The sequence below is a fragment of the Peribacillus sp. V2I11 genome, from assembly GCF_030817135.1.
GTDB classification, from domain to species: Bacteria; Bacillota; Bacilli; order Bacillales; family DSM-1321; genus Peribacillus; species Peribacillus simplex.
Genome location: NZ_JAUSYW010000002.1, coordinates 287,304 through 402,646, shown reverse-complemented (window position 1 = coordinate 402,646; position 115,343 = coordinate 287,304). Strand labels below are relative to the sequence as shown.

Below are 115,343 nucleotides of genomic sequence, written 5' to 3'. Positions count from 1 at the left end.
TTATTTTTATTATATATCTCAATGTGAGATTAAACAAATATCAAATATAGATGATTTTTTAGAAAATAATATAGAAATGTTATTTATCTATTTACTTTGAAGCAGTTAAAGAGGCATGGACGAATTGCCAAAGCCTGAGTTTTGTTAAGGATTAGGGATTTGATTCAATAAGGTGGACACAAAAAAGTGGGGATTATGCTGCTTTTAGAGTTTGACCAGTGAAAACTTAGGGAGTCAGCGCAAGTAGGGGATTCTTCTTCCATTTCTTTTGCGTACTTTTTACCTTCAATTTCTCTTTGTTTTTCTTCTAACTCTGTTTTCTTCATTGAGCTATATGTCGTTCGTAAATACAGGGGACTAGGTAGAGAAGAACATATGGTATGGGTGAATTTTTAGAAGTAAAATATGAATTTTTTCAGGTTAACAACTAATAAAAATATGAATTTTTTCAGGTTAACAACTAATAGATAGTAGAAAGCAAGACTCTCGGAAACTTTGAGGGTCTTGCTTTTTTAAAACTAGGTTGATTCTTGCTTGATTTATTCTATTATTTTATTTCGAATAGAGAATTATGTCCTAGTATATTAGATATATTGGAAGTAGTTTCAAGGAGATGTTTAACTAACTCTTTTTCTTTTGACATAACCCGAACTGTTGGTGCACAAATACTTACGGCAGCTGCAATTTTACCGTGACGTGAAAAGACAGGAGCAGCTAAGCAAGATATACCACTTTCAAATGTTTCAAATGACAAATAATAACCTTTATTCCTTATCTGCTCCAATTCCACACGAATCATATTTGGTTCAATTGTAGTATGAGGAGAGTAAGGTATTAATTCTTTAGTAGATAGATAATTTTCAACCACTTCCTGATCACTATAGGCCAATAAAACTTTTCCAAGTCCTGTTGAATAAGGAGGGGATGTTAAGGATAGATGGAATTGTAAACGTAATCCTGATTCTTGATTCATAATTCGCTCTAATAGGACGACTATGTTAGAATCCATTACTCCAAGGTGAACAAGTTCATTAGTTTTTGAAGATAATTGAACAAGCTCTGGATGGGAGACTTTTCGAATATCAAGTCTTTGTTCGTAAGCATTGCCCAACTCTAAACAGGATAGCCCTAGTCGATACTTTCCGGTAGTGGTATCCAAAGATAAAAACCCTTTTTCTTTCAAATTATCTAACAGTTTCAGTAAATAGCTTTTTCTAAGGTCAAGCATTTCCGCCAACTCACCTAAACTACATTCTTCATGTTCTCTAAAAAATAATAAAATATCTAACGAATGGGAAACATTACCATAAGATGGCCGCTTATTTTCTGTCACAAAATTTCCTCCTCTAATAATCATTAACTTTCTCATATTTAGTGAACGTCGTTAACTATTATTAATAAAATAATTCAACGTATTTACAAAATATTTGGTTGATATTACTCCGTTTCTATCTATCTAAGATAGTATATGTCGAAACTTTTTTATTTTCTTTTGTTTGGAGATGCTGGCTAAGCTAATATTTGAACTTATTAAATAGAGCTTAAATTCATATTGTCTAAGTTGATTATACTACGGTAATGAGATCTATGAAAGTTAGTTTGGAATTTATAAACAAAAAAATGTTGAATTTTCTTATTATTTAAAATATAATTTTGTTTAGTGAATAACATTCACCAAATATTAAGGGGGTAGATAAAAAAATATAAACCAAATGAAGACAAAAATGCAATACATATAGTCATGATATTCATCGCTAATAGTTTACAAAGTTTAAAATTAACCCTAATAGATTTGATTAATTGCGTATTTACAAGTATCTGCCTTCTATACAGAATTACCATTATTCATTGAAATGGAAGCGTATACAAACAAGGGATATTAACACGATGATTTAGGTTTTTATGATTTTCTTAATTTATGTTTATGGAAAAGTTTAAAAACTAGAGAGGGAGTTTTCAAACATGTCTTCAATTTCTTATAACTATTTTATGCCGACAAAAGTGGAAGTTGGTATTGGTCTTTCTGAAAAGTCTGGAGAATTTATTAAAGAATTGGGAGCTACTAGAGTCCTTATCGTGACAGATAAAGGGGTACGAGCAGCCAATCTTTTAGAGAGAATTGAAAAATCGCTCGTTGCAGTGAACTTAGACTATCAATTGTATGATGAAGTTGAACCGAATCCTTCTGCTCAAACGATTCATAAGGGGACACAAAAGCTTAGGGAGTATAAAAGTGATGCAGTACTAGCTGTTGGGGGTGGGAGTAGTATTGATACAGCTAAAGCTATCGCAATTATGGCTAAAAATCCAGGAAGTATATTGGATTATGGGGGTGTAGGAAAGATTAAGAATCCTCCGATCCCAATCATAGCTATTCCCACTACAGCAGGTACAGGGAGTGAGGTAACAAATTCAACAGTTATAACAAATAAAGAAACTTCTTTTAAGTTAGCAGTACTTAGTCCATATGTGTATCCAAGTCTTGCAATACTTGATCCGGCTCTTACTTTGAATTTACCCCAGAGTATAACAGCATCAACAGGAATGGATGCTTTAACACATGCGATTGAATCATATACATCAAAGGCTGCAAATCCTATTAGCCAGGCATTAGCTATTAATTCGATTAAAATGATCGGTGAACACTTAACAAAATCCTATTTTGTAGGAACAGATATTTATAGCAGGGAAAGTATGCTTGTGGCTTCAATGATGGCAGGGGCAGCGTTTGGACAATCCCGATTGGGAAATGTACATGCCATTTCTCATACACTTGGAGGTGTCTTTGATATTCCACATGGATTCGCGAATGCAGCATTATTACCTTTTGTTATGAGGTTTAATCTTCAGGCATGTCCGGAAAAATACAAAGATATCGCTATTGCATTAGGGAATGATGTATCTGGCTTATCTACGAAACAGGCTGCCGAAAAGGCAATAGAATCTGTGATTGATATGAATAAAAATATGAACATTCCTTTGAATATAAAAGATTTAGGAGTTTCATTAGAATATATTGAGAAATTAGTGGAGGATTCAATGAGAAGTGGAAATGTACTAATTAATCCTAGACTTACAAGGCCAGAGGATATCCAAAAAATTATTGAAAATGCCTATTATGGAAATTTGGAAGATTCAATGAAAGGAAAAGAAGTTTTGCCTCGACAAAGCGTTCTTTCCCATACATAAGGTAAGGGATCTTAAACTAAAGTCACTTTTATCAACTATTTATTAAGGAAAAGAAAGGTAGGAAACATGATATGCAAAAAATGACTGAGAAAAACGTAAAAACTTATATGAACTTTATTAAAGGAGAATGGAAAGCTTCATCAGCAAATGAAGTGAAAAGCAGTAACAACCCTGCCAACAAAAATGAAATTGTCGGTTATGTACAAGCTTCCTCTCGAGAGGACTTGAACTCAGCCGTAGCAGCTGCAAAACTAGCACAAAATGCTTGGCGAAAACTTTCTGGAGCAGCAAGAGGTGAGTATTTATATAAAGTAGCTAATGTTATAGAAGGACGTCTGGATGATATAGCTGAAACAATGACAAAAGAAATGGGCAAGACATTTCAAGAATCAAAAGGAGAAACTGCCCGCGGAGTGGCTATTCTTCGTTATTATGCTGGTGAGGGAATGAGAAAAATCGGTGACGTTATTCCACCAACGGATAGTGAAGCGCTTATGTTTACATCACGTGTTCCTCTTGGTGTTGTAGGTGTTATCTCACCATGGAACTTTCCGGTAGCGATACCGATTTGGAAGATGGCTCCGGCGCTAATCTATGGAAACACAGTTGTGCTGAAGCCTGCACAAGAAACATCTGTTACAGCTGCAAAATTAATGGAATGTTTTGAAGAGGCTGGTTTTCCATCAGGTGTTGTAAATATGGTAACAGGTCAGGGAAGTGTTATTGGTCAAGGGATTATTGACCATCCAGATATAAATGGTATTACTTTTACAGGGTCCAATACGGTTGGTAAAGCAGTTGGTCAAGGAGCTCTTGCTCGGGGAGCAAAATACCAACTCGAAATGGGCGGAAAGAATCCCGTTATTGTTTTAAACGATGCAGATCTTGATCTTGCCGTTGAAGGAACGATTAGCGGAGGCTTACGCTCTACCGGTCAGAAATGCACTGCAACAAGTCGTGTTTTTGTGCAGACTGATGTATATGAAGAGTTTAAAGACAAGCTGTTAGCAAAAGTAAGAGAACTAAAAGTTGGAGACGGAATGCACGCAGATACATGGATGGGACCATGCGCGAGTGAGAATCAATTAAATACAGTTCTATCTTATATTCAGAAAGGGAAAGAAGAGGGAGCGAAACTTTTATTTGGTGGTAATCGCCTTACAAACAACGAAATAGAAAACGGATATTTTGTACAGCCAACTGTATTTGAAAACGTGAGAAACGACATGATTATCGCTCAGGAGGAAATATTTGGGCCAGTTCTTGTATTAATTAAGGTCGAGACTTTTGAGGAAGCATTAAAACATGCGAACGATGTAGAATTTGGACTAAGTGCTTCTATCTATACAAAAGACATTAGTAACATGTTATCTTTCATTAACGAAATGGAAGCCGGTCTTGTGAGAGTCAATGCAGAAACAGCAGGTGTTGAGCTTCAAGCTCCATTTGGGGGAATGAAGCAATCGAGCTCTCATTCACGGGAGCAGGGACAAGCTGCAATAGAATTTTTCACTGCTATTAAAACGGTATTTGTAACAGCATAATAATATTCTCCTATGATATTGGAGTCCTCTATAAATGATAGAGGACTCCTGATAATCAAATATTAATAGGTAATATTTGGATGGCGAAACTAATCTTAAAACATAACCTCTAACATTAATTCTTATTTTATATTAACCTTATTATTCATAATTAGAATTGGAGAGATATTATGGATTTGACGATTATTCTATTGGCACTTGGCTTACTCGTGTTTGTTGCCTATCGAGGCTTTTCAGTTATCATTTTTGCACCGTTATGCGCCTTATTGGCCGTATTCTTAACAGAACCTGCTCATGTACTGCCATTCTTTTCTAATATATTTATGGTAAAAATGGTTGATTTTATTAAACTATATTTTCCCGTTTTCCTTCTGGGAGCGATTTTCGGTAAGGTAATTGAAATGACGGGCATCGCTCAAAGAATTGCTAAAATTATTGTTAAATTTATTGGTGCTAAACGGGCGATATTGACCATCGTGTTAATGGGGGCCATTCTTACTTACAGTGGTGTGAGCTTATTTGTAGCAGTATTTGCTATTTATCCCTTTGCATCACAGCTATTCCGTGAAGCCAATATTCCAAAGCGTCTTATACCTGCTACGATTGCGTTCAGCGCTTTTACTTTTTCAATGGATGCAGTTCCAGGATCGCCGCAGCTTCAGAATGTTATTCCTACCAGTTTCTTTAAGACGGATCTTTATTCAGCACCTATATTAGGAATGATCGGCGCATTGTTTATTTTTGTATTTGGTATGTGGTATTTGGAGAGCCGGCGTCGTAAGGCTGAAAAGGCTGGAGAAGGTTACTACGGCAAAGGTGGAGATGCGATTTCTGAAATGGCGGCTGCTAGTGAGACCTTGCCTGCATCCATGGTATCAGGGATTTCTGGGGTTTCAGTTAGTACAAAAGATTGGCTCGCTTTCCTCCCACTCGTACTAGTCGGTATCACGAATAAACTTTTTACCACCTATCTTCCCCAGTGGTACCCAAATGGATTTGATTTTGCTAAAATCGGTCTAGAAAACTTTGGTAGCGTTAACATGGGGCAAGTTCTAGCTATTTGGTCCGTAGAATTAGCGCTTCTTGTCGGAATTTCAAGTGCTATTTTACTGAATTTCCAAGCAGTAAAGATTAATGTAAAAGAGAATCTCAATGTTGGAATAGGTGGCTCCTTACTTGCCACAATGAATACAGCATCGGAATATGGTTTCGGCGGTGTTATTGCAGCCTTGCCTAGCTATGCAGCCATTCAGAACTCCCTCACTGATACCTTTTCGAATCCGTTGGTCAACGGTGCTGTAATGACTAATGTTTTGTCAGGGATCATAGGTTCTGGATCTGGAGGAATGAGTATCGTGTTAAGTGCAATGGCAGATAAGTATATAGAGGCAGCGAACGCATTTGGTATACCGTTAGAGGTTATGCACCGTGCCATGGCAATGGCGGCTGGCGGCATGGACACTTTACCACATAATGGTGCAGTCATAACTTTACTTGCAGTAACCGGATTAACTCATCGCCAAGCTTATAAGGATATATTTGCCATCACAATCATTAAAACAATTGCTGCATTCTTTATCATTGTGGTTTATAGTCTTACTGGTATTGTATAACCAAATTTCCAATGCTGTGTTGATTTTCTAAACCCCTCTAGCTAAAAGAATTCAAGAAGATAAAGTAAAATTGTTACCACGAATGATTGATGATTCAATGAGAAGTCCGAATACGCAATCGAATCCGCGAATTACAACAGCCAATGATATTAGACGAATTTTTGAAAACGCTTACCACGGTAACTTTCAAGCGATAAATTTTATAGAGGTTGGTACAAAAAAGATGAACTTTCTAAAAACAAGGTAAACTATTGTATACATTTTACTAATAATTATATTTATATTTTAAACTCAGAATATGTAAAAATATTAAAGGAGGAAAGGTTATATGAATTTAAACCTGAAGGGGAAAACGGCGCTTGTAATTGCCTCAAGTCAGGGACTTGGGAAAGCAGTTGCTGAACAGTTGGTGCATGAGGGTGTAAATGTAGTAATTTCGAGCCGTGAGGAAGGAAAACTGCAAAAGGTACAGCAAGAACTACAGCAGATAGGAAAAGGACAGGTTGCCTATCATCGTTCTGATGTTACGAATATTGAAAATATACGTTCACTGGTACAGTTTACTCGAGAAACCTTTGGGTCAATTGACATTTTGGTTAATAATGCAGGTGGTCCTCCTGGAGGGAATTTTGAACAGATTTCTGATGAAGATTGGCAGAAATCATTCGAATTGAACCTCCTTAGCTATATTCGAATTATTCGAGAAGTGCTCCCGGATATGAAGAAGGGAGGCGGAAGAATTATTAATATTACTTCCACCTCTATTAAACAGCCGATTCCAGGGCTCATTCTTTCTAACACAATCCGTTTGGGAATCGTTGGTCTTACGAAAACGCTTTCTGTAGAATTGGCCCCTTATAATATTTTAGTTAATACGGTTGCGCCGGGCAGAATTGCAACAGAAAGAACGGACCATCTTGATCAGATAAATGCTGATAGACAGGGGATTTCCCGAGAAGCAGCAGCAGAACAGTCGAAAAAGACCATTCCTCTGGAACGGTATGGCACACCTGAAGAATTTGCAAAAGTCGTAACTTTTCTTGTATCAGAGGCAAGCACATATATTACGGGTAGCTCTGTACTTGTCGATGGTGGGATGGTTACATCCATTTAGTTAGGAGTTTTGTCCAATGGCAGCTTTTATCGAGGGTGAAAGGATAAAATCTATTTAAGCATCTTATTAATACTTTATCAAAGATAAATCAAGTAAGAGGACTGCCCATTCACAGAATTCGCTTCTGGTGTAAAAAGCTTAAACTGATGGTAAGTAATCTATCAATTTAAGGCATTTAGCTTAAAAGTAATGTATGCATATAAGCCTGATTATTTGTAATTGCTCGATATTTGTTTCAAAAAGGGATTATAAACCTGAAAAAATTTTGTGGAAAGGGTGTTATAAATTATGTCTTTAATGCCTTATAGGCCTAGTGACAGGGTAGCTGCTCTAGTCCGCAGAATTTTTACCAATAAAAGTAATTGAACTTCTTATAAGACAAATGTGAAATGATAATAAAGTTGTTTAATTTTGAAGCTGAAAAAACACATTACACCGTCCGCAAAAGTGGACGGTGTAAAAATAAAGTCGTTTAAAAATCGAATCCTTATGCATACGAATAGGTAAGGGTTTGACGTTATCACCCACTTTTCCCCTCGTTCGCACCGCACGTGCAACTTTCATCCATACGGCGCTCCAACTAATCCAATTCATTCAATTCTATATGTAACGAAGAAGTTTATTTCCAATTAGATTGAAATATTATTACATAGTTTTCGTAGTTGATTTACTTTTTCTTTTTGTTTGTTATTTAATTGTAAAGCATTAAGTAGGAGATTGATTTTATCAGTATCTTTTATATGTACAAGACGGTGAACGGATTCGTGCAACACTATCAAATTTGAATATTTGTTATCCCTTGAGAGATGATAAAGTTTCTTATGATGACAGTGCCAGTCGCTTTCTCCGAGTTCAACTCCGGTAATTGCACACCTTTCATATTACCCAATGAACCTACTTATGCGGTAAGGTGGCTATTTATCTTGGGATTTTATTACAAATGGGATTTTTTAATGACCATTAATGTGGATTATTCCCAGGAACAATGCAATTATTTGTAAAATACATACAATAGGGCGGGACGCTCATGGATAAAAAAACGCAACTAGCTTTGATTTTTCTATTAACACCTCCGGCAATATCAATTTATTTTTGGTTTTCGGAAGCCTTATTACGAGGGGGATATGATTTAGCTATAGATGGTTTTGTAGTAGCCAGAACCTTAATGATTATTTACACATTACATTTATTAGGAATATTAGGAGAATTTATTAGTCCAAACAAAAAAATTAGCTAATGAGCAAATCTTTTTTGTTTGGACTAATAATCATTTAAACTATGATAATCTGAAAAATAATTTAAATTTTTAATTCTGTCTCAAAATTTAAGAATACTCGTTACAATGAGATTCAATAAAAAAAGCCTCTAATGGAATGAACTTAGAGGTTTTTTCTGAATACAACTGGTCCTGGACAATCGTTTCAGTGATCAAAATAAGGAGTACCTATATTATACAATGAACAAGTGTGAATGTTCTGTGAAATGACACGTGTAAGTTGTGTACTTTTTTTGAACACTTTCATTCTGTCTCACTACAACAAGATTACTTGTCTTTTTGAGACAGATTATTTTGTGTACTATTAACTTCCTATAATTTATCTTATGTAAACTAGATAAATTGTAAACTACGAAAAGGGCAATCTAATGACCACCCCTCTTTTGTGAATTAATCTTCTTTGCTATCTGGTACTACAACACAGTCCTTATATTTTTTAGTATCTTTAGCCACCTTTACTCTTAACGCTTCAGCTTCATCGCCAATATCTGATTTCCCGGAACAATGAGTGCTAATGTTACTACAGAACAAATGTCAGAGACACGACGAATCAAAGTAAAATTAAAAGGCATGAGCCCAGTAGATTACCGGGTTCATGCCCTCAAGGTTGCCTAATTAAATAAAGTGTCTAACTTTTTGGGTTCACTTCATTATTGTGGTCTCTTTAGTGCATCCTATGGAAGCAAAGAAAATAAATAAAGAGATAGCAATATTCATATACCCCCAAAATCCTTTTCTGTCTTTTTGAAGTTCGGCTAATCCTGTCACCAACATAAGTGCCCCAAGGAAAAACACATAATACGGCGTTAACTCCAAGGTTTTAGTTATTAGACTTTAACCTGATAGAACAATAACCCTATTGCTAAGAAATTCTAACCAATATATTTCCCCCTAGAAATTAACTGTTCTGTCCCTTATAGCACGTTTCTCGAAATTTACATTCAAAACTAAAAAAGAGAAGAATAGAAAATCTTCTCCTTTTTTATTTAATCCTTTTCACGATAATTGGTTCTTCTCTCTCCTAGCTGTTTTGCAGCCTTTTTAGCCTTCTCCTGCTCAGGGTTTGTATATAGGGCAGCCGTCGTGGTTGAAGTATGACCAAGTTGAGTCATCAGTAAATGGATGTCTCCTGACTGCTCCATTAAGTTGGTCCCGTACGTATGTCTCAGTTTGTGCGGGGACATCGATTTATTGGACTTAAATGCCTTCGTGTATTTCTTTACTAAAGCCTCAATGGCACGGTTGGATAGAGGGGTCGCTCCATCATTCACCCTAGTCAAGAATACATAGGCTGTATCATCGTTTAATCCCCTATAACGTTCCGTTCGTACAGCTAGGTATTCTTTTATGTCCTGCATAGAAGGAGGAGAGACTGCCACTACATCCTTTTTTCCACCCTTACGTAAAACGTGTATTTGTTTTTCTTCGAAATCCAAGTCTCGTAGCCTTAAGTTGGATAACTCGTTCACCCGGATGCCGCTTCCTAAGAAAAGGGATAAGATCGCAAAATCACGTTCCTTGTCCCTTTTAAAATATATGAGTTTTCTGGACTTTTCAGGGAGCTCCTTTTCATAGTCATGCTTCACGAATTCAAGAAACCGCGCATCCTCATCATTGTGGAAAATCTTTGTTGATATTCTGGAAGCACGCGCCCCCAATGTTTCTTTCACTTTATTCACTTCAATTTTCAGCATAACATTTCGATAGAAGTAGGGTTCGCCATCATCATTTTCTGTCTGAGTCGTTAAATATTTGAAAAGGGAGCGTAATGCTGAAATTTTCCGATTGACGGATACTTTTTCCGCTTTTTTTGTTTCCTTCTTATTAATGGGGATATTTCTCCGTTCCAAAAATTTTATAAAAGATTGAGCTTCGATCAACTTCAACTTTTCCAGCACGGATAGGGGGATATCTTTAATATGCTCCTGCTCAGCAATGCCTTCGGCAAGCAGCCACTCCAAAAATAATTTATAATCAAGAACGTAATTCAAGAGGGTGGAAGGGGACCGGGTATCCAATTTATTGTCAACATATTCAACGATATAGAAAGGCATGGACTTAACCAACTGTTCCAATTTCTGCTCATGGACTTGATGTTGTCTGGTATTGGCCATTAGTTGACTCCTTTTTAAAGATATTTATGCATAAAATTCAATTTTTACGAATAGTTGTTTACATAATTATATTATGTTCAAGTTACTATCTAACGTAACAGCTCATGCACGGAAGGATAGGACTGAAATAATTAATTTTTCACAGGAATTTTTACATACTCATATTTTTCTGGATTTTGAAGTTTATGATTTTCGATAGCAGCTTCAGCAGCATCTTTAGTTTCAAAAACTTCATCTACCTTGATCGTTTCTTTATTTGTATGGAGATTATAAACTCGGATTTTGTATTTCATCATAAAACCCCTTTATTAGAATTTAAGGATTTGTTTTGTATAGTCGGTAAAATCTCCAAGATGGTTTTCAACAATTTGCTGTAAAATGTCAATATTTACGGTTTGGTAATCATGAACAGCTATATTCCTAAAACCCACCATGGCCTTTAACCGTTTGGCAGTATTTTCGTCAATAATTAAAGCCTTGTGAAGCATATCGAACGCATCTCTGCTGGTTTGAGGCAATCCCAATTTCTGTTCAGCTACAATATGCATAGCCAAGTCAATTGACGCTTCGCAGGCCCTTTGAATATTAAGTATGATGGAGTCTTGTTTAGTAAAGTCTTTTAAACTTCCAGCATCGTTGGCATATACTTCGCGAACGCGGTTCATGCAACGCTCTATTACACTAATTTTGTTCAAAATGACATCATTCTTCATAAATGGTCCCACTTTCTCCTATTTTTTTTAAGATATTTTCGCGTTCCTCATTCAATTTAGCGTACATGCTAAGAGCAGTCATTTGTTGGTTTTTAAGAAGTGAGTCATCTTTTGAATAAATAACAGTACCGGTTGTGTAAATCTGTGCCTGAAAAACGGTTGATGCTGATCTTAGATTAATCAGGTCCACATCTATTTTAAGGATATCGGCCAGTTCCTGGGCCAATAAAAATAACTCATATGTAATATGTGAAGAATCTTCACTATAGAACGCTACATCAATGTCACTATCCTTATGTGTAGTGTTCTTCGCGTGAGAACCAAACACGATGATAAATGAAGGATCAATTTTGCCTATTAGGAACTCTTGAATACTTTGAAACATTTCTGTTTTCATAAGACACGCTCCCTAATGATAATATGAATATTATACCAAACGTCTATTCCTATGTCCATTTGTTCGTAAAACTGAAATTTTACGCATAAATAAAAAAACTTTGATGTTGAAATATAGGGGTCACCTCCACCCTCTTTAAGATTTTCCCTCTAAAAATACAAGTGTCATTGCTAAAAATAAGGCATATAGAAGAAGATAACTAAAAAAACAGTAGTCTTTTTTTACTGATTTTAGCTTTGTAAAAATCATCCTTATAAATGTTCCTTGAAAAGTTATCAATACTTTAAAAGAATGTTTGACCATTTTGAGATATCGTCAACCGCGCAAAACATACTTTGATTAATAAACTGGTGATTTGATTTAAAACAATTATTGCGAAATATGTGTACCTGTAAAACCGTTATATTTTGATTTGAGGCGAATTTTCTATCATCATCACTCATGACCTTTACCCAGATTATCTGTTTTTCTATTTTACTAATTGAGTGAGTAATTGTTTTTCTGTTATGATTTTACTGTAAAGTCATAATATAACCTTGTTAATCATAACCTACACAACAGTATTTGGTTATCGTGTTACATAAAATTTGAAATTTGTCGGGATGAGTGATAATGAAATGAATAATCAAAAAACACCTCAAACATCTGATCACCATTCAGAAACTTCTGAACGGTGGTATGTGTTTTGCCCTTAACGCTTTCCTTTCTAGGTAACGATATAAAGTTGTTACAATCCCTGGTGGCTGTTTTTATTTGAGTTAAGTATTTTATTCAGATTTTTGGGCTGAAAATGCACTTTGCACTTGACTCACTGCTGTTTGAGCTTGTGCAATCTCATTAAAAGCCTGTTTGATTGCTTCTTGAGCTAAAGTTGGGTCTGAAGATGATTTCTCAATTGCTTGAGTTAGTAAACTTTCTGTAAGGGTCACATTTGCTTTAGCTTGATTTAATTGGTTTACGTCAATTTGAGCCATTAGGATCTCCCCTTTTTAATATTTGAATTACTTTTATATCTTTACCAAGGTCAATCTTTTTACAACCGAGAAAAACCCAAAAAAATGTTGGTTTTATTTGAGCAATTTTTTTCTCTTCCTATAGAAAATAGGTGTATGTAAATTACGCATTTTGATTATCATTACCGTTGTCAACGATTAAAGAATGATCTTTATCCGTGACGGCCGCATAAAAGATGTTATTGATTTGGTGAAATCCTTGATTTATCAATTCTTCCTGAAGCCATTTTTCATCCTTTAGGATTAATTTTAAATTTTTATGCTGGATTTTCCCTTCGACGACTACGGCAATCGGCAGTCCTTGATAGTCTGTTTCAATATTTAAGTGTCTAGGCGTTAAATTAACAACAGATTGGTTGGGTAATATACTAAGTTCTCCATTCGGTTCCAGAATCACATAATCGATATCTCGTATATTAGGATATCCTGCAGCTCGAATGGTTGATAATAACTCCACGAGAGAAAAGCGTGTTTTCCGTAAGTCTTTTTTGGATATTTTTCCATGTTTGATTAAAATGCTTGGATGGCCAATAAACATTCGATTTAACATGCGAAAAAGACTTAATTTGGAAAACAACAGATACATGAGGACAATGGTAATGATTCCTGCAATGGTCTGTCCAATTCCGTTGGCTTTGATAGGACTGACGGACAATGTTACAACAAACACAATGGCCGCAAGATCGGGCGGGGTCAACTGAGCCAGTACAGTCTTTCCCATACAGCGCATGGCCAAAATCACTAGACCAAAAAGCAGAATTAACTTCCCAATAAAAGTGAACATTTTCAACCTCATTTTTATTCTTCTTAATAAAAGACAAATACTATTCTGCCACAAAAACATGAAAATATACTTAGCAAGGTGGACAACTATACAATTGAAGAAAATCATACCTTCAAGCCGTTACCAAGCGCTTTATGAAATAAGTTATTTATTAAAATAGTAAAATCAACCGGTCGAAGGTCTAATGCAATGAAATCATTCAAACTTCTAGGTACTTCCTTAACTATTCGATGGGGCTAGCCATTAAAGATGTAATCATTCCAATTATACAAATAGTTAAGCCAGAAAAAAGGAAAGCTTTTAACTCAAACATTAACGCCGAGGTTACAATTAGACCATCTATCATGAAAATAATGACCCTGTATTTACGGACATAGCTTTCGATATAAATTGAGCTAACAAGTCGGTTCCTCCGGTACTTGCTTCATATCGAAGCATGATTCCTCCTCCTATTAACATACTCGGAAAAATAGAAAGAGAAAATTGGTTTGCTTAAAGGGGCTAGCCAATCAATGAACACAGAAGCAGCAATTAAACCAAGAAAGCTATTATAAAAAAATGTTCGTTCATGGATCCAGGCGAATATACACAGAGGGATGCTTAAAAGGAACATCGCTAAACCTGTTGGAAATTCAAAGTAATAATGGATGATGAGGGCAATGCCTGCAATCCCTCCATCTAATAAATGATGGGGAACTAAAAAGCCGTTTATTCCGATACCCAATAATAGACTACCTATAAGGATAGCCGTGATTTTCTGAATAATATACATCACCTTTTATCATGTGTTTAAGGCTAATATATGTACAAGCCTATGATTACAGAATGAGTCTAATTTGTAATTAGTTGAAAGCAAGCTTTTTAAAAAGAGGCGTGACAACGAGTTAGACTTTGTACCAATTCCCAAAGACCAGTAATGGAAAAAGCGATTACCAATATCAATACTCAGCATCTCCCCTTTTCTGTATCTGAATATTTACTTTAAAATTGGGGTATGTTATCCTTATATTAACATAAACTAAAAACACCCCCATGCTGGTAACATGAGGGTGACAACTAGCAAGAGTGGTTGGTCACAACTAATAACTCTTAATCAGAAGAATCAGAAGAAGAACCATTTCCATCTTGGAGGGCGGAGTGGTTCTTTTTCTTTTTCTTACTGAACGCAGATATGATGAGACTGGTTGCTACAGCAACTATAATGTCTTTACCAATATCTGTTACCATGTTCAATAGGAAATGTATCATGCGGTCACCTCCCTTCCCATCTATCATTTAGATGGCAAAGGTGAAACTGTGACCTCCCACTCTATCCTCAGTTGTTCCTCTATTTTATCATATTTTTCCCATTCTAGTAATTATATGCAGAAAAAGTCTAAAAAGTAATTTTCACTTAAAAAAAGAAGGCGTATTCGCCCTCTTCTACTAACTTAACTTAATTCCCTTTGTTTACAAGAGTACCTAATAGGTCAACAATATCTCCTAACCCCCATATCATTTTGTTCGTAAAATAGATGTTTTACGCAAAGATTAATATAATTTGCCACACTCTCTTCCTCTTCATAAATCTAGAGCTTATGTAAAAGATGGCTTCAATAAGGAAGTAACTCTAAAACAAAGGGAAACTAACTTATTTTTATAGAGATCACTTTTAATATTATATATTCTAACAAGGTGCATGGTCTTGAATATGCCCTTCTTTTTCGAGTGATAAATCGATAAAGAGAACTGATGTCGATATATCAGTTCTCTAGTGAAATTTTTTTTCTATATTCTTTATTTGTTACATGAGAAGAAATTTATAGTGGAATCAAAAAAGATCAGTCCCTACTGAACCTTCCCATTATTCTTTCATATCATTATTCTCTTGGTCATTCTTTTCTGAAATTCGTCTTTGTTTGGCTTTCGTCTCAGCATTCACATGGTTTGCATCATTTGGTTTATTTTTTTTAGAACCTCTTGCATCATTACTCATACTTATTTCACCTCCCACGGCAGCTTATATACGTATGTTAGCTTACTCTTGCCTCCAAATTTTATACGCTTCACCTGGATGTGGCACATCGCTAACTAGCAAAAAGGCATCCCGTACAGACCGCGGACAACATTATTTCAATCACACAAAAAGAGCAAACCCGTTTAGATTCCGCTCTTGTTATGATTCAAAAATATCCCCATCAAAACTCATATCCGTTATGTAAACTATCTCCTATAGGGGTAGCGTCATGGCGGTACCCCTTATGGTGACGATAAAATATTTTCGAGCAAACATATTGATGATACAGGTGTTAGGACTGCAATTAAACTGGGTCATGGTCAAGCTCTCGATCAAACATTTTATGATAAAAAACATGACATAACAGTGCATTTTAACAGGGTGTTAACGGATGATAAGGAGACAAAACTCTTATTGACCTATCAAAGTAAAGAAACAAATTTAAAAAAACCTTATATCGACCTTTTTGAGGGTGTAAGTTCAATCTACTTGATTGTTGGAGATGAACGAAAGAAGTTAGACAATGTGGGATGGGGAAGTAGTTATTACGATAGTAAAGAAAACAAGATGGCTGAAGCCTTATCCTTTGAATCAATCAAAAAATATGAAGGCCAAGACATTCGTTTAGAAATCGAAAATTTGACAATTTGGAATGACAGTGGAAGGGACAGTGTACAAACGACATGGCCACTCGATTTCAAGCTCGATAAATCTGCCGTCTCAGAAAGAGAAACTGTAGAAATAAATAAAGAATTCACTTTTGAAAAAGAAACATACAAGATTAAGCAGGTAGAGTTTTCAGCTATGGAAACAAGAGTTGTCGTTTCTACACCACCTGATACGGATCCTAACACTGGGTAAAGATGGAATCCAGGCCAGAGTGATGAGCAAATTGGAACATAAATTCCTTTATTCAAGGAAATCAGATAAAGAATACTGTTATCACGTCGATAATAAAAAATCTGGTGTATTTTTGAAATCAGCTGATGAAAAAGTTGTTCCAATATTTAGTAAAGGTGAAGTAGAGAGTGCAAAAGACGAATATATTATGATTTTTGCCCCGGTTAAGGATCGGCAGGACTGCATTCTTGAAGTTGGTAATGATATTAAAATACCATTAACTAAATAGGCACTTAAAAAGGATCTTCCAGTCGAAGATCCTTTTTAATGCCGATAACATTAGATTATGCAAACAACCAAGACGCCCATCAGGACGGCTTGTTTTGCTTAGCGTATAATATACACGTTTTGTCGGGTGAGACCCCATATAAAGAGTACTCCCGGGGTATCAACGCTAAATACGTCAAAGAACGTTCATTACAATTAAGAGAACAGTACCAACGACGATCCAGATAAGTACTGTCAGGCCTTTGATTAGGGTGTTCTCCCTGTTCTTTATGTGTTCTCTTTTCGAGAACGCCCTAAAATCAAAGGCTTCAACCAACTCAATACAAAAAGCACCTTAAGTTAAATTAAAAAACACCCAATTTAATGGATGCGCTCTTAATTCTTATTAACCCCTGGTCTAATACCTAAATCAAATACTGGCTCACTACTTACAACACCTGGGTCTTTCATGTACCCGCCTACTTTATTGCCCAAATCTGTAACTGGCTCACTACCAACTACACCTGGATCAGCTGTATATCCGCCAACTCTGTTACCCTTCTTGACTTTTCTCATAATACCCCTCCTTTTACCTATTCATCACTGAATTACATTGTTTTATAATTCCATAATCTTTCCGGACAAATATACTCCTGAATTATCATCGACTTTTTGCATTTCGCATTCTTTTAGTCTAATGTACAATTCACTTTGAAGCCACTTCGCCTTATCAATAATCGCTTTATCTTCATGTTCATTTCTAGTACTTATGAAGATTGAAAAAATATCGGTATTTCCACTTACCTCTTTTAGTCTATTTAATAATTGACTACTATCCATTTCATCAACTCCCGGAATGACTTCTTCTGTCATTCTCTAACAAGACAAACAAAACCAAAGTAGAAGCGATGCATATCATTAAAAAAGGACAACTTACTTTACAGGACAAGTCTGTCCAAAATCAAGTGAAGTTCATTCATCAACTATTTGGAATGGCAACATAAGAGCTGATTCCATAGGAATCTATATACCTCTTTCCAATGGACGTAATCTTTGCACCAGAACCAATATTCCTACCATATTAATGAATTAATCAAAACGACAAAAAGCCCACTCTGAAGAGCAAGGGCCTGCTTCTAGCTTTTATCAAAGAAAAAAGGTCAGTCCCACTGAGTTAATACTTTAACACAGCGGGGACTGACCCCATTGTCTATTAGACATTTTGATTTTAGCTTTATCTGCCTCAGGTGTTATACCTTTCTACTTATCTATTTAATTGTTTAACTTTTACAGGCTTTTTTTCCTTGCTTACTTTGATGATTTGTCCGATAATACTGATAGCAATTTCTTCTGATGTTTCCGAGCCAATTTCCAATCCGATTGGAGAATGGACCTGCTCCAACTGTTCTTGCGTGACCCCTTCACTTTTTAACTTTTCAAATATGCTTATGACCTTGCGTTTACTGGCGACCATCCCAACATATGCAATCGGAAATTGCAGTGCCGTTTTTAATACAATATCATCACAATCTTTTGTAACAATTACAACATATGACTTTTCATTTAGATTGGCTGCGAGCAAAGCCTTTCCAATATCCTCGTTCACAAAAAGGTTTGTCGCATTAGGAAAGCGTTCCTTCGTACAATAACCAACGCGATCATCGACAATGCAATAAGGATATTCGAGGAAATCAGCGAGCTTTGCCAACGCATAGCCTAAATGACCGGCCCCAGCCAGAATGAGTTCAGGCCTGCTTGTATAGACTTCAATAAAGACCCGTAACGTGCCACCACAATTCATCTGAATTCCGTCTTTTGCATGTTTATTCAATTTATATTCAACGATTTTCGATTGGCCATTTTGGATCGCCTTTACACTATCTTCGATCACATAATGTTCAGCCAAGCCCCCTCCGACAGTCCCTTCAATGGTACCATCCCGGTAGACAATCATTTTTCCAACATGCCTGGGAGTCGAGCCCTTTGATTCAATAATCATGGCTAAAGCAAAGGTTTCGTTTTGACGCGTCAGCATGGCCACCTTTTCCGTCAGCAGCATGAAAAACTCCCCCCTATTTTTAAACATTAATTCGGTTGATATTGCTTCATGCTAAGAAAATAACGTAAAAGATGTAACGCAACGGTTTTTCTGTAAGCCGCAGTGGAGCGTTGATCGTCGATTGGTCTAATGATCTTATCGAAGGCTGCCACAATCGCAGCGATGTCTGCATCGGCTAATGGTATCGTTTTTCCAACCAGCTTTTTCTCAATATCAATGGAACGAACCATCGTAGGTCCGACCGCCCCGAAGGCAAATCGAATGTCATCGATTCGATCTTTGCTTATCCGGACGAAACCCGCAAACGATACTTTGGCAATAGCATCTGCGTTGCGGTTGCCGACTTTCTCGAAAACGACATGTGAATCTTCTAATACGAACGGCAGAATAATCTCCGTTACTATTTCATTGTGAAAGCGTTTAACCCGTCGTGGACCTTGAATAAAATCGCTAATCGAAACCATGCGATCACCATTTACGGAGCGCAACAGAAGCTTTGCATTGTATACATATAATAAAGGAAGCATGTCACCGGCTGGAGAGGCGTTGCAAATATTACCGCCTAATGTTCCCCGGTTTCTAATTGCCGGGGCAGCAATTGTTTTAATTGCATTCTTTAAAGCAAAAGGAATCAACGGATTTTCAAGTAATTCACTATAGGTACAGCAGGCCCCAATGTGGAGATCCTTGTGATGTTGATACACCTGCTTTAATTCGGAAAGATGATTAATAAAAACAATCGGTTTAGGGATTTTCGGAGGTACTCCCCTTCTACTTTTGTGAAGAACCATAACATCGGTGCCTCCGGCTATGATTGCACAATCTTCTCTATTCAATTGGCTCAACGTTTCGTCTAAACGCTCGAAGCGATACGCTGTTATTTTCTCTACCATAAGCCATCACCTTTTTTAGCTGCTAGGTTAATCGCCTCAACAATCATATTGTAGCCCGTACATCGGCATAGATTTCCAGAGATGCCTTCACGAATTTCAGCCTCTGAAGGATGAGGATTTTTAGATAACAAAGCTGCACTTGCCATAATCATCCCCGGAATGCAATAGCCGCATTGCACTCCCCCGGCGATGGAATAGCTCTCATCTAAAATTTTAAATTGTTCCGTTTCAATGATGCCTTCGATCGTTTGAATATCGGCACCAGCAATCGAGCCAATTGGAATAAGGCAGCTGTTTTGCAGGAGGTTATTCACAAAAACACTGCAGGCTCCGCACTCCCCTTCACCACAGCCTTCCTTTGTTCCGATTAACTCAAACTCATCTCTTAATAAATCTAGTAATCTTGCTGTAGCAGGGGCCTCAGTTTCTACCGTTCTTCCATTTAGTGTGAATTTAATCAACCCTCTTCACCTTCTTTCATCCAAAGACTTTCAATAATGACTTCCGGTGTAATCGGAATTTGCTGAAAAGAAGTTTGCAGGGCATCCTCGATCGCAGCTTGAACTGCTGGAGCGCCTCCGATTAAAGTCAATTCACCTGCGCCCTTCGCCCCGTATGGACCATCAGCATAGGGGTTATCAAAGACCTTGCTTTCAATTGAAACAACATCCAATGAAGTCGGCGGTCCATAATCCGATATGCTTTTTTGTTGGATTCTACCTTGCTTTGACGTCATCTTTTCTAGATAACCGTATGCTAGCCCTTGAGCCAAACCACCGTCAATTTGGCCTTTCATAATCCGTTCATCGATGACCTTCCCAACTTCATAATTGCCGTATACTTTTTCTAACTTTATATTTCCTGTTAACGTATCAACTTCTACTTCAACGATATTAACGCCCCATGAATAAGCCGGGTAGGCATCTCCAGTGAAGGTTTTCTCGTCCCAAGGAATCATTTCACGGTGAACATAGTGCTCAACTACTTCCTGTTCCACCCCTGTTTGCCACTGATCCTTAAGTTTTTTTGCGGCCCGTTCAAGCAATTTTCCGACAATCATCGTCGTCCTGGAAGCTACGGTCGGACCCGAGTCGGGAACCTCTTTTGTGTCGGGATAAGGGTACAAAATATCTTCGAACGGGAGATTAAGTTCTTTGGCGACAATTTTACACAACGTCGTCAAAATACCTTGTCCCATATCAGAGTTTGAGATTTTTAGTGATACCTGGTCGTCCTTTGATTTAACCAGCTTCACCGTTGCTTTAATATGATCTCTTTCGCCACTGCCTGTAAATCCACAGCCGTGGAGGAAAAGCGAAGTTCCTATGCCTTTTTTATAGCGGTGATTTTGTTGATTTAAGCGCTGAAAGTCTTCTTTTTTCTTTTTGTATTCTGACACGTTGAGTACATCCTCAATCATTTCTTCCACTAATATCGGGTCGCGGAATTTACCTTTGGTGATGGTGGGGTCTCCTTGTTTGACGAGGTATTTTCGTTTATATTCAAGCGGGTCGATTTTTGCCAGTTTACTAAGATGTCCAATATGACTTTCGATTCCGGCAAAGCTTTGTGGAGCACCAAAGCCTCTGAAGGCGCCGTTCGGAACGGTATTGGTTTTTAAGACATAGCCTTTTGCATGAAAATGCGGAATTTTATAAACACCGGCACTGTTTATTAATGCGCGCTGCAGCACGACAGAGCTCAATCCCACATTTGCCCCTCCATCGAGAAAGATGTCAACACACATGCTCAAAATATTTCCTTCCTTATCAAGGGCCGTTCGATATTTGAGTTTGGCCGGATGTCTTTTCGTCGTAACCAGCATATCCTCAGAACGGTCGAACACGAGCATTACCGATTTTTTGACTGCTCTTGCGGCAACGGCTACGTGACAAGCCATCATCGAAGGATAATCTTCTTTGCCGCCAAAACCTCCGCCGGTAGGACTTTGAACAACTCTGACTTCATCGTCACCACAGGCTAATGCGCTTAGCAATGCATTTTTTATATAATAAAGACATTGCATCGATCCCTGGACGACAATTTCATCATCCTTATAAACGGCGAGCATTCCTTGCGGCTCAAGGTAGACATGCTCCTGATAACCCGTATCATATTCTTCTTCGATGATTTGATGGGCTCCCTGCTCGATAACTGAAATGTTCTCTAAGCTTTCCCCAAATTCATAGCTTGCCAAAACTAAGGATACTGATTTTTGCTTGATCGCTTCGTCCAATGTATAGATAGCCTGATGTTCTTCAAATTCAACCTTCACTTCATTTAACAAACTGTACAGGATATCCAGGTCTTTGCCCGTGAGCATGAGAATCGGCTCACCAATATAATTGACCCACTCATTGGCAAAAATGGGCTGATCTTCTTTGATAATTTTGACATAATTCGGTCCGGGGATATGCTCTGCTCCAACAGCTTCATACCCTTCCGGAAGGTTAGGTAATTGAATGGATATGATTTTTCCATAAGCAATTGGCGATCGATACAAAACACCATAAACCATATTTTCCACTTTCACGTCACTAATATAGGGCAACTGGCCCGATACTTTACCTTTATGGTCCTTTTTGGGCACTGAGGTGCTTATATCTTTGAGATTCATTGCAACAACACCCTTCGACTCATTTTTTTAAAGGGACATATTCTGAATAGAAACCTCTTCCTACGATTTTATCAATGAGAATGATCTTTTATGATTCATTTCTATTCAAGATTTTCGTAGTTTTTAATTATATTTTTACTTCGAGAAATTTAAAGCTTTATCATTATCAATGGCTTTTTGGTAATCCTCCGGTGTATCAACATCCATTAATACTCCCGCATCATCTACATCCATGTATTGCTTTTCGTAACCGCCCAGGACCACACGCAAATTACTTTCTGGATTGGTTTCGAGAATTTTCCGTTTCACTTCGCTTGATAATTTAATGGGATGGCCGCCTTTATAGTCAAAGCTGGGAATAACCACGTTTCCTTTGTGTTTTGCTAGTAGCTGAACAGTCTCTTTTTTAACAAGCGGACAATCTCCGGGTGTTATAAAGAAGTTTGGGGCATTTACTTCGTTGCAGCCCTTTTGAATGGAATGAAACATTCCCTGGTTAAAGTTTTCATTATAAACAAACTTGATCTGAAATGAATAGGCATTTTTACTGATGATTTTGGCAATTTCCTCTTGGATGATTTCCGCTTGAAACCCAGCTACGACGATGACCCTGCTGCATAATCCTTCAAATTTAGAGATCGTTTGCTCCAACACGCTCATTTGCCCCATCGGCAAAGTCATTTTAAATGCATTCGCTCGGCTGGAATATCCAGCAGCTAGGACGATTGCTTCCATGTTTGTCACCTTCTACCTATCATTTTTCTTAATTCTCACAATAAAAGCACAAGCGGAGTATGGATTTGCTGTATGGACTATTAAGAGATCATTGATTGTTTATGCTTTGAATTTTAATTAAAGAATCTGGATAGTGTTTTTTCTTTATATGCGTAAAAGCCTCATTATATTACTTATTAACCAACTTGATACTATTTTTAAATTATCAAAAGATATAAAAGGACAATACATAGTCCCTATTTTAAGAGAAAGAGTGTCAAGTATTGACCAAGGTTTAATCGAAGAAGCTAAAATTATTGAATTATCAGAGAACGATAAATTTTTTAGAATATAAAGAAGCCTTTGCTCAACTGAAGCAAAGGCTCTTTTTGACGAGTTTCTTCTATTTATATTTAGTTAAACCATAGAACAAAAAGGGATAGAAGCCTATAGGCTCTATCCTTTTTTGTAGGTGGAAATAATAGTTATTGACTGTAAATAATCAGTATTATGTAAACTATAGCGATGATCATCTCTATCTCTTAAATGAAGGACGTTATTATTTTCCGGATTTAATACTTATAATAGATTCTAAGGCTGAAAAGCACTTCTTCAAGAAAGCTTTTTACGGTCTAAACCTCGCGTTGCGGGTGGTTCATTAGCGGTAATTGTTGCGTTTGTCGGTTTGATTATTCCGTATTTAGCTAAATCACTTGTCGGGAATGGTTTTGTTGGCAAGTGCTTTGAAGCGAGTAATAAAGGTGATAATACAAAACCACTATATCTCTTGATGAAATTGATCAAGTTAATCGTAACCCCTGATCCCCGTATATTAAATGAGTCCGTTTGGTACCCTGATACATCAATAAAAATATCACTAATTTTAACTTAAATAAGTAAGCGGCCAATATTGACCGCTTAAAGAAATTTTTTAATTATATTTTCTTTTGCATTATTAAACTTATATTGGTAAATTGGTCTCCCAATAGTTCCATAATGAACTTGAACATAAAGAGCATCTATATCGCTCAAAAATTTTAAGTATTTTCTTACCGATACTCTTGAGATGCCAACACGGCCTGCGATATCTTCAGTTGAAAACGGAGACCCACCCATGCTTTGTGCTGTTTCCCATATTATTTGTAACGTACCTTGTGTCAATCCTTTCGGCAGTTCTTCTACCATTGCTCTTGGTTTCTTGTGAAGGATTTGCTTGTCTAACTCCTTCTGACTTAATACATGCTGATTTTTCATAAACATGAATTTCTCTCGATAGGCTGATAAAGCTTCATTAAATCGGTCAAATTCAAAGGGCTTAATCAAGTAATCAACTGCTCCGTACCGCAGTGCTGTTTGAATCCTATTCATATCCGAAGCAGCTGTAATAAAAATTACATCTACTTTCTTCCCTGTTTCCCGAATATGCAACAACAAATCCAATCCAGTCATCCCAGGTATAAAGATATCTAGTAAAATTAAATCGACTGTCTGTTTCTCCAATATATTTAAAGCTGCATTTACAGAAGAAACAACAGACAATAGCTGAAATCCTTCTACTTGCTCCAGATAGCGTTTGTTAAACTCCGCTACCATCAGATCGTCCTCTACGATGAGCACACGTATCATTCTGTATCACCCTTGCAATCATATGGTATATAAACAACAAATCTCGTTCCTTGAGATGGCTTTGAGGAGATTTCTATTTCTCCACCAAGCCTTTCCAGGCTTTGACTGACTAAAAAGAGTCCTAATCCCCTTTCTTCTCCCTTAGTAGAAAACCCTCTTTCAAACATATAATCTTGCGTTTCCTTTTCTATCCCGACTCCGGTGTCCTTTACTTCAATTGTTAAGATATCATCTCCGTAATCGAAATGCACTTCTATTTGCTTACAAGGACCGCTAGATAGTGCTTCTAGAGCATTGTCGATTAAATTCCCCAATATTGTAATTAGCTCGTGAGACATATAAGAATGAAGCGGCTCAGGCACTTGACGTTCGCTCGATATATGTAACTCCGCATCGGCTTCACGCGCATAACTTAATTTTCCTATCAGAAATCCTGCCAGTACAGGATCTTTAATATTTCTGGATATAGCATCAATTTCATTGTTTCGATGATTTACCAATTCCTTTATATAATTTGTCATTTGATCATGATAACCCATATGTGACATTCCTAAAATAACATGCAGTTTATTCATAAACTCATGAGATTGAGCACGGAGTGCCTCTGCATACGAACGTACCCCAGTCAATTGTTCAGCCAGCTGTTGAATTTCTGTTTTATCACGAAATGTCGAAACTGCTCCCACTATATTGTCATTTAAAAAAACCGGCACACGGTTTACAACCAAGGTAATACCGTTTAAAACCATCTCTTCGTCTAACTCTGTTTTCCCAGTCTCCAATATCCAGCCCAGTCTTGAGTTCGACAAGTACTCTTCCAGTTTCATTCCCAACGGGTCTTGAGTTAACCCTGCCTTATGGAATAGACGTAAAGCCGTTTTGTTTACCAGTGTAATCCGGGACTCCTGGTCAACAGCTATAATTCCCTCCCTTACTGATTGCAAGATAGCATCTCGCTCTTGAAATAACTTAGCTATAGCAAAGGGCTCCAGTCCAAAAAGAATTCTCCTGACATACCTTGCCAATAGTACAGCACCTAAAATACCCGCTGCTATTCCAAATAAGGTTCCCGTATAGATATTTTTTCGACCTTGACTTACTGCTTTTTGAACGTCATTTAAAGAAATACCTACCGCTACTACGCCTAACTGCTTACCCTTGCGGTCAAAAATTGGTGTTAGGGAACGAAGCGATGTCCCTAAAGTACCTTTTGAAACAGAAATAAGATCTTTTCCCTGTAAGGCAATCGCCTCATCCCCGCCGACGAATTGCTTTCCTATCTTGGCAGGATCGGGATGCGACTTACGAATTTTATTCATATCCATCACTACAATAAATTGTACATTAGTAAGACGACGGGTTTCCTCTGCAAACTCTTGGATAGAACTTTCCTTTTCTTGTTTACCTAAAGTTTCCGTTACAAGTTGTGAATGTGCTACCATACGCGCCACATTGGTTGCTTTTTCTTCCTGATCCTTTTCTATGCTCGCCGCTATAGTTCTACTGATTAGTAAATCAGTCACGAGCAAAGAAAGAGCTACGACACTACAAACCAATATCGTAATAGTCGCTTGTAGGCTCCATTTTCTTCCTTTCATAATTTCTCTCCCCCAAACTCTCTTGGAACCCTAAATTTTATAACACTGTATCCTTTCTTAGCTATCATTTACTAGTATTTACATAATCCTGAAGAAAATTTTTTTATTTACCATACCTAAGTGGCCTTTAGCTCCAATCATACTAGTATACTCACCAGCAAAATAATAAAAGTTTTAAAAGCTAAAGATTTATAAGTCCTATGACTAAGTAAAAAATAAAAAGAGCCGAATCATCTGCATACGGCAGATGATTTGCCTCTTTTTACTTTAAATCGACTTTTTCATTTCCCTCTTAACCATTTAGGGATTATTGAGTTGATTGTTTAGTTAATCATTCTAAAAAAATCATTTTATTTCTACGCATTAAAATTTGCAACAGAATTAAAGCGATTCATGAATTTCCTTAATACCGGATAAACGAATGGTCAAAACCTTTTGCTGTTCAACTTTTAAAGAAAGGGTTTGTTGATGTAGATCAAGGTTACAAATACGGCCCTTGCATATTTGTAACGATTCATTCTGATAATAGGTAATGGTCATTAAGCAATTTTTTGATAATTCTTTTAAGAACATCTACTTCTCTCCTTTCTTACTAGTGGTTTTTATGAAAAAATACACTTAAAATAATTGGCTAGTTATAAAAAATGACGGGAAGGGTCCGCTTTATGGTTTGAATTAATGACTTTTTACTTTATACATCAGAAATTAGTGAACGCTTACATCGATATTTGAACAACTTCTATTTAAACAAATTTTGCTGGACATACTAACTTCACATCCTTTTTAGACTAATGGAATTCGAATGTCCAAGTTAAAAAAAACTGTATGTCGGCTCACAACATGGTGATATAGGCTTTACTGCACAATTAAAGCATTTGATGAGTTTTCTTTTTAGTCGAGCTAGATTTATACAAAAACAGATTGTTTTTCGTCTGCTAATGCTAATTGGCGCTATTTGATTTCTTCTGCATTGACATATTTTATAAAAAAACAGGTTTCCATTGAGCGGTCAAACGGATCTGGAATCACATAATCCGCGTAAAGGTCTTCATCTGAAATCAATCCAGCAATTGCATAAACGGCAGAAGTTTCATTTCCTAATGGATTACTTTCGAAGGAACGTCTAAAGCACCACGGAAAATGCCAAGGAATGCGCAGACGTTATTTACCTGATTTGGGAAATCAGAGCGTCCGGTTCCTACTACGAGTACTCCCGCGTTTTTTGCCTCTGAAGGCAAAATCTCCGGAACGGGATTGGCCATGGAAAAAATAATTGGATCCTCATAGAACACACCACTTCTTTCGTAAAAACACCTGGAGCTGATATATCAGCTCCAACAAGAGCATCTGATAATTTAACATATTTTTGTGCTTTATTTGTAATGCGAGTCATTTCTTCTTTGAAAGTATTCATGCCGATTGTACGGTCTTCATATATGATTCCTTTTGTATCACATAAAATAACATCTTTTACACCCATATGAAGAACAGCTTGATAATCGCCACGCTTGCGGCACCAGCACCGTTGACGGCAACACGAATATCTTCTATTTTTTTGTTCGACAGTTTTAGAGCATTTATTACCCGGCAGCAGTGCAATGGCCGTACCACGTTGGTCATCATGAAAAATAGAAATATCGCAAGTTTTTTGTAAACGGCCTTCAATTTAAAAAATTGAGGTGCTGCGATGTCTTCTAAATTCACTCCACCAAGTTGACTCTAACAATTGACAACCTCTACAATTTCATCCGGATCTATTGTACCTAAGCAATTAGGAAATGCATCCATAACGGCAAATGATTTATAAATAACAATGCCTTTCCTTCCATGACTGGCAGGGTAGCTTTCGGACCGATATTTCTAAGACCCGTTTACAGCTTTTCTGTCTGTGACAACAGCAATGGGATTCCCTTTTATGGTTTAATCATATACTTTGCTCTCGTCCTCGTGAATGTCTAAGCAAGGCCACACCTGGGAATAAGCAAGACATAAATCGTTTGCATCACGTACCTAAACCTTAGAATGGACACCGAGTTTTCCTTAATTCCCCTTATGCATCATTAATGCTTTATCACGTAAGGTTGACATAGTATCTCTCCCTTTTGTGAATAATAGAGTTATTTTAACTAGATATGTCGGCGCATTTGACTTAAACAGCTTAGTTTATCATCCGTTTACACTAGTTTTAATATAGTTTTTAACTTAATAATTTCATTAAGAGTGTTGCTAATATAACAGTGGCAGCACCGCCAAGTCTTGTTGAAACTTGCGCAAACGGCATTAATGACATACGGTTAGAGGCTGATAAAATGGCTACATCGCCTGTTCCTCCTAAACCGCTGTGACAGCCTGTTACAATCGCTGAATCAACTGGATACATATTCATAAATTTCCCAACAATATACCCGGTCCCTACCATCGTTATAACAACTACAGAACAAACTACAACATAGGCAGGAGTTATAATTTTGACTACATCTTCTAATGGGATGTAGAGCATACCTAATCCAACCATGAGTGGCCATGTTAAACTTGTAGAAATAAATTTGTATAAATGATAGGCGCCTTGTTCCATTTTTGCAGGCATCAATTTCAAACATTTGACAAGTGTTGCAGCTACAATCATTAGTACAGGACCTGGAATGCCAAGAAATTTATGCGCTAGGCTACCGAAGATGAAGAAACCGCAGGCAATCAATAATCCGGCACCCATTAGTGAAAAATCGACAGGTTTATTAATATTTGTTTCTTGTGTAATCCCGTCGCCACCTTTCGTTTTCACTAGTACACCATTACCAGTAAGCTCCGGTTTTTTCTCCCCTAAACGTTTCATTAAACCGGCACAAATAATCGCTACGATATTTCCGATTACAGCTGCCGGAATCATTTGGGATACAAATGTTTCAGCAGATGCACCTAAAATTTGAGAGTATGCCAGGGAAAGCGGTAAGATTCCTTCTCCAATTCCTCCACCAATAATGGGTACGACAATATAGAAGAATGTATGTTTCATATCATATCCAAACAATGAACCTACTAAAACTCCCGCTACGACAGAAGCCAGCGTTCCTACGACGAGTGGAACAAACATACGTGTAAATCCTTGTAATAATACTTGACGGTTCATACCAAGAATACTGCCTGCAACTAAACAAGAAATATAAAGGTAAAGGAAGTTAGATGTTTTCATCAAAGTTGTTACCGCTTCCATTGAAGCCGGATTAACCAAATTATAAAATACCATAATAGACGGTATTAAGAGCGCTAAAATCGCTGGGCCACCAATATCTTTCACTATAGGAATTTTCAATCCTATATCTCCAAGTAAAATTCCCATAACCATGATAACGGCAAAACCACCAATCATATCAGGCGGAAGCTGATTATATACTGATGCACCATAAATAACAAGTGTTAAGGCTATATACAGAGGTAGCGGAATAACTCCTACTTTCAACTCTTTAAGTTTTGACAAAAAGCTTTGGTTATCACCTTTTTCTTCTATATAAGAAAGCGGTTTCAATTTTTTTGCGGGTTCCATATTATGACCTCCTATTATTTAATATATTAAATTTAAGTGATTTTCAAAAAACTTTATAGCTTATGTAACTTTTGTAAGAGTTTTTTAATTAAAAAAAGTAAGAAGCCATTCTATTAAATAAAAGACAGGTAAATATGGTCGTTCCATGAATGAGAATCCGTCAGAACCTTTTACAATACCATCATGGAGCAAATACATCATCAAGTTCAGCCTTTATTAATAAAGCAAAAACTAAATACGCTGTAATCAGCGTGAAAAAAAATGGATACAGGCACCTGCTTCTACTGTTGTAAACGATTAAATTCAGTAAAAGCTAAAACATATAGTAGAGATAAATCAAGAAACATTATTTTTACTTCTACAGGTAAGAAAACTACTGTAAAGACGATGAAATAAATGGTACAAGGAATTATTGATTGCTTTTAAGAAAAAGTGCTATCGTTGAAATTGATGGCCGGGTAAAGAACTTTAAAAGCGATACTACAATTAAAAGAAGTGGCTGCTGCTAAAGAGGAAATAGAAGCAATTAAAGCAGAAAAAAAAGGCTTCCTTTCTCGACTTTTCGGAAAGTGAGAAAGAAAGCCCTAAGCTCTTTTTATATGTCAGAAAAAAAGGGGGCTGACCAACTCTGAATAGTTAGTCATACCCTTATTATACAATAATTACCTCACTAGATAAAACCATAACCCCCGCCTAGTCACCGGGGTTTTTCTTTTGAATCATATATTCTAACGAGGTTAAGTATTACCTATTCTAAGTTCCTTTTGCATTTCAGTTCTTACTGAAATGCGATTATTAGGAAGAACATCTTCTTTAAACATTTGTTGGTTAAGATTAGATGCATATGAATCTAACTCGTTCATTTCAGTACCTCTAAGATCGTTAGTCCCTAAAAGTTTGAAATATTCATGTAGGTTATTACGCATGACATTACATGCATTACTAACAACATCCGTGAAATAAAGTTGATTACAAATATAGTAATTACTTGCCTCGGTCCATTTTTCGAATGCTATTTCGTATTGTGCATTTTTATCAATCTTCCTAATTTCATCGATTGCAGCTGGTTTATTGTCTCTCCATTTTTCTAAAATCCTTTGTTTGTCGGAACTCATCAGCTTTAAATCATTATCAATATATAAATTTAAATCTTCTTCGTTTAGTTTTTCAAACGGATAAGACCGACCAGTTTCAATTTTTTGCTGTAGATCAAAAATATAACTATAGGCAGTTTCTAAATGAAAATACATTTCCGGATACTTTTCGTGTTTTTTTGAAGTAAATAACTCAAAGTCTTTAAAGTTTTTTTGTTGTTGGTATTTTAGATTTTCTAGATCTCTGGATATTTCTTTTTGATGGTCTGCCGTTTCTTTGGTTATTTCTTTTTGATAGTCCGCCATCTCTTTGGATATTCCTTTTTTATAGTCTTCCATATTTTTTTTAAAAACTTGTTGTGCCATTAATCGAGATAGGTAGACTAAAACCGTGACCAATAAGGCAAGCCCTCCAATATCCTTCAAAAAATCATTTTTAAAATAATTAATTAATTCCACCATCCTTATTCCCCCTTGTTTTATTGTAATCTTCATATGCTTTCTTTTGACGGTCATTGAAAGCTTTTACCTGATAATAATGCTGTTCACAAAAATATCCTTCGAGCTCACCATTGGTCCAACTATAAAGAGGTTTTAACCATTCAATCTGTGGCAATCTTCTTTGACAATACAAGCAATATTTTCCTAAACTCATATAATCCCCCTTAAAAGAAAAAAATACTACCCAACTACAACACGTGCATAAAAACCCCGGTTAAAGTGACAAAACGTAATGGCTATTCTCCAGGAAAGGGCCGGGTAGTATTTTTTAGAGAAAATCACTCAAAAAATCTCCACCCTTTACCCTTGCCTTACGAATTTTGTCGGGTTTGTGTCTATCGCCAAGCCGAACATACCCAAAACGAGGATTAAGATATCCGGCTTGCTCTGCCAATCGTACCCGACAAACCGCCTGTGCTTCCGCGCCTGGCGTTTCTTTTTAATCTTTATACAGATACACCAATAAGACCGCCCACGCCTTCACACCCCAAAACAAGGGGGAATTTACCAACTAATTAACCAGTAGACGTCCGGAATATCCAATAAATAAGCAGCTGACGTCCAGCCGATTGACCAGCAAAACGGAACCCGTGGCCCCCCGGCCAACCCTTTTAATCTATAAATTGCTTTCTGGAACTTCTCTTTCAGATAGAGGTTCTTTTATCGATTAAAAAACTCTTTTATAACACCCAATTCTGGTATAAGTTGATCATAATCAGATGAATAAATTCCATCAAATATTTTAAGTAACTCTAAACCTCTGCTTTTAACTTCTTGACTCATATTACCTTCCTTTTTACACTCGGCTACCAAAAGATTCAATTCTTTAAATATCCCTATAAGATAAGTACGATGTTTTTTCATTTCCTTTTCATAAACTAATATCCCTATATAAGACCAAAGAAAAGCTATAACTATCCTTAATTGTATTAGTACATCTTTTTCATTTGCATAAATGCTACTTTGTTCAAATATCCATAAGTTAAAATCTCGCTCTATTTCCCCTCGAATCAATTGTTTAATCGAATTTAAATCAGCTTCTGTAACTTTATAAGACAATTTGTGAGCATAGTTATTCCTAATCGTATTAAACCTTCTATAAACGTCAAAAGCATCTTTAGTAATCAAACCTAACCCTACAGCCAAACTAAGTTTATTCATAAAACCAAAGTTATTACTTAAAACGTATGTAGGCTCGACCAAAACACCTTTCAATAATTTAACTAGTTCATTTTCAATATAAAGATGACCACGCAATATTGCTTGTAATTCATTTTCATGTTCAAGGTCTGCCAGAAAATCAGCAACTTCTTTTTTAAATTGTTCTTGGACTTCCCTTCCACTTAACATATGTTTTTACACACCCTCAACTATATTTACTCTAATTAAGAAAAGCTCCGCATAAGCAGAGCTAACATTCCTATTGATCCACTCCAGCTTAAGGATTCACGGTAATGTTTCTTCTTTCTCATATCATTTTCCTCTTTTCTTGGTATATTTGCTACACATGACCTTGTCAACGATAAATGTCTGACTGACCGTAGAAAAGGAATTTAAGGAGTTGATAAGCTATCTAAAACACTCTGCTGTTTATTCAGAATAACCATATTTTCACATTGATTCGCCATACATTTTATACGCAAACTACCATGGGTGATAACAAATGTATTATACGGGGTCCTACCAACAAAACGCGGAAAACATACGCTAAGAGAATTTTGGAATGAAAAAAGCCGGTTTTCCCTACGTTAAGAGAGTAATATCAGGAAAATACGGGTTTACAACGGTAAGGAAATCATCTAAATATATAAAAAAAAGCCTAATTTTTCGTTTTTAACACCGAGAAATTAGGCTTTAGTTACTTCATTAAAGCGCCCTTTAATGGAACAATTTATTAAACACGATTTAAATGCGTATCTTTAAAATACGTAGGATATTTTCGCTCTCCGTTCCAAGTTTTTCATTTATATGGCCATTTTTGGACTTATCTCGGACTTATCCCAAAATGACATTAAAGGAGACATGCCTTTGTGAACATGTCCCTGATGTTGAGAAACATCACCTTCAGTTTTATTGCCACTCAACAATTTCATCGAGATTTTGTCTTGTTTTTGGACGTTTGGGATCCTCTTTCCGATATCCGAAAGCGACCATACAGGCTACACCGAAATCGTTGCCGTCAATGATACCCTCATTTTGCAAAATAGCGTTCACCTGCTTTTTATCAAAACCTTCCATCGGACAGGAATCAATACCGATTTGAGCCGCAGCTGTCATCATGTTTCCTAATGCTATATATGTTTGTTTGCTTGCCCATTCAAAAATAAGACGGTCATTATTTTCGAGTTTTGTTTCGACGAACGATTTGTAGGAACCGGAAAGACCTTTCATAACCTCTTCAGGCATATCATGAATGTCTTTCATCATTTTGATTACGTATGCCGAGTCGTGCTTTAAACCTTTTTCCCTTCTGGCCAATATAACTACAAAATGGCTGGCAGTGGGCAGTTGTCCCTGGGCACCGCCGGATACAGATTTTAATTTTTCGCGAAGCGCTTCATTCTGGATCACGACAAACTTCCAAGGCTCAAATCCGTATGAACTTGGAGACAATCTTCCTGTCTCCAAAATAAAGTGAAAATCTTCATCCGAAATCTTTTTGTTGACATCAAATGCCTTGCAAGCATGTCTGAACTGGTAAGCTTTTAAAATTTCCTGTTTTTTACTCTCCGTTCGTATCATGTGGAATCAACCTTCCTTTTTAGTAATACTTTAATAAACCATATTTATCCAAAAGTATTTTATTATCCTGCTAGTCAGCTCAATAAGCTTTATTTCATTATCTGGCCCTAGACACGAAAAATGCGCGTTCCTAAATAAACGCGCCCTTTTCTTGAATAAACAAGAAGCTCATATTAGCCGTTATTGTGGAAGCAATTAACTTATTCTTGCTGGTAATGTTAAATATCGTAGAAGAGTGAGATTACTTTGGATCAACAATTGTTTGATTAAAGTTATCCGTTAGCCATCCATGCAGCTCAAAATCAATGCTACACCACAGAGAATGAAAATGGTTAGGAAGTGTCAATATTGATACAGACCTTAATCCAGTCAACCAATGATAGAACTTATTTATTAACGCCCTCCTCTTTTATTTAACGATTGAACAGGGTCTTCTTAAATATTGTCATTTTTCAAATCTTGAAGAAACTTATTTTCATGGTAGCTCAAAGAAAGATCTGTGTAAACATCTCTCGATCCTCAACAAACGTCACCTTTTTGAAGAAAAAATGAATTACTCTTCTCTTGCCTATTTATAATCAATAACATTTTCAGAATACCAATAAAAAGCATAATCAGTCATAACTGAAGAATCACCCAACTGATGTAACATAGCTGAAATATTCCCTCTATGATAGGTTCCATGATTCACAACGTGTAAGACCATTTCAGATATACTTGTTTCTCTTAATCCTGCCCATGGATTATCCAACATTATTCTCTTTTCCATATCTTCCTGTCTGTTCAAAAAGGATTGAAACCGAGATGTTAAAGTGTGAAATTCCGTTTCTAAGTCTTCAATGGGCAGTTTCTCAATCTTTTCTTGAATTTGAAATGAAGATTGCATTGCTTCATTCATACTCTGACCCTCGAGGGTATTAAGCCATCCATATTCCACCAAATATAGATGAGATAAAACCTTTGAAACAGAAGAAAAGACACTTTTCATTTCCTTTTGATATTTCTCAGGAGAAAGTGTCTTAAGATGATCAATAATCCGTTGATTTGCCCATACATGATAGTTATATAGATTTTCTACATGATTTGCCATACAATCGCCTCCTTATCATCACATTTTTTAATATTCTTTATCAGAATGAATTATTCCTTTAAATATTATTACTTATCTGATAAGATCTTCAACTAAATGGCCCGTTTGCTTAATAAGGGTCCTACCCCATCGCCATCAAGCTAAGAGGGGTCCTACCACATCGCCATCAAGCTAAGAAAAAGGATTATCCCCAAAACGAAAAAATATGCTATTCTTTCTGTAAATGCTGCTGAAAAGAAAATTCCCTATCATTTATAGATTTTAGAGAATAGGCATTTATATAAATTAGGAGGAAGAAGCCGTTGAAGACTAGTATCATCATTATCGATGACCATCAGCTTTTCCGTGAAGGCGTTAAGCGTATATTAGATTTTGAATCATCCTTTGATGTTGTTGCCGAAGGCGATGACGGAAGCGAGGCTATGGATCTTGTTGAAACACACAAACCAGATGTTGTTATCATGGATATCAACATGCCGAATATGAATGGTGTCGAAGCGACTAAAATGCTTGTAAACCGTTACCCTGAAACGAAAGTCATCATTTTATCGATTCATGATGATGAAAACTATGTACAGCATGCATTGAAAACAGGAGCACAAGGTTATCTGTTGAAAGAAATGGACGCAGATGCGTTAATTGATGCTGTTCGTGTAGTCGTAGAAGGTGGCACATATCTTCATCCGAAGGTGACACATAATCTAGTCAAAGAATATCGCCGTTTAGCTGTTGAAGTGGGTGCTGATCGTGATTCAGTGCATGCTGTAGAGATCAGAAGACCACTTCACCTTTTGACTCGACGCGAGTGTGAAGTTCTTCAACTTTTAGCAGACGGAAAAAGCAACCGTGCCGTCGGCGAAACTTTATACATCAGTGAAAAAACAGTAAAAAACCATGTGAGTAACATTCTTCAAAAAATGAATGTAAACGACCGTACACAAGCTGTTGTTCTAGCTATTAAAAACGGCTGGGTAGAAGTGAAATAATTTCAACTTATGATAAGTCTGGCTCTTCAGTTTTCGCAATGCGTGCTGAAGAGGCGGACTTTTCTCACGAAACGAGCCTTAGAAGCAATTCTAAAGGGGTACCGTCAGGAAAATGCGGATTTACAACGTTAAGAAAATTACAATATTAAAAAGCCCAATTTCTCAGTATTTAAATTGAGAAATTGGACTTTTTTCGTTACTCCAGAAAAGCGCCCTATAATGGAATAACGAAAATAGAAACACGGATGCAAATTAGCTTATTTTTCTTAACTAACGCCACCCGTTAGCCATCCATGCAGCACAAAATCAGTGCTACACCACAGAGAATGTAACACAATACATATCGAGTTACTTTTATGCTATCAAATCTTGGAAAAAACGTTGATTATGATGATTTCTGGAACATGTAAAAAAGGTGTTCGTTCCAAGAACACCTCATTCATTGTCATTCCCCCAAATTTCTTTGTATACCTGATTAAATATATTCGATTGAGTGTGTAATCTCCACGGAAAAATTAAAGGTACCCATATATGTCGTTGCAGGAACCATGATTGGTTGATCATATACCTCCTCTGACGGACCAAAAGGGAAATAAATGGCTGGACCGATGCTCGCAGCAACTTCATCAACTTGAAATGGGCTATCATCTTCGACTCCCATCAAATGAATCCAAACCACTCTGTTGTCATCATTAACGCTCTCCGGTCCCAATATAACAGTAGGGTGGTTAAGATTATGAAGATTCCAAGGGGGTGCCGTGTCGTCGACAGTTCTAAGAGTACGTTTATTACCTATCATAAGCTTATCTACTTCTGTTTTCTCCCCCTTAAAAATTCTGAATAAAAAATATGCTTCACCGGTGTTTAGATTATCACCATCGTCATTGATATACAACGTTTCATAGTCGATGGTCACTTTTCGTTGTTTGGTTATAAACTGTCCATTAATGACTTGCCAGTTACCCTTGTCATCACTTAGACGTATCAAGTAGTTATATGTGTTACCCGCATCCAGTGGCATCACCGTGACATGATGAATGGTACGGAGTATATCATCTGTGGCCCACTGCTCAGGAAAATTCGGAAAACCTTTAAAAATGTCAGGGTCGGGGTTCGGATTAGGGATGGGCGAATCTTTACTGACCACAATGGAATAGAAAGTATTTTGTTTTGCGACCAAAATATGTTCTCGATAGGTACCACCTACTTTAATTAGTTCGTCTACAAAATCAAACTTGGATTCAGTATCCTTTAGTAGACAAAATACATGTAACTTTGCTTTAAATCTTGTTTCTCCACCGGGTCGACCAGGTGATGTCCGGTGATCGTAAATACGCACCTCGTAAATCTGTCCCGGAGTGAGTTGCGGCGATTCAAACGTTCCACTGCGCTTTGGGTTTAACGTACCAAATACTTGTGTGTCTTTGATTTGATTCCAAGAATTACCTAAAATACGGTGCCACACGAAGATATCTTCAGAACACTGACAATCATATTCGATTAGCGTCGAATCAGTTTGTCATACTTTCTTGTCCACCACGATCGTTTGCTTAGCTGCTTTCAATTTCAAGATAATGCTCCTTTCAATATCTATAAGAAGTGGTTGAAGCAAACATTCCATGGTTTTTGTTCTTTTTCATATATAGTATAGGCTATCAATTTGAAGTTTTATTCAAAAAAAGAAACCAAAGACCCTATATCGCACACGCCTAATTTTTAAAAATTAGGATCATGTAACTCAAGTATATTCATTTACATGATCCAAATAGAGTGTACCCTATTTGGATAAATCAAAACAGTTATTCAACTATTCTGCCCCGTTAGTTCCATACAAAAAAAGCTGCCTTAAAGACAGCTCCGATCTTCAGCTAACGCACCCGTTAGCTGAATAAAAAACACTTTATTTACTAAACTTAAGTTCATTGTTTTTGATATTTTGTATTTTGCATTGCCCACAAAACCCACAAAACCATAATTAAATTAATAAAAAATAAATTCAATGTAATTCTTTCATGAAAAACAATTGAAATAACATCATTAACAATTAAACTAACTAAAGTTAATAAAATACCTATTAACAATGCATGAACAGATAGTTTTAATATCTTTACTTCTGAAAATTTTGGTAAATTTAATATTTTATCTCACTCCTTAAACAGCATCGTAAGCATATATAATTACCAATAGCACCGATCTTCAGCTAACGCACCTGTTAGTTGCACAAAGGAATTTTTTCTAGAGGCACAGTGCCAAGCAATCATCACTCTCATTTGCGGTAAGGGCTAGCTGCCTTTATTCACTCTAGAGGGCGGGCCTGGTTCCAATTACGACAGTAGCGTCCAGTTCATCGCAATTTGCCACCTGTGGAGTTAGCCCGTTTCGAGCAAAGATTTCAACGGTCTGCTTTGTCTGTTGCTGGCTAGTCTCGACCAGTAAATGACCGCCGGGTGCTAGCCAGAGTGGCGCCTCAGAAGCGACCCGTCGCTGGACGTCCAGCCCGTCTGTGCCCCCGTCGAGCGCCACCCGTGCCTCATGTTTTCGTGCTTCTTGGGGTAACAGCTTGATTGCCTCGGTAGGTACGTAAGGTGCGTTTGCGACTAAGATGTCGACGCGGCCACGCAGTTTTGTTGGCAGTGGCTGATAGAGGTCCCCTTCGTACACGTTACCACCGACGGAAGTAACGTTGCGGCGTGCACACTGCACAGAAGCTTGGTCGATGTCAATTGCATACAACTCTATCCATCCCAGACCTACGGTCAGCGCGGTGCCCACCGCGCCCGTGCCGCAGCACAGATCAACGACGATGGCTCCTGGCATGGCGAGGGCAGCTGCCTGGTGGACGAGAAACTCGGTGCGGCGACGGGGTACGAAGACTCCTGGTTCCACAGCTATACGAATACCGCAGAAATCCGCCCAACCAATTATGTGTTCGAGGGGAAAACCTACTACACGTCGATCCACCATGACGGCGAGGGAGTCTGGCGTTCTTGCTTCTGAGATAAGCAACTGGGTCTCATCTTCTGCGAAAACACAACCTGCGGTTCGAAGCCTGGTGATTATACATTTTTCTATTTCGTCGTCCGTATAAGAATTAATTTGCTTCCCCATTTATTTCACCACTCTTGATAACTTATTTTAGTTTATTATTATAGATAATTCGTTAAAAATTGTAGGAATCCTTCCTCCACTAACCTGCCGCGTTAGTAGAAGAAGAAAAATCAACAGCATTGTTTAACAGAGTTTATTTTAAAGAAGTAACAATCAAAAAAAGTTCGTAAAAGTGTACCTTTACGAACGTATTTTAATTTGAAGAAACCGACCTTTATTGGTCGGTTTTTTTCATACTATTTTTAGCAGAAGTCGCCATTTTCGTAATCAAGGGCACACATTCGCCTTAAAAACAACTACCAACAATGATTAAGAGTATAAACAAAACGACTATAAAGGCGAAACCTCCACCAAATCCAAAATCGTGTGACATAGAAACATCTCCTTATTTATTTTTAAGGAGGAACTTATGTGGGTTATATCATCGTATGCTCTAATTAGGAAAATGACCCAATCACGAAGTATGGGAATGATGCAGAATCCGTTGCAGCATGGCAATATCCTTCGTGACCTTGTAAAACCAATAGCCAAAAGTTTTTCCAATTGGCGGCCTTCTTATGGCGCTAACGCACCTGTTAGTTCAATAATTTGGGGATGGACACCTTCTTGAGAGGGTGTCTTTTTTATTTGAAAATAAATGTTGAGTTTCTTTACTCATAGCGTTGAATTAGTAATCTAGCAATTACATTCAACGTTATTTTAATAGAATTTAGGATGGTCCTACTATTAAGAACCTTCCTATCTTTGGCGAATATCATATAATTACAAGGAGGTTTTTTTAATGGCAGATTTATACGCAAATTTTGCAGAGCTACAAGCTAATGAAACATACGGTATAGACTATTCTATTACTGTACAAGAACATCCGACTAGTGATATTACGGTGTTTACACCACATGGTGGAGGTATTGAGGTTGGCACATCAGAAGCGGTAATTGCGTCCGCAAAAGACATTGCTAATCTATACCTGTTCGAAGGTTTAAAATCTAGCAACAATGACACCCTTCATATTACCAGTGCCAACTTCGATGAGCCTCAAGCCGTGCAACTGATCACATCTAAAGCGCGAGCAATCTCCCTTCACGGATACTATGACCCAGATAACCAAACCATTCTATTAGGCGGTTTAGATACAGAATGGCGTGATATCTTAAAAACAAAATTTACCAGAGCAGGTTTTAACACCGTTATCGCCAACTCCACGACAGGATATCAAGGAATCGAACCAACCAATATCGTGAATAGATGCTCTTCAGGTGCCGGAGTCCAGTTAGAACTTAGCACCGCCTTACGCAAAGCCTTTTTCCAAAACGGTGATTGGTCCAGAGCAAACCGCATAAACACTACAAAGACCTTTGATAAGTTTATCCAAGTCATCCGTAGTGTTATCTACTAAGTAAGCCCTGCTTGGACAGTTCAGCAAAGCCATATCCATGTGTTTTTTCTCCAATTGTATAAATTATCTTTAATTTTGATTAAATTTTAAGCGTGCTTAATTAAGATGATAGTCTAAAAGATTCGTTTTGCTTGTTTGAAGTTTGTATTTCTACCCAAAGACTTACATTAGATTTAGAAGGATAGTAAAAACCTTTTTGATATTCTAAACCCTCTATAAAATCCTCTAGGATTTCAAATGTTTTCAAACTCTCTATAACTTGTTCTTCTTTCCAATCCTCAATAATATCCTCAAAATTCTCAGACGCATATCATATTGGGCAAATTGTATTCCTAAGTAAAATGCAAGGAGCTTGGGCAGGGAAACGCAGTTTTTAAAAAAGCTTCATTAGCTTTACAGTTATTCCATTATAGGGGGCTTTAATGGAATAAGAACGGGAACGTCCAAATCGGACGTTCCCATATTTTATACCTGAAAAACAACAATACTACTTAACAAAGCCAAAATAAAAAGAATATTAATTTAGAATATTTTGGTATTAGTTATATATAAGTGTATATCGCGTTGAATTAATTCGGGGAAATAAATTTACTAATAACAAACCATTCCATAACCCTTAATGAACTAACCTGCCCCTTTAGCTCTATAAGTAAAAAGCGACACTTCGTTATTGAAGTATCGCACCTGTTAGTTGATTAACGTTTACTTTTTTTTATAATTAAAGTGAAAATTATGAAGCCTAAAATACTACCAAAAGTATTTAACAATATATCATAAACATCAAACACACCTAGTAAAGTAACATATTGTATAGTTTCAATAATAAGACTAACCACCAATGATAATAATACTATCAATGTCAAATTTCTTAAATTAACGAAAACAAGTGGAAGTAAAATTCCTAATGGTATAAATACTAATATAGTGCCAAATGTATTATAAAACCAAGTATCGAAGTTATAGTGTTGAAAATTGAAGAAGTAAGTTTCAATTGTATGAAACGGTACAATATTATGTGAAACATCTCCAATATTCCCATTAAGTCTTGTTTGGAATATACTAATACCCCAAAAACTAACTATTGCTAACATAAAAATATAAAACAAGAATAAAACATTAACAATTTTTTTATATTTTAATCTTGTACGAAACTCCCTCACTAAATATACCTCCTCTTTATAAGAAGGATATGGTTTATACGTAGAAATCATGCAGAGGTTGCTCAACTAACCTGCCCCGATAGTTGCATAAAGAAAAAGCCACCTTAAAGACAGCTCCGAACTTCAACTATAGCACCCGTTAGTGAAAGAGAAAAAAGGCATTAATCCTTAGTAAAACTTCAATGCTTTATTCTTTCTTTTTCCAAGACATTAAATCAGAAAATGCCAATCCGAATGATACACCCAAAGGAATACCTAAATCCCAAACATCCATTTCCGAACGTCTAAAAAAATAAGAAAGAAGATAGTTCAAAGAACTTAAAGAAATAAACCAAATAATAAACGTAAAAAACCTTTTTCTTATTTGAATCCAATTTAACTTCCTTGTATTCGCAATAACTAAAAAGAGGGAGAACAAACCATATAGAAGAAGATAAATTACATATCCTATAATAAATTTAAGAGATAGCGAAGTATCAATATCCTTATATATTATAAATATCGTAAGTATGGTTCCTGCCAAAAATACAATAAACAAAATTAAGTTTAACGAAATATATTTCTTTATCTTTTACCCCTTACCTTACAAGTTAATTTTCCGAATAAAGTATCCCTATTTAAAGAGATAATTAGGATTATCGATTAGGGTAATACCAGTACCTTCATATCTGACAAATAAACTTTCGCCGTCCCACTCTTTATCAACAAGCATAACTCTTCTTAATCCCCTTTCATCTAATTGTTTATCCTCTTCTTTTGTAATAAGGGCTGTAAAATAATACTTTAAAAGAATATTGAAGATTTTTTCTTCATCAGGAGAATCTTTTTTCAGTTCTTTTATTATTTCTTTGAAATAAATATTTTTACATACTACGTGTTCTTTTATATATGAATTTTTCTCTTTTATTAAATATTTTTCTAGTGCAGAGGGTGAGATATATTTATGAACTCCTATGCTATTCCAATTTAAGTCAATTTCGAAAATTTCATTTGCAGAAGACTTTAAGCATCTAAATACAAAGCCTTGGATAAAGTTTGTGTTATTTTCAAAAGTATAAACTGATTCCGAATCCATCAATTTGATTGCTTGGTAATCTTTTATTAACCACTCTGTTGCCCTTCTATAAACTTGTCTCTCCAATGTAGTTATTTTTTTATCCATTACTAACCCCCGAGATTTTATAAAAATAGAAAATGAATTTTTATTTACTCCAATTATAAATATGAAATTACCATTTTACATATAAAGAAGTTGTTTAGTAATAGAATCCCCCCGTTTTCAACTAAACTTCCCCGATAGTTTCATAAAGAAAAGCTGCCTTAAAGACAGCTTCGATCTTCAGCTAACACCTGTTAGTGGAATAAGAAAAATAAGTTTAATGCCAATAAATGTTGTCGTTATTTTTGCAAACAAGATAAATTCCTTTTTTATCCTTTTTTGACAAGGAAATGGCCAACTGTTTTATTTTTAAATAATCCGTTTTATCAACTAAACTTAAATCTGGGGAGTTTCGATAACCACGTTGACCAAGATATTCCGATGTTGTAATGATTGTATAGTGGTCTCCTTCGGGTTGTTCTGGAATTTCCTCAAAGCTTTTTATAATCTGTCCATTCTTAATGAATACCCTTTTCTCATACAAAGATATAGCTTTATAGCCCATTGGAATTTTCCTATGTACCTCTTTATCCCTAACAAGTTCAGAGTCCGTAAGATATTGTGAATATGAATAAGAGAAGCCATTTGCACTAATAAAATATTTATCATTACATTCAATGTTTAATGGATTATTGCCATTTTCCTTAGGATAATCATAAACAACTGCTGGTAAAGTGTCGCTATAAATAACTTTTGGAGCTCCTACCCATTCACCGACATTCTCATAAACTATAGATGAAAGTTTTTTTATTTGATCTAAAGTCATAGAATTTTCCTTTCTTATTAATGAAATGGACAATTCATTAATCCAATGATTTATACTGGTTAAGATTTTATTATATGCTTCTTTACAATCATATCCTTTTTCTCTATATTCATAATATTTATCCTTTAAATTGGCTTTTACAATATCTAAATCCATATATTTTTCCTCCCAATAGCATAAAAGGGTTGCCGCCGTAACCACTTCTTCAACTCTTGCACCCTTTACTTTAAGTACAATTCTTCACAAACCGGGTTTTTCTTTGTTTTAAGGTCCAAATGACAATCGCGGAAGCATAGTCCATAAGGAGAACAATAACTATAAGATGGTTAGTCCCGCCAGTAAAGGAGCTGACACCCTTTCTTTCCATAACATATGAAACTACAAATAACCCTATCATAATAACAGGGAATAAAGGAACTCCCCCATTCACGATATGATAAACCTGTATTCCAATGATTATCAGTCCTGCTAGGATATTAAGGAAATGTGATTTTTTCAAAATCCTCACCCGTTCTAATTTCAATCAAATTATACATTAATACTCCATATTACCCCATCTTCACTGTTTATCATTTTTTTATTCTTCTTCAACTAAACTGCCCCGTTAGTGCCATAACAAAAAGGCTGCCGAAGCAACCCCTGTTATTGAACTAAAGCACCCGTTAGTTCTATAAGAAAAGTAATTCTTATTAAAGAATCGCGCCCTTTAACGGAACAACTCTATTACCACTCAAGAATTCCCTTGATCCATTTTTAAATTTCAGATGTACTTTATCTTTTGGACATAAAAACACCCTTTAGAGGATATTTTCCAAAGGGGTCAAACGGTGCAACTTTATTATAAACATCGTGACTTTATTTCAAAGCCACATCATTTTCCCTTTAATTCAGCTAAATAGTGCCTTACGGCACTTTCAACTAGTTCATAAACCGTCCTATCATGAATGATTGCTTGTATTTTTAGTTCCTTCATAAGTTCAACATCCATATCGAATGAAGAACGTTTTCTTATAACGTTGGTTCGTTCTATGGTTGGTGCTGATTGTTCGTTCGCTTGTTTGACCTGTTCTTTACCACGTTTTATGCCAACGTTAGAACGTTGGTTGGTATCGTTAATAGGTTCTTTATTCACATTAGTTGAAATGTTCGCCTTTGCTTTTCCTGCTGTTGCAAAGTCATAAATAAGCTGCTCTTGTACCGTTTCCTCGTCACCTTCACCAACGAAATACCAGCCTTTTTCACCTGAATTTCTATACTCATAACCAGCTTTATTCAATGCTTTTCTTAGTAATTTTTCTGAAAGATGAACATCAGCCCTTTTGGCAATATTCGCTGGTGTATCAGTTTTAATTAACTCCAAGATTTTACCGATTTTCATTTAGTACGCTCACGGGAAAACCAATACTTTGTTTTGATATTTCGATAAGTCCCAATGTCTTTGATCAGCTCGGCAATAAGATCATAACCACAATATGTGTGCCTCAGCGTGCTAAATTCATCCAATGTGACATAATCATCACTCTTTAATTCAACGTGACACTCTCCACAACAAATCCCCATATCCAACACCTCCAAAAAGTATATTGATATATTCGTCGAAACTTGGTGGCCATCCTTCTTTCGTACAAAAAACAGGTCCATTGACGGTCCTTTAATGTTTGTTAGTTTTTCAAAATTATCTAGACCTAATTATAAAAAACCTTAATAAATAAAGGGGAGTACATATTAGCCATGTATAATATGTACTCTCCTTTTTTCTTTTAGTGAACTAACGCACCCGTTAGTTCTTTAAGAAAAGCGATTCTTATTGATGAATCCTCCCGATTGCGGAACAATTAGTAATAATAGAGTCTTACTTTTAAAATCGCTCATTACACGGAAAAATTCGGTTTTAAAAGAATCTATAATTGTTAACTTACTTTTTCTCTCCATAAATACTAAAAAGACCTAATACAAATAGTAAAATAACGCCGATTAAAGTCGTTGTTGACCAAGATAATCTTGGGTCAAATAGTTGAAAGAAAAATGTAAACACAGGTACGAAGCAGAGCGACATCATCACTAAGAACGTCTCACAATATTGAATACCTTTCTGTAATAAATACATTGGAATTAAGACACCGGCAATTGTTACAAGGAAAATCCACAATACATTATGAAAAAAATAGTCAAATAAAATATCATAAGTAAAAATAAATGATAAAAGTACGATACCATAAAAACGGTGTGTTAAAATCATCGAACTTGTCCACCCGACCGAACTTAATTGTTTTGAATAGTTCGTACAAAGTACAGCTCCTAAACCACAAAAAACACTCGCTATTACACCTAAAATAGTATTTGTATTTTGATTCATTTGAACACCTGAATTACCGTTAAAGATAGAAACGATTAATAAAAAGCAAGCTAATAAAGTACCCAGTGCAATTCCCCACTGTAATTTACTGACAAACTGTCGCTGTGTTAATGTAAGGAAAATCACAAATAATGGTCCTAAGCCCATCTCAAGTGAACTAACGATTGCTGGTTCAATGAATTTCAATGCGAAGTAAAACCCCATAAATGCTAGTACAGAGGCTAAATTTAACTTTAGTAGCGATTGCCATGTTGATTTCCATTTATATTCTACCTTTTGATTTCTCGCAAAAAAGGAAAAATAACAAGCAGTCAAAAAGAAACTGATACCCGTAAATATAAATGGATTCAAATTTTGTACACGACTTGCGTAAAATACTTGGCTTATTGCAGTTAATAAAGCTGATAATAATAACGCAATTACACCTTTCGTATAAGTTCGATTTTCAGAAATATTCGCTTTAAGCCCCATTTTTATTCCTCGATTTCCTATGTTTAATTAAATATATTATTCTAAATTTAACATAGATATCCAATTTTCCTCAAAGTTATTGTTGAACTAACCTGCCCCGATAGTTGCATAAAATCGAGTAGGAGGAGGCGCCTAGCCTCCGACCTCTCACACCACCGTACATACCGTTCGGTATACGGCGGTTCAGTTTAAGTCTGACGTAGTTTTGTATATCGTTCATATAGATTTACTAACCCATGATGGAGCCAATAAACATTATTAAGGGTTTTGTCTAGAATAGGACTATGCGCTATGCGCCAATAACCCTTTCTGCTATTTCCCCATTCATATGCTTTTCCAAATGGGACGCCTAATCCTTTGAGTTTCCTCACCCTCGTTCTTGGCAATTTCCATTGCTTCCATAGACACATCCTGAGTCTTCTTCGAATCCATGAATCTAAATTCTTCAATACGTTCGGAGTATCAATGAGGGCGAAATACCCCATCCAACCTCTAAGGTATTGCTTTAACTTATTTATTCGGAGTTTCATGGGTATCGGTAATTTTCTCGAGGTCATTTCCCTGATTCGTTTCTTTACTCTCTTCACCGTTTGTTTAGCCAGTAGAACCTTCGGGTTCTTCTTTGACTTCGTGAAACTAAAACCGAGAAACGTTTTGTTCCAAGGGCGATCATACTTCGACTTCGTAGTTGACCTTTAGCTTCAGTTTATTTTCAATGAAGCTTGAGATATTTCCCATTGCACGTTTGGCGGCTTTTCGTGTCTTCACAAAGATAGTACTGTCATCCGCATACCTTACGAATCGAAGATTGCGTTTCTCTAGTTCTTTATCTAACTCGTCTAACATGATATTAGATAATAAAGGACTTAACGGACCTCCTTGCGGAGTTCCCTCCTCACTTTTATGAAAAAGTCCGCCTATCATAATGCCTGCTTGAAGGAATTTACGAATCAGTTTGAGAACTCGTTTATCTTCAATTTTCCGCTCTAACATTCCCATGAGCTTGTCATGATTCACTTTATCGAAGAACTTCTCCAAGTCCATATCCACTACCCATGTATAACCTTCGGTTATATAGGACTTTGCCTTTCGAACCGCCTGGTGCCCTTGTTTGTTAGAGCGAAATCCATAGCTATTCTCCGAAAAGGTTGAGTCATATATCTTGGTCAATATTTGGGCAATGGCTTGTTGAATGAAACGGTCTAGAACGGTTGGAATACCCAATAGCCGAACTCCGCCGTTTGGTTTCGGGATTTCGATACGACGGACGGGCTGCGGTTGATAGGTACCCTGTAAAAGGGCAGTTTTCATGTTGTACCATTCGGTTACGAGGTGCGGTCTCAGGTTTTGAACCGGCATTCCATCTACACCATGGCTTCCCTTATTTCTTTCTACACGCTTCAATGCCTGTATTAAGTTTTCCCTCTCTAGTATCTGTTCCATTAACATCGTTGATATCCTTTCTACGTGGATAAATGGTCTATTTGTGCCTTTATCTGCTCCACCCTTTTGAAGTTCCCCGTGTATTCACCACTTCTTCCTTCAAATAAGTTCCGTTAGGAATTGTTTGCTTCTTTGCAGATAACGAACGCCTAGTATTCATCCTCCTTAATCTGTTCGGTCCTTCCTTATCTTCTCGAGTAGACAAGTACTATGACCTCTGCTGACTTCTGATGATTCAGCTGTTCATCACTGGACAGGTTACCAAGTGTACTTGGCTGTCATCAGACCTCCCCGGGTAAGAGTGCAATCTTTCCCTCCATCTATCTGCTTCATTTACTCTGTACCACCTTCGGCAGTAAGGACTTTGTTTTGTTTCGCAAACTCATCCAATGATACCTAGCCTTATATGAAGTTCGTGTTCCTCAGACCGGAGGTTTGCCGCTTGCTTCCTTCAGATTCCACGTCACCGTGGACACCCTTGCATTAAGCTAACCACTACTACTGCCTTCATGGTTCGGGACTTTCACCCTATAGATTGCACCCATGCCGGGCGCACGAAAGAGCTGCCTTAAAGACAGCTCTGATCTTCAGCTAACGCACCCGTTAGTTCATTAAGAAAAGCGATTCTTATTCCAGAATCGCGCCACCTTATCGGATGCTTACCATTAATGACAAATATGTAGCAACTACAAATAATACACTCATTGAGAAACCTAATAGGATAGGTGCTCTCTTTACATATGACAATATTGTTAGTCCCAAGAAGGATAAGGCTAATAACAATAACATTACACTGTTAAATTCAAAACCAAGAACTATTACTAAATTGCCTGTTATATTTCCTTGATATAAAAGGTCAAATAATCTAGACACTCCTGATGCAGCAATTGTTGTTTCAATATCATGAGGTGGTTCTTGTTGCCCTAATACAGCCGTAGCAGAGAAAATTAGAAATACAATTGAACTCTCAGCTTTCGTCCATGGTCTTGGATTAAAATTATCATTATTTTTTATTTTTTTTCGTATCAAAATGCTATTAATAAAGACATAAGCCAATAAAGGAATTATGAGCAGATGTTTAATTAAAAGTGCTTGTCCATAAGGTAGAATCCAAGAATTTGCATAGTCTTTATAATCGATCACCACAGTCATTAAAAAAAGTCCTGATATAACAGTTATAAAGAAACAAATTAATGCAACGGGCGTAAACCACCTTAAAAATCTAATCCAATTTAAGTGATTTTTTGAGGCCCAACTAACCACGAATAAAATACCTACCCAAATGGTTACAGCAAGAAAATGAATAGTGTGTACAACGAACCCTTTCCATTGCTCAATAGAACTAGCATGACTAGACCAACCTAGTGCAAGAATTAATATGAACGTAATGACAATACCAATGTATGCATATAGTGGATTCTTTCGATAATCAAACCAAACAATATAAATAAATAATAGATTTGAGAGTAAATATGTAAAAATCCAGGCTTTTCCCACTTCAAATGTAAAAAGTACCGATTTAAGTGTTTGTTCAAACCCAATGTCCTGATAAAGATATAAAATCACTTGTAAAACGGGTATAAATGAAAAGATTCCTATACCGGCTGTAGCTAACATTAAAACACTTTTAGGGACGCTAATATCTGGTCTATAGGCACTTGGTACAAGCTTTAGAATGTAACTACCAATTAATAGGGAAAAACAAAGGTATAATAATGGTTCACTAATGATTCCAATCATAACCATTTGTTATTTCTTCCTTAGCATTAGCCATAGGAAACTCCCGGCAACTATGACAAATAAAGCACCCATAATGGAAGGTATTATATAAGAAGGTACGTTACTTTGTTGTACATCATGTTTTGGTTTTTTTATGGTGTTTTCTTGATTATCTTCTACTTGTTTTGGTTCTCCTTCTTCCGTTTCACTCTTCGTTTCTGTGGTGGCTTTATCATTAGGTACCTCTACTGAAAAAGAAAACATTCCTTCTATTGGATGTCCATCTGTACCAATGATCTCCCAGTCCACTTTATAATTTCCATTCTTTAAAGGTTGAAGGAAAGTAGCCCACATTTCCTCTTCCTCTATCACAAAGTTTCCTAGTTTAACAGGTTCTCCGTTTGAATTCGAAACACTAATTCTGCTGTTCTGTTCAACTTTTGTACCAAAAATTAAAGTAAGCTCCCGAATGGGTTCTGTAATTACTTCACCATCTTTAGGTGTTGAGTCTTCCAGAGAAGTGTGTGCTAGTGCTTGCTTTGAAAATAAGATGAAAAGTAATAAAAATAATAAAGATACTTTTTTTATCATTCCAGATACTCCTTTTACAAATTTAATTCATCAATTTTGACACACATATTAGCTACTGCTAATATGATGATAACAAAACATATTAGTCCTGTCTAATGTGTTAGGAGGTAAATATATGAAAAATACTGATATAGATATGAAGGTTAAACTAATTCATGGATTTTCTAATAAAACAAGGATACAAATCCTCGAAAGTATAAAAAGTCAGGAAAAAACTGTTTCTCAAATTGTAGATGAAATCAAGGGGAGTCAATCAAATATTTCACAGCATCTCGCGTGTTTAAAGGGTTGTGGAATTATAGTGGGAAGGAATGAAGGGAAATACTGTTTTTATAGCTTACGTAATCAACATATACGAGATTTATTATCAATGTTCGATGTAGTTCTTGAAGATGTTCAAAATGATGTTGCATGTTGCGAAAGTCATATAGATTAGGAGTGCTTAAAATGGCTGACAAATGTTGTAATTCAAATAATGATGCCGAAAATACAGAAAATAGGACGGATAGTTGTTGTAGCTCCACCAATTTAGAAATAAAACAAGAAAACACAAGTTGTTGTTCAAGTAACAAAGATTCAGTAAACAGCTTTAATTCAATACCTATTTTTATACAAACAGAAACTAGTTGTTGTAGCAGTAATACATCAAAGGAAACCGATAAAGAATTAGAGAAAGTAAGCTGTTGCAGCACTTCCCTTCCAAGTGAAAAAAAGCAAGAAACCAATAATTGTTGTAGCAGTAAAACAACAATTAAAGAAGATGAAACTTCAGTGAAAACTAGCTGTTGTAGTAATGAACAACAGACAATTGAGAAAATCTCGAATCCTCTTCCTTCTGGGGGGAAAAAGGCTTACAGAGTTCACGGAATGGATTGTCCTGCTTGTGCTAAAACCATTGAAAAAGGTTTAAGTACATTGAAGGATATCGCTGAGGTAAAGGTTAATTACAGCACCGCGAAAATGCAGGTGGCTGCAAGTAACATTGATGCCTTTATTCCGATTGAGAGGGAAATAAAAAAACTTGGATTTTCTGTAGAGCCCTTAAATCAAAACGGGAATATAAAAATATATAATATCGAAGGAATGGACTGTGGTAGTTGTGCTAAGAGCATAGAAAACCACTTTGGTTCCAATTCATCAGTTAAAAATGTCAGCGTTAATTTCTCTACTGGGAAAATGAAAATCGAACATTCCAATAGCGTCGAAGATGTTATTTCTGAAGTTTCTAAAATCGGTTATAAAGCTTCCTTACAATCAAATGATAAAACGACCCAGACTAACAAAAATAAAAACGAAAATGGCTTAATAATCTTGTCTGGTGTACTAATAGCTCTAGGTTTTATTGGGTCATTTAATGGAATTTCTACCTTGATGTCCACGATGCTATACGTAATTGCAATGGCGATTAGTGGTTTTAAGCCAGTTAGGAGTGCTTTTTATGCAATAAAAAGTCGTTCACTTGATATGAATGTTCTAATGTCTGCTGCGGCTATTGGAGCTGCTCTTATAGGGGAATGGCTTGAAGGTGCTACAGTTGTTTGGTTATTTGCTATCGGTAACTTCCTACAAACTAAATCAATTGAACGTACAAGGAACTCTATCCGTAATCTTATGGATTTAGCTCCTCCTGAAGCCTGGGTTAAAGTTGGTTCTGAGATTATTAAGAAGCCTGTTCAAGAAATACCTGTAGGTGATACCATCGTTGTTAAACCGGGTGATAAAATACCATTAGACGGTGAAATCATTCAAGGAGAATCAAGCGTCAATCAGGCTCCTATTACAGGAGAATCCATTCCTGTAGATAAGGAAATTGGTGACACAGTATACGCAGGTACTATAAATGAAAATGGATCCCTTGAGATAATGGTTACGAAGTTAGTTGAAAATACAACCATATCAAAAATTATTCACTTGGTTGAAGAAGCCCAAGAACAAAAAGCACCAACTGAAGCTTTTGTAGATAAGTTCGCAAGTATTTATACACCTATTGTATTTATTTTAGCATTGGCAATTATGGTGTTGCCTCCACTACTTGGATTTGGCACTTGGGGAGAATGGTTTTATAAAGGGCTCGAACTACTAGTTGTAGCTTGTCCCTGTGCTTTAGTGATTTCTACTCCTGTTGCGATCGTATCTGCTATTGGGAACGCTGCGAAGAACGGAGTCTTAATTAAAGGTGGAACTTTCTTAGAAAAAGCAGGTGCCATCACTGCCATTGCATTTGATAAAACTGGGACTTTGACTGAAGGAAAGCCTAAAGTATCAGAAATCAAGACGTTAAACGTAACGGAAGAGGAATTACTTTCAATAGCCTTAACACTAGAAGATTATTCAACACATCCTATAGCCAAAGCGATTGTTGGATATGCCAACGAAAAACGAATTCAACCTAAAAATGGCGAGTTATTTAAAAGTATTGTTGGAAAAGGCGTTCAAGCGACTATTGAAGGAGATATTTTTTACGCTGGTAATTTAAAACTATTTGAAGAAATGAATGTATCTTTAAAGGATGTAAAAAATCATGTTCAAGAGATACAGAACAAAGGGAAAACTGTAGTAATAATAGGGACAAATCGCCAAATAATCGGGATGATTGCAGTTTCTGATACAATACGTGACACAACGGCTTCGGCTTTAAAAGCATTAAAACAAAGTGGAGTAAATCAAACTGTAATGTTGACCGGAGATAATGAAGGAACTGCAAAAATGATTGCTTCAGAAGCTAATGTTAATCGTTATTTTGCAGAATTATTGCCAGAGGATAAAGTAAATGCCATAAAGAAATTACAAAATGAAGGACATAAGGTGGCAATGGTAGGAGACGGTATTAATGATGCTCCAGCACTTGCAACAGCAGATTTAGGTATTGCTATGGGTGGTGCAGGAACTGACACCGCAATGGAGACAGCAGATATTGTTTTAATGGCTGATAATCTTGATAAACTTCCTCATACAATGAAGTTAAGCCGAAAAGCTTTAACTATTATTAAACAAAATATTTGGTTCTCCGTAATTATTAAAGTCATCGCATTAGTCTTAATCTTTCCTGGCTGGCTTACACTTTGGATGGCTGTATTAAGTGATACAGGTGCTGCATTAATTGTTATTTTAAATGCAATTAGGTTGTTAAAATTTAAAGAATAGATATTCATGAGATGTTTCTTGATAAGAGACATCTCATTTTTTTACAAATAGAATTCTTATGGCACTAACCTGCCCCGTTCGTATTATAAGGTCAGCCAGAAAATATTTCTGGTTGACCATTTTTTATATAGTTTTATTATAACGGTAGCCGGGGCAAAACGTACCTGCTCGTGGGGATAGACCCCGTCAACTAAACAGTTTGCCCCCTACTTGTAGAAACATGATTAGGCTGGTTGGGACGTAGATCTCGTATAACAAGCGAAGCTGTGACACTGCAAGGAGAAATAGGGGTACCGGTAATCCACTAGATTAGGAGGAGATTTAGAATGAATCCAGTCGTTGGTCTGGATATTTCAAAAGGGGAAAGTCAGGTTCAAGCATTTTTGGATAAGGGTAAACCTTATCAAAAGAGTTTTAAAATAACTCATACTGTTGAGGGGCTTAATTTACTTGTAGCGTTTCTTGAGGGTGTAAAGAAAGAATCTGGTCAGAAGCCTTCAGTCGTTTTAGAAGCCACTGGACATTATCAAACTCCAGTCGTTCATTACTTGGAAGAACGAGGATATTTATTGATTATCATTAATCCATTGATTTCATATAAGGCAAGAGGATCAAGCTTAAGAAAGGTAAAAACAGATGCCATTGATGCCTATCTTCTCTGTGAGTTGTTTTATAAAGAAGAATTAGAGCCAAATAAAAAGCGTGGAGTCCAGTTATTGAACCTTCGTAATCTCACAAGACAACATGAAAACATAACTGGCGTTATGATTCAAACAAAGCTTCAATTTCAGGCAGTGCTTGAACAAGTGTTTCCTGAATATAAAGGAGTTTTTGGAGATTTATATTCTGTGGTGTCACTCTTAACTCTTTCAGATTTCCCCTCTTCAGAGGACATTTTGAAGGCAAGTGAAGAAGCAATGACAGCAAGGATATTTGAGTTATGCAAGAGTAGATCAATTAAATGGGCAAATGAAAAAGCGATTCAGCTTAAAGCTGCGGCAGCTCGTAACCCTTTTGAAAGGACAGTCTATCAGAGTCATATTTTAAGCCTTGGTATGTATATAAATATTCTTCTTCAGTACAAAGAGCATCTATCAAAGTTAGAGGCAGAGATAGACGCCCTCGCTAAAGAAATTGAGGAATATACGATCCTCAAATCTATCCCAGGTATCGGAGAAAAGATCGCGGCAACGATTATTTCTGAAATTGGTGAGATAGATCGATTTAATAATCCTAAAAAACTTGTAGCTTTCTCTGGAGTTGATCCTAGTGTATTCCAATCTGGTAAGTTTACAGCTACCAAAAATAGAATCACTAAAAGAGGTTCGAGTAGACTTCGACATGCCTTATATATGGCAGTTCGTTGTGCTATTCGTGATTGCCGGAAGTCTAGGACAACTGATGAAATTATCCCTCGAAATAAGAAGCTACGCGTGTTTTATGACAAGAAACGCGAGGAAGGAAAGCCTTATAAGGTAGCCGTCATAGCCTGTGTAAATAAGCTCTTACACTGGATTTTCGCTCTATTAAAGAACAAAATGACTTTCCAAGATATTGTTTAAAATTTATATTTAACTAAATAGAACAAAACCTTCCAAAAAAGAGACTGAAGGAAGGTTATTTGGTATGCCTATTTTTAGTATATCACGTATGTTTTTATCTTTTTATTGAAAAATGTTGACAAACTATTAGCTGGTTTAGTTCCATAAGGAAGAGCTGTCTTTAAGACAGCTCGATCTTCAGCTAACGCACCCGTTATTATCTTTTGGACATAAAAACACCCCTTTAGAGGATATTTTCCAAAGGGGTCAAACGGTGCAACTTTATTATAAACATCGTGACTTTATTTCAAAGCCACATCATTTTCCCTTTAATTCAGCTAAATAGTGCCTTACGGCACTTTCAACTAGTTCATAAACCGTCCTATCATGAATGATTGCTTGTATTTTTAGTTCCTTCATAAGTTCAACATCCATATCGAATGAAGAACGTTTTCTTATAACGTTGGTTCGTTCTATGGTTGGTACTGATTGTTCGTTCGCTTGTTTGACCTGTTCTTTACCACGTTTTATGCCAACGTTAGAACGTTGGTTGGTATTATTAATAGGTTCTTTATTCACATTAGTTGAAATGTTCGCCTTTGCTTTTCCTGCTGTTGCAAAGTCATAAATAAGCTGCTCTTGTACCGTTTCCTCGTCACCTTCACCAACGAAATACCAGCCTTTTTCGCCTGAATTTCTATACTCATAACCAGCTTTATTCAATGCTTTTCTTAGTAATTTTTCTGAAAGATGAACATCAGCCCTTTTGGCAATATTCGCTGGTGTATCAGTTTTAATTAACTCCAAGATTTTACTGATTTTCATTTAGTACGCTCACGGGAAAACCAATACTTTGTTTTGATATTTCGATAAGTCCCAATGTCTTTGATCAGCTCGGCAATAAGATCATAACCGCAATATGTGTGCCTCAGCGTGCTAAATTCATCCAATGTGACATAATCATCACTCTTTAATTCAACGTGACACTCTCCACAACAAATCCCCATATCCAACACCTCCAAAAAGTATATTGATATATTCGTCGAAACTTGGTGTCCATCCTTCTTTCGTACAAAAAACAGGTCTATTGACGGTCCTTTATGTTTGTTAGTTTTTCAAAATTATCTAGACCTAATTATAAAAAACCTTAATAAAAAAAGGAGAGTACATATTAGCCATGTATAATATGTACTCTCCTTTTTTATTTTAGTGAACTAACGCACCCGTTTGTTTAAGTACATTTCTTCACAATCTTTACCCGGAATAAAAAAAAGCTGCGACAATGACAGCCGGTTGTTAATCTCTTGCACCCCACTAATTAAGAAAGGATACGTTCATCGCGATGCAATTCTGACTAACCATTGTTATTGATTTCTTGAAACAAGGCATTCAACAGATTCTCAATGTTAAACCTCAATTCTGCATCAATTATTTCTTCGTTCTTACCTAATTTTTTGTTGATAAAAGGGACCGTCAATATTCCTCCTTCTACCACTGATGCACTCATCATCGAGAGTGTACCCAGAAGAGAAGCATTAGCTATTGCACCTCCATCGGGGTGTGGGGAGGCACTAATAACTGCTACAGGTTTGTTTACGAATTCCCCAGATGACACCACCCAATCAAGTGCGTTCTTCAAGGACCCCGGAACCCCTTTAGCGTACTCTGGTGTGCATATTAGTACACCATTCGCTTCCTTTAGGAATTTACGCCAATTGGCAACAGCAGTATCAATTTCATCTAAATCTAAATCCGGATTAAAATGAGGGAGTTGAGCCATTTCACTGTAATTAACGACGGTTCCCTGTGATGGAATCATTGAAATAACAGAACGTAATAATGCTGAATTCAATGATTTTTCCCTTAAACTTCCCGATATAGCCAAAATATTATAAGAGTTGGCAGTATTCAATTTAACACCTCCAAGATAAAGTTTAACATCAATACGATTAAATATAGGTATCGATATATTCTATGTTCAGTTTCCATAATCCTTCTTCAACAAACCTGCCCCGTTAGTTCCATAAAGAAAAAACTGCCTTAAAGACAGTCCAGATCTTAAGCTAACGCACCAGTTAGTTTAACTAGATTACATTTTATTAGTTCCACTTCTATACGGATATAGCACCGTATCGACCCAACTACGAAACATTTCATAGGCTTGTTCATCTGTTTTTACATTACCTAAAAATACCCCCATAAAGTCATCATAATAACGTTCCTTAGCTCCAAATAATGTGTTAAACTCCTTTTCATTTTCAAAATCATCGAAAAATATATCCATTGTTTTATCTTGTCTTTCCCAAGCAATGGCCTCGACATAAGGAGTAAACTCGTTTTTGTAATTGTCTATATGTAGGTGGTTACCCGTATAATTTTCATTGTTAAAATATCCGTAATCATTCATATCTAAGCCTCCTAAATGAAATACCAGATTATTATACCTTTTGTTCAACTATCCTGCCCCTTTGCTCCATAAAAAAAGAGCTGCAAAAGCAACTCCTTTATGGAAGTAAAGCACCCGTTAGTTCATTAACAACATAGTATAAGCATTATTAGTGGCTAAATTTTGAGTGGGGCTTTAACAGACCCTTACACCTTCAACTGCTAACATATACATCGTTAAAGATTCAGCCTCACGCATCATCCATTCACGATAATCGTTTTCAGCACTCACATAATCCTGTTCACAAATAAAACCGTCTCTCGCCATTTGAACTCCTCTGCTTGATGCAGTATCAGCCCATATCCCAATGCGAGTTTGAAAATCAGGGTCCCTTCTATTTGTTACCTCATGAAGGGGGGTTATAATAATATCTTCTATACCAACTTTTCGAAAAAGCCCAGGAAGGTTATCGGCAATTGTATTATCCATACCTGCTTCCGTACGCCATTTCAAATAGGCAGCGTAAAAGTTGAGCATACTTGAAGGTGGCAGGGGATTCCATGATATCTTTTCATGGTTATAATCCGCAATTAAAATGCGACCTCCAATTTTTGCAGCAGATGTCATCATTTTCAATCCTTTTAATGGGTCGGATAACCATATTAATACCCGTGAACAGGTAACAATGTCAAATTGTTGTTCATAAGGAAGATTATAAATGTCACCTGTTTCAAATGATAATCCTGGTATTTCGCCATATGATTGACGTGCTTTTTGAATTAAGGTTGGATTACTGTCAATTCCTACTACACGTCCATTTGGACCCACAGCTTCTGCTATGCCTCTAGTAATTGCCCCTGTACCACATCCAATATCAAGAATTGCCATGCCTTCCGTAATAATTTCTGCAAGCCTTTTGTGTGAGTTTGTTAACGTTCTGGAGTCTAATACATTTGTTAACTTTCCAGATAATTCAGCACGATTTCGAGCCATTTTTGTATCCAAACGTGATTCCCCTTCCCTGTGTTTATTGCAATTTTCAATAAATTCATTTTACCATTTAAAATTTTATTGTTCTTTATTCCAAAAAGGAATTAATAAGGTTCATCATTAAAATCTAAGTAAATAGAATAACGGTTCCATTCAAGGAAACTTCCCTTTGTTGTTGAACTAACCTGCCCCGATAGTTGCATAAAGAAATAGAGCTACCTTAAAGACAGCTCCAATCTTCAGCTAACACACCCGTTAGTTCTTTAAACTATTTCATTGATCTTGCAACTTCCAACATTTTATTCCTTGATACCCGTGAACTCTCCATTTCTACATAAGTTCCTTCTTGTATCCAACGAAGTAAACCACCAGTAACAAGTTCTCCCTTTTTATCTAACTCACCACTATTACCCCATTCTACAAAAAAGCCCTTATGACCGTTTATATCTACCTGCTCTGCATTTATGTTCATTTCTTTATTAGAAGATCCCTTACTTTGCTCAATACCAATTAGCAAATATTTATCTTCGCTATCCATATAGTGCAATCTAAAATTAGTTATTTTATCTTTCTCATCCCAGGGGTATGTTTTTATTTCTAACGTCCAATCATTAGGAATATTTTGAGGAACAACTACTTTAAAATCAACTTTCCTCTTGATTTCAGAAATAGTTATACTTTCGTGATTATATTTAATTTCTTTAGCTTGAACTATTATTGGAATGTTTTGAATTAGAATAAATACAACCAATAAACGTATAAAAAGTAATTTCAATTTACTACCTCTTCCTGTTTGGTTTTTACATAGGTAGTTTTACCAATTTGATATTTCTTATTAAACTAACCTGCCCCGATAGTTCAAGTAAAAGCAAACGTCACTCACTGTATCTTTAACGCACAGTTAATGACGTTTGCTTTCACAATATGACTGTATGAATATGTGTAGTACAGTCTCACGGTTTATTCGTACTGTGAAATAAATATGTTTTTTTTTCATTTATTTAGGAAAACTAATCAAAAATTGATTTAATACAACAGGAGGCAGCAATATTGAAAAAACTAATAACCTCTTTATTTATTTTTTGCTTTATAGCCACTGGAATTGTTTCAAATGCAACAGCAGAGGTAGACGAACTATTTAAAACTCCTATTATAAAGCAATCTGATCAATGGAAAATCGAAATAAAAAAGGGTACAGATACGGCAAAGACTAAAAATAATGCTGAACGGTATAATGTAGTCATCACAAATATTGGTGAAAATCTCGAAGATGTTGAATTCAACACTTACAGAAATGAACCAAATACTGAAACAAAATACGGATTAAGTGTTTCTGACTTTGAATATAAGGAATTTAAACAGGGACAAACCTTCGAATTTCCGAATTTTCCTATATTGAGTAAATCCAGTGAACTTCAATTTGAAATAAGTTGGCACGAAAAGCCGCACAGTAAAGAAATTAAGGGCAGAAAATACAAGGAAACCTTTACTTTTACTAAATGAAAGATGTGAATCTTGGGCACTTTTTAGTGCCTTTTTTTAACGCACAGTTTGTGTCAATTGCGATTTAAAAAGGCCACCAAATTGGGAGCCTTTTTAATCAACTAACGCACCCGTTAGTCTATAAGAAAATCGATTCTTATTAAAGAATCGCGCCCTTTAACGGAACACTTGATTTCAAGATAATCTTAAAAGACATTAATAACGTTCTACCTCTTTTGCTCCCGTTTTGCGGAAGAATTTTTCAAAGACCATTTTGAAGAAACGCCCCCGTTACTTGAAGAAGAAAGATGATAAACGATAAATTACTTCTCCTGTTGACGAACATCTACACGACTTTCGTTTTTTATTCAAAGTTTAAATTTAAATGATTTTTACCTTATCAATTATGAAATTTTTAGTTAGGCCTCCTAAGAATCAAGCTTTCACAAAATTTCAAGATTTGTTCTAGAGTTAAAGAATGTGGTCACACACTATCGAAAACCTCTGTGCATTTAAATATCAAAAATCCCCTTTAACCCTTGATATAAAAGTATTTGTGGACATTGTTGAACACTAGAGGAAATCTTACTTTCTACCCTGGCAGCGTTGAGGTCACAATTTGAATATCAAGTGAATGAAAAATATCGCTTTTTGATATTTCTTCATTACATTTTCGTTTTTAAAATCAAAAGTCTCCTAAAATCATGGATAAATGATCATTCCGACAACTTATTGATAACAACAGAAGCGAGTGTTTGCTTGTGAAGGATGCAAGTGATTGTTTCTGTACTAGAGATGGAACCATTCTCAAAGTATTTGTTTGAGGGAGATCCACCCCCACATAAATCAAAATAAAGACATGTATCGGCGCAGTTCTTAACGCCATTTTCAATTTCAACTTGTAGTTTCAAATAAATATCATTGTTTATAATATTCTCGAAAGAATCCAGTCTGTTTATATTTCCAACTATAAAATCATTAAGTTCTTTATTGCTGCTACCCGCAAATTCAGGAGAATTCGTTGTAATACTACCATTCTTTTGAATCGTAACGATACGAAGCTTTTGTATTTCGTCAGGAACACAATAAAAATGACGGTCTTTGAGTTTGATATTTATAGCAGAGCACATATTTTGAAATTCTCGAATCGTGATTTTATCACGATGTTGTTGCCATAAGTCAAAAAGACGTGACATAAACGAATTATACATTTGAATAATATTTTCCAATTTTTCGGAGTTAAGAGATGTTGAATGGTTATTATTTTCAATTTCTTCTACATTAAATCCGACCCATTTAAAGTCATTTTCATAAAAAAAATGAAAAATTTCCTCCGGATAATGGAGACTTTCTTTAGTAAGAACACATATTGCCCCAAAATCAAGTCCGTACTCTTTTAAAAGATTGACACCGCGCATGGCTACATGATGACTCCCTTTACCAGACCAATCCTTGCGATTTTGGTTATGAAGAAATTCAGGACCATCCATACTTATACCAATTTTAAAATGGTTCTCTTTAAAAAATTTACACCATTTTGCTGATAGTAAAGTACCATTCGTTTGAACGGAATTAATCACTTTCCGATTTTCAGTATTATACTTTTTAATATAATCGATTATTTTCTCATAAAAGGATATTCCTACGGTTAAAGGTTCTCCTGCATGCCATAGATACTCGATATGGTCACTAACAATCGGGCTGCTTAGAGTTTTTGAAAATATATTTTCCAGTGTAGAATCTTCAATGATCATTGAATTTTGTCTTTCGGGAACATAGCAATAACTACAATTCAGATTACAAAGCGAAGAAGGCTGAATGACAATTAAATTAATTGTCATTTAGCATTCCCCCATGTTTTATACCAGTGGCCATGGTCAGTAAAAGTATCGAGCCAGTTACTCCACCGTGGATCTGAAGAATATGAAGAAGTGCTAAAAGAAAATGGAAGTCCCTTATCCTTACTAATTTTCTCTAATTGTTTAAGTAATTCATCCCGACGTTTTACAGGGAAGTTTGGATCATAGAACTTTTCATCCAAGTTTTGTTCACTCCTTCCTTTTTAGTCACTACTCCATGTTATGTGCTTTTTCCTTATGGAATGACTATGGAAATTAATTAGGCACTGACCTTTGTAAAATATTGTACTTAAATTAAACTGCTTCTATAGTTTAAATATATTTCTTCACAATCTCATACAAAAATAATATAAATTCCAGTATATTTGGAGGTTTTTATTCAATTAAATGGCCCAATTGTTGAACAAAGATCAAACAGCACTATTGAACTAACCTGCCCCGTTAGTGCCATAAGAAAAAGGCTGCCTCAGCAACCTTCTAAAGCACCCTTTAGTTCAATAAAGGCTATTAAATTTTTTCTAAATTTTTAGTGAGTCTGATAATCCAATACAATACTATCCACGGAAGTATGAACTTTGTAGCCCATTCAATTACATTAGGAATTAAATATGATGAGTTTATATTAAATAACGGAAGTATTAGCCAAAGTACCAATAAAACTATGATACCAATAATTAAATTTTTCATTTAGATAGCCCCCCTATAATCTCATATTACCATAATAACCCATTATTCTTCTTCAACTAAACTGCCCCTTTAGTTGCATAACAAAAAGGTTGCTTCAGCAACCTCTATTAATGGAGTAAAACACCCGTTAGCGAAATAAGAACTTTTTACCTTCTAACGAATACCGAATATTCCATTGGATTTTCGAATCCTAATCTTTCAGCCAGCTTTATCGACGCAAAATTGTTAACATTACAGTCCCAATTGGGTTTCAAATTTCTTTCAGTACAATGTTCAATGAATATTTCTGCAACATTTTGAGCTAAGCCCATTCCTCTATACTTATTTTGAGTTGCAATATCAATTTCAGCAAATTGTGATGAACTAAATATAGATGTACACTCACTTACAACGGTATCATTATGTAACAAACAATAACCAAAACCATTCTCTAGAAAATTGGATACTGAACCCCAATATTCATTATAATAAGATTCATTAAATTCCAGACTTTCAGTAATTATTTTTTCATCTATTCTCTTTACTATAAAATCTTTAGGGACTTTTTCCTTTTTTATTGTTGAATATGTATCCTTATTAAAATGAAAAGAATATCTTTGCATTTGTCTTAACTCTTTTCCAAACAACTTATTTATAACTTGATCCCATTCTTTTGATGGAGAAAACAAAGTGAATCGCTTTTTATCATTTTTTCTACTTCTATAAATCTCTAAAAATATGCTGTTAAGACCATTGTTCATTTCGTCTCCACCAACAACAAAAATACCTGAATCAGTACCAACTAAAACTGTTTTCTTTAGTTCATCCATATAAACCTGTCCAGGAATATAATTATTTAATATAGAGTAAGCAAATGTCGGATAAGTTTCTTTATCATTTTTTTTCAGTAAATTTATTACCTTTTCAAATTCATTATTCATACACTGGTTCCCCTTTTGTTTTTTGCTATTCCTCATACTTTTTGTACTTTCCTTCTCACTAACTTGCCTCGATAGTTCCTAATGAAAAGAGTCCAGAGCAACCTTCCTTATTGAAGTAAAGCACCCGTTAGTTCATTAAGGACAGCGAAACTTCTTCAAGAATCGCGCCCTTTAATGGAACATTTATTAAACACGATTCAAATGCGTATCTTTTAACGAAGGTATTTTCGCCTTCCGTTCCAGTTTTTCATTTATATAGCTATTTTGGGACTTATCCCAAAATGACATTTAAAGGAGACATGTCTTTGTGAACATGTCTCCTGATGCTAAGAAATATCATCTTAAGTTTATCGCCACTCAACAACCTCATCGAGATTTTGTCTTGTTTTTGGACGTTTGGGATCCTCTCGCCGATATCCGAAAGCGACCATACAGGCTACACCGAAATCGTTTGCGTTAATGATACCCTCATTTTGTAAAATAGAGGTCACCTGCTTTTTATCAAAACCTTCGATCGGACAGGAATCAATACCAATTTGAGCCGCGGCTGTCATCATGTTTCCCAATGCTATATATGTTTGTTTGCTTGCCCACTCAAAAATGAGACGGTCATTATCTTCGAGTTCTGTTTCGACGAAGGATTTATAGAAACCGGAAAGACCTTGCACAACTTCTTCAGGCATATGATGAATGTCTTTCATCATTTTGATCACGTGAACCGAATCATGCCTTAAGCCTTCTTTTCTTCTAGCCAATATAACTACAAAATGGCTGGCAGTGGGCAGTTGTCCCTGGGCACCGCCGGATACAGGTTTTAATTTTTCGCGAAGCGCTTCATCCTGGATCACGACAAACTTCCAAGGCTCTAAGCCAACTGAACTTGGAGATAATCTTCCTGTCTCCAAAATAAAGTGAAAATCTTCATCCGAAATCTTTTTGTTGTTATCAAATGCCTTGCAAGCATGTCTGAACTGGTAAGCTTTTAAAATTTCTTGTTTTTTACTCTCCGTTCCTATCATGTGGAATCAACCTTCCTTTTCTGTTTTTTTGTAAACATATTTTTCAGACAATCACCGGATTTATATTATCTCTGTTTGATAACAGATCTGCTGTTAGAATAACCAATTTTCGGATTAATATCCATTAAATTCTCTTCTTATTAACTAGCTTCTTTACTAAACTCCCCGTTAATTGAATAACTTATAGATCGGTTTTACTTACGAATAATTCCTTCTCTTATTCAAGAATATGGCCCAATTGTTGAATAAAGATCAAACAGCACTCTTCAACTATTCTGCCCCGTTAGTGCCATAAGAAAAGGACCTATTAATGCAAAAACACATTGTGTTAATCTTGAATCATTCCTTTGGACATTTCTATAGTTCCATTGGCATTTTGCACCCGTTAGTTGAAGATGATCTTCATTTTATTATGATTTAAAATCAACAGTAGAAAATTTCTTTTTGTTTGCCTTAACTAAAGTAAAAGATAATATAGCAGAAATAAAGATTAGGATTGAACCGAATATATATACAGCTCGTACTCCAACAAAGTCAGCAATGAAACCCATTAGAAAAATGGATAAACCTGTAACAGTTGATAATAGGATACCTTGGGATGCATACACTTTGGGTAAATGTTCGGTTTGAATATTTATTTGAAATGCAGTTTGTTGAGCTACATCTCTTATTTGGTAGGCTGGACCCATTGCAACACAAAGCAGAAGAGCCAGTATAGGAATACTCGTCAGCCCATAAATTAACGTGAAAATACTAAATAATAACGAACCTATCGCCATACTAAATATCAAGTGCTTCTGAATTGTTTTAGCTATGAACAAGGTGATTATACCCCCAAAAATTGCACCAATATAATAACTTGCATTAATAAAACCCCACCATTGCTCTCCTTGGTTTAAGGCTTCTTTTACATACACCAATGTTATTGCTCCAATCCAAATGGAACCTGCCATTCCCTCAATAACATCCATTAAAGTAACCATTCTAAGAGTTTGATTACGCCATAAAATACCCCATCCTTCATTCATTAGTGCCCACTTAGATTTATTTTCCACCTGAACTTCAACGTTATTAATGAAATATTTTGATGTAATATATAAAGCCAATACAGAAACCCAAAGCAATACTACATTAAAAGCCAAAGTTGAATTATGTCCCCAATTTATTACAGCAAAACCTGTAAAGCTATACCCAGCTATTTGAACAGATTGAGTTGTGATGGATAGAGAACTGTTAGCTTTCACAAGATTTTCTTTCGGTACAATTTTAGGTGTAACAGAGTTAAGTAATGGGTTTCCCCATCCTTCCATAAAAGATATAACTAAAATAAATAATGACAGAACATAAACATGATTAGTTATAGGCAAGAAACCCAGAAGTAAGAAAGTAAGTATTAAAGCCTTCAAACCTTGAAGACTCACAAGTAATTTAGAGAAAGTGAACTTTTTATAAAGTAATGGTGATGTTAGACCAGCAATTAAATTAGCCAAAGCTTTGAATAAAGGAAATAATGAAGCCATTAATGCAGAATCAGTTTTTTGATATATAAATGTGGTAATGACCATAATGTAAATGACATCAGCTAGGGCTATGCTTGTCTTAGCAAACCAGAAACTATAAAACGGTATTCTTTTCATAATATCTCCTATTGATAAATCCACCCATCTAAAACACTCCTATTTTTTTATGATTATATTATTAAATACGTGTTTTCTTCTTGAGCTAACCTGCCCTGTTAGATCCATAAGAAAAAGAGCTGCCAAAGCAACTCCTCCCTTATTGAAGTAAAGCATCTTTTAGTTCTATCAGGCTTTTGGTAGAGTTGAAACAAACTGTGTATTAAAAAAGCCGAAGTTACTCAACGGCAAATTCATATACATATTTATTTACTAAAGCTATAAATTCTGGTCAGTATAATGGTGCAAAAAGAGAAATACTCCAGGCTATAAGAATAAAAGATACAGTTAGCCAAAATGTGTTCTTTGCAGTACTTTCATGTGCTACTGCTTTTTTAATAATACTGACTAGATTTAAACAAAATATAATACAAAAAATAGGCATAAAGTTTTCAGCGATTAAAGTGAAAAATTGGTAATCAACCTTTCTCTCATGAATAAACAATTGATGGATTATTATGTAAAACAATTTTACCACATATTTCGGTACAAAATATGTCTTCATAAACTAACCTGCCCCGATAGTTCCATAAGAAAAGGAGCTGCTGATCAGCTCCTGATAATGAAGTAAAGCACCCGTTACTTAAATTAGAAATTTAATTAGCTTTTCTTGGTCCTCTTAAAAAATAAATAACCTAAAACACCTAAAATTAATGCTATACCTCCGAAAACAATAACTTGAAATATAATATCGCCTATAAACATAACCTGTTCCTCCTATTCTAAAAAACATTTTCCTAAATCTGTATACGAGATTTTCCTAAAAAGGTTTCAACTGATAGTTTGATTCTAAAAGTCTTATTAAACTAAACTGCCCCGATAGTTGCATAAAGAAAGAGCTGCCTTAAAGACAGCTCTGATCTTAAGCTAACGCACCCGTTAGTTTAAGTGAAGTTCTTCACATGCACATCATTATCTGGCTATAAACTGTATTGTGAAATTCATCTTAACTGGTTTTATACATACATATTATTTTAATCTTTTAGCATCATAGCCGAGGGAAGCAACGGTTTATAGTCAATTGGTGAGGAAAGAGAAATTAGTGTAGTGGAGTTTCCATATTTCATACTTTCATTTTCAAATAGTTCAAGTTCTTTTGTAGATTCAACTACTACTTTAATTAAGTAATTATATTCCCCACTTATACGATGGCACTCTACCACTTGTGGTGTATTTTCACAATAATCAACAAAATTAAGACATTGTATGGTTCGAAATAAAATAAAAGCTACTGTTGACTTACCGATTTTATCATTTGATACAACAGTCCTGTAATTTGAGATAATTCCTTGTTCCTCTAATTTTTTTACTCTTTCCGTTACCGCTGGTTGAGATAAACCTATAAGTTTACCAATGGAAGTCATTGACAATCGTGCATCTCTCTGTAAATGCATTAATATATCTTTATCTACGCTATCCATACAAAATCACCCTTTTAAAATAAAGTTAAATTAACAAAAACACCTTTATGTTAAAGGTTATATCCTCTTATTTTATAAGTTTATCATTAATATATATAATTTAATATTATAATTTTAAATTATATATTGTTAATATCTTCACCTTTTATAAATCGAAAGAAAAAGATGTAAATTACTTATAATTTATAATCATTATTCTAATAATTCAAATGATTCCTTATGTAAAATCAATGTTTATTTTTTTATAATTAAGTTGTTCTTAAAATTCATATAGGATGTGATGAACAAATGTTAACAACAGATAAAGACATCATGGGATTGAGTAAAAGGGTTGATGAAGTAATAAATAAAGCGATCGAAAACAACAAAATCGTTGGTACGGTGACTTTAGTTAGCAAGGATGGTGACCTTATCTATAAGCGTGTTGCAGGTTACGCTAATCGGGAAGAAAAAACAAAAATGGAACAGGACTCGATATTTCGCCTTGCATCTGTTACGAAACCAATCGTTTCTGCAGCAGCTTTAGTATTGGTCTCAAAAGAAATAATTGGTTTGGATGATCCAATTACTAAGTGGCTTCCTGAATTTCAACCACTGTTAATAAACGGTGACAAACCTACTATTACTGTAAGGCACTTGCTTACCCACTCTGCTGGGTTGACATATGGATTTTTAGAGCCTGAAGGAGGAGGAGCATATAAAAAGGCAGGGGTTTCAGATGGAATGAACCTTTCAGGACTTTCTCTAGAAGAAAATTTACAAAGACTTTCCTCTGCCCCGTTATTATATGCGCCTGGTACGAATTGGGGTTATTCCATAGCAGTAGACGTGTTGGGTGCAGTTATCAGTAAAGCTTATGGAGATTCGTTGCAAACATTAATTAAGACTCTAATAACTGACCCATTAAAAATGGCGAATACATCATTTGATGTTAAAGATAATCAAAGAATAGTTACTCAATATCTAAGTAGTTCTCCTATTCCTAAAAGAATGGGTGATAAGGAAGTTGCTCAAGTATTTGAAGGGACCGCAGGCATAGTGTTTGAACCTGCTCGTGCATTCGATACCAGTGCTTTCCCTTCAGGAGGTTCCGGAATGAATGGAACTGCAGAAGATTTTCTGTATTTCCTTGAAGAGTTGAGGTCAGGAGATTCTTTATTACCAAATGATATAAAAAATGAAATGACCAAGATTCAAACCGGAAGTTTACCATTAGCCAGCTGGCCTGGAAGAGGTTTTGGTTTAGGATTTACTATATTGAAAGATCCCAAAGAAGCTAATACAAAAGAGTCCATTGGAACATGGAGATTAGGCGGAGCTTATGGACACTCATGGTTTGTTGACCCTATAGAGAAATTAACAGTTGTTTCTTTTACAAATACTGCATTTGAGGGTATGGCTGGTCAATTTACTGTAGACTTAACCGATGCTATTTATGAGTGATATTAAATAAGTTTACTGGAAGAAAAGATGGTTTTAATAAATTAACAGAATAGTCTTACTTTGAGATGTTCCTATAAATTATAGGCACCTTTCTTAATAAAGAGGTGCCTACTTATATATTTTCTTCTTTTTTATAGAAATTTATTTTATGTATTTAAAGGATTGGCTTATTAAATAAATATTAATATAAAAGAGGTGCGCATCTTATGTCACAAAACGGAAGTTCAACTACACGGAGTGCTGCAATTGCCTCTTCACCAGAACGCCTTCCGTGGAACGGTTTAATTACTCTGGCGATGGCTGGATTTATCTGTATACTCACAGAAACTATTCCTGCTGGGTTATTAATAGAGATTGGTAATGGACTAGGAGTTACTGAATCCTTTGCTGGCCAACTAGTTACTTCATATGCTCTTGGATCATTATTAGCTGCTATTCCTTTAACTACGGCAACTCAAGGATGGAGAAGAAAACCTTTGCTGCTTCTATGTATCGTGGGATTTCTTTTATTTAATACTATTACTGCTTTTTCTTTTAATTATACTTTGACGTTAATAGCTCGCTTCTTTGCTGGTGTAACTGCAGGTGTTCTTTGGGGAATGACTGCCGGATATGCCCGTCTAATGGCACCGGAATCACTTAAAGGGAAGGCTATGGCGGTAGCGATGGTCGGAACCCCTCTTGCTCTTGCATTTGGTGTTCCTCTTGGGACATTTCTTGGTTCCTTTTTGGGCTGGCGCTCTGTCTTCGGAATTATGTCATTTTCAACTTTACTATTAGTTATTTGGGTTCTATGGAAACTTCCAGACTTCCCTGGACAATCTACGGAAAAACGCATACCTCTATTGAAAGTTTTGGTCACTCCAGGGGTAAGATCAGTACTATTTGTTGTATTAGCATGGGTACTTTCACATAACATTCTTTATACTTATATTGCACCTTACCTTGACCATATAGGACTAACCCAAAAGATTGACATGATATTGCTTATATTTGGAATAGCAGCATTAGTTGGTATTTGGGTTATTGGAATATTAATTGACCATAAACTACGTTCGTTGGTTTTAATCAGCATTGCTGGGTTCGGTTTGGCATCTGTGACACTAGGCATTGGCATGAATCAAACTATTGTCATCTATCTTGCAGTTACTCTATGGGGTCTTACATTTGGTGGGGCCGCAACACTTCTGCAAACTGCGATTGCGAATGCTGGTGGAGATGGTGCAGATGTTGCTCAATCAATGCTTGTAACAACTTGGAACTTAGCTATTGGGGGCGGAAGTGTGGTTGGAGCATTCCTTTTGGAAACCGTTGGAGTATTTTCTTTCCCTTGGGCAATGTTCTGTATATTGCTAGTTGCATATATTGTTGTATGGAAAGTTAAAACACCTGGTTTTACTCCAAAACACAAATAGAACAAATAAGAATAGAGCTCAAAAAAACACGCTATCCAATATTGGATTGTGTGTTTTTACATTTTCAGTTAGATACTCTTTGCCTATTTTTCTTAATGGCCAGGCAAGCACTTTATATCCTGCAATTACAGTTTAAGTAATAATAGCTTTTATCAATGTTCTCCCCCTCTACATCCTATGGAACTGGAATTAAATTGGATTGGACAAGCATCTATGAAATGGGTGCCACGCGCCATTGTTGAACGAAAAAAATTCGCGACATGTATATCGCGAATTGCTTCCAGGAAGTCTATGACTATGCAATGTCCAGAGTCCCTATTTATTAATATAATCTTGTATAGCTTTCTTATAGGTAGTAGAACCGTTCGTAAAAGTATACTTTTACGAACGGGTGTTTAAATTGTTCTGCCTTTAAGTATTTCACTTTATTTATTAGCTTAACAAGGTATGTATAGATTATTTTTCAACTTTAATGTATGTTCATTCGAATATAGGACGCATAAAGCTTCTCTCATAACTTAAAATACATTTAGTCTCTTCTGCAAATTTATATGCTTCTTGACATTCTGCATCCAATGCCATTTTTACTCGGTACTCTTCATATGCTGCTAAACTTGGGAAAGTGAATAATGCATAAGCAATATTATTAGCACCCTCATGTGGAAGGAAATAACCCTGATGTGTACCGCCTAATTTATTAACTAATCGAATCCACATCTTACCGTATTCCTCGAACTCATTTAATTTATAAGGGTCAATAACATATTTCAGATAGCATGTAACCATTTTAATCCCCCTAAAAAATCTATTTTTTTCCATCATAACATATAATTCGACTAACCTGCCCCTTTAGTTCCGTAAATCGAGTAGGAGGAGGCGCCTAGCCTCCGACCTCTCACACCACCGTACATACCGTTCGGTATACGGCGGTTCAGTTTAAGTCTGACGTAGTTTTGTATATCGTTCATATAGATTTACTAACCCATGATGGAGCCAATAAACATTATTAAGGGTTTTATCTAGAATAGGACTATGCGCTATGCGCCAATAGCCTTTTCTGCTATTTCCCCATTCATAGGCTTTTCCAAATGGGACGCCTAATCCTTTGAGTTTCCTCACCCTCGTTCTTGGCAATTTCCATTGCTTCCATAGGCACATCCTGAGTCTTCTTCGAATCCATGAATCTAAATTCTTCAATACGTTCGGAGTATCAATGAGGGCGAAATACCCCATCCAACCTCTAAGGTATTGCTTTAACTTATTTATTCGGAGTTTCATGGGTATCGGTAATTTTCTCGAGGACATTTCCCTGATTCGTTTCTTTACTCTCTTCACCGTTTGTTTAGCCAGTAGAACCTTCGGGTTCTTCTTTGACTTCGTGAAACTAAAACCGAGAAACGTTCTGTTCCAAGGGCGATCATACTTCGACTTCTCGTAGTTGACCTTTAGCTTCAGTTTATTTTCAATGAAGCTTGAGATATTTCCCATTGCACGTTTGGCGGCTTTTCGTGTCTTCACAAAGATAGTACTGTCATCCGCATACCTTACGAATCGAAGATTGCGTTTCTCTAGTTCTTTATCTAAGTCGTCTAACATGATATTAGATAATAAAGGACTTAACGGACCTCCTTGCGGAGTTCCCTCCTCACTTTTATGAAAAAGTCCGCCTATCATAATGCCTGCTTGAAGGAATTTTCGAATCAGTTTGAGAACTCGTTTATCTTCAATTTCCCGCTCTAACATTCCCATGAGCTTGTCATGATTCACTTTATCGAAGAACTTCTCCAAGTCCATATCCACTACCCATGTATAACCTTCGGTTATATAGGACTTTGCCTTTCGAACCGCCTGGTGCCCTTGTTTGTTAGGGCGAAATCCATAGCTATTCTCCGAAAAGGATGAGTCATATATCTTGGTCAATATTTGGGCAATGGCTTGTTGAATGAAACGGTCTAGAACGGTTGGAATACCCAATAGCCGAACTCCGCCGTTTGGTTTCGGGATTTCGATACGACGGACGGGCTGCGGTTGATAGGTACCCTGTAAAAGGGCAGTTTTCATGTTGTACCATTCGGTTACGAGGTGCGGTCTCAGGTTTTGAACCGGCATTCCATCTACACCATGGCTTCCCTTATTTCTTTCTACACGCTTCAATGCCTGTATTAAGTTTTCCCTCTCTAGTATCTGTTCCATTAACATCGTTGATATCCTTTCTACGTGGATAAATGGTCTATTTGTGCCTTTATCTGCTCCGCCCTTTTGAAGTTCCCCGTGTATTCACCACTTCTTCCTTCAAATAAGTTCCGTTAGGAATTGTTTGCTTCTTCGCAGATAACGAACGCCTAGTATTCATCCTCCTTAATCTGTTCGGTCCTTCCTTATCTTCTCGAGTAGACAAGTACTATGACCTCTGCTGACTTCTGATGATTCAGCTGTCCATCACTGGACAGGTTACCAAGTGTACTTGGCTGTCATCAGACCTCCCCGGGTAAGAGTGCAATCTTTCCCTCCATCTATCTGCTTCATTTACTCTGTACCACCTTCGGCAGTAAGGACTTTGTTTTGTTTCGCAAACTCATCCAATGATACCTAGCCTTATATGAAGTTCGTGTTCCTCAGACCGGAGGTTTGCCGCTTGCTTCCTTCAGATTCCACGTCACCGTGGACACCCTTGCATTAAGCTAACCACTACTACTGCCTTCATGGTTCGGGACTTTCACCCTATAGATTGCACCCATGCCGGGCGCACGAAAAAGGTTGCCGCAGCAACCTCCCTTATTGAAGTAAAGCACCCTATTAAGGTCAATCGTTTTAAAAATAAACGACATAAGAAAGAGAAATTGCCTCGAAATCTAGAGAGTTGGTTACTTTTTCTTTAGAGTCTGGTAAAATTTACTTATTTAAAGAAAAAGGAGGTAATCACTTGAAACGAAATTGATTTATTACCTTCTTAGCCGTTCATACGGTTTACTAATTTCCTCTTCCAAATGTTTCCTTAGCTACTTCTAATGCTGATGCGGATCGCGGCCATCCAACGTAAAAACTTAAATGAGTAATAGTCTCTATAAGTTCCTCCTCTGTTAGACCGTTTTGTTTCGCAAGTTCTAAATGATATGGAAGCTGATTTAGGCTTTCTCCAGTTACTAGCGATGTAACAGTAATTAGGCTTCGGTCTCTTAAATTTAAATTATCTCGTCTCCATAAATCTCCGAAAAGTATGTCTTCAGAGTATCTAACAAAATCTGGTGCAAAATGTCCTAATGAATTTCTTACAGTAGGAGTAATGGGTTTGTTCATAGCTCCTGCTCCTCTCGATTATTAAGTATGATATTAAAACACTAAATCATTTGAGCAATTCCGTCTCCAAAAGACCAGTTTTCAAGATTTGTTTCCGATAGAATTATAAATACATTTTCTTTAACTACATTACAATTATTGTGCAATTTGTTAGCAATACTCTTATACAGTAATTCTTTTTGCTGTTTAGATCTGCCTGGACCGCATGTGATTAAGATGTAAAGAAGTTGGTTTGTTCTTTTACTACTAAGAAGATAATTCGGATCAAAATAAAACTCATCCACCTTATGCGACTGGAAAATTTGAAAATAATCCTTTTTGGGTACGTGAAATTCTTCAATAAGTGCGGCCATAACATTTGTACTGATTAGCTGTAAATCTTTGTGATTATATTCATTTTCCAAGTAACTAATTTGAACGAATGGCATTTTTCCCCTCCTTTTGATAACAAGTTAATTTTACCTCCACTAATGTTATTTGTATAATTGAAATAATCGAATGAAAAATTCATAAAAACGAATGGAGATTACTGGATATGGATTTAAAAGAAGTTAAGACATTCCAAGCAATTTTAAGGGAAGGAACATTTTCAAAAGCAGCTCAAAAATTAAACTATGCACAATCAACTATAACGAGCCATATACAAAAACTAGAAAATGAAATTGGATTTAAGTTATTCGAAAGAGGATGGGAAGCAAAGTTAACAGATTCCGGAGAAATTTTCGCTAAGGAGATTCATTCTCTGATTAAACATTGGGATTTTGTTTTAGAGCAATCAAAAGCAATAGAAAAAGAAGAAGTTGGCACAATAAATATCGGGGCAATTGAAACAGCAGCAACAGTTTTACCATCTGCTATATGCCGGTTTAGGGAAATAAAACCAAATGTAGCTTGTAATATTACTGTAGGAAATACAGACACTCTAATAAATCTTTTAGATAGTGGTATGATCGACTTTGCAATAGGTGGAAAACCGTACAAAGAAAATGGATATTCATTCATCCATTTATATGAAGAAGAAATATCCGTAATATTTTCCAAAAAATATTATCAAGATCCTATTAACATCCAATCGCTGCATGATATAACTGAATACCCTGTTTTCATTGGTGGGGAAAATTGTTTATACTATACAAAGTTTGAAGAAGAGCTGTCACATTTAGAATCGAAACCCTTTTATTACACAGTTAGTCAGATACTATCCATACCTTTATATATTCATAACTTTCCTTCCATTGGTGTAGTCTTATCATCTTCAAAGCTTTCTGATAATATTGTTAAAGTACCCTTAGAATTGAAGAATCCTTTCATTCCTATTGGGATAATACAAAAGAAGGATAATAAGTACCTTTCTAATATAAAGAAGTTATTCCTAGACTTAATAAGAGATTCATTTGATAGGGAATAGAATATATATAATGGGCTAACGTGTGCGTTGTTGAGTAAGACAAATAAAATCGATTCCTTATAAATAGAAGGAATCGGCTTTTTAGGTTAGAATTTGCTTAGCGTACAAAATTCCCGAGATGTTGGCTGAACCCCTCAAAGAAATCGAACCAACATCGTTAGTGGATTAACCGTTATTTTTACTTCAATAATTTCTATAATTGTATCTGAAATAAATCCTGTTATCGTAGGATTCATAACCCTTAATGAACTATCCTGCCCCGTTAGTTCCATAATAAAAAACTGCCTTAAAGACAGCTCCGATCTTCAGCTAACGCACCTGTTAGTTAATTAAGAAACCCTGTATGGAAACAAAGAAAACAAATAAAGAGATAACAATGAACCCATATGTTTTCTCTAACCATATCCGAACTCTCCGATACCCGTAAATTCCCTTAAGTTTTTCATGGCATTCCATGATTTTTTTCTTAATTTCTTCATCCTCTAGTTGCTTTTTAGTGGGCGATTCTTGTCGTTTTAACCACTTGTAATATCCACTTTTTGATACCTGCGCTATCTTGCATAACAATTGAAAAGAATAGTTCCCCTCGGACACTTCCTTGACTACTTCGTATTTCTTATGTGTTGGTACTTCTTCCATTCCCCCTTTCACATCTTTAAGAGCTTTTTTAGCATTTTGTTCTCAGCTTCTAAACGTTTAATTTTATTTTCAGGATCTTCAGGAAGAGTTCTTGGTCTACCTTGACCAGGTCCTTTTGCCTTACCTCGTTTTTCCTTGATAAACAATATGATTATTCTGGATTAAGTAGCTGTTTCTTCTCTTCGGAGGTTTCAAAAGCGTCTAAAATTGAAGAAAGTAGTCCTGGAAAACGGTATTCCAAATCTTCCGTTCGTAGAGAAAGGAAACGCTGGGTTCCTTGGACGCGCACATTCACAATACCCGCTTCTCTTAACGTACGAGTATGATGGGAAAAAGTAGATTTCGCAACGGGCACTCCAATATTCCCACAGGACCGCTCACCTGCATTGTTAATATTGGAGACTATTAATAAACGAACAGGATCGCTTAAGGCAGATAAAACGTTGGATAAATGAATATCTGCACGGTCTGGGTGAAATAAAATTTTCACGATAAAACCTCCTTAAAATTTTTCCGAGTTTATGATTGCATTATACCATAAAGCATGATATATTTCTATTGTTCGATTACAATCGAACAATCGGACTTAAAGTGAGGGGGAAAAAATGATATCCGAAACTACAATTAATTCTAACAAGGCTGTAGAGCAGCGCACCATGAAAGAAGGAACAGTTACTCTCCTGCTTGGTATAACGATTGTACTCGTCATCATGAACACGATGATGTTTAATTTAGCTTTGCCGGACGTGGCGGCAGCATTTCAATTATCGGCATCTTTAACTTCGTGGATCGTGACAAGCTATTCTATCGTATTCGCGATCTCATCAATTACGTATAGCCGACTAGCTGATTTTGTTCCAGTCCGAAGGCTCTTCATTATTGGGATTTTATCTCTTAGTCTTGCCGCAATAGTAGGTTTGTTTAGCAACAGTTTTATCATGTTGCTAATCGTCCGTATATTTCAAGCATCCGGAGCGGGTTCGATCCCAGCCTTGTCACTGATATTAATCACCCGTTATGTTCCTATAGAGCGACGTGGTAAAGCAATGGCTATGATTTTGTCTTCAGTATCGCTCGGTCTAGGATTAGGTCCTGTCGTTGGAGGGGCAATCGTCGAATATATGGGCTGGCATCTATTGTTTGTCGTAACTTCGCTAACTTTACTGTTAGTCCCTCTTTTTGTGATTCTAATTCCAAAAGAAAAAACGAGAAAAGGTTCTTTCGACGTTTTAGGTGCACTATTCATTGGCGTTGGTACAACGGGAGTTCTCCTTTTCTTAACGAAACATTCCTGGATCGTGCTGGTGTTCGGACTAATTGCGATTGTGATGTTCATCGTCCGAATACGCTCAGCTAAGGAACCTTTCGTGCTCCCATCACTATTCCTAAATCGTTATTATCTAATTTTAGGAGCAGTCGGGATTGCGGCATATATCTGTAGCTTTTCGACTCTATTTTTAATGCCACAAATCCTTGTTAAACAATATAGCCTTAGTGCTATCGAAGCTGGGCTTGTGATTTTTCCAGGTTCATTTTCAGCTATGCTTGTCTCCCAAAAGGTAGGACGAATCATCGATTCAAAAGGAAACAGTTCGATTATCAGATATATTCCGTTGCTCCTTTTGGCATCCGTCGTTTTATTCGCTTTGTTTGAAGGAACTTCTTATCTTGCAATCATGTTCATATACATGTTAATGAGTATTAGCTTCACAATCTTGTCGAGCAGCATATCGAATGAAATGTCAAGATTACTACTCCCAACACAGATTGGTTCTGGACTTGGACTATTTCAGCTTCTCCAATTTTTCAGTGGTGCATTCGGGGTTGCTATGACGGCCAGTGCTCTAAACTGGCAAAAGGACATACCATTAGCGCATGCATACAGCAATATCTATTGGGGGTTGACAATCGTCGTTATCCTATCGATTGGTTGCGCGATTATTTATGTACGATCTGCATTTCGTAAACCCATGACTTCATAACGAAAGTTTTACTTTATCCAAAGATAAGCTAAGGACGAGATTTTCGATAATTATATCTAGTTTAAAATCGAGGATTTATTCGAGATAGAAAAAAAGAAAGAGGATGCGGAATAGACTCCGACATCCTTTTTATTTACCCTTTTCTAATTCGAACCCCATTTGCCGTCCTCGTCTCCTTCATTGCTCAGGAACGGACATCATCCGCATGAAAAGTAACAATCAAAAAAAGTTCGTAAAAGTGTACTTTTGAAGAAAATAAAGTAGATGATTCTTAAATAAGCTTAAATAAGTCCCTCTCTATATGAGAAGGGCTGGTGGAGTACTTAGGGGTACTCATTAATATTTTATCCATTCAATTACTTTATATTCTTCCTTATTGAATTGGCTCTACTAGGGGTCCTACCACATAGCCATCAAGTTGTCTCTTTCTTATAAAACTAAAGCAACGTTTTGAGACTGCTGCTAATGGCGGACTGCTTGCGGCAATCATACAGTACCTTTATCCATTAACTCCAGAATGTATCTCGCGTTAAATAATCAAACGGAAACTTAATGAAGTGTTCTCACTGACTCAGACCTAAAGGGAACCAATTCGGCTGTTCGGCCATCACGAATCTTGTTTACCCAGGCAGAATCAACCATTAATGCCCGACCCACGGCTACCAGATCAAATTCTTCACGTTCAAGCCTTTCGATTAACCCATCCATTTGTATTATTGGCACTCTTTCCTTCGGTAAAGTGACTCGTAAAATCGTTATCCAGACCGACCGATCCAACCGTAATCGTTGGTTTACCCGTCAGCTTTTTTGTCCATCCGGCGAGATTCAGATTGGAGCCTTCCAACTCAGGCTCCCAGAAACGGCGGGTCGAGCAGTGGAAAATATCGACACCCGCATCGGACAGAGGCGTCAGGAACCGTTCCAGCAGCGCCGGCGTTGCAGCCAATTTCGCTGTAAAATCCGTCTGCTTCCATTGCGAGAACCGCAGCACGATCGGGAATTCCGGTCCGACGGCACGGCGGCAAGCTTCGATGACCTCCACCGCGAAGCGGGTGCGGGCAACCATGTCGCCGCCATAGCTTTCGGTGCGCGGGTTCGTTTTCTCCCAGAAGAATTGGTCGATTAAATATCCATGCGCACCGTGGAGCTCAATGCCGTCGAACCCAAGACACTTGGCCTCGAATGCTGCCTGTGCAAAGGCTTGGACGATTGCGGCGATATCCGATTCCGCATAATCGCCAACATGGCCTCGCGCACCCATATGCCAAATCTGTGGAATAATCCGTCCGCCCACTTCGTGTACCGCAGCCACGACGTTTGCCCAACCGTTTAATGCAGCTTCGCCATAGAAGTGCGGTATGTTGGCTTGATTGGACGAATCCGAATGATTAATCACCGTACCTTCCGTCACGATAAGTCCAACGCCATTTTCAGCCCTGCGGCGATAATAGGCGGCCACATCCGAACCAGGCACTCCGTCCGTAGAAAATTGTCTCGTCATCGGTGCCATCACTATACGATTTGCCAGCGTCGTATTTCCGAATGCGAATGGTTTAAACAAGTTTTGAATAGATTGAGAATAACTCATAATGACCGAAATAGTATTTTAAAAATATCCACAACAGATTAGCAGTTGCGTTCTTTGCTGCGAGCGTTGTTAGGATAAGCTACGAGCTCTTGGCTGGGATGGCGCAGGCCGTGTAATCAACTGCCACTCCTGACCGCCCTCCATTAGGTCAATGCCCCGTTCTGTCCTGCATGGTTCTGACCATACGGGTCACCATCTTGCGTGGCATTAACCGCGGAATGAACGCCACGAACCGATTGCGAGCCCCTGGCATTATGAGCGTCTTGCCGCGCAAGAAGCCTCGGTACCCTTCCTCAGCCACCTGCCCGGCCTCCATGATGGTGCCACTCTGAAACAGCTTCGAGGCACCCATACCCGAACGATCGACGAATCCGGTTGACGTCAGCCCCGGACATAGTGCCGTCACAGTCACGCCCGTGCGGCTCACCTCGTTCTCCAGAGCCTCGGTGAACGACAGCACGTACGACTTCGTCGCGTAGTAAACCGACATCATAGGTCCTGGGAAAAAACCCACCAACGAAGCCACATTCATGACGCCTCCTTGGCCCCGTTTGACCATATCTGGCAAGAACAGCTTCGTCATAACAGTCAGAGCCTTGATATTGACGTCAATCATATTCGTCTCTTGCTCCAACTTCGTTTCCAAGAATGTCCCGTACAAACCGAAGCCTGCATTATTGACAAGGTAGTCGACGACGATTCCCTTCTCCTTAAGCTCCGCGACAATCTCCTCCGGCACTCCGGGTGACGCGACATCCTTGGCGATGACCGTCGCTTGGACGCCATATTTTTTCCGATATTCCTTCGCGAGCTCCAAAAGTTTACCCTCGGTGCGCGCCACCAGGACCATATCATGTCCATCTTTGGCGAAACGATCCGCCAACTCTTTGCCAATCCCACCCGACACTCCAGTGATAAGAACAGTTTTTCTCATTTTGCAGCCCACCTCTATTTTTAGTGTAAAACTTTAAACCGTTTTGCAGCGTTTCTAACCCCGGATTGTGACTATGGATGTTGGTTATCCATATAGAAGAATCCGCTGGTCGGACCGTCATCAGGCAAAGTGTTTAGCTTCGCCTGTCATACAAGCTTCTGCGATGGATTCCCATATGCTCGACCAGATCGGTCATGGATGTCTTCTCGTAGCCCTGTTCCCAAAAAAGCCTCATAGCATTATCCAATACCGCGGACTCTTCGAACGTTTTGCTTCTCGCCATTCCAACTCCCTCCCGTCGACATAATCTTTACGTAGGTTTTTATGTTCTTTGTAAATTTTTCCTAACTCTAAAATGTTGCTCAGGTTGATTAACTTCATAGGAAAGACAAGTTTTAAGTTGAGAGTAGATACATGCTGACTTACAATCTGTATGCCAATATATCATGACCCGACCCCATGTTTTTGATGCCATTCGATTTATTATCTATGTCAAACAATCACATTGATAATCCATCAGTTTGTTATTTTTGCTAAACTACCTACTCCGTTAGGGGACAAAGATAAGTGGATGCCGCAGCCTCCATTCTCCAACAAATCATTCATAATATTAGTAAGGTGAAGTAGATACTCTTAATGGTAAACATGAGCTTTGATTAGAGAATGATATATAGATACGGTTGATTTAGTCGTTGGTTCAGATGGTGCCTTTTCTATATTCGTTCCCTTCTCCAGATACTGGCTCAATATACAGGGCTGACTATGGTGGAAATCATGTTGCAAGATGTTAAAACTAAACATCCTGAGATTGCTGCTTTTAATAGTCGAGGAAAATTATTTGCCCTTTCTGACCACAAGGGTATTCTGGCTCAGTTAAACGGAGATGGTAATACCCTTGTATATTTAAGTTTTAAAGCTGCAAAAGAATGGTTGGATACTTGTGGCATTCCATTCGATCAACCTCAAGAAGCAAAAATGTACTTTCTCAACAATTTAAAGACTGGGATGAATCCTTAACAAACTATATTAAATGTGCAGAGGGTCCTCTTCTTCCACGACGTATTTATATACTCACTGTAGGTCTTACTTGGGATCATAAACCAGGCGTATCCAATTTCTGCGGTTAATTCTCCCCTGTGACTTCTTCAGCGAATAATTGGCATGCCAGCTGAGTTAAACAGGAGGTCTAGTTTCGGATACTGTTGTTTAATTTGATGCGTCAACTGGTCAACCGACTTCACTTGACTGACATCCGCAGCAATGCCGATTAAAATTAGGGTTTTCTTTGATTGTTTGGTCAATGTTTTGCTTCGAGCGACTAGTGACAATCACCGTGTTGCCCATTTCAAGAAACTTTTTCGCAATTGCCGAGCCTATACCAGACGTCCCGCCCTTTACTAAAATAGTTCGATTTGTCAATATTATGTTGTTGTTTCACCCTCTTGTATAGTCATAAGAATTTTTCCTTGAGCTTTCCCTTTTGCGATTTTGGCAATAGCTTCGTTCACTTGCCGAAAAGCAAATGTCGAATCAATGGTTGGTTTGATGCCCGCTTCATCAATCCACTGGGTGATGTTTTTTAGTTGTTTGCCATTTGGCTGAACATATAAGAAATCATACGTTTTCCGTTGAAGATGTGCCGCTATATCAAACGGCATTCCGATCACACCGAAAAGAAGCCTCTGCAACGTTGAAAATCCGCCATGCTGAATTGCAAAACGTGCATTTGGACCAGCATTTAATGACAATAATTTTCCGCCAGGTTTTAAAACACGCAATTCTTTCCTGAACTCACTTGCACCACGGGTATCAATCACGTAATCGAAATCTTTCAGCACCTCAACATAATCTTGCTTCTGATAGTCGATGAATTGGTCAGCACCAACGGATAGCGCTAAATGACGAGATGATTCACTACCACTGACAGCTACAAAAAGCTTCTTTGATTTCGCAAACGGAATTGCAATCTGCCCAAATCCGCCTGTTCCACCAGGAATGAACAGTTTTGCGCCAGGTTTCACGTTCAGTACATCGAATGCTTGAACAACTGTCAGAGCCGATAATGGAATGGCAGCCCCTTCTTCAAAAGTAAGATGTTTTGGCATTTTCGCAACGATATTTGCATCAGCAACAACATATTCTGCAAAGGCACCCATTGTATCTAGTGGCATTAACGCATATACTCTGTCGCCCTTTTTAAAGTCTGTCACAGCTTCGCCAACCGATTCAATCACACCTGAAAGTTCATTTCCGAGTGTCAACGGAAAATCATAGTGGTCAAAAATGCGCACCTTTCCGGTAATCGCCAATATAAGATGTGGGTCAACGCCCGCCACATTTGTTTTGATTAACACTTGATGTTTGTTTATTCTTGGAATAGGCACATCGTTGATGTGAGCTTCTAGCTTTTTCGAGTAGCTTTTTATTTGGACTGCTTTCATCATGTTCCACTTAAAAATTAATAATCACTTTCCCTTTTGGTCGTCCATTTGCGACTAGTTCTAGCGCTTCATTTACGTTGTCTATGGTAAATAGTGTTGGATGAATTGCTGGAACAATGTTATTTTCTTCAATGATTTTGGTAATCTCTTTGAGTTGTGCGCCGTCAGAACGAACGAAGATAAAATGATATTCCACGTCGTGTTTCTTGGCTTTGTGGTCATACTTTGCGCCAGCAATGGAAAATAGCTTTTGTTTCCACAATGGAAAGTTTCTGTCTTTTCCAAAACGTTTATTTGGTCCTGTACGGAGAGAGAGCAATCTTCCGCCCGGTTTGATGATACTCAATTCATTGTCAAATTCTTTAGGACCCAGTGTATCAATCACGTAATCCACATTCGCCAACAAGTCAACATAGTTTTCTGTTGCATATTCCAAATATTGGTCTGCGCCAATTTCCAAAGTGCGTTCGCGTGCTTCTGAGTTACCACTAACAATGACATTTAGACCCATTGCCTTTGCGATTGGGACAGCCGTTTGACCAAAGCTACCCGATCCACCTGGAATGAAAACAGATTTACCAGACTGTGCTTCAAGTTCTTCATGTAGACCTTGATACGCTGTGAGTCCAGCCAGTGCTGCAGCAGCGGCTTCCACGTAGGACAAGTTTTTTGGCATGGGTGCAATTGCAGCAGCGTCAATTGCGGCATATTCCGCAAAAGCACCAATTTTTTCTAGTGGAAGACGTGTATAGATGGCATCTCCTACGTGAAAGTCTGTCACATTTTTTCCGACTTTTTCGATAACGCCTGTCAATTCATTACCAAGCGTTAATGGGAATTCATAATCTTGAATCAGTTTCACGCTACCAGTGATAATCAACATTTCGAGCGGATTGACCGCCGCAGCTATGACCTTTACCAAGACTTCGTTATCATCGATTTCTGGAATTGGAATGTCATTGACTTGGGCATGGATATTTTTTGAGTACTTGGTGATCTGAGCTGCTTTCATGAGTGTTTTCATTTTTTCATCAGCATCCTTACGTTGAGTTACATTTATTAGGTTTCTTTACCTTATTTTTATTATTTTCACTGTCTACTTGCCATAATCGAATTGAGCTAATTCTTTACAAGGTAGTGATAAACTTCAGGACCTTGTTCACCGGCAATTTCATTCCCCCCTCATCTACGTATTGGGTGACTACCGTCCCTCTACAGATGGTTGAAGATCATCGTTCTTTCATCTTGCCAGTGAGAGAATAGAGGAGTTAGCAATTCCCTCAACTTCCCAACTGTTTGTGAAACCTCGATTTTTTATATAAGCTATACTTCCCCCTCTTGAGATTCTAATTCTTTCATATCGTAGGATAATCCGTATAACCCTTGCTTCCGATACCAAAGAATGTTGTAGGATCTGCTTCATTCAATGGAGCACCTTCTTTAAGCCGTTCTACTAAATCCGGATTAGCTAATGACCATGCACCGACTGGTACATGAAGGTAAGCTAAATCGAATTGAGCTAATTCTTTTACAAGATGGTTGGGAGTTATTATTGAACTCCCCGTTAATTCAATAAGAATAAAGTGATTTTACGACTGAGACCATATTTTAGTTATTCAAGAAAAGGGCGCTTTTCTGGAGTATAGATTGTATAATTTACTACTGTTTGAATTGATTGGTTCAGTACATAATTCAATAAATTATTTAATGATATGAATTGGGGTTCCAAGTGCAACTTCGGCAGCTTCCATTGTCATTTCTCCAAGTGTTGGATGGGCATGGATTGTCATAGCGATGTCTTCTGCAGTCAATCCTGTTTCAACAGCTAAACCTAACTCCGAAATGAGATCTGATGCATTTGCTCCGGCAACTTGCGCTCCGATAACAAGTCCATCTTCTTTACGAGTTACAATCTTAACGAACCCGTCTGTGCTGTCAAGTGACAAGGCACGTCCATTTCCCGCATATGGGAATTTCGCAGCTACTACTTCAATACCTTTATCTTTTGCTTGTTGTTCAGTATAACCTACAGTTGCAAGCTCAGGGTCTGAAAATACGACTGCTGGAATGCCTATATAATCAATTTCAGATGGATGTCCGGCAATCGCTTCAGCAGCAATTTTTGCTTCATAGAATGCCTTATGTGCTAATTGTGGACCTGGAACAACATCACCGATTGCATAAATATTAGGAACATTCGTGCGGCATTGCTTATCGATTTCAATAAGTCCACGGTCTGTCATTTTTACGCCGGCTTGTTCAAGACCTATTTCATCCGTATTCGGGCGGCGTCCGACCATTACAAACACATAATCAGCGTCTATTTTCTTTTCTTCGCCTTTTACCTCAAAGGTTACAGTGACGCCATTTTCTGTTTCTTCTACACCTCTTGCCATTGCTTTGGTATAGAATTCTACACCTTTTTTCTTCATACTCTTCCTAACAACGGCTGACATTTGTTTTTCAAAACCTACGCCTAAAATTTCATCTGCACCCTCTAAAATCGTTACTTGGGTACCAAAGTTTGCATAGGCACCGCCAAGTTCGATTCCGATAACACCGCCGCCAATAACAACGATTTTTTCAGGAATTTCATTTAAGCTGAGGGCACCAGTCGAATTTAGAACGCGTTTTGAATATTTAAATGTAGGCAACTCGATTGAACGCGATCCTGTTGCAATAATTGCATTTTTAAATGTGTATGTTTGAGCATTTTTTTCGCCCATTACGCGTAATGAATTACTGCCTACAAAGAATGCTTCACCACGTACAATCTCAACTTTATTTCCTTTTAATAGTCCTTCGACACCGCCAGTTAACTTTTTCACTACACTAGCTTTCCACTCTTGTACTTTTGAAAAATCAACCTTTACATTCTCTGCTGTAATCCCATATGCATCCGAATGCTTAGCTGTTTCATAGCGGTGACCAGCGGCAATTAATGCCTTTGAAGGAATACAGCCGACATTACAACATACACCGCCCAAATATTCCTTTTCAACAATTGTTACTTTTTGTCCCAGCTGGGCAGCACGAATTGCTGCTACATAACCCCCAGGACCTGCACCGATAACTATAGTATCTGTTTCAATTGGGAAATCTCCGACAACCATTTCTTACGCCTCCATTAACAATAGTTTTGGGTCGTTTAATAATCGCTTAATATGATTCATTCATTGCATTCTGCTGTAGCTCCGTCGATCTATTCTGTAGTCGAAGCTTAATAAAAGAGCAATTACAGACGCTTCTACAATTTCACCATCTCGAACAATTGGTTTTTCAGCAATACGGCCAACCCCAAGAATAGCTACTTCAGGATGGTTAATAACAGGTGTATCCCATTCTCCGCCGGCTGAACAAATGTTTGAAGTCGTACATGATGCACCCTTCATTTCATTTTGAGCATAGGGAAGTCTAAAAAATTCGGTTTTTTACCGTAGTTTTCAATTGCTAAAGCTTTCATTACAATCCTCCACATTTTTATTTAACGCACATGTATCTTTTCATAACGAACCTAAGAAAAAAGATTATGAATATCCCTAGATGGGATATTCATATTAAATAAATTATTTTAAGAAAGGATAATCTGTATAACCATCTTTTCCTCCTGCATAGAGCGTGTTTTTATCAGGTTCGTTTAGGGGAGCACCTGATTGAATCCGTTCTACAAAGTCTGGATTAGCTAGTACCCAAGTGCCTACTGTGACAACATCTGCAAGATTATTATCTACATCAGACGAAAGTTGATCTAGAGGACGACCTGGACGGTTAACAAGAAGTGATTGATCCCAAAGTTGACGCACATCTTTTAGGAATTGCTCGTTTCCAAAGTGCATTAAATGCAAATATGCAAGGTTAAGCTTATTTAATTCACTTATTAAATAGCGATACATCTCAAGGCTATTTTCCCCCTCATCAATGCCTTGCAGTGTTCCTTGAGGAGAAAAACGTATGCCCGTTCTTTCTGCTCCTATTTCATCAACAACTGCTTTAGCTACTTCAATAGCGAATCGAGAACGACCCTCAATCGTACCACCGTATGCATCTTGACGATGATTGGAGTTTTCACTAAGGAATTGTTGGATCAGATAACCATTCGCTCCGTGAATTTCAACTCCGTCTGCACCAGCTTCAATTGCTGAACGTGCTGCTAAACGAAACTCATTGATAACATCTTTTATCTCAAGCTCACTCAATTCTCTTGGTGTTGGAATTTCTTTTATTCCTTCTGCCGTGAAAATTTCTACACTAGGTGCAATAGCTGACGGTGCAACTGCTTGGCGGTGGTGAGGTGTGTTATCAGGGTGTGATACACGTCCCACATGCATAAGCTGAACAAAAATATGACCACCTTCACTATGAACTTTAGAAGTTACTTTTTTCCACCCTTTAATATGATTTTCTGTATAAATACCAGGTGTATTAGTGTAACCTTGCCCATCATCTGAAGGTTGGGTTCCTTCGCTTATAATTAAACCGACTGAAGCACGCTGACCATAGTACTCTGCTACTAAATCGCTCGGCGTACCATCTGGTAAAGCTCTACTTCTAGTCATCGGAGCCATACTGTAAAGCTAGCTCTTGTGCAACCATGCCACCAATGGAAAAACCAAGAATGTCAACTTGTTCTAATCCAAGAGTTTTTATAAATGTTGCTGTATCTTTTGCCATATCAGCAATTGTAGTAGGCGTTAGTCCATCGGTCTCACCAACCCCTTTATTGTCAAATAAGATTACTGGGCGTGTATTTGCAATAGGTTCAAGCATGTTTGGATCCCAGTTTTCCATCGTTCCTCTATAGTGAACAAGAAATACTACTGGTATACCATCTTGTGTACCAAATTTTCTATATGCGTAACGAGTTCCATCTGCTTCAATAAATTCTGATTCTGTTGGTATTTTAAAGTTTGTCATTTTTGTGTTCCTCCTTAGAAATTAAAAAATGATTTTATAAGTATGCATTATGATGGTTTGTTTCATACTTAATTTTAGAACGAACGTTCTAAAAAAGGTAAAAAAAGAAAGCTAGTCCAACACTGAAAGTGCTAGAGTGATGATGCCTTCTAATTCTTTTTTATTGTAATTAGTTTTTATTAGTACTCTTATACCTACCAAATTGTTGTGTAAGAAACGAGATGTGTTATCAGAATCGATTTCTTTTGATAGCTCTCCACTGGTTTGGCCCCGTTTTATAAGGTTATTAAACATATCTTCAGTACGGTTAAACATTTTTGTAACTATGCGCCCAATTTCTTTGTCCAACAAAGATAATTCAATGGCTGCATTTACTGATAGACAACCTTTTGGGTATTGTTCAATGGAATTCAGTATGAAAATAAAAACATCACGTATCGCCTGTTTAATGGATGAAGTGCTGCTAATTATGCTTTCCATCTCATTGACGATGAGCTCTTCATAGTGATTAAGGGAAGCTAAAAACAATGAACGCTTGTCACCAAATGTGTCATATATACTCCTGCGGTGTATCCCCATATGATCCACCAAATCTTGCATGGATGTTTTTTCATAACCCTGTTCCCAGAAAAGCTCCATTGCTTTTCTTAATACTGCTTTTTCGTCAAACTCTTTACTTCTAGCCATTTTATTTCTCCTTTAAAAAATCCATGAACCAATACTAACAAAAACAAACGTCATAATCTATTATAGAATGAACGTTCTAAAATAAACACATGAATTTCAAACCATGATCAAATAATACCCTTTTTAGAACGATTAGTAAAGAATTATAACTAACCAATAATCCCCAACACATTTGCTGCATATCACAATGTTATCCATTAACTTTCACTTAGGAGTACCGCCAAACATTTCTTCTATTCGTTTAGTTTCTTCAGGATTGTTTTCTTCCACTGTTTCAATTAATGGATCAAACTCTTCTACAGATGCACTCATACCAAATAAACAAGAAACAGCAATTAGAAAAAACCATCTGAGCCCTTACTCAACCAAACTGCCCACCTCCCTTAATGATGACAGATAGGTAGGTAAGGGTTTGACGTTATCGCTCCCTTTTCCCCCTGCTCGCACCGTAGGTGTAACTTTTATCGCATACGGCGCTCCAACTAATCTAATTCAATTTGACCATTAACACTTTGAGCATCGCAATACTCGCTATGTCTCACTTCTTCCGTTTCAATAAGTCTGTGACTCCCTTGGGAGTTGAACCTCTTTTAGTCTTACGAGAACCTTATTAACCAATAAAGAATTGCCTTGCGTGATTAAATGAATCTTCATTAGTCTAGTGGCTATCCCTCCATGTTGATTAGACACTTCAACGGTACTGTGCCACCACTTTCACTGATACAAAGATAAGTTATACAGTAGCTATTTTCACTAGTGTTTTCCTTATCAACGTTTCTTTGGAAGTAAGCCCTTCACGCTATCAGCTTACAATGTTGAATTATATCTATTATAGAAAGAACTTAGGTGCTTCCTCTAAGCCTGTTAGCCGTTCATATGCCTATAACATATCATGGATTTTCATATTACTTATTCTTACTCATCCACTGCTAACCTCACATTTGGTGATATACACATTTCTATGTATCGTGCTTGTAGACCTGTACATTCAGAAGTTCGTCAGCAACCCCTTTTATTGTAGGGAATAATGCATTCTCACCATATCCATTCAACTCAAGCATCATGATTTACACCACACCCGCGGGTAGGCTTTCGTCAGCCAAACTGTTACGGTAAATTCTTATGCCTTTTCACCGAGCTTATAACACTATCATTCTTACTAAATCCAGTGCTATTCGACTAAGAGAGAGCCCTTCAAGGCGTTACCCTGTCATTTGACTCTTCTTCCAACGGAATTGTCTAGTCTTTACTGGAGTGATGTAGCCATCCTCCGTTTAAACAAGAAACATTTCGCACAAGTAAAGCACCCGTTAGTGGAATAAGAACCTTTCAAAAATAATAAAAGACTACCCAGTTATGAGTAGTCATTTCTAATATTTGTATGTGTTTATGAGAAATGGGAATTAATTGTATCTTCAACTTTCTTTAACATACCTTTATATGCTTCTTCATCAAGGTATCCAATACTTCCGAATAGTAAATGGTCCACAGGTTCAATTCCAGTAAAATCCCATATTCCAATGTCAGAAGTGACTTTCAAACCTGCTGTCATACCGATTTCATCGTAAACCTCATTAGGAGTACCATGTGTATTGATGATAAAACCTTTTTTACCTTCTAATAACTTAATTACACCTTCTGGTCCAGCAGAATAAGCAAACCCAAATGCAAATACTCGGTCTACATATCCTTTAAGAATAGCTGGAAGACCTGTCCACCAAATAGGGTAAATAAATGTTATTACGTCTGCTTCAGCAATAAATTCTTGTTCAGTTTTAATATCATCAGGAGTTTTTCCTACTTTCATAGCTGCTGTATCTTCTGGTTTCAGTACAGGTTGAAAATCAAGTGCATATAAATCACGGACAACAACTTCGTGACCATTTTTCTTTAATGTATTGACTGTTGTTCCCAAGATAGAGTGATTTAAGCTTTCAGGGTTTGGATGTGCATAAACAACAAGATGTTTCATTTAAAATAACCTCCAAGTATTTAATAACCTTTTATTTGATTACTAATCGTAATCTAATATTATAGTGTTAGACGTTTTTTTAAAAGTAGTCACTTTTTTATAACATAGTCACAAAAATAGTACCATCAAGAAAGAGAGGTATTCATTATGGCACGAAGTAGGTTCGGTGAACCTCCAGAGGACCAAATAGAGGTTTGTCCAGTTACAGAAACTCAAGACATAATTGCAGGAAAATGGAAAATCATTATCTTATGGCATTTAAGCAGACAGACAAGAAGATTTAATGAACTTCAAAGGCTTTTACCTGATATTTCAAAAGGAATACTGACACGTCAGTTAAGAGAATTGGAAGAAGACCAAATGGTTCACAGAGAAGTATATAAAGAAGTTCCTCCAAAGGTAGAATATTCGCTAACATTTTTAGGGAAAAGTTTTATTCCTATACTAGAGAGTATGGGCGAGTGGGGGAAAAAATATAAGGAATTAAGAAAAAGCTAAAGCCTATACTGGTCTTTAGCTTTTTCTTTTTAATTATGTTTGCAGGATTTATCTTAAACTCCCTCAGTTTAATTCGATTTTCTCACAAATACTCGCTTATTCGCAGGATTTCATCACCCTTGAATTTAAGTTCATGGTTAAACGGAGTGATTTCAGACATGAAGATTTCGTGAAGGCATAGGGAAATAAAGGAGTTGTACAAGACTCCACATTTTACCATATAATGCACATTCTCCACGCCGCCCCTGGAGGCTTTCCCTCCCATGTCTCAACGGGTCAATTGCCCTATCATTCCTTCGTCATGCCTATCCAAGGGGTGGAGGCCAGTTATGCTAACCTGATGGGTCGGTGCCCTTTTGTTCAAGAAATCTGGTACTCCGTACATATTTGAAATCCTACGAATAAGCCAACATTAGTAAAAAGAAAACTATGAACATCAGTTTTTAAAGGTTCCCTTCGAGAACCCTATTAAGACATCCCCCTTTAAAACTACGCAACCAGTTCAGTTATAGGTTGAACTTTATCTGCACAATAAGACTCGTTTCTGCGTGCTATTCCAACAAATATCCTAGCTAGCTTACCTACCAATTTCATAATCGATTTCATTTTTTTCACTTTAACATTATGGGAGTGAATGGCTTGAAATTCCGTGTTATTCATCACAAGGCTCATGGTGGCTAAGTAAAGGAAACGCCTTAGCCTGATCGCCCTCGCTTAGAGATGACAATTTGGCCTTTCCACTTTCCAGAGCTTGCTTCAACTAGATGCAACCCAGCGTGCCGAAGTAAAGAATTACCGTGTGAAAAACCACTTAGATCTCCTGCTTCACCTAATATTCCGGCTAATGAAATTTCACTAATTCCCTTTATGGCAAGCAGCTTCTTGGCAAAAGGTATTTGTTTTAATACACCCTTAACCTCTTGTTCCACTCTTTCGAGTTGTAAGACTGCGAGATCATACTCCTCTAATAATTGTTTCAAATGAAATTTATACGCTTCAAGTGCTTGTCTTGTGCCTACTGATTTCTTAGCTAACTGAAGAAGTAATTGAGCTTTCTTTAATCCAGGCTGCCTCTTCATTATTGATTTCCATCCTGAAACAATATCATCAGGTTTCAGGGAACGCAGTTCCATTGGAGATGGAAATAAACGAAGTGTGGCAATAGCCCCTTTAGCAGTAATGTCTTTAAATACTTGCCTGAGTTCGGGAAAGACAATATCAACCCAACGGTTTAATTGATTAATAGTGCTAACGAGTCGTTTAACTACCACATCACGGTTAGACATAAGGGCCCTAAGTATCTCAAATGATTCTGAAGTGTCCTTGACAAAGGCGTAGTAACCGTTCTTCACCATATCAGCGATGACCAGGGCATCTTTCTTATCACTTTTCGACTGAGTATTATCACGGTTTTCTTTATTCCTTTTTACTAAGTGGGGGTTTACCGTTACTACCTCAATTTCTTGTTTAAATAGCCATTTTGAAAGATTAATCCAGTAATGTCCTGTAGGTTCCATTCCCACGATGGCTACCTCCAGTTTATTTAATCTTTGAAGCTTATCCATCCATTTTAATAAACTAGCAAACCCATCTTCATTATTTTCAAATGTAAGTGGATCTCCGACTACAATTCCACGGAAATTCACTGCTCTAGCCACATGTATTTGTTGGGCAATATCCACTCCAACAACAAGGTGTTTATCGGAAATTCTTTCTATTAGTTGATTTTGTTTATCTTGCATTTTAAACTTCATATTAGGTTCCTCCTTAGGGGTTGAGTTAGAGTGGTGTCTTACTCATATCTTACTGAGGAGCCCTATTTTTTTCAAAGCTGAAAAATAACGAACTACAGGAATGCTAACCTGCCCCGATAGTTCCATAAGGAAAAGAGCTGCCGATCAGCTCCTAATAATGAAGTAGTGCACCCGTTAGTGAAATAACCAGTATGTATTATTCACATGATACAGACCAGTTAATAGCTAAGAAGTCCTTTTCAACGTTAGGTGTCTTATTGTTTTCAATACATGCACTTTTTGTGATTTCAAGTGAATTAAAGTTTGAAATAATAGCAATTGCAGAAAATGACAGAACTATAAAACATAGCATAAAAGACTTTTTCCTCTTAATATTCACACCAACATTCCCCCAAAATCCTATTTTAATGACCAAAATTGTACAATAGCCAGCCGTATAATTCTTCCATTAAACTCCTGTTAATTTTAAAAAGGAAATACCACCGTTTAAGTAACCCACTGGATTTGAGTCAATATTTTGGACACTAAAAAGTTAAATCTTAAGCTGTATTCCTAATTCGATCTTCAATGGCTTGTGGGGTTTGATAGCCTAAGCTGCTGTGAATTCTTTTTCGGTTATACCAACCTTCAATAAATTGGAACATTGCTAATTTTGCTGTTTGATAGTCTAGATATTGTACGTGGTTGACTTCTTCCTTTTTTAATAGGGCATGAAAGGATTCTATACAGGCATTATCGTACGGGCAACCTTTCTGACTAAAGGATTGCTTAATATGATGGTTTTGGATATGTTGAGTAAACTCACTGCTTGTATATTGTGAGCCAAGATCCGTATGAAGAACTAAGCCCTCCGAGGGCTTTTGTGATAAGTGTGCGTTATTGAAAGCTTTTATGACCAGTTCTGTCGTCATTGAACGAGAAAATGAATACCCTACTATTTTCTTAGAATGAAGGTCTAATACCGAAGCTAAATAACACCATCCGTCTTTTAACGTGTGGATATACGTAATATCTGCTACCCATTTCTCATTAATAGTTTGAGTAGTGAAGTCTCGTTTTAACAAATTATCCAATTGAATAACCTTTTCTTTAGATGGGTAGGGACGGTATTTTTTCTTAGTAATAGAACGAATTCTAGCCTTGCTCATTAAACGTTGAACACGCTTAAGACTTAGGGAAAAACCTTTGGTTAATAAGCTTTCATGAATCTTTGGAGCCCCATACCGTCCCTTGCTTTCCAGGTAAATGAGATGAATTTCCTTCGTTAGTTCTTTATTTTCTTGTTCGCGATTTGATACCACTATTTGAAGGGACTGATAATGGCTGCTTCTTGGGATTTCTAGTATTTCACACATCTTCTGTACGGGATATTGTTTCTTGTGTTCCTCAATAAATTCGGAAAGATCTGTCTCGGTTACTTTTTCGCGAATATGGCCATAGCCTTTTTTAAGATTTCAACTTCTTGCTTTAACCGAAGGTTTTCCTTCTGTATGGCTGCTAATTCCTTTGGGGTCATGGAATCTTCCCCTAAACCGATAGGAGTAAATTCCTTAACCCATTTATAAATGGTAACTTCTGATACGCCATATTCGCCGCTTAATTCTTTGACCGAATTACCCGAGTGATAAAGATCTACAATAGTCTTCTTGAATTCATTATTATATTTTTTACCTGTATTCTTACGTTCCAAGACGGACACATCCTCTCAAAAATCATTGTAAGGACTTAACTAAAATGTGTCCATGAAACTATACTAACTCCACCACCTACAGGAACGCTGCCCCGTTTCTTAAATAAGAAAAAGGCTTTACTCTTTATTAAAGTAAAAGCCACACGTTGAAAATTAGATTAGTACATAAATCAAAACTATAATTCCTATTAACATAACAAAAAGGGTACTCAAGAACCCATTATTTATTAAAGATTTCCATAAATTCTTTTTCTCATTCTCATTAATTCTCATACAACACCTCTTCCATTTTACTATTTCTTAATGAACTAATGCACCCGTTAGTTCATTAATACTTATGTAGAGTTTACACAAATTGTGAAATAAAAAAAGGCAGAGCTCAATCATTCTGCCTTTAAAACATCCATAGTCTTCTTTATTAATAAAGGGAGGTCTGTAGGTTTTTTGACTCAATCATATCAGACACAAACGTATACAGATTTGGTGGATGCTCTGCAATACGATGTGCAAGATACAAGTACCATTCCGTTCCATATGTGACGTACACCTTCGTCTGGCAATTCTCATCTCTCAGTGATTTAAGTAAATCTGGACGAACACCATCTAACATTTCTACTTCAGTATATGGATTGGCAATCAGTCTATTTTCTTTGAGTGCTGCGATTAGCTTTTCATCATGTGTTGCTATCGACAGAGGATGGTTTCTTGCCACACAAGCCATAACAAAATCTACGTAACACTTATCTAGTTCTACAGATCGTGGGATATACGTACCTTCTTTTTCTTGATAAGCACCTTTTACTAAGCGAATTTTCCCTTGAAATTCCAGTAATTCTTGCAGGTCAAATTGGGAACGGAGTAAGTGTACTTGTAATGTTATGCCGAGATTCGCATACATCGGTGACAGTTTTTTATATATGTTAAGGATCTGATCGGTCTTTTCTGACTCCTCCATGCTAATCATGAGCTGGATATCGTATTGTTGAGCTTGTAGTGCGATTTCTTTCAAGTGTTTAGTTGCAAGAGCATCTGAGATCGACATACCTATATGTGAAAGATCGAAAGAAATGGTTGATTTCATTTCTTTAGCGCCAATCTCGTTAATCAGTGAGAGAAATTCATTCTTTGCTGAGATACATTCATTTTCGGATCGTGTGTTTTCACCAAGATACTCGATGGATACTTGATAACCCATTTGAGCAAGCATGGAAATACGTGCCAATCCCTCTGCCCGTGTATGGCCTGAGACAAATCTTGTTGCAGCTTTCATAAAGAGAGGGAAAAGTTCCTTAGAGTTTTGTATGTATTCTTTGATATCTTCGTTTCGTGCGATCGATTTCAATGCTTTTGAAACACGCTGTTCTGCTTCGTTATACATTTATATCACGCCCTTTTTTATGGATAGTTTAGATTCGTTTGTGAAAATTCTGATTTCTTTATATAGTATACCATTTTACTAGATCATGATATGTGTTACCGTAAAGTCCGTATACACTACCTGGCCCCATAAATCGAGTAGGAGGAGGCGCCTAGCCTCCGACCTCTCACACCACCGTACATACCGTTCGGTATACGGCGGTTCAGTTTAAGTCTGACGTAGTTTTGTATATCGTTCATATAGATTTACTAACCCATGATGGAGCCAATAAACATTATTAAGGGTTTTATCTAGAATAGGACTATGCGCTATGCGCCAATAGCCTTTTCTGCTATTTCCCCATTCATAGGCTTTTCCAAATGGGACGCCTAATCCTTTGAGTTTCCTCACCCTCGTTCTTGGCAATTTCCATTGCTTCCATAGGCACATCCTGAGTCTTCTTCGAATCCATGAATCTAAATTCTTCAATACGTTCGGAGTATCAATGAGGGCGAAATACCCCATCCAACCTCTAAGGTATTGCTTTAACTTATTTATTCGGAGTTTCATGGGTATCGGTAATTTTCTCGAGGACATTTCCCTGATTCGTTTCTTTACTCTCTTCACCGTTTGTTTAGCCAGTAGAACCTTCGGGTTCTTCTTTGACTTCGTGAAACTAAAACCGAGAAACGTTCTGTTCCAAGGGCGATCATACTTCGACTTCTCGTAGTTGACCTTTAGCTTCAGTTTATTTTCAATGAAGCTTGAGATATTTCCCATTGCACGTTTGGCGGCTTTTCGTGTCTTCACAAAGATAGTACTGTCATCCGCATACCTTACGAATCGAAGATTGCGTTTCTCTAGTTCTTTATCTAAGTCGTCTAACATGATATTAGATAATAAAGGACTTAACGGACCTCCTTGCGGAGTTCCCTCCTCACTTTTATGAAAAAGTCCGCCTATCATAATGCCTGCTTGAAGGAATTTTCGAATCAGTTTGAGAACTCGTTTATCTTCAATTTCCCGCTCTAACATTCCCATGAGCTTGTCATGATTCACTTTATCGAAGAACTTCTCCAAGTCCATATCCACTACCCATGTATAACCTTCGGTTATATAGGACTTTGCCTTTCGAACCGCCTGGTGCCCTTGTTTGTTAGGGCGAAATCCATAGCTATTCTCCGAAAAGGATGAGTCATATATCTTGGTCAATATTTGGGCAATGGCTTGTTGAATGAAACGGTCTAGAACGGTTGGAATACCCAATAGCCGAACTCCGCCGTTTGGTTTCGGGATTTCGATACGACGGACGGGCTGCGGTTGATAGGTACCCTGTAAAAGGGCAGTTTTCATGTTGTACCATTCGGTTACGAGGTGCGGTCTCAGGTTTTGAACCGGCATTCCATCTACACCATGGCTTCCCTTATTTCTTTCTACACGCTTCAATGCCTGTATTAAGTTTTCCCTCTCTAGTATCTGTTCCATTAACATCGTTGATATCCTTTCTACGTGGATAAATGGTCTATTTGTGCCTTTATCTGCTCCGCCCTTTTGAAGTTCCCCGTGTATTCACCACTTCTTCCTTCAAATAAGTTCCGTTAGGAATTGTTTGCTTCTTCGCAGATAACGAACGCCTAGTATTCATCCTCCTTAATCTGTTCGGTCCTTCCTTATCTTCTCGAGTAGACAAGTACTATGACCTCTGCTGACTTCTGATGATTCAGCTGTCCATCACTGGACAGGTTACCAAGTGTACTTGGCTGTCATCAGACCTCCCCGGGTAAGAGTGCAATCTTTCCCTCCATCTATCTGCTTCATTTACTCTGTACCACCTTCGGCAGTAAGGACTTTGTTTTGTTTCGCAAACTCATCCAATGATACCTAGCCTTATATGAAGTTCGTGTTCCTCAGACCGGAGGTTTGCCGCTTGCTTCCTTCAGATTCCACGTCACCGTGGACACCCTTGCATTAAGCTAACCACTACTACTGCCTTCATGGTTCGGGACTTTCACCCTATAGATTGCACCCATGCCGGGCGCACGAAAAAGCTGCCTTAAAGACAGCTTCGATCTTCAGCTAACGCACCCGTTAGCGTAAGTACATTAATTCACAATCTTATTTTCCAGACCATGACATTTAAAGTTATAATTAGGATTTTTCCTAACCTCTTCTTTCTGAAGTTCATACATGGCTATTTTATAGTTTATTTCTTCCAAGTGTTTTAAGCTTTCTTCAATTTTCTTCTGCACTTCCAATTTATGCTGTATCAACATTTCTTCTCTTTGCAAGAAGGTAGGATTTCCTACTTCATAAAGTTCCTTATATTCTTTTATTTTAGAAAGAGGCATTCCTGTCTCTCTAAGACAACGAATAAAAGAAATCCAATCGATATGTTGTTCGCTATAAACTCTACGACCTTTTTCATCACGAGTTACATTTGGCAGTATCCCTTGCTCTTCATAAAATCTAAGTGTCTTTGCAGATATATTTAAGTTCTCCACTACATATTTCATTGAATACAACATTACTTATCCCACCTTTAGTTACAGTTACTGCAACTAAAAATATATCATAAAGGAGAACTAAAAACAAAAATCCTTTATATAATCATATAAAAATTAACGCTTTACTTACCCTAACGTTAACCAATTACACTGAAGTAGAACTTCTAATAGGGATAGTTGTAACGGCTCAGAATGGTAATAATAGTAGTCAGATTAACTCAACATTAGAAGAATATTCGATAGAGAGGTTAAAGAAATGAATCAAAAATATAGTAGGTTATTTGAATCCTTCACATTCAAAAGTGGAATAACAATTAAGAATAGTATCGTCATGGCACCTATGACAACCTGGTCAAGTAATGACGACCTTACCATTTCGGATGACGAGGTAGAGTATTACAAACAAAGAGTAAATGGAGTAGGACTCGTCATTACAGGGTGTACTCATGTTACACCTAATGGGCAAGGTTTTACGAATGAATTTGCTGGATACAATGATGAATTTACTCCAAGTTTACGAAAATTAGCTGAAGCAGCGAAAAGTGGAGGCTCACCTGCGGTACTTCAGATTTTTCATGCAGGTAATAAAGCCCTGCCTGGATTGGATGCAGTTAGTGCGAGTGCATTGCAACCCGAAGTTACTAATTTAGGTTCAACTTCAGAAACAAGAGAACTTTCACATGAGGAGATCTTGTCGATTATACGTGCTTTTGGCGACACAACAAGAAGAGCGATTGAAGCTGGATTTGATGGCGTCGAAATTCATGGGGCTCATGGATTTTTAATTCAAAATTTCTGGTCACCAGCGACCAATCAGCGGACGGACCAATGGGGAGGATCACTTGAAAATCGCTTGCATTTTCCATTGGCGATTATTGAAGAAATTAAAAAGGTAATTGAAAAACATGCTACAAAACCATTCATTTTAGGATACCGATTTTCACCTGAAGAATCCTCCAAAGAGGACGGATTACGTATGAAAGACACGTATGAATTAATTAATTTCCTTGTTGAACAGGATTTAGATTATATACATGCTTCATTAGATAATGTGTCTTCAAAGCCAGTAGATAGTCAAGATGAAAAAACACGGCTTGAATTGATTCTTGAAAAAGCAAACGGTAAGGTACCTGTGTTGGCTGCTGGTTCCATGATAACACCCGATGATGCTCTTAAAGCTATGGAATTAGGATTGCCGCTAACCGCCATTGGTCATGCGTTAATTATGAACCCCGATTGGGTTGAAAAAGTCGCAAATGGACGTGAAGCCGAGATCGCTTCTGAGTTGAACGTTTCGAAACTCGACCAGCTTAATATTCCAGAAAAACTACGGAATGTTATTCAAGCAATGCCAGGTTGGTTTAATATTGGTAAATAAAAAAATAGTCCTATAGGGGCTGTTGACAAAATGGGAAAGGAGCCGTTACTCCTTTCCCATTTTTTTTTTTGTTCGTTGTTTTTTTCAATTTAAGTAACGACACACCAGCCACTTTCGAACTTGGATTAATCATGTTTATTACTTTCTTCATTTCTTCCTCCATGACCTTTCGGATAAATAACTATGAGTGTTTTCGATATTTATTATTAAAAACCCACTATTTATTCAATAAATTTATGTCATTTCATCTTCAACTAAACTGCCCCGTTAGTTCCATATCGAGTAGGGGGAAAATAAGTTTATTTTCGCCCCTCTCACAACACCGTACGTACGGTTCGCGTATACGGCGTTTCAATTTATATCACAGTGTGTACTTTTAGATAATGTTCTAAAGCAGAGGGGACTCCCCTCTGCTTTAGTCTTTTGTTTGAGATTGCTCTTTGGACGACTTTTGATACTCCTATGAATCGGTAACCTTTTCGACAGTAGGTTAATCCTTTCGCTTCTTCCTCCGGAATTCCTAGTTGAATAAGCGATTTAATTTGTTTCTTCGCTACTTTCCATTGTTTCCATATGATGACCCTAATTCTAGAGCGAAGCTTTGTGTCTATTCTTTCCGTCGTTTTTTTCATGTTTGCCACTCTGAAGTAGTTTACCCATCCAACTATTACTTGGTTCAATTTCAATATTCGGTAGTCTAGTGGAACATTCCAATTTCGCTTTGTCAGTTGTCGAAGTTTCCTTTGAAACTTCTGTACAGAACTTGGATGAGGTTTCACTTTGTAGTTGTTGTTATTAGTGTCGTAATAATACCCAAATCCTAAGAATTTCAACTCTTTTGGACGTGAGATTCTACTCTTCTCTACGTTGACTATCAGGCCTAATTTCTCTTCTATAAATCTCACGATTGTGCTCATTACTCGGTTCGCTGCCTTTTCACTTTTCACAAAGATAAGGGCATCATCAGCGTACCTCACGAACCTTAGTCCTCTTTTCTCCAGTTCCTTATCAAGTTCGTTTAACATTATATTACTTAATAGTGGACTGAGGTTACCTCCTTGCGGAGTACCGACAGGTGTGTCTTCATATTTTCCATTCACCATGACTCCACTGACTAAGTATTTTCTGATTAACGAGATGACATTTCCGTCTTTTATTGTGTTGGATATGATTCTCATGAGTTTATCGTGATGGACGGTATCGAAGAATCTTTCAAGATCAATGTCGACTACCCAATCATGTTCATCATTCAGAAACTCCAGGCTTTTAATTATCGCCATTTCACAACTTCTTTTTGGTCTGAAACCGTAACTGAATTCACTGAATTGCTTTTCAAATAGTGGACTGAGAACTTGATGAATGGCTTGTTGAACGACTCTATCCACTACTGTTGGTATTCCCAATTTGCGCATCTTTCCATTTTCTTTTGGGATCTCCACTCTTAAGGCAGCTTGTGGTTGGTATTTTCTTGTTCTGATGCGCTGACGCAGTTCATCTTTGTTCTCTTTCAGGTATTGCTTTAGTTCGTCGACTGTTACTCCGTCGACCCCACTTGCACCTTTATTTTTATAGACACGTATGTAGGCTTCGTTCATATTTTTATTACTTAGGATTTGTTCTAAAAGTTCCACACTCGTTTCTCCTTTCCTCTCACGTAGTAAGTGATATCTCCATTTTGGTTATTCTTTGAGGTACGCTCATACTTTCACCATTAACACATTCGGAGTTCGTCACTTACGCATTCGTGGCGTTGAAACACTATAAATTGTTCAGCCCTTCATGAAATTATTTCATTACTATGGCTTCTGCTGACTTCTTGCGACTAACCTTTTTCGACTGTACTTCTGTACATCCGCAAGACCTCCCAGGGTAAGACACCTATCTTTCCTCTTTTACTCGCCTGATTTACTCTATAAAGTTACGCACATCTTTTGGACTTTAACTTGTCTTGGAGTTTAATCCCTTTATAGAGCCTTAGTATCAGATTCCTGTTCGTCGAGCCAAGATTTTATTCCACGCTTCCTCCAGCCCTTACCTCACGATAAGTACCTTGCGCTTCCTTAGTGGTTGGTCGATGTGTACCCCCACAGTGGACTTTCACCACCTAGATAGTTGCCATGCCTGGCACACAAGAAAAAGCTGCCTTAAAGACAGCTCCGATCTTCAGCTAAAGCATCCGTTAGTTCTTTAAACTATTTCATTGATCTTGCAACTTCCAACATTTTATTCCTTGATACCCGTGAGCTCTCCATTTCTATATAAGTTCCTTCTTGTATCCAACGAAGTAAACCACCAGTAACAATTTCTCCCTTTTTATCTAACTCACCACTATTACCCCATTCTACAAAAGAGCCCTTATGACCGTTTATATCCACCTGCTCTGCATTTATGTTCATTTCTTTATTAGAAGATCCCTTACTTTGCTCAATACCAATTAGTAAATATTTATCTTCGCTATCCATATAGTGCAATCTAAAATTAGTTATTTTGTCTTTCTCATCCCAGGGGTATGTTTTTATTTCTAAAGTCCAATCGTTAGGTATATTTTGAGGAACAACTACATTAAAATCAACTTTCCTCTTGATTTCAGAAAGAGTTATACTTTCGTGATTATATTTGATTTCTTTAGCTTGAACTATTAGTGGAATGTTTTGAATTAGAATAAATACAACTAATAAACGTATAAAATGTAATTTCAATTTACTACCTCTTCCTGGTTGGTTTTTATATAGGTAGTTTTACCAATTTGATGTTTCTTATTAAACTAACCTGCCCCTTTAGTTTAAGTGAAGACCTTCACAATCTAAATGATATATTCAAACTCGAATAATCTAATTGCTTGAGAACGTTCCTCAACAATCTGGTCTTTTCTGGAATATCCTGACGCTATCCCCAGTTAACAAATTCTTCATCCTTTAGTTCAAAAACGTCTAAAAAAATATCAAATAATTCTTGTGCAGGTTCATTACCACCACAATGCTCAGGCGATATAGAAACGGTAATCAGGTCCCATTCAACCAAATTATTTTTTAATTTATTTAATTGATTCCTAATGAACTCTTCGCTATATAAGTAAGGATTCGAGCCCCAATTATTAGAAATGTTTTTATAAGCATGCAAATTAAAGAAATCTAAATCAAGATCTAATATGTAACTATGATGTTCATCATCCTTAACGAATTCCTTACGGTGTTCATCCATAAAATGATTATAGGTATAAGCATGATAAACCTCGTTTGAAGGCTTCTCAAAGTCTCCTATCATATACACTTCCTTAACAGTTCCGGTTTCCTCAGCAGGTATAATAAAATCAAAAATATCTAACTCAGCCCCAACTTGTAAAGCCTTCTCTTTACTATGAATATCAGAGATATTCTTTTCAGAAGAAGGAGCTAAATAATCATCATGGAAATCAACATGAAGTAATTTAGCACCACTTTTAATTTCTTTATTAAGTCTACCTATCTCCCAAGCAGAAAAAGCCCAATTATGATCTCTCATTACGTAAATATTTTTAGTAGGAAATCGTACTTTCCAACCTTTATCCATGTTTTTTACTTTCTCCATTTAAACCCCACCCCTCTAAATCTTGACGGTTGCTTATAAAAGTTTCAGAAAGAGTTTAAATACTACCCCTTTTATTCAATAAGAAATGGGGATGCTGAAACAGCTCCTTTATTTCATTCTTGCGCCCTTAATGGAATAACTCAGATTAGTTTATAGATTCATCGAATGGAAAACAAAGACACTTCCAATTATTACTAAATTATGATCTCTGCAAAAAACGAATAAATTTTTTTAGACTTTGTGGTTGCTGTTTTCTGTGTTTAATTACAAAATCTATCTTGATTGTTTCAGACAGTTCTTGATATTGAACTGCTTTTACTTCTTTTCGACTAAATGCAACGTCCGCCGGTAATATACTGATACCAAGTCCTTCATGAACCGCCTGCAGAATAGATTCAAGTGAATCAAATTCCATGATAGCCGGATCATGAAAATTACTTTTGTTAGAAAAATCTAACATTTTATTTCTATACATGCAATTTTTATCGCTATTAACAAGTAACGTTTGATCATGTTGATTTTCAAATTGACCATGTTTAGATGAGATGAGTACGATTTTCTCAAAATAACTATAAACGGTTTCAAACTGGGGATAATTATATGTACCACTAAAAAAAAGTCCATCAAGTTCTCCATAAGAAAGCATTTCTTGTAACTTTTGCTTATCATTCGTTCTTACTTTTACATCAATATTTTTATGTTCCCTCAAAAAAGAAGAAAACAGATGAGGAATTTTAACTGCAGAAATCGTTTGGGATGCACCAATTGTTAAAGATTCCCTCCATTTTTGGGGATTAATTATTGACTTGGCTTCATCCATTAAAAGTATAATGTGATTTGTATACTCTAATAAAACGTTTCCCTCCTCGGTCAATGTTACCCCTCTATTATTACGCATAAATAATCTGACGCCTAGCTCATCTTCCAAACTCTTAATTCGCTGACTGACGTTAGGTTGTACATAGCCCAATTTTTCAGCAGCTTTAGATATTGATTGCAGTTCTGCAACATGTTTAAAAATCCTCAAATCATGGCTTTCCAAGAATACATTCCTCCACTGGTATCATTTAAAATGATATCCCCCTTATTATTCAGTATTATCCTCTTGATATGCGTAAAGGTAAAATAGAACATATTAAATCAAACAAAGTAAGGATGATTTAGAATGAAATTAACAGATAAAGTAGTCATTATAACTGGCGGTGGCACTGGTGTTGGAAAAGCAACTGCTTTGAAATTAGCAGATGCAGGAGCAAAAGTTATTATTAATTATAGCCGATCGGAAAAAGAAGCTGTAGAAGTCGTCAATGAGATTACACAGCTAGGAGGCACTGCAATCGCATTTAGAGCGAATGTAGCGATAGAAAAAGAAGTGAATGATATGGTATCCCAAACTGTTACATCATTTGGGACGGTAGATAGTTTAGTAAACAATGCGAGCATTACAGCTCAAATAGCTATGGATGATTTAGACGCCGTAACAGATGAAGTGTGGGATTCCCTTTTCAGCGTAAATGTGAAAGGAATGTTTCATTGCGTAAAAGCTGTTGTCCCTTATATGAAGAAGCAACAATCGGGTGTGATTGTTAATATGGGCAGCGTGGCAGGAATAACCGGAATAGGTTCATCCATCCCGTATGCAGCAACAAAATCAGCAATTCACACAATGACAAGGTCGTTAGCTATCGCATTAGCACCTTATATCAGAGTGAATAGTATATCTCCTGGTGCAGTTGATACAAAGTGGTGGTCTGGTAATGAAGAAAAGATGTATCAACTTGCGGGCAACTTACCACTTAAGAGAATTTCAACACCAGATGATATTGCAGAGGCTATTCTTTTTCAATTGACTCAAAAATCTGTCACAGGCCAAGTTTTTACAATTGATAATGGCCAAACTCTTTGAAGTTTAAAATAATCCATTGTTTTTGCTTTTCTATAATGTTAAACACAATCTGTAGCATTGAAATAAAGTTTGATTAAATTAACTCTATAAACCTTGATAAAATAGCAAATAGAAAAAGCGTGTTTTGAAAAAAGATTGATCAAAACACGCTTTTAATATATTCAATTGAATCATTCTTTTATAAAAGTTTGATCATTTCTGTGATACTTATTCCATTAAAGCGCCCGATAATGGAATAACTATGAAGCTTCTATTAGCTGGCTTTAAACTCAATCGATTCTCGGTTTTAACAGCCAGGTTGTTTTCTTTGTATTGATTATTTATGGACTGGAACTTCAGCTGGATAAGGTTATAAGTTATTACTTTTTAACAAATCATCTAAATTGTCAACCAGATCATTTATGTCACTTAATAGTGTTATGGTATTGTTGCTAAGAATCATGATTATGTTTTCTTCCATCTTGTCTGGGAGATATTTGCATGTTTTTTGTGCGATCTTAATTAACTTCTTTTCTCCCGGGTGTGGCAACTCGTTAATCGCAAATAAGATATCGAAGTAACTTGCAAGTAACGCAGCAACCCTATGATTGACACTTATGTAGTCTTTTCTTTTTAGAGCTTTCTCGATTTGACAATAGTAGGATGTAACACTGTCTCGTAATAAAGGGTAATTTTTGTTAAGGATATTTTCTTTTAATTCTTTTGGAAAGGCTACGTTAATTTTATCCTGTAGTTTCTTTAATTGACCATTTTGATCATATAGTATTTTGGAATTTAAATAATTACTCCAAAAGCATGTAGTGTAACCGACCTGAGCCTGGAAATTCACTACCGTTTTCATAAGTTCGTTTTCAATCCAAGCATAATTTCTATATATAATTTCTATACCAATATTGGGTTCATTTAGCGTTCCATCATCTTCTGTTTCCCAATACTGGTTATTAATCTCCATATAATCCGAAAACGGTTCTAACAATTTTTTGCGAGTGCTGGTAGGGATTTCTTGATCACTATAAATATACAAATCTATATCAGAATGTTCATCTTGGGTATTTGTTGAAAGAGAGCCAGAGAGTACAACACCTTCCACTTCTTCTAACTGAGAAAATACAGATGAAATCTTCATAATCATGTCATTAATAGTATTCATTTTGGATTTCTTCCCATCTATTTTTTATTTTTCGTATTGCCCCAATTATAGGGTATTTATGGGATGTAAACCATTTTTATATTGGTAAATTGCTACCCTTAAAACAAAAATGAGGAGATTAAAAAATTGCATTACCCTTATTCAAGAATATGGCCCAATTGTTGAACAAAGAAACAGCACTCTTCAACTAAACTGCCCCGTTAGTTTAACAAGAAAACTAAAAGTAACCTTAGTTATGAATTTATTTGAGCTATTAAAACAACTATTAAAATTGCAAAGCCAATTAGCCACAACAACACAGCCCAAGTACGAAAACTAAAAAGATTAAATAATTGAATAGACATTATATCAAATACAAAGTCGGTTAAAACCTCCCAAAAGGGTACTTTCGGGTCTCCTTTTTTCCATAAGTACGATGCTAGTAAGATTAATATTATTCCTAGTAAAAAAAATGTGATTCTAATCATTTAAGTCGATTCTACCTCACAGTAATTCTTATTTTAAAACGATATTAACTTCCCTCCGATTGACTTGTCACTGGTAAGTATAGGGAGTATTTGTTATTAAACTAAACTGCCCCGATAGTTCCATAAAGAAAAAACTGCCTTAAAGACAGTTCCGATCTTAAGCTACGCACCCGTTAGCTTAATAAGAAAAAACACCCTAGTTGGCATTTTTCGGCACAGTAAATATGCTGGTTTATGAACTTTCAATGGAGATTTTCTTCATTAATCGTTTTAATTTATCTTCTGTAGCTGTTCCCTCTACTGGTGTATAGATACTGCACCTTAAGTCCATGTCCCCCTGGACTTGGAGAGAAGTTAAATTAAACAGCATCTTTCCGGCTTTAGCATGTCTAAATTCAATCATCATTTCTGGAGCTTTACTCACTTGACTCTCTTGCCATAAAGATTGAAATTCTGGGTGAGAATTACTCATTTCTTTAATAAATAGGTTATACCATTCATCACCTAAGTAGTGACCATAATAGGCACGAAAAATGGCAAGAAATCCTTTAACAAAATGCTCCCAATTCACAGCTAATGCTTTTAATTCTTTTCTTGTAAATACTAGATGGATCAAATTTCGTTGGTCATCTGGGAGTTGTTCAAAATCTAAAAATACATGAGCAGCAGCATTGTTCCAGCCTACAATATGACAATGTCGATCTGTAATGATAGTAGGGCAATACGTTAACTCCGCTAAAATTCTTTCCAAGGAAGGACTAAGTTTTGGCTGATCCTTCTTTCGATGAATAATGGATGATTTCACTTCTAAAGCTAAATCATATAGATACTCTCGTTCATCATTATTTAATTGTAGAGCTGTAGATATGCAATCCAATACGCTTGTAGAGACCTTTATATCCCGACCTTGCTCTAGCCACGTATACCAAGTAGTACTAACTCCCGCCAAATGTGCAACTTCTTCTCTTCGTAAGCCAGGTGTTCTTCTCCGTGTTCCAACAGGTATACCTATAGATTCAGGCTTTATTTGGGATCGCTTCGTTTTCAAAAATGCAGACAAAGCTTCAAGTCTGGTTTTATCATTCATTTCTAAAACCTCCATCATAATAATTTAACCTAGTAGTTATTATACTAGGATAAACACTCACTTGTAATAGGATAATCCCGAAGTATAATACAAGTATACTATTCATTTGGAGTGATGAAAAATGGAAAGAGTCGTTATTACCGGAATGGGAGTAGTCTCTCCTATTGGAAACAACGTAGAAAAATTTTGGAGAAATCTGACTGAAGGGAAGTCGGGCATTTCCTCTATTGATACATTTGACGTAAGCAATCATAAAGCAAAAATTGCAGGAATTATTCGTGATTTTAATGCAGATGATACTTTAGGAAAAAATGAAGCACGACGTCTAGATCGCTTTTCTCAATTTGCTTTGGCTGCTGCTGAACAAGCTTGGACTGATTCTAATTTAGATATTGATGATATCAATCTAGAAAGACTTGGCGTATATGTTGGTTCGGGGATAGGAGGAATTGAAACATTGATTGATAATGTGGATACTCTTCGAGAGAAAGGTCCAAGAAGAGTTAGTCCAACCCTGGTACCAGCCATGATTTCAAATGCTGCCGCAGCCCAAATTAGTATTAAGTGGAACGCAATGGGACCTACTATGTCCCCTGTTTCTGCTTGTGCGATCGGAAATACAGCTATTGGTGAAGCATTCAGACTTATTCGCTTTGGAGAAGCTGATGCCGTTTTTGCAGGAGGAGCAGAAGCAGCTATAACAGATTTATCATTAGCTAGTTTTGGTAATGCTACAGCATTATCAACGAGAAACGATAATCCAACTAAAGCTAGCCGCCCTTTTGATGTAAATCGAGATGGATTTGTCATGTCCGAAGGCGCAGGAATTTTAATCTTGGAATCTTTGTCTCACGCTTTACGTAGAGATGCAAAAATTTATGCAGAAGTCAATGGGTATGGTGCGAGTTCTGATGCCTATCATATGGTAGCTACACACCCAGAAGGTAAAGGAGCCTATCTTGCAATGAAAATGGCTTTGAAAAATGCAAAAATTTCTCCTGAAGAGATTGATGTTATTAGCGCTCATGCAACAAGTACAGAAGTGGGAGATCGATCTGAGACACTGGCCATTAAAAAACTATTTGAATCAAAAGCTTATCAAATCCCAATAACAGCTAATAAATCTATGCTTGGTCACATGTTAGGAGCAGCTGGAGGTGTGGAAGCAATTGCTTTGGCAAAAAGTTTAAAGGAAGGAATTATTCCTCCAACCATCAACTTAGAAAAGCCTGATTCATTATGTGATTTAGATTATGTACCAGGTGTTGCGCGTAAAGTGGAAATAAGTACTGGTCTATCCAATTCATTTGGTTTTGGAGGTCATAATGCAGCTATCGTTTTAAAAAAATACGAGTGAATTAAATTTCGCTCGTATTTTTAAATTAAAATTAAAGATCCTCAAGAGAACCTTTAGTTAGTTACCATTATGGGTCTTCTAGGAAATTAAATACGAAAAAGCCCTTTTTCTTGTTCATAAAAGTGTACTTTTACGAACGGGGGAGTGACCTTCACAACATAATTAAAAGATGTGGCTTGAACATTATTACTTTATTACCACCGATTCTGGATACCAGTCTGGATTTTTCTTTGTCACTTTTTTAATATCTATTGGATCTGGAAATAATTTTAAATCGTAAAACGTATCAGCTAAATTTTGTTGAGCTTTTACAGCTTCTTCATCAATAGATAGTACACCAAATTCTCGTCTACCATTCGCAACTTCAAGAGGCTTAGCGTCAAGTTTAAGTTCTTTTGATAAAATTGTAGCTACTTCTTTAGTGTGCGTATTCGCCCATTCATCTGACTTTTGTAATTCATCTAAAATAATTTTAATTGTATTAGGATTGTTATTTACGAACTTTTCAGAAACAAAATAAAAAGTACGGTTTTGTGTTAAGTTTTCACCATTTACAATCGTTCTTGTGCTTGTACTACTTTCTAATACAGCCAAAAATGGATCCCAGGTACCGATTACATCAATTTCCCCAGATTCAAATGCAACGCGCCCTTCTGCTGCATCTTTATAGTAAATCGGTTTTACATCATCAATACTTAGCCCTTCTTTTTCTAGGGCTTTAACAAGAAGGTAATGCATATTACCGCCCTTAGTTACCCCAATTTTCTTACCTTTAAAATCTTTTACGGTTTTAATTGGAGAATTATCTTTAACTACTAAAGCAACTCCTTTTGGGTAAGGTGTATCAGATGCTACATATACACTGGTTTTACCACTTGCTTGTGAAAAAACACCGTTGGCATCTGATGCATGTCCAAAATCGATAGCTCCAGTATTTAATCCTTCTAATAAAGCTGTCCCAATCGGAAACTCAGACCATTCGACTTTTATATTTTCTTTCTCTAACCGCTTTTCCAACGTACCTCGTGCTTTTAAAATATTTAACGTATTTCCTTTTTGATAACCAATTTTAACTACTGTTTCCTTAGCATCGCTTGACTTAGAACTACTTTCCTCTGCCCCACACGCAGCCAGCAACCCTACTAATAAAACCGTAATCAATCCATATATCCACTTTGCTTTTGTTCTCATGTGATATCCTCCTAGTTATCTTTGTTCATGCATTAATTGATTCAATATAATATTTTGATAATGTATAAATTCATTATCCACATGTCTTGGTCTTGCTAACGGAACCGATATGTCTGATTCAATTCCCCCATCTTTAATGACAATGACTCGATCAGCTAAGCGTATCGCTTCACTAACGTCATGTGTCACGAGAATGGCTGTGAATTTTTCTTCATTCCATAACTTTTCAATTAAATCTTGCATCTCTAAACGAGTAAGTGCATCTAACGCACCTAGTGGCTCATCAAAAAGTAACAATTTAGGTTTTCCAGCAAGAGCTCTTGCTAAAGATACACGTTGCTTTTGTCCTCCAGACAATACTGCTGGCCATTCTTTTTGTTTATCTACTAACCCAACAAGTGATAAAGATGTTTCTGCATTTTTTTTATTTTTATCGGTGACACCAATTTCAACATTTTCTAAAACGCTTTTCCACGGAAGCAAACGCGAATCTTGAAACATAATTCTTGTATCTGAATGTAACCCTTTCACTTGCTTTTCGTTAAATAAGATCGTTCCATTTGATGGTGTTTCTAATCCAGCAATAAGACGAAGCAGTGTACTTTTCCCACAACCACTTTTTCCAACAATCGCTACAAATTGACCAGGCTTAATGGTTAATTTAATGTCCTTTAATACCTTCAAATCTCCAAATTTTTTGTCTACATTGTTTAGTTGAATTTTGATTCCTGACACGTGAAACCCCCACATTATGCTTTTTTCTTATAAAAATTCGGATGCCACTGAAGCCATTTTTTTTCTAAAATTAACGCTAGCACATCTGATAACTTTCCTAATAACGCATATAAAATGATACTTAAAATAACGATATCCATCTGCATAAACTCACGTGCCGATGTTGCCATATACCCAATTCCTGTATCTGATGCAATTGTTTCAGCCACAATTAATGACATCCACATGATACCTAATGCATAACGTACGCCAACTAAGATTGACGGCAACGCCCCTGGTAATAAAATCTGCCTAAACAGCGAAAATCCTTTTAATCCATAAACTTTCCCCATTTCAATTAATCCTTCATCAACATTACGAATACCATGATATGTATTTAAGTAAATAGGAAACGCTACACCTAAAGTAACTAAAAAGATTTTAGCTTGTTCACCAATCCCAAACCACAAAATAACCAACGGAATAAGTGCTAAATGTGGAATCGTTCGAATCATTTGTATCGATGTATCTAGGAATTTAGATGCCATCGGAATTAATCCATTCACTAAACCTAAAACAAAACCAATAACTCCTCCTATGAAAAAGCCTAAAAATGCCCTTTTTGTACTAATCCATATATATTGAAACAAACTGCCATCCTGAGCTAACCGAATTGTACCTTCAATAACTTCAACGGGGGTAGGTAGAATTTTTTTCGATAAAATACCTAATGAACCTAGTAGTTGCCATAGAACAAAAAAAAGAATTGGAATAACCCAGGGTATTAAAGGTTCTAAAGTTGTCTTTATTTTATGACTCACACCGTTGAGCTCCTTTCCCCATCTACTACATCTAAGACATCTGCTAAATGTCTTACTGTACTTCCAGCTCGTAATGCTGCAGCAATTAAACTTGCCTCGCCTAATTCTATTTCACTAACATTATATTTACTTGCAACAGTTTGAAGTTTTTCTACATACTCATTGGATCTCAAAGCGTGTGCAACAGCATATGAAATCAAAATAACAAGTTTTGTTGGCAAAACACCTACAGAATCTACAAAGGGTAAAATAAGCAAATCATGTAAATTTATATATTGATCAGGAAAAAGCACATTTAATAGCTCTTCTTGACTCTCAACTCCTAATGTTTGAAATATATTAGTAGAAATTGAAGGTATAAGTGCAGTGCATGTTTCAATTGAAGTAGCAATAATAACTCCTTCTACTAACTCTTTTGTTGTAACACCTATTCGTTTTGCTTTCTTTGAATGAAAATCTGTGCAATAGGAACATTTCGTCACAGTTGTCACGGAAACGGCAATAATCTCTTTTTCCTTGGCTGAAAGTACGCCTTTTTGCCATACATCGTCTGCGAAACTTCTGTATTTCTGAAAAAACTCCGGATGAATACTTGGGAGTTTTATTAACTGCTTACCAATATTATTCATAGTCATCTACCATTTACCCCCTTTTTTTATATCTTTACTTGGTTTTTATTTAAGGCAAAACTTAACTCTTTCTACTACACGACTACTTTGAAGAAAGCTTATATTTTTATTTTGAAAAAGCTATCATCATTATATAGTCTAAAAAAATGAAAGAAAAAAGATCACACCTATTAAAATAAGAACAAAACCTTTCTTTTAACCTAAAGATATCCCTTTTATGAATATGGGGTGGCTATTCTTCTTATCTTTCAAAGCTTTTGCTTTCCTGGAGTTAGAACCTATTCCGAAGAATGGTTGCTAATTTCATTGGGCCAGTCCCTTACACCTCTAGTCCAATGGGATCCTAATTTTTTCTAAGGAGAGGAAAAAATACAGATCATACTTTCCAATAATTGCGGTTCCCTTTATTCAATTTTTCCCCTTTTGTTTGAAACATTGTTTTCTTTGCACTCCATAAATCAGTTAAAACACCGGCTAGCCAGGATGCAACAATTAACGTAATTCCATATACGGTAAATGCCCATGACGATTGTTCAACCGAAAAACCTGATTCCACGATATATTTGTATAGAAAAGCTTGCTCTATCCCGTCTCCAGACATGAATAACAATATAGCAACAAACCCTAAAATCACTCGAATAGGTAATTTCTAAACACTAATTTTTCTGTACTACCTCCCAAACTTTTCTCCTCCTTTTAATATCATCTTTAAATCTATAAATCCCTTTAAGAATACGGGGTAATAGAAGGAAGTCGATTACTTAATGTCCATTTACCGATATCACGAACTTTATAAGCTAAAGGGTCATGCAAGCTTAACGTTCTTGCATTGCGCCAATATCTGTCAAACTTATATTGATTAGATGTTGCTCTAGCTCCCATTACATCAAATATATTTGTCGTAATATCTAAGGCGGCCTGTGCGGCAAACGTTTTAGCAACAGCAATTTCCAAACTGCATTCTCCGCGCTTTTGTTCCGTTAATCTATCTTGTTCATTCCATACATCTTCAAAAGCAAGAACGGCTTTTTCAATAAGAGCAGCTGATGCTCTAAGTTTAATGCTCATTTCTCCGTATTGCTGAATAATATACGGATCTTCCTCAGCTGCTTCAACATCAGCTGTAAGCCACGGTCTGCTTTGCGTGTGCACATATTTTTTGGATTCTTCTAATGCTCCTTCAGCTAATCCATGTAACAAATGAGTTAAAATTAATTGAGCCAGATGTGTTCGAATCGTTGGAAATATCGTTGCATTTTGATTTGTTCTATGTAAAATCTCTGTTTCCTCCACTACTACTTGATTAAATGTTACATTTCCACTATCTGTTTGACGCTGTCCAAATCCATCCCAATTATTTTCAATTACAATACCTTCCTTCCTAGTAGGCAACACGCATAGTATCAGTTCGTCACTACTTTCTAATTGAGCAGAAACTAATAATCGGTCTGAATCGGTTGCACCTGAACAAAAACTTTTTCGACCAGTTAATAAAATTTGTCCGTTTTCTTTAACAGCTTTCAAGCTTTGCTCTCGGGGATTAAATGCATTTCCCCAAAACAAGTTTTGCTCAGCTGTTTCTTGATAAAAATGCGCGTACTGTTTTTCATCTCCAAATAAAAATGTAGATGATACCGTTAAATAGTGATAGCCCAGTAAATGAGCAAGCGAGCTATCCACATTTGCAAATCTTTTAATCACTTCAAATGTTAAAAACCAATTTGCTCCGTGCCCTCCGTACTTTTTGGGAATAGTCACTGCTAAAAGTCCGCTCTCTCTAAGTTGATTCCGCTCCTTTAACGGCGTGTGACCAATTTTATCTCTTGCTATCGCTTCTTTTGAAAACTCTGCAGCTAATTGTTCGGCTAGATAAATGATTTGTTCGTCTATTAGCTTTGTTTCGCTGTAACTTGTCATTATTATCCTCCTGAAAAATTGTAAAAAAGAGCAATAATCTACGAGAGAAATTATTGTTCTAGTTTACTAGTCACTTATTTATTTTTGACAGGGACTTGCTCGTTTTCGATCATTTCACCAAACTGAATCACGAACACACGTTCGTTTTAATCATGATGACACTTTATAGGTAGCCTTGGAAACAGTAGTTCTACTGTACGGTAAGCTTCTTCTAAATGAGGATATCCTGACAAAATAAACTTCTCAATTCCTAAATCCACATATTCTTTTATTCTCTCAGCAACTGTATCCGCATCTCCGACTAAAGCTGTACCCGCTCCGCCTCGAACTAAACCAACTCCTGCCCATAAGTTTGGACTTACTTCAAGATTTATTAATTTAAATCATGCATAGGGATTAGGCGTTGGATACTGTTCATTTAAAACCCAATTTCCTATGTTTCTCAGTTTATATTCTGCCGGATTATGCAACGTATGAGTTCTTACATTTCGCCAAAATCGATCATAGCCATATTCATTATTCACTGAACGTGCTCCCATTACTTCAAAAATACTGCTTGTTACATCAAGTGCTGCCTTGCCGCTAAATACATTTGCTGTTGCCACACTAACAGCTAGCTCTCCTCTTTCTTCTTCAGTTAGTTCCTTTTCTTTCTCCCACACTTGATCTAATAATTTAGCTGCTTCATCCGCTAACACGCTTGCTGCTTTTGACTGTATCCACAACTCACCATATTTGCGTAAAATCCCTGGGTCATGAGATGCTTTTTCCACACCTGCTGTAAGCCATGGTCTTGTTTTAGAAGTCGTGTATTTCTTAGCTTCAGCCATTGCCCCAAAGGCACTTCCAATAAAAACATTCGTTAAAATGAGCTGCGATAGTGAAGGCCCCAACGTTGAAAATGGCGTTGGGTTTTTCACAAAATCATCAATTATTTCATGCTCTTCTAATTCCACATTTTTAAAATCAACCTTCCCGCTGCCCGTTTGTCTTTGACCGATTGCATTCCAATTATCTCTTA

The 115,343-nt window shown here is 36.8% G+C and carries 110 protein-coding genes and 10 pseudogenes (1 of these 120 only partly in view); 23 read left to right on the top strand and 97 right to left on the bottom strand.

All coding sequences use genetic code 11. From position 1 onward, the window contains the following. Positions 1-547: 547 nt before the first annotated feature. A complete protein-coding gene (locus QFZ73_RS28615; protein ID WP_307274162.1) occupies positions 548-1,333 on the bottom strand; it encodes an IclR family transcriptional regulator in 786 nt (261 codons plus the stop codon). A gap of 629 nt (positions 1,334-1,962) precedes the next feature. Here QFZ73_RS28615 and QFZ73_RS28610 point away from each other — a divergent pair. The 5 genes from QFZ73_RS28610 (at position 1,963) to QFZ73_RS28590 (ending at position 8,697) form a co-directional block, all read left to right on the top strand. After that, positions 1,963-3,189: an iron-containing alcohol dehydrogenase gene (locus QFZ73_RS28610; protein WP_307274159.1), complete on the top strand. Its 1,227-nt coding sequence runs from the start codon at positions 1,963-1,965 to the stop codon at positions 3,187-3,189. 71 nt (positions 3,190-3,260) lie between these two features. Further along, a complete protein-coding gene (gene gucD, locus QFZ73_RS28605; RefSeq protein ID WP_307274155.1) occupies positions 3,261-4,733 on the top strand; it encodes an alpha-ketoglutaric semialdehyde dehydrogenase GucD in 1,473 nt (490 codons plus the stop codon). A 170-nt stretch (positions 4,734-4,903) separates the two neighbouring features. Then, on the top strand, positions 4,904-6,346 hold the full coding sequence (locus tag QFZ73_RS28600; RefSeq protein ID WP_307274152.1) for a GntP family permease: 1,443 nt from the start codon (positions 4,904-4,906) through the stop codon (positions 6,344-6,346). Positions 6,347-6,674: 328 nt separating this feature from the next. Beyond that, positions 6,675-7,460, top strand: a complete 786-nt coding sequence (locus QFZ73_RS28595; protein WP_307274150.1) for an SDR family oxidoreductase — start codon at positions 6,675-6,677, stop codon at positions 7,458-7,460. A gap of 1,027 nt (positions 7,461-8,487) precedes the next feature. Beyond that, positions 8,488-8,697 (top strand): hypothetical protein, encoded by a 210-nt coding sequence (locus QFZ73_RS28590; RefSeq protein WP_307274147.1) that lies wholly within the window; start codon positions 8,488-8,490, stop codon positions 8,695-8,697. 681 nt (positions 8,698-9,378) lie between these two features. Here the strand turns inward: QFZ73_RS28590 and QFZ73_RS28585 are convergent. The 11 genes from QFZ73_RS28585 to QFZ73_RS28535 all read right to left on the bottom strand — a co-directional run bounded on the left by QFZ73_RS28585 (position 9,379) and on the right by QFZ73_RS28535 (position 15,732). Beyond that, entirely contained in the window at positions 9,379-9,531 is a 153-nt protein-coding gene (locus tag QFZ73_RS28585; protein WP_307274145.1) for a DUF3953 domain-containing protein, read from the bottom strand. A 191-nt stretch (positions 9,532-9,722) separates the two neighbouring features. Continuing rightward, entirely contained in the window at positions 9,723-10,850 is a 1,128-nt protein-coding gene (gene xerS / locus QFZ73_RS28580; RefSeq protein WP_307274141.1) for a tyrosine recombinase XerS, read from the bottom strand. 131 nt (positions 10,851-10,981) lie between these two features. Beyond that, the gene (locus tag QFZ73_RS28575) at positions 10,982-11,143 is read right to left on the bottom strand and encodes a hypothetical protein (RefSeq protein WP_307274138.1); all 162 of its coding nucleotides are present in this window, start codon (positions 11,141-11,143) and stop codon (positions 10,982-10,984) included. 15 nt (positions 11,144-11,158) lie between these two features. Then, entirely contained in the window at positions 11,159-11,563 is a 405-nt protein-coding gene (gene hepT, locus QFZ73_RS28570) for a type VII toxin-antitoxin system HepT family RNase toxin (protein WP_307274136.1), read from the bottom strand. After that, the gene (gene mntA, locus QFZ73_RS28565; RefSeq protein ID WP_307274133.1) at positions 11,553-11,960 is read right to left on the bottom strand and encodes a type VII toxin-antitoxin system MntA family adenylyltransferase antitoxin; all 408 of its coding nucleotides are present in this window, start codon (positions 11,958-11,960) and stop codon (positions 11,553-11,555) included. The genes hepT and mntA overlap by 11 nt, the downstream gene beginning before the upstream one ends. Positions 11,961-12,727: 767 nt before the next feature. Then, positions 12,728-12,934: a hypothetical protein gene (locus QFZ73_RS28560; protein ID WP_251437195.1), complete on the bottom strand. Its 207-nt coding sequence runs from the start codon at positions 12,932-12,934 to the stop codon at positions 12,728-12,730. 142 nt (positions 12,935-13,076) lie between these two features. After that, positions 13,077-13,757: a DUF421 domain-containing protein gene (locus tag QFZ73_RS28555; RefSeq protein ID WP_251437197.1), complete on the bottom strand. Its 681-nt coding sequence runs from the start codon at positions 13,755-13,757 to the stop codon at positions 13,077-13,079. Positions 13,758-14,099: 342 nt separating this feature from the next. After that, complete coding sequence (locus QFZ73_RS28550; protein WP_251437199.1) at positions 14,100-14,195, bottom strand: hypothetical protein; 96 nt, start codon at positions 14,193-14,195, stop codon at positions 14,100-14,102. Next, positions 14,182-14,529, bottom strand: a complete 348-nt coding sequence (locus QFZ73_RS28545) for a YitT family protein (protein ID WP_307274128.1) — start codon at positions 14,527-14,529, stop codon at positions 14,182-14,184. The genes QFZ73_RS28550 and QFZ73_RS28545 overlap by 14 nt, the downstream gene beginning before the upstream one ends. Before the next feature lie 317 nt (positions 14,530-14,846). Then, positions 14,847-15,005 (bottom strand): hypothetical protein, encoded by a 159-nt coding sequence (locus tag QFZ73_RS28540; RefSeq protein ID WP_251437203.1) that lies wholly within the window; start codon positions 15,003-15,005, stop codon positions 14,847-14,849. Between the two features lie 595 nt (positions 15,006-15,600). Beyond that, positions 15,601-15,732 carry a hypothetical protein gene (locus QFZ73_RS28535; protein WP_285847412.1) on the bottom strand — a complete coding sequence of 44 codons (132 nt, stop codon included), beginning with the start codon at positions 15,730-15,732 and terminating at the stop codon, positions 15,601-15,603. A gap of 435 nt (positions 15,733-16,167) precedes the next feature. Between QFZ73_RS28535 and QFZ73_RS28530 the strand changes: the two genes are divergently transcribed. Together QFZ73_RS28530 and QFZ73_RS28525 are read left to right on the top strand one after the other, a co-directional pair. Further along, positions 16,168-16,614 (top strand): hypothetical protein, encoded by a 447-nt coding sequence (locus tag QFZ73_RS28530; RefSeq protein ID WP_251437207.1) that lies wholly within the window; start codon positions 16,168-16,170, stop codon positions 16,612-16,614. A 22-nt stretch (positions 16,615-16,636) separates the two neighbouring features. After that, positions 16,637-16,882: a hypothetical protein gene (locus QFZ73_RS28525; RefSeq protein WP_307274120.1), complete on the top strand. Its 246-nt coding sequence runs from the start codon at positions 16,637-16,639 to the stop codon at positions 16,880-16,882. Between the two features lie 374 nt (positions 16,883-17,256). Here QFZ73_RS28525 and QFZ73_RS28520 read toward each other — a convergent pair whose 3' ends face one another. Together QFZ73_RS28520 and QFZ73_RS28515 are read right to left on the bottom strand one after the other, a co-directional pair. Further along, on the bottom strand, positions 17,257-17,436 hold the full coding sequence (locus QFZ73_RS28520; RefSeq protein ID WP_307274117.1) for a hypothetical protein: 180 nt from the start codon (positions 17,434-17,436) through the stop codon (positions 17,257-17,259). Positions 17,437-17,478: 42 nt separating this feature from the next. Further along, positions 17,479-17,700 carry a hypothetical protein gene (locus tag QFZ73_RS28515; protein WP_251437212.1) on the bottom strand — a complete coding sequence of 74 codons (222 nt, stop codon included), beginning with the start codon at positions 17,698-17,700 and terminating at the stop codon, positions 17,479-17,481. Between the two features lie 59 nt (positions 17,701-17,759). Here QFZ73_RS28515 and QFZ73_RS28510 point away from each other — a divergent pair. After that, a pseudogene (locus QFZ73_RS28510) lies at positions 17,760-17,864 on the top strand (IS6 family transposase); the annotation flags it as partial. A gap of 260 nt (positions 17,865-18,124) precedes the next feature. Here the strand turns inward: QFZ73_RS28510 and QFZ73_RS28505 are convergent. The 16 genes and pseudogenes from QFZ73_RS28505 to QFZ73_RS28430 form a co-directional block, all read right to left on the bottom strand. After that, positions 18,125-18,919, bottom strand: coding sequence for an XdhC family protein (locus QFZ73_RS28505; protein ID WP_251437214.1), 795 nt, complete (start codon positions 18,917-18,919; stop codon positions 18,125-18,127). A gap of 26 nt (positions 18,920-18,945) precedes the next feature. Beyond that, complete coding sequence (locus QFZ73_RS28500) at positions 18,946-19,812, bottom strand: FAD binding domain-containing protein (protein ID WP_307274111.1); 867 nt, start codon at positions 19,810-19,812, stop codon at positions 18,946-18,948. Next, on the bottom strand, positions 19,806-20,273 hold the full coding sequence (locus tag QFZ73_RS28495) for a (2Fe-2S)-binding protein (protein WP_251437218.1): 468 nt from the start codon (positions 20,271-20,273) through the stop codon (positions 19,806-19,808). Before QFZ73_RS28495 ends, QFZ73_RS28500 begins: the two co-directional genes overlap by 7 nt. Then, entirely contained in the window at positions 20,270-22,429 is a 2,160-nt protein-coding gene (locus tag QFZ73_RS28490) for a xanthine dehydrogenase family protein molybdopterin-binding subunit (RefSeq protein ID WP_307274106.1), read from the bottom strand. The genes QFZ73_RS28495 and QFZ73_RS28490 overlap by 4 nt, the downstream gene beginning before the upstream one ends. Positions 22,430-22,564: 135 nt before the next feature. Further along, positions 22,565-23,164 carry a nucleotidyltransferase family protein gene (locus QFZ73_RS28485; RefSeq protein WP_307274103.1) on the bottom strand — a complete coding sequence of 200 codons (600 nt, stop codon included), beginning with the start codon at positions 23,162-23,164 and terminating at the stop codon, positions 22,565-22,567. 591 nt (positions 23,165-23,755) lie between these two features. Beyond that, on the bottom strand, positions 23,756-23,947 hold the full coding sequence (locus tag QFZ73_RS28480) for a hypothetical protein (protein ID WP_307274100.1): 192 nt from the start codon (positions 23,945-23,947) through the stop codon (positions 23,756-23,758). Between the two features lie 114 nt (positions 23,948-24,061). Continuing rightward, positions 24,062-24,769 carry a response regulator gene (locus tag QFZ73_RS28475; protein WP_307274097.1) on the bottom strand — a complete coding sequence of 236 codons (708 nt, stop codon included), beginning with the start codon at positions 24,767-24,769 and terminating at the stop codon, positions 24,062-24,064. Continuing rightward, entirely contained in the window at positions 24,766-26,367 is a 1,602-nt protein-coding gene (dcuS, locus tag QFZ73_RS28470; RefSeq protein WP_307274094.1) for a DcuS/MalK family sensor histidine kinase, read from the bottom strand. The genes QFZ73_RS28475 and dcuS overlap by 4 nt, the downstream gene beginning before the upstream one ends. A 381-nt stretch (positions 26,368-26,748) precedes the next feature. Further along, positions 26,749-26,940: a YolD-like family protein gene (locus QFZ73_RS28465; RefSeq protein WP_061463718.1), complete on the bottom strand. Its 192-nt coding sequence runs from the start codon at positions 26,938-26,940 to the stop codon at positions 26,749-26,751. Positions 26,941-27,375: 435 nt separating this feature from the next. Further along, positions 27,376-28,455 (bottom strand): annotated as a pseudogene (locus QFZ73_RS28460) (NAD(P)-dependent malic enzyme); the annotation flags it as partial. Positions 28,456-28,564: 109 nt separating this feature from the next. Then, complete coding sequence (locus tag QFZ73_RS28455; protein ID WP_307274087.1) at positions 28,565-29,908, bottom strand: 2-hydroxycarboxylate transporter family protein; 1,344 nt, start codon at positions 29,906-29,908, stop codon at positions 28,565-28,567. Positions 29,909-30,645: 737 nt separating this feature from the next. Then, complete coding sequence (locus QFZ73_RS28450; protein ID WP_307274085.1) at positions 30,646-31,464, bottom strand: hypothetical protein; 819 nt, start codon at positions 31,462-31,464, stop codon at positions 30,646-30,648. Next, on the bottom strand, positions 31,448-31,657 hold the full coding sequence (locus QFZ73_RS28445) for a hypothetical protein (RefSeq protein ID WP_307274082.1): 210 nt from the start codon (positions 31,655-31,657) through the stop codon (positions 31,448-31,450). The genes QFZ73_RS28450 and QFZ73_RS28445 overlap by 17 nt, the downstream gene beginning before the upstream one ends. A 506-nt stretch (positions 31,658-32,163) precedes the next feature. Continuing rightward, positions 32,164-32,853, bottom strand: a complete 690-nt coding sequence (locus QFZ73_RS28440) for a hypothetical protein (protein WP_307274078.1) — start codon at positions 32,851-32,853, stop codon at positions 32,164-32,166. A 720-nt stretch (positions 32,854-33,573) separates the two neighbouring features. Beyond that, complete coding sequence (locus tag QFZ73_RS28435) at positions 33,574-34,245, bottom strand: NAD(P)H-dependent oxidoreductase (protein ID WP_307274075.1); 672 nt, start codon at positions 34,243-34,245, stop codon at positions 33,574-33,576. A gap of 568 nt (positions 34,246-34,813) precedes the next feature. Continuing rightward, entirely contained in the window at positions 34,814-35,335 is a 522-nt protein-coding gene (locus tag QFZ73_RS28430; protein ID WP_307274072.1) for a DinB family protein, read from the bottom strand. 302 nt (positions 35,336-35,637) lie between these two features. Between QFZ73_RS28430 and QFZ73_RS28425 the strand changes: the two genes are divergently transcribed. Beyond that, entirely contained in the window at positions 35,638-36,321 is a 684-nt protein-coding gene (locus tag QFZ73_RS28425) for a response regulator transcription factor (protein ID WP_307274069.1), read from the top strand. A gap of 475 nt (positions 36,322-36,796) precedes the next feature. Here QFZ73_RS28425 and QFZ73_RS28420 read toward each other — a convergent pair whose 3' ends face one another. From QFZ73_RS28420 to QFZ73_RS28405, 4 genes and pseudogenes are all read right to left on the bottom strand, one after another. Beyond that, a complete protein-coding gene (locus tag QFZ73_RS28420; protein WP_307274067.1) occupies positions 36,797-37,786 on the bottom strand; it encodes a hypothetical protein in 990 nt (329 codons plus the stop codon). An 836-nt stretch (positions 37,787-38,622) separates the two neighbouring features. Continuing rightward, positions 38,623-39,429 carry a putative protein N(5)-glutamine methyltransferase gene (locus tag QFZ73_RS28415; RefSeq protein ID WP_307274064.1) on the bottom strand — a complete coding sequence of 269 codons (807 nt, stop codon included), beginning with the start codon at positions 39,427-39,429 and terminating at the stop codon, positions 38,623-38,625. A gap of 286 nt (positions 39,430-39,715) precedes the next feature. Beyond that, entirely contained in the window at positions 39,716-39,802 is an 87-nt protein-coding gene (locus QFZ73_RS28410; RefSeq protein ID WP_251438220.1) for a YjcZ family sporulation protein, read from the bottom strand. A gap of 93 nt (positions 39,803-39,895) precedes the next feature. After that, a pseudogene (locus tag QFZ73_RS28405) lies at positions 39,896-39,970 on the bottom strand (site-specific integrase); the annotation flags it as partial. Between the two features lie 240 nt (positions 39,971-40,210). Here QFZ73_RS28405 and QFZ73_RS28400 point away from each other — a divergent pair. Beyond that, the gene (locus QFZ73_RS28400; protein ID WP_251438277.1) at positions 40,211-40,825 is read left to right on the top strand and encodes a poly-gamma-glutamate hydrolase family protein; all 615 of its coding nucleotides are present in this window, start codon (positions 40,211-40,213) and stop codon (positions 40,823-40,825) included. Between the two features lie 695 nt (positions 40,826-41,520). Here QFZ73_RS28400 and QFZ73_RS28395 read toward each other — a convergent pair. The 10 genes and pseudogenes from QFZ73_RS28395 to QFZ73_RS28350 all read right to left on the bottom strand — a co-directional run bounded on the left by QFZ73_RS28395 (position 41,521) and on the right by QFZ73_RS28350 (position 50,490). Then, on the bottom strand, positions 41,521-41,985 hold the full coding sequence (locus tag QFZ73_RS28395) for a VanZ family protein (RefSeq protein WP_307274060.1): 465 nt from the start codon (positions 41,983-41,985) through the stop codon (positions 41,521-41,523). Positions 41,986-42,598: 613 nt separating this feature from the next. Then, positions 42,599-43,147 (bottom strand): hypothetical protein, encoded by a 549-nt coding sequence (locus QFZ73_RS28390; RefSeq protein WP_268937586.1) that lies wholly within the window; start codon positions 43,145-43,147, stop codon positions 42,599-42,601. A 214-nt stretch (positions 43,148-43,361) separates the two neighbouring features. After that, a complete protein-coding gene (locus tag QFZ73_RS28385; RefSeq protein ID WP_307274057.1) occupies positions 43,362-44,066 on the bottom strand; it encodes a hypothetical protein in 705 nt (234 codons plus the stop codon). Between the two features lie 715 nt (positions 44,067-44,781). Continuing rightward, positions 44,782-45,288: a hypothetical protein gene (locus tag QFZ73_RS28380; protein ID WP_307274054.1), complete on the bottom strand. Its 507-nt coding sequence runs from the start codon at positions 45,286-45,288 to the stop codon at positions 44,782-44,784. Then, the gene (locus tag QFZ73_RS28375) at positions 45,285-45,470 is read right to left on the bottom strand and encodes a hypothetical protein (RefSeq protein WP_034306238.1); all 186 of its coding nucleotides are present in this window, start codon (positions 45,468-45,470) and stop codon (positions 45,285-45,287) included. Before QFZ73_RS28375 ends, QFZ73_RS28380 begins: the two co-directional genes overlap by 4 nt. Positions 45,471-45,825: 355 nt before the next feature. Next, the gene (locus QFZ73_RS28370; RefSeq protein ID WP_307274051.1) at positions 45,826-46,737 is read right to left on the bottom strand and encodes a DMT family transporter; all 912 of its coding nucleotides are present in this window, start codon (positions 46,735-46,737) and stop codon (positions 45,826-45,828) included. Between the two features lie 188 nt (positions 46,738-46,925). Further along, positions 46,926-48,186, bottom strand: a pseudogene (gene ltrA, locus QFZ73_RS28365) (group II intron reverse transcriptase/maturase). 43 nt (positions 48,187-48,229) lie between these two features. Continuing rightward, positions 48,230-48,385 carry a hypothetical protein gene (locus tag QFZ73_RS28360; protein ID WP_307263198.1) on the bottom strand — a complete coding sequence of 52 codons (156 nt, stop codon included), beginning with the start codon at positions 48,383-48,385 and terminating at the stop codon, positions 48,230-48,232. Positions 48,386-48,828: 443 nt separating this feature from the next. Continuing rightward, a complete protein-coding gene (locus QFZ73_RS28355; RefSeq protein WP_307274048.1) occupies positions 48,829-49,926 on the bottom strand; it encodes a copper resistance D family protein in 1,098 nt (365 codons plus the stop codon). 3 nt (positions 49,927-49,929) lie between these two features. Then, the gene (locus QFZ73_RS28350; RefSeq protein WP_251438028.1) at positions 49,930-50,490 is read right to left on the bottom strand and encodes a copper resistance CopC family protein; all 561 of its coding nucleotides are present in this window, start codon (positions 50,488-50,490) and stop codon (positions 49,930-49,932) included. Between the two features lie 115 nt (positions 50,491-50,605). Between QFZ73_RS28350 and QFZ73_RS28345 the strand changes: the two genes are divergently transcribed. The 3 genes from QFZ73_RS28345 to QFZ73_RS28335 all read left to right on the top strand — a co-directional run bounded on the left by QFZ73_RS28345 (position 50,606) and on the right by QFZ73_RS28335 (position 55,196). Then, positions 50,606-50,926: an ArsR/SmtB family transcription factor gene (locus QFZ73_RS28345; protein WP_251438027.1), complete on the top strand. Its 321-nt coding sequence runs from the start codon at positions 50,606-50,608 to the stop codon at positions 50,924-50,926. Between the two features lie 11 nt (positions 50,927-50,937). Continuing rightward, a complete protein-coding gene (locus QFZ73_RS28340) occupies positions 50,938-53,634 on the top strand; it encodes a heavy metal translocating P-type ATPase (RefSeq protein WP_307274042.1) in 2,697 nt (898 codons plus the stop codon). A gap of 326 nt (positions 53,635-53,960) precedes the next feature. Beyond that, positions 53,961-55,196 carry an IS110 family RNA-guided transposase gene (locus tag QFZ73_RS28335; RefSeq protein ID WP_307274039.1) on the top strand — a complete coding sequence of 412 codons (1,236 nt, stop codon included), beginning with the start codon at positions 53,961-53,963 and terminating at the stop codon, positions 55,194-55,196. Positions 55,197-55,493: 297 nt separating this feature from the next. On the opposite strand, the gene QFZ73_RS28330 is transcribed toward QFZ73_RS28335, so the two are convergent. From QFZ73_RS28330 to QFZ73_RS28305, 6 genes are all read right to left on the bottom strand, one after another. After that, positions 55,494-56,000 (bottom strand): hypothetical protein, encoded by a 507-nt coding sequence (locus QFZ73_RS28330; RefSeq protein ID WP_307274036.1) that lies wholly within the window; start codon positions 55,998-56,000, stop codon positions 55,494-55,496. Continuing rightward, on the bottom strand, positions 55,997-56,182 hold the full coding sequence (locus QFZ73_RS28325; protein WP_034306238.1) for a hypothetical protein: 186 nt from the start codon (positions 56,180-56,182) through the stop codon (positions 55,997-55,999). Before QFZ73_RS28325 ends, QFZ73_RS28330 begins: the two co-directional genes overlap by 4 nt. A 347-nt stretch (positions 56,183-56,529) precedes the next feature. After that, complete coding sequence (locus QFZ73_RS28320; protein ID WP_307274034.1) at positions 56,530-57,087, bottom strand: NADPH-dependent FMN reductase; 558 nt, start codon at positions 57,085-57,087, stop codon at positions 56,530-56,532. Positions 57,088-57,264: 177 nt separating this feature from the next. Next, a complete protein-coding gene (locus QFZ73_RS28315) occupies positions 57,265-57,582 on the bottom strand; it encodes a hypothetical protein (RefSeq protein ID WP_307274031.1) in 318 nt (105 codons plus the stop codon). 174 nt (positions 57,583-57,756) lie between these two features. Continuing rightward, complete coding sequence (locus QFZ73_RS28310; protein ID WP_307274028.1) at positions 57,757-58,566, bottom strand: class I SAM-dependent methyltransferase; 810 nt, start codon at positions 58,564-58,566, stop codon at positions 57,757-57,759. A 253-nt stretch (positions 58,567-58,819) separates the two neighbouring features. Beyond that, entirely contained in the window at positions 58,820-59,326 is a 507-nt protein-coding gene (locus QFZ73_RS28305) for a DUF4367 domain-containing protein (RefSeq protein WP_307274026.1), read from the bottom strand. Positions 59,327-59,601: 275 nt separating this feature from the next. Here QFZ73_RS28305 and QFZ73_RS28300 point away from each other — a divergent pair, with 275 nt between their 5' ends. Next, positions 59,602-60,054, top strand: coding sequence for a hypothetical protein (locus QFZ73_RS28300; RefSeq protein WP_307274022.1), 453 nt, complete (start codon positions 59,602-59,604; stop codon positions 60,052-60,054). 695 nt (positions 60,055-60,749) lie between these two features. On the opposite strand, the gene grrM is transcribed toward QFZ73_RS28300, so the two are convergent. From grrM to QFZ73_RS28270, 7 genes are all read right to left on the bottom strand, one after another. Further along, positions 60,750-61,874, bottom strand: coding sequence for a cyclophane-forming radical SAM/SPASM peptide maturase GrrM/OscB (gene grrM, locus QFZ73_RS28295; RefSeq protein WP_251438286.1), 1,125 nt, complete (start codon positions 61,872-61,874; stop codon positions 60,750-60,752). Beyond that, a complete protein-coding gene (locus QFZ73_RS28290) occupies positions 61,871-62,074 on the bottom strand; it encodes a hypothetical protein (protein WP_307274017.1) in 204 nt (67 codons plus the stop codon). The genes grrM and QFZ73_RS28290 overlap by 4 nt, the downstream gene beginning before the upstream one ends. A gap of 651 nt (positions 62,075-62,725) precedes the next feature. Next, on the bottom strand, positions 62,726-63,499 hold the full coding sequence (locus QFZ73_RS28285) for a GNAT family N-acetyltransferase (protein ID WP_307274015.1): 774 nt from the start codon (positions 63,497-63,499) through the stop codon (positions 62,726-62,728). A gap of 347 nt (positions 63,500-63,846) precedes the next feature. After that, on the bottom strand, positions 63,847-64,518 hold the full coding sequence (locus QFZ73_RS28280; protein WP_251438253.1) for an NAD(P)H-dependent oxidoreductase: 672 nt from the start codon (positions 64,516-64,518) through the stop codon (positions 63,847-63,849). Positions 64,519-64,928: 410 nt separating this feature from the next. Continuing rightward, entirely contained in the window at positions 64,929-66,179 is a 1,251-nt protein-coding gene (locus QFZ73_RS28275; protein ID WP_307274010.1) for an MFS transporter, read from the bottom strand. A 615-nt stretch (positions 66,180-66,794) separates the two neighbouring features. Beyond that, positions 66,795-66,899, bottom strand: a complete 105-nt coding sequence (locus tag QFZ73_RS29110) for an LPXTG cell wall anchor domain-containing protein (protein WP_214750400.1) — start codon at positions 66,897-66,899, stop codon at positions 66,795-66,797. A gap of 269 nt (positions 66,900-67,168) precedes the next feature. Continuing rightward, entirely contained in the window at positions 67,169-67,615 is a 447-nt protein-coding gene (locus tag QFZ73_RS28270) for an Lrp/AsnC family transcriptional regulator (protein WP_137019209.1), read from the bottom strand. A 288-nt stretch (positions 67,616-67,903) separates the two neighbouring features. Here QFZ73_RS28270 and QFZ73_RS28265 point away from each other — a divergent pair, with 288 nt between their 5' ends. Together QFZ73_RS28265 and QFZ73_RS28260 are read left to right on the top strand one after the other, a co-directional pair. Further along, positions 67,904-69,058, top strand: coding sequence for a serine hydrolase domain-containing protein (locus QFZ73_RS28265; protein ID WP_307274003.1), 1,155 nt, complete (start codon positions 67,904-67,906; stop codon positions 69,056-69,058). A gap of 206 nt (positions 69,059-69,264) precedes the next feature. Beyond that, positions 69,265-70,473, top strand: a complete 1,209-nt coding sequence (locus QFZ73_RS28260) for an MFS transporter (protein ID WP_307274000.1) — start codon at positions 69,265-69,267, stop codon at positions 70,471-70,473. Positions 70,474-70,953: 480 nt separating this feature from the next. Here QFZ73_RS28260 and QFZ73_RS28255 read toward each other — a convergent pair whose 3' ends face one another. The 5 genes from QFZ73_RS28255 to QFZ73_RS28235 form a co-directional block, all read right to left on the bottom strand. Continuing rightward, on the bottom strand, positions 70,954-71,259 hold the full coding sequence (locus QFZ73_RS28255) for an NIPSNAP family protein (RefSeq protein ID WP_057277240.1): 306 nt from the start codon (positions 71,257-71,259) through the stop codon (positions 70,954-70,956). Between the two features lie 150 nt (positions 71,260-71,409). Continuing rightward, positions 71,410-72,672, bottom strand: a complete 1,263-nt coding sequence (gene ltrA / locus QFZ73_RS28250; RefSeq protein ID WP_307273671.1) for a group II intron reverse transcriptase/maturase — start codon at positions 72,670-72,672, stop codon at positions 71,410-71,412. Positions 72,673-72,715: 43 nt separating this feature from the next. Beyond that, positions 72,716-72,871: a hypothetical protein gene (locus tag QFZ73_RS28245; protein ID WP_307262143.1), complete on the bottom strand. Its 156-nt coding sequence runs from the start codon at positions 72,869-72,871 to the stop codon at positions 72,716-72,718. Between the two features lie 572 nt (positions 72,872-73,443). Further along, complete coding sequence (locus QFZ73_RS28240; protein ID WP_089365124.1) at positions 73,444-73,770, bottom strand: carboxymuconolactone decarboxylase family protein; 327 nt, start codon at positions 73,768-73,770, stop codon at positions 73,444-73,446. Positions 73,771-73,811: 41 nt separating this feature from the next. Further along, complete coding sequence (locus QFZ73_RS28235; protein ID WP_307273993.1) at positions 73,812-74,198, bottom strand: tautomerase family protein; 387 nt, start codon at positions 74,196-74,198, stop codon at positions 73,812-73,814. Positions 74,199-74,305: 107 nt separating this feature from the next. Here QFZ73_RS28235 and QFZ73_RS28230 point away from each other — a divergent pair, with 107 nt between their 5' ends. Beyond that, positions 74,306-75,178 carry a LysR family transcriptional regulator gene (locus QFZ73_RS28230; protein WP_307273989.1) on the top strand — a complete coding sequence of 291 codons (873 nt, stop codon included), beginning with the start codon at positions 74,306-74,308 and terminating at the stop codon, positions 75,176-75,178. 321 nt (positions 75,179-75,499) lie between these two features. Here the strand turns inward: QFZ73_RS28230 and QFZ73_RS28225 are convergent, their stop codons facing one another. Further along, positions 75,500-75,817, bottom strand: a complete 318-nt coding sequence (locus tag QFZ73_RS28225) for an IS3 family transposase (protein WP_307273986.1) — start codon at positions 75,815-75,817, stop codon at positions 75,500-75,502. Positions 75,818-75,968: 151 nt separating this feature from the next. Continuing rightward, positions 75,969-76,307: an ArsR/SmtB family transcription factor gene (locus QFZ73_RS28220; protein ID WP_148359003.1), complete on the bottom strand. Its 339-nt coding sequence runs from the start codon at positions 76,305-76,307 to the stop codon at positions 75,969-75,971. 115 nt (positions 76,308-76,422) lie between these two features. On the opposite strand from QFZ73_RS28220, the gene QFZ73_RS28215 reads away from it, so the two are divergent. Beyond that, complete coding sequence (locus QFZ73_RS28215) at positions 76,423-77,799, top strand: MFS transporter (protein WP_307273983.1); 1,377 nt, start codon at positions 76,423-76,425, stop codon at positions 77,797-77,799. A gap of 549 nt (positions 77,800-78,348) precedes the next feature. Here the strand turns inward: QFZ73_RS28215 and QFZ73_RS28210 are convergent. From QFZ73_RS28210 to QFZ73_RS28200, 3 genes and pseudogenes are all read right to left on the bottom strand, one after another. Further along, positions 78,349-79,387: pseudogene (locus QFZ73_RS28210) on the bottom strand (NADH:flavin oxidoreductase). Between the two features lie 148 nt (positions 79,388-79,535). Then, the gene (locus tag QFZ73_RS28205) at positions 79,536-80,321 is read right to left on the bottom strand and encodes an SDR family NAD(P)-dependent oxidoreductase (RefSeq protein WP_307273981.1); all 786 of its coding nucleotides are present in this window, start codon (positions 80,319-80,321) and stop codon (positions 79,536-79,538) included. A gap of 145 nt (positions 80,322-80,466) precedes the next feature. Then, positions 80,467-80,604: pseudogene (locus QFZ73_RS28200) on the bottom strand (TetR/AcrR family transcriptional regulator); the annotation flags it as partial. 494 nt (positions 80,605-81,098) lie between these two features. On the opposite strand from QFZ73_RS28200, the gene QFZ73_RS28195 reads away from it, so the two are divergent. After that, positions 81,099-81,338 carry a hypothetical protein gene (locus QFZ73_RS28195; RefSeq protein ID WP_251437954.1) on the top strand — a complete coding sequence of 80 codons (240 nt, stop codon included), beginning with the start codon at positions 81,099-81,101 and terminating at the stop codon, positions 81,336-81,338. A gap of 128 nt (positions 81,339-81,466) precedes the next feature. Here the strand turns inward: QFZ73_RS28195 and QFZ73_RS28190 are convergent. From QFZ73_RS28190 to QFZ73_RS28150, 9 genes and pseudogenes are all read right to left on the bottom strand, one after another. Beyond that, positions 81,467-81,740: pseudogene (locus tag QFZ73_RS28190) on the bottom strand (SDR family NAD(P)-dependent oxidoreductase). Between the two features lie 2 nt (positions 81,741-81,742). After that, a complete protein-coding gene (locus tag QFZ73_RS28185) occupies positions 81,743-82,762 on the bottom strand; it encodes an NADP-dependent oxidoreductase (protein WP_307273974.1) in 1,020 nt (339 codons plus the stop codon). A gap of 10 nt (positions 82,763-82,772) precedes the next feature. Then, entirely contained in the window at positions 82,773-83,786 is a 1,014-nt protein-coding gene (locus QFZ73_RS28180; protein ID WP_307273971.1) for an NADP-dependent oxidoreductase, read from the bottom strand. 676 nt (positions 83,787-84,462) lie between these two features. Further along, complete coding sequence (gene lpdA / locus QFZ73_RS28175; protein WP_307273968.1) at positions 84,463-85,875, bottom strand: dihydrolipoyl dehydrogenase; 1,413 nt, start codon at positions 85,873-85,875, stop codon at positions 84,463-84,465. A 3-nt stretch (positions 85,876-85,878) separates the two neighbouring features. After that, a pseudogene (locus QFZ73_RS28170) lies at positions 85,879-86,160 on the bottom strand (2-oxo acid dehydrogenase subunit E2); the annotation flags it as partial. Positions 86,161-86,328: 168 nt separating this feature from the next. Beyond that, complete coding sequence (locus tag QFZ73_RS28165) at positions 86,329-87,327, bottom strand: alkene reductase (protein ID WP_307273965.1); 999 nt, start codon at positions 87,325-87,327, stop codon at positions 86,329-86,331. After that, a complete protein-coding gene (locus QFZ73_RS28160; protein ID WP_307273961.1) occupies positions 87,311-87,676 on the bottom strand; it encodes an alpha/beta fold hydrolase in 366 nt (121 codons plus the stop codon). Before QFZ73_RS28160 ends, QFZ73_RS28165 begins: the two co-directional genes overlap by 17 nt. A 111-nt stretch (positions 87,677-87,787) precedes the next feature. Next, positions 87,788-88,363, bottom strand: a complete 576-nt coding sequence (locus QFZ73_RS28155; protein ID WP_132097517.1) for a TetR/AcrR family transcriptional regulator — start codon at positions 88,361-88,363, stop codon at positions 87,788-87,790. Between the two features lie 1,387 nt (positions 88,364-89,750). Beyond that, entirely contained in the window at positions 89,751-90,335 is a 585-nt protein-coding gene (locus QFZ73_RS28150; protein WP_307273955.1) for an NAD(P)H-dependent oxidoreductase, read from the bottom strand. 147 nt (positions 90,336-90,482) lie between these two features. Between QFZ73_RS28150 and QFZ73_RS28145 the strand changes: the two genes are divergently transcribed. Continuing rightward, complete coding sequence (locus tag QFZ73_RS28145) at positions 90,483-90,833, top strand: winged helix-turn-helix transcriptional regulator (RefSeq protein ID WP_307273952.1); 351 nt, start codon at positions 90,483-90,485, stop codon at positions 90,831-90,833. 489 nt (positions 90,834-91,322) lie between these two features. Here the strand turns inward: QFZ73_RS28145 and QFZ73_RS28140 are convergent. The 6 genes and pseudogenes from QFZ73_RS28140 to QFZ73_RS28115 all read right to left on the bottom strand — a co-directional run bounded on the left by QFZ73_RS28140 (position 91,323) and on the right by QFZ73_RS28115 (position 98,159). Then, a pseudogene (locus QFZ73_RS28140) lies at positions 91,323-92,587 on the bottom strand (IS110 family RNA-guided transposase). A 539-nt stretch (positions 92,588-93,126) separates the two neighbouring features. Continuing rightward, positions 93,127-94,277, bottom strand: a protein-coding gene (locus QFZ73_RS28135; protein ID WP_373458939.1) for an IS3 family transposase whose coding sequence is annotated in 2 segments (ribosomal slippage) — positions 93,127-94,028 and positions 94,028-94,277 — 1,152 coding nt in all. Because the reading frame shifts where the segments join, the coding sequence is not laid out codon by codon here. 418 nt (positions 94,278-94,695) lie between these two features. Next, a complete protein-coding gene (locus tag QFZ73_RS28130; protein WP_307273950.1) occupies positions 94,696-95,655 on the bottom strand; it encodes a proline dehydrogenase family protein in 960 nt (319 codons plus the stop codon). Positions 95,656-95,862: 207 nt separating this feature from the next. Then, on the bottom strand, positions 95,863-97,125 hold the full coding sequence (gene ltrA, locus QFZ73_RS28125) for a group II intron reverse transcriptase/maturase (RefSeq protein ID WP_307273671.1): 1,263 nt from the start codon (positions 97,123-97,125) through the stop codon (positions 95,863-95,865). 43 nt (positions 97,126-97,168) lie between these two features. Then, positions 97,169-97,324, bottom strand: coding sequence for a hypothetical protein (locus QFZ73_RS28120; RefSeq protein WP_307262143.1), 156 nt, complete (start codon positions 97,322-97,324; stop codon positions 97,169-97,171). Between the two features lie 412 nt (positions 97,325-97,736). Beyond that, complete coding sequence (locus QFZ73_RS28115) at positions 97,737-98,159, bottom strand: MerR family transcriptional regulator (RefSeq protein ID WP_215020792.1); 423 nt, start codon at positions 98,157-98,159, stop codon at positions 97,737-97,739. A gap of 235 nt (positions 98,160-98,394) precedes the next feature. Here QFZ73_RS28115 and QFZ73_RS28110 point away from each other — a divergent pair, with 235 nt between their 5' ends. Beyond that, the gene (locus tag QFZ73_RS28110) at positions 98,395-99,516 is read left to right on the top strand and encodes an NADH-dependent flavin oxidoreductase (RefSeq protein ID WP_307273944.1); all 1,122 of its coding nucleotides are present in this window, start codon (positions 98,395-98,397) and stop codon (positions 99,514-99,516) included. 10 nt (positions 99,517-99,526) lie between these two features. Here QFZ73_RS28110 and QFZ73_RS28105 read toward each other — a convergent pair whose 3' ends face one another. The 5 genes from QFZ73_RS28105 to QFZ73_RS28085 all read right to left on the bottom strand — a co-directional run bounded on the left by QFZ73_RS28105 (position 99,527) and on the right by QFZ73_RS28085 (position 104,125). Beyond that, positions 99,527-99,667, bottom strand: coding sequence for a hypothetical protein (locus QFZ73_RS28105; protein ID WP_307273942.1), 141 nt, complete (start codon positions 99,665-99,667; stop codon positions 99,527-99,529). Between the two features lie 205 nt (positions 99,668-99,872). Further along, on the bottom strand, positions 99,873-101,147 hold the full coding sequence (gene ltrA / locus QFZ73_RS28100; RefSeq protein WP_307273874.1) for a group II intron reverse transcriptase/maturase: 1,275 nt from the start codon (positions 101,145-101,147) through the stop codon (positions 99,873-99,875). Between the two features lie 561 nt (positions 101,148-101,708). Continuing rightward, complete coding sequence (locus QFZ73_RS28095) at positions 101,709-102,215, bottom strand: DUF4367 domain-containing protein (RefSeq protein ID WP_307273939.1); 507 nt, start codon at positions 102,213-102,215, stop codon at positions 101,709-101,711. 187 nt (positions 102,216-102,402) lie between these two features. Beyond that, a complete protein-coding gene (locus tag QFZ73_RS28090) occupies positions 102,403-103,083 on the bottom strand; it encodes a peptide arginase family protein (protein ID WP_307273937.1) in 681 nt (226 codons plus the stop codon). 199 nt (positions 103,084-103,282) lie between these two features. Further along, positions 103,283-104,125, bottom strand: coding sequence for a LysR family transcriptional regulator (locus tag QFZ73_RS28085; protein WP_307273935.1), 843 nt, complete (start codon positions 104,123-104,125; stop codon positions 103,283-103,285). Positions 104,126-104,248: 123 nt separating this feature from the next. On the opposite strand from QFZ73_RS28085, the gene QFZ73_RS28080 reads away from it, so the two are divergent. Further along, complete coding sequence (locus QFZ73_RS28080; RefSeq protein WP_307273932.1) at positions 104,249-104,989, top strand: SDR family NAD(P)-dependent oxidoreductase; 741 nt, start codon at positions 104,249-104,251, stop codon at positions 104,987-104,989. A 349-nt stretch (positions 104,990-105,338) separates the two neighbouring features. On the opposite strand, the gene QFZ73_RS28075 is transcribed toward QFZ73_RS28080, so the two are convergent. Together QFZ73_RS28075 and QFZ73_RS28070 are read right to left on the bottom strand one after the other, a co-directional pair. Further along, on the bottom strand, positions 105,339-106,139 hold the full coding sequence (locus QFZ73_RS28075) for a nucleotidyltransferase domain-containing protein (protein ID WP_201223898.1): 801 nt from the start codon (positions 106,137-106,139) through the stop codon (positions 105,339-105,341). A 699-nt stretch (positions 106,140-106,838) separates the two neighbouring features. Beyond that, entirely contained in the window at positions 106,839-107,693 is an 855-nt protein-coding gene (locus QFZ73_RS28070; RefSeq protein ID WP_251438151.1) for a helix-turn-helix transcriptional regulator, read from the bottom strand. 121 nt (positions 107,694-107,814) lie between these two features. Here QFZ73_RS28070 and fabF point away from each other — a divergent pair, with 121 nt between their 5' ends. Beyond that, positions 107,815-109,050, top strand: a complete 1,236-nt coding sequence (fabF, locus tag QFZ73_RS28065; protein WP_307273926.1) for a beta-ketoacyl-ACP synthase II — start codon at positions 107,815-107,817, stop codon at positions 109,048-109,050. A 186-nt stretch (positions 109,051-109,236) separates the two neighbouring features. Here fabF and QFZ73_RS28060 read toward each other — a convergent pair whose 3' ends face one another. From QFZ73_RS28060 to QFZ73_RS28025, 8 genes and pseudogenes are all read right to left on the bottom strand, one after another. Further along, complete coding sequence (locus QFZ73_RS28060) at positions 109,237-110,241, bottom strand: sulfonate ABC transporter substrate-binding protein (RefSeq protein WP_307273923.1); 1,005 nt, start codon at positions 110,239-110,241, stop codon at positions 109,237-109,239. A 15-nt stretch (positions 110,242-110,256) separates the two neighbouring features. Then, positions 110,257-110,991, bottom strand: coding sequence for an ABC transporter ATP-binding protein (locus tag QFZ73_RS28055; protein WP_373459047.1), 735 nt, complete (start codon positions 110,989-110,991; stop codon positions 110,257-110,259). Next, positions 110,991-111,776 (bottom strand): aliphatic sulfonate ABC transporter permease SsuC, encoded by a 786-nt coding sequence (gene ssuC, locus QFZ73_RS28050; protein WP_307273919.1) that lies wholly within the window; start codon positions 111,774-111,776, stop codon positions 110,991-110,993. Before ssuC ends, QFZ73_RS28055 begins: the two co-directional genes overlap by 1 nt. Continuing rightward, the gene (locus tag QFZ73_RS28045; protein ID WP_307273916.1) at positions 111,773-112,411 is read right to left on the bottom strand and encodes a carboxymuconolactone decarboxylase family protein; all 639 of its coding nucleotides are present in this window, start codon (positions 112,409-112,411) and stop codon (positions 111,773-111,775) included. Before QFZ73_RS28045 ends, ssuC begins: the two co-directional genes overlap by 4 nt. A gap of 370 nt (positions 112,412-112,781) precedes the next feature. Further along, positions 112,782-113,015, bottom strand: coding sequence for a hypothetical protein (locus QFZ73_RS28040; RefSeq protein ID WP_251436170.1), 234 nt, complete (start codon positions 113,013-113,015; stop codon positions 112,782-112,784). Between the two features lie 116 nt (positions 113,016-113,131). Continuing rightward, complete coding sequence (locus QFZ73_RS28035; protein WP_251436168.1) at positions 113,132-114,322, bottom strand: acyl-CoA dehydrogenase family protein; 1,191 nt, start codon at positions 114,320-114,322, stop codon at positions 113,132-113,134. 74 nt (positions 114,323-114,396) lie between these two features. After that, positions 114,397-114,693, bottom strand: a pseudogene (locus tag QFZ73_RS28030) (alkanesulfonate monooxygenase); the annotation flags it as partial. A gap of 12 nt (positions 114,694-114,705) precedes the next feature. Beyond that, positions 114,706-115,343: the 3' portion of an acyl-CoA dehydrogenase family protein gene (locus QFZ73_RS28025; protein WP_307273910.1), read on the bottom strand. The gene runs 544 nt beyond the window's last position; only the last 638 of its 1,182 coding nucleotides appear in the window; its start codon lies off the right edge, out of view; it ends in the stop codon at positions 114,706-114,708.

Bases quoted from the DNA above. Each gene is read 5' to 3' on its own strand.
- QFZ73_RS28610 (WP_307274159.1), top strand. From the start codon at position 1,963: ATGTCTTCAATTTCTTATAACTATTTTATGCCGACAAAAGTGGAAGTT.
- gucD (WP_307274155.1), top strand. From the start codon at position 3,261: ATGCAAAAAATGACTGAGAAAAACGTAAAAACTTATATGAACTTTATT.
- QFZ73_RS28600 (WP_307274152.1), top strand. From the start codon at position 4,904: ATGGATTTGACGATTATTCTATTGGCACTTGGCTTACTCGTGTTTGTT.
- QFZ73_RS28595 (WP_307274150.1), top strand. From the start codon at position 6,675: ATGAATTTAAACCTGAAGGGGAAAACGGCGCTTGTAATTGCCTCAAGT.
- QFZ73_RS28590 (WP_307274147.1), top strand. From the start codon at position 8,488: ATGGATAAAAAAACGCAACTAGCTTTGATTTTTCTATTAACACCTCCG.
- xerS (WP_307274141.1), bottom strand. From the start codon at position 10,850: ATGGCCAATACCAGACAACATCAAGTCCATGAGCAGAAATTGGAACAG.
- QFZ73_RS28575 (WP_307274138.1), bottom strand. From the start codon at position 11,143: ATGAAATACAAAATCCGAGTTTATAATCTCCATACAAATAAAGAAACG.
- hepT (WP_307274136.1), bottom strand. From the start codon at position 11,563: ATGAAGAATGATGTCATTTTGAACAAAATTAGTGTAATAGAGCGTTGC.
- mntA (WP_307274133.1), bottom strand. From the start codon at position 11,960: ATGAAAACAGAAATGTTTCAAAGTATTCAAGAGTTCCTAATAGGCAAA.
- QFZ73_RS28560 (WP_251437195.1), bottom strand. From the start codon at position 12,934: ATGGCTCAAATTGACGTAAACCAATTAAATCAAGCTAAAGCAAATGTG.
- QFZ73_RS28555 (WP_251437197.1), bottom strand. From the start codon at position 13,757: ATGTTCACTTTTATTGGGAAGTTAATTCTGCTTTTTGGTCTAGTGATT.
- QFZ73_RS28550 (WP_251437199.1), bottom strand. From the start codon at position 14,195: ATGCTTCGATATGAAGCAAGTACCGGAGGAACCGACTTGTTAGCTCAA.
- QFZ73_RS28545 (WP_307274128.1), bottom strand. From the start codon at position 14,529: ATGTATATTATTCAGAAAATCACGGCTATCCTTATAGGTAGTCTATTA.
- QFZ73_RS28540 (WP_251437203.1), bottom strand. From the start codon at position 15,005: ATGATACATTTCCTATTGAACATGGTAACAGATATTGGTAAAGACATT.
- QFZ73_RS28535 (WP_285847412.1), bottom strand. From the start codon at position 15,732: ATGAGTAATGATGCAAGAGGTTCTAAAAAAAATAAACCAAATGATGCA.
- QFZ73_RS28525 (WP_307274120.1), top strand. From the start codon at position 16,637: ATGAGCAAATTGGAACATAAATTCCTTTATTCAAGGAAATCAGATAAA.
- QFZ73_RS28520 (WP_307274117.1), bottom strand. From the start codon at position 17,436: ATGAGAAAAGTCAAGAAGGGTAACAGAGTTGGCGGATATACAGCTGAT.
- QFZ73_RS28515 (WP_251437212.1), bottom strand. From the start codon at position 17,700: ATGGATAGTAGTCAATTATTAAATAGACTAAAAGAGGTAAGTGGAAAT.
- QFZ73_RS28505 (WP_251437214.1), bottom strand. From the start codon at position 18,919: ATGCTGCTGACGGAAAAGGTGGCCATGCTGACGCGTCAAAACGAAACC.
- QFZ73_RS28500 (WP_307274111.1), bottom strand. From the start codon at position 19,812: ATGGTAGAGAAAATAACAGCGTATCGCTTCGAGCGTTTAGACGAAACG.
- QFZ73_RS28490 (WP_307274106.1), bottom strand. From the start codon at position 22,429: ATGAATCTCAAAGATATAAGCACCTCAGTGCCCAAAAAGGACCATAAA.
- QFZ73_RS28485 (WP_307274103.1), bottom strand. From the start codon at position 23,164: ATGGAAGCAATCGTCCTAGCTGCTGGATATTCCAGCCGAGCGAATGCA.
- QFZ73_RS28475 (WP_307274097.1), bottom strand. From the start codon at position 24,769: ATGATACGTGTGCTCATCGTAGAGGACGATCTGATGGTAGCGGAGTTT.
- dcuS (WP_307274094.1), bottom strand. From the start codon at position 26,367: ATGAAAGGAAGAAAATGGAGCCTACAAGCGACTATTACGATATTGGTT.
- QFZ73_RS28465 (WP_061463718.1), bottom strand. From the start codon at position 26,940: ATGTTCTTAAAAGAATTATCAAAAAATTGCTTAATGACCATTACCTAT.
- QFZ73_RS28455 (WP_307274087.1), bottom strand. From the start codon at position 29,908: ATGGAACCCGCAAAAAAATTGAAACCGCTTTCTTATATAGAAGAAAAA.
- QFZ73_RS28450 (WP_307274085.1), bottom strand. From the start codon at position 31,464: ATGGTGGAATTAATTAATTATTTTAAAAATGATTTTTTGAAGGATATT.
- QFZ73_RS28445 (WP_307274082.1), bottom strand. From the start codon at position 31,657: ATGAGTTTAGGAAAATATTGCTTGTATTGTCAAAGAAGATTGCCACAG.
- QFZ73_RS28440 (WP_307274078.1), bottom strand. From the start codon at position 32,853: ATGTTAAGTGGAAGGGAAGTCCAAGAACAATTTAAAAAAGAAGTTGCT.
- QFZ73_RS28435 (WP_307274075.1), bottom strand. From the start codon at position 34,245: ATGATACGAACGGAGAGTAAAAAACAGGAAATTTTAAAAGCTTACCAG.
- QFZ73_RS28430 (WP_307274072.1), bottom strand. From the start codon at position 35,335: ATGGCAAATCATGTAGAAAATCTATATAACTATCATGTATGGGCAAAT.
- QFZ73_RS28415 (WP_307274064.1), bottom strand. From the start codon at position 39,429: ATGGGGAAGCAAATTAATTCTTATACGGACGACGAAATAGAAAAATGT.
- QFZ73_RS28410 (WP_251438220.1), bottom strand. From the start codon at position 39,802: ATGTCACACGATTTTGGATTTGGTGGAGGTTTCGCCTTTATAGTCGTT.
- QFZ73_RS28400 (WP_251438277.1), top strand. From the start codon at position 40,211: ATGGCAGATTTATACGCAAATTTTGCAGAGCTACAAGCTAATGAAACA.
- QFZ73_RS28390 (WP_268937586.1), bottom strand. From the start codon at position 43,147: ATGGATAAAAAAATAACTACATTGGAGAGACAAGTTTATAGAAGGGCA.
- QFZ73_RS28385 (WP_307274057.1), bottom strand. From the start codon at position 44,066: ATGGATTTAGATATTGTAAAAGCCAATTTAAAGGATAAATATTATGAA.
- QFZ73_RS28380 (WP_307274054.1), bottom strand. From the start codon at position 45,288: ATGAAAATCGGTAAAATCTTGGAGTTAATTAAAACTGATACACCAGCG.
- QFZ73_RS28375 (WP_034306238.1), bottom strand. From the start codon at position 45,470: ATGGGGATTTGTTGTGGAGAGTGTCACGTTGAATTAAAGAGTGATGAT.
- QFZ73_RS28370 (WP_307274051.1), bottom strand. From the start codon at position 46,737: ATGGGGCTTAAAGCGAATATTTCTGAAAATCGAACTTATACGAAAGGT.
- QFZ73_RS28355 (WP_307274048.1), bottom strand. From the start codon at position 49,926: ATGGTTATGATTGGAATCATTAGTGAACCATTATTATACCTTTGTTTT.
- QFZ73_RS28350 (WP_251438028.1), bottom strand. From the start codon at position 50,490: ATGATAAAAAAAGTATCTTTATTATTTTTATTACTTTTCATCTTATTT.
- QFZ73_RS28345 (WP_251438027.1), top strand. From the start codon at position 50,606: ATGAAAAATACTGATATAGATATGAAGGTTAAACTAATTCATGGATTT.
- QFZ73_RS28340 (WP_307274042.1), top strand. From the start codon at position 50,938: ATGGCTGACAAATGTTGTAATTCAAATAATGATGCCGAAAATACAGAA.
- QFZ73_RS28335 (WP_307274039.1), top strand. From the start codon at position 53,961: ATGAATCCAGTCGTTGGTCTGGATATTTCAAAAGGGGAAAGTCAGGTT.
- QFZ73_RS28330 (WP_307274036.1), bottom strand. From the start codon at position 56,000: ATGAAAATCAGTAAAATCTTGGAGTTAATTAAAACTGATACACCAGCG.
- QFZ73_RS28325 (WP_034306238.1), bottom strand. From the start codon at position 56,182: ATGGGGATTTGTTGTGGAGAGTGTCACGTTGAATTAAAGAGTGATGAT.
- QFZ73_RS28315 (WP_307274031.1), bottom strand. From the start codon at position 57,582: ATGAATGATTACGGATATTTTAACAATGAAAATTATACGGGTAACCAC.
- grrM (WP_251438286.1), bottom strand. From the start codon at position 61,874: ATGACAATTAATTTAATTGTCATTCAGCCTTCTTCGCTTTGTAATCTG.
- QFZ73_RS28285 (WP_307274015.1), bottom strand. From the start codon at position 63,499: ATGAATAATGAATTTGAAAAGGTAATAAATTTACTGAAAAAAAATGAT.
- QFZ73_RS28280 (WP_251438253.1), bottom strand. From the start codon at position 64,518: ATGATAGGAACGGAGAGTAAAAAACAAGAAATTTTAAAAGCTTACCAG.
- QFZ73_RS29110 (WP_214750400.1), bottom strand. From the start codon at position 66,899: ATGTTTATAGGCGATATTATATTTCAAGTTATTGTTTTCGGAGGTATA.
- QFZ73_RS28270 (WP_137019209.1), bottom strand. From the start codon at position 67,615: ATGGATAGCGTAGATAAAGATATATTAATGCATTTACAGAGAGATGCA.
- QFZ73_RS28265 (WP_307274003.1), top strand. From the start codon at position 67,904: ATGTTAACAACAGATAAAGACATCATGGGATTGAGTAAAAGGGTTGAT.
- QFZ73_RS28260 (WP_307274000.1), top strand. From the start codon at position 69,265: ATGTCACAAAACGGAAGTTCAACTACACGGAGTGCTGCAATTGCCTCT.
- QFZ73_RS28255 (WP_057277240.1), bottom strand. From the start codon at position 71,259: ATGGTTACATGCTATCTGAAATATGTTATTGACCCTTATAAATTAAAT.
- ltrA (WP_307273671.1), bottom strand. From the start codon at position 72,672: ATGTTAATGGAACAGATACTAGAGAGGGAAAACTTAATACAGGCATTG.
- QFZ73_RS28240 (WP_089365124.1), bottom strand. From the start codon at position 73,770: ATGAACAAACCCATTACTCCTACTGTAAGAAATTCATTAGGACATTTT.
- QFZ73_RS28235 (WP_307273993.1), bottom strand. From the start codon at position 74,198: ATGCCATTCGTTCAAATTAGTTACTTGGAAAATGAATATAATCACAAA.
- QFZ73_RS28230 (WP_307273989.1), top strand. From the start codon at position 74,306: ATGGATTTAAAAGAAGTTAAGACATTCCAAGCAATTTTAAGGGAAGGA.
- QFZ73_RS28225 (WP_307273986.1), bottom strand. From the start codon at position 75,817: ATGGAAGAAGTACCAACACATAAGAAATACGAAGTAGTCAAGGAAGTG.
- QFZ73_RS28215 (WP_307273983.1), top strand. From the start codon at position 76,423: ATGATATCCGAAACTACAATTAATTCTAACAAGGCTGTAGAGCAGCGC.
- QFZ73_RS28205 (WP_307273981.1), bottom strand. From the start codon at position 80,321: ATGAGAAAAACTGTTCTTATCACTGGAGTGTCGGGTGGGATTGGCAAA.
- QFZ73_RS28185 (WP_307273974.1), bottom strand. From the start codon at position 82,762: ATGAAAGCAGTCCAAATAAAAAGCTACTCGAAAAAGCTAGAAGCTCAC.
- QFZ73_RS28180 (WP_307273971.1), bottom strand. From the start codon at position 83,786: ATGAAAACACTCATGAAAGCAGCTCAGATCACCAAGTACTCAAAAAAT.
- lpdA (WP_307273968.1), bottom strand. From the start codon at position 85,875: ATGGTTGTCGGAGATTTCCCAATTGAAACAGATACTATAGTTATCGGT.
- QFZ73_RS28165 (WP_307273965.1), bottom strand. From the start codon at position 87,327: ATGGCTCCGATGACTAGAAGTAGAGCTTTACCAGATGGTACGCCGAGC.
- QFZ73_RS28160 (WP_307273961.1), bottom strand. From the start codon at position 87,676: ATGACAAACTTTAAAATACCAACAGAATCAGAATTTATTGAAGCAGAT.
- QFZ73_RS28155 (WP_132097517.1), bottom strand. From the start codon at position 88,363: ATGGCTAGAAGTAAAGAGTTTGACGAAAAAGCAGTATTAAGAAAAGCA.
- QFZ73_RS28150 (WP_307273955.1), bottom strand. From the start codon at position 90,335: ATGAAACATCTTGTTGTTTATGCACATCCAAACCCTGAAAGCTTAAAT.
- QFZ73_RS28145 (WP_307273952.1), top strand. From the start codon at position 90,483: ATGGCACGAAGTAGGTTCGGTGAACCTCCAGAGGACCAAATAGAGGTT.
- QFZ73_RS28130 (WP_307273950.1), bottom strand. From the start codon at position 95,655: ATGTATAACGAAGCAGAACAGCGTGTTTCAAAAGCATTGAAATCGATC.
- ltrA (WP_307273671.1), bottom strand. From the start codon at position 97,125: ATGTTAATGGAACAGATACTAGAGAGGGAAAACTTAATACAGGCATTG.
- QFZ73_RS28115 (WP_215020792.1), bottom strand. From the start codon at position 98,159: ATGTTGTATTCAATGAAATATGTAGTGGAGAACTTAAATATATCTGCA.
- QFZ73_RS28110 (WP_307273944.1), top strand. From the start codon at position 98,395: ATGAATCAAAAATATAGTAGGTTATTTGAATCCTTCACATTCAAAAGT.
- QFZ73_RS28105 (WP_307273942.1), bottom strand. From the start codon at position 99,667: ATGAAGAAAGTAATAAACATGATTAATCCAAGTTCGAAAGTGGCTGGT.
- QFZ73_RS28090 (WP_307273937.1), bottom strand. From the start codon at position 103,083: ATGGAGAAAGTAAAAAACATGGATAAAGGTTGGAAAGTACGATTTCCT.
- QFZ73_RS28080 (WP_307273932.1), top strand. From the start codon at position 104,249: ATGAAATTAACAGATAAAGTAGTCATTATAACTGGCGGTGGCACTGGT.
- QFZ73_RS28075 (WP_201223898.1), bottom strand. From the start codon at position 106,139: ATGAATACTATTAATGACATGATTATGAAGATTTCATCTGTATTTTCT.
- QFZ73_RS28070 (WP_251438151.1), bottom strand. From the start codon at position 107,693: ATGAATGATAAAACCAGACTTGAAGCTTTGTCTGCATTTTTGAAAACG.
- fabF (WP_307273926.1), top strand. From the start codon at position 107,815: ATGGAAAGAGTCGTTATTACCGGAATGGGAGTAGTCTCTCCTATTGGA.
- QFZ73_RS28060 (WP_307273923.1), bottom strand. From the start codon at position 110,241: ATGAGAACAAAAGCAAAGTGGATATATGGATTGATTACGGTTTTATTA.
- QFZ73_RS28055 (WP_373459047.1), bottom strand. From the start codon at position 110,991: ATGTGGGGGTTTCACGTGTCAGGAATCAAAATTCAACTAAACAATGTA.
- QFZ73_RS28045 (WP_307273916.1), bottom strand. From the start codon at position 112,411: ATGACTATGAATAATATTGGTAAGCAGTTAATAAAACTCCCAAGTATT.
- QFZ73_RS28035 (WP_251436168.1), bottom strand. From the start codon at position 114,322: ATGACAAGTTACAGCGAAACAAAGCTAATAGACGAACAAATCATTTAT.